86 protein-coding genes and 1 pseudogene (2 of these 87 cut by a window edge) are annotated in these 115,343 nt (G+C 48.2%); 46 read left to right on the top strand and 41 right to left on the bottom strand.

Annotated elements, in window-relative coordinates:
- The 3 genes and pseudogenes from IX91_RS24095 to IX91_RS27045 form a co-directional block, all read right to left on the bottom strand.
- Nucleotides 1–136, bottom strand: partial view of an MFS transporter gene (locus IX91_RS24095; protein WP_004749118.1) — the beginning only. It extends 1,202 nt beyond the left edge of the window; 136 of the gene's 1,338 nt are visible here — the first part of the coding sequence; the start codon lies at nucleotides 134–136; its stop codon lies beyond the left edge, outside the window.
- A gap of 59 nt (nucleotides 137–195) precedes the next feature.
- Nucleotides 196–690: a RidA family protein gene (locus IX91_RS24090; RefSeq protein WP_004747962.1), complete on the bottom strand. Its 495-nt coding sequence runs from the start codon at nucleotides 688–690 to the stop codon at nucleotides 196–198.
- 576 nt (nucleotides 691–1,266) lie between these two features.
- Nucleotides 1,267–1,371, bottom strand: a pseudogene (locus tag IX91_RS27045) (IS5/IS1182 family transposase); the annotation flags it as partial.
- A gap of 528 nt (nucleotides 1,372–1,899) precedes the next feature.
- Here IX91_RS27045 and IX91_RS24080 point away from each other — a divergent pair.
- The 17 genes from IX91_RS24080 to IX91_RS24000 all read left to right on the top strand — a co-directional run bounded on the left by IX91_RS24080 (nucleotide 1,900) and on the right by IX91_RS24000 (nucleotide 29,289).
- Nucleotides 1,900–2,346: a VOC family protein gene (locus IX91_RS24080; RefSeq protein WP_004743503.1), complete on the top strand. Its 447-nt coding sequence runs from the start codon at nucleotides 1,900–1,902 to the stop codon at nucleotides 2,344–2,346.
- Nucleotides 2,347–2,348: 2 nt separating this feature from the next.
- Nucleotides 2,349–3,830: an aldehyde dehydrogenase family protein gene (locus IX91_RS24075; RefSeq protein ID WP_004743502.1), complete on the top strand. Its 1,482-nt coding sequence runs from the start codon at nucleotides 2,349–2,351 to the stop codon at nucleotides 3,828–3,830.
- A gap of 46 nt (nucleotides 3,831–3,876) precedes the next feature.
- Nucleotides 3,877–5,529: an acetolactate synthase large subunit gene (locus IX91_RS24070; protein WP_004743500.1), complete on the top strand. Its 1,653-nt coding sequence runs from the start codon at nucleotides 3,877–3,879 to the stop codon at nucleotides 5,527–5,529.
- Between the two features lie 101 nt (nucleotides 5,530–5,630).
- Nucleotides 5,631–6,560, top strand: a complete 930-nt coding sequence (locus IX91_RS24065) for a glycine betaine ABC transporter substrate-binding protein (protein ID WP_004743498.1) — start codon at nucleotides 5,631–5,633, stop codon at nucleotides 6,558–6,560.
- Nucleotides 6,561–6,824: 264 nt separating this feature from the next.
- Nucleotides 6,825–7,316: an RDD family protein gene (locus tag IX91_RS24060; protein WP_004743496.1), complete on the top strand. Its 492-nt coding sequence runs from the start codon at nucleotides 6,825–6,827 to the stop codon at nucleotides 7,314–7,316.
- A 301-nt stretch (nucleotides 7,317–7,617) separates the two neighbouring features.
- Nucleotides 7,618–13,365: a DUF4011 domain-containing anti-phage protein Hhe gene (gene hhe / locus IX91_RS24055; protein ID WP_004749119.1), complete on the top strand. Its 5,748-nt coding sequence runs from the start codon at nucleotides 7,618–7,620 to the stop codon at nucleotides 13,363–13,365.
- Nucleotides 13,366–13,538: 173 nt separating this feature from the next.
- The gene (locus IX91_RS24050; RefSeq protein WP_004743329.1) at nucleotides 13,539–14,132 is read left to right on the top strand and encodes a hypothetical protein; all 594 of its coding nucleotides are present in this window, start codon (nucleotides 13,539–13,541) and stop codon (nucleotides 14,130–14,132) included.
- Nucleotides 14,133–14,301: 169 nt separating this feature from the next.
- Nucleotides 14,302–14,922: an SLATT domain-containing protein gene (locus IX91_RS24045; RefSeq protein ID WP_004743328.1), complete on the top strand. Its 621-nt coding sequence runs from the start codon at nucleotides 14,302–14,304 to the stop codon at nucleotides 14,920–14,922.
- 504 nt (nucleotides 14,923–15,426) lie between these two features.
- Nucleotides 15,427–17,187, top strand: a complete 1,761-nt coding sequence (locus IX91_RS24040) for a KAP family P-loop NTPase fold protein (RefSeq protein ID WP_004749120.1) — start codon at nucleotides 15,427–15,429, stop codon at nucleotides 17,185–17,187.
- A 3-nt stretch (nucleotides 17,188–17,190) separates the two neighbouring features.
- The gene (locus IX91_RS24035) at nucleotides 17,191–18,057 is read left to right on the top strand and encodes a hypothetical protein (RefSeq protein ID WP_004743856.1); all 867 of its coding nucleotides are present in this window, start codon (nucleotides 17,191–17,193) and stop codon (nucleotides 18,055–18,057) included.
- Complete coding sequence (gene qatC / locus IX91_RS24030; RefSeq protein ID WP_004743855.1) at nucleotides 18,057–19,391, top strand: Qat anti-phage system QueC-like protein QatC; 1,335 nt, start codon at nucleotides 18,057–18,059, stop codon at nucleotides 19,389–19,391. The genes IX91_RS24035 and qatC overlap by 1 nt, the downstream gene beginning before the upstream one ends.
- The gene (qatD, locus tag IX91_RS24025; protein ID WP_038197292.1) at nucleotides 19,388–20,113 is read left to right on the top strand and encodes a Qat anti-phage system TatD family nuclease QatD; all 726 of its coding nucleotides are present in this window, start codon (nucleotides 19,388–19,390) and stop codon (nucleotides 20,111–20,113) included. Before qatC ends, qatD begins: the two co-directional genes overlap by 4 nt.
- 284 nt (nucleotides 20,114–20,397) lie before the next feature.
- Complete coding sequence (locus IX91_RS24020; protein WP_004747549.1) at nucleotides 20,398–24,264, top strand: reverse transcriptase domain-containing protein; 3,867 nt, start codon at nucleotides 20,398–20,400, stop codon at nucleotides 24,262–24,264.
- On the top strand, nucleotides 24,261–24,767 hold the full coding sequence (locus IX91_RS24015; protein ID WP_004747548.1) for a hypothetical protein: 507 nt from the start codon (nucleotides 24,261–24,263) through the stop codon (nucleotides 24,765–24,767). The genes IX91_RS24020 and IX91_RS24015 overlap by 4 nt, the downstream gene beginning before the upstream one ends.
- 289 nt (nucleotides 24,768–25,056) lie before the next feature.
- Complete coding sequence (locus IX91_RS24010; RefSeq protein WP_004747546.1) at nucleotides 25,057–25,776, top strand: SIMPL domain-containing protein; 720 nt, start codon at nucleotides 25,057–25,059, stop codon at nucleotides 25,774–25,776.
- A gap of 601 nt (nucleotides 25,777–26,377) precedes the next feature.
- Nucleotides 26,378–28,375, top strand: a complete 1,998-nt coding sequence (locus IX91_RS24005) for a hypothetical protein (RefSeq protein ID WP_004747544.1) — start codon at nucleotides 26,378–26,380, stop codon at nucleotides 28,373–28,375.
- Between the two features lie 47 nt (nucleotides 28,376–28,422).
- Complete coding sequence (locus tag IX91_RS24000) at nucleotides 28,423–29,289, top strand: hypothetical protein (protein WP_004747543.1); 867 nt, start codon at nucleotides 28,423–28,425, stop codon at nucleotides 29,287–29,289.
- Nucleotides 29,290–29,381: 92 nt separating this feature from the next.
- Here IX91_RS24000 and IX91_RS23995 read toward each other — a convergent pair whose 3' ends face one another.
- Nucleotides 29,382–29,714: a YnfA family protein gene (locus IX91_RS23995; RefSeq protein ID WP_004747542.1), complete on the bottom strand. Its 333-nt coding sequence runs from the start codon at nucleotides 29,712–29,714 to the stop codon at nucleotides 29,382–29,384.
- Between the two features lie 192 nt (nucleotides 29,715–29,906).
- Between IX91_RS23995 and IX91_RS26460 the strand changes: the two genes are divergently transcribed.
- Complete coding sequence (locus IX91_RS26460) at nucleotides 29,907–30,080, top strand: DUF6435 family protein (RefSeq protein WP_004747540.1); 174 nt, start codon at nucleotides 29,907–29,909, stop codon at nucleotides 30,078–30,080.
- Between the two features lie 39 nt (nucleotides 30,081–30,119).
- On the opposite strand, the gene IX91_RS23990 is transcribed toward IX91_RS26460, so the two are convergent.
- From IX91_RS23990 to IX91_RS23965, 6 genes are all read right to left on the bottom strand, one after another.
- Nucleotides 30,120–30,335, bottom strand: a complete 216-nt coding sequence (locus IX91_RS23990; protein WP_004747539.1) for a TIGR02450 family Trp-rich protein — start codon at nucleotides 30,333–30,335, stop codon at nucleotides 30,120–30,122.
- A 106-nt stretch (nucleotides 30,336–30,441) separates the two neighbouring features.
- Nucleotides 30,442–30,903: a MaoC family dehydratase gene (locus IX91_RS23985; protein WP_004747538.1), complete on the bottom strand. Its 462-nt coding sequence runs from the start codon at nucleotides 30,901–30,903 to the stop codon at nucleotides 30,442–30,444.
- Between the two features lie 121 nt (nucleotides 30,904–31,024).
- The gene (locus tag IX91_RS23980; protein WP_004747536.1) at nucleotides 31,025–31,735 is read right to left on the bottom strand and encodes an HAD family hydrolase; all 711 of its coding nucleotides are present in this window, start codon (nucleotides 31,733–31,735) and stop codon (nucleotides 31,025–31,027) included.
- Between the two features lie 99 nt (nucleotides 31,736–31,834).
- Nucleotides 31,835–32,392 (bottom strand): nucleotidyltransferase domain-containing protein, encoded by a 558-nt coding sequence (locus IX91_RS23975; RefSeq protein ID WP_004749124.1) that lies wholly within the window; start codon nucleotides 32,390–32,392, stop codon nucleotides 31,835–31,837.
- A gap of 174 nt (nucleotides 32,393–32,566) precedes the next feature.
- A complete protein-coding gene (locus IX91_RS23970; RefSeq protein ID WP_004747533.1) occupies nucleotides 32,567–33,103 on the bottom strand; it encodes a GNAT family N-acetyltransferase in 537 nt (178 codons plus the stop codon).
- A gap of 44 nt (nucleotides 33,104–33,147) precedes the next feature.
- Entirely contained in the window at nucleotides 33,148–33,618 is a 471-nt protein-coding gene (locus tag IX91_RS23965) for a cold shock domain-containing protein (RefSeq protein WP_004747532.1), read from the bottom strand.
- Between the two features lie 512 nt (nucleotides 33,619–34,130).
- Between IX91_RS23965 and IX91_RS23960 the strand changes: the two genes are divergently transcribed.
- The 6 genes from IX91_RS23960 (at nucleotide 34,131) to IX91_RS23930 (ending at nucleotide 38,351) form a co-directional block, all read left to right on the top strand.
- Nucleotides 34,131–34,427, top strand: a complete 297-nt coding sequence (locus IX91_RS23960) for a hypothetical protein (RefSeq protein WP_004747530.1) — start codon at nucleotides 34,131–34,133, stop codon at nucleotides 34,425–34,427.
- A gap of 415 nt (nucleotides 34,428–34,842) precedes the next feature.
- The gene (locus IX91_RS26000) at nucleotides 34,843–35,622 is read left to right on the top strand and encodes a substrate-binding periplasmic protein (protein WP_004747528.1); all 780 of its coding nucleotides are present in this window, start codon (nucleotides 34,843–34,845) and stop codon (nucleotides 35,620–35,622) included.
- 666 nt (nucleotides 35,623–36,288) lie between these two features.
- Entirely contained in the window at nucleotides 36,289–36,726 is a 438-nt protein-coding gene (locus IX91_RS23945; protein ID WP_004747526.1) for a phage regulatory CII family protein, read from the top strand.
- Between the two features lie 197 nt (nucleotides 36,727–36,923).
- The gene (gene radC, locus IX91_RS23940; RefSeq protein WP_004747525.1) at nucleotides 36,924–37,412 is read left to right on the top strand and encodes a RadC family protein; all 489 of its coding nucleotides are present in this window, start codon (nucleotides 36,924–36,926) and stop codon (nucleotides 37,410–37,412) included.
- Nucleotides 37,413–37,511: 99 nt separating this feature from the next.
- Nucleotides 37,512–38,057 carry a hypothetical protein gene (locus IX91_RS23935; protein WP_004747522.1) on the top strand — a complete coding sequence of 182 codons (546 nt, stop codon included), beginning with the start codon at nucleotides 37,512–37,514 and terminating at the stop codon, nucleotides 38,055–38,057.
- Nucleotides 38,058–38,087: 30 nt separating this feature from the next.
- Nucleotides 38,088–38,351: a hypothetical protein gene (locus IX91_RS23930; protein ID WP_004747521.1), complete on the top strand. Its 264-nt coding sequence runs from the start codon at nucleotides 38,088–38,090 to the stop codon at nucleotides 38,349–38,351.
- 24 nt (nucleotides 38,352–38,375) lie between these two features.
- Here IX91_RS23930 and IX91_RS23925 read toward each other — a convergent pair whose 3' ends face one another.
- The 6 genes from IX91_RS23925 to IX91_RS23900 form a co-directional block, all read right to left on the bottom strand.
- Complete coding sequence (locus IX91_RS23925; protein WP_004747519.1) at nucleotides 38,376–39,371, bottom strand: GlxA family transcriptional regulator; 996 nt, start codon at nucleotides 39,369–39,371, stop codon at nucleotides 38,376–38,378.
- Nucleotides 39,372–39,686: 315 nt separating this feature from the next.
- Entirely contained in the window at nucleotides 39,687–41,816 is a 2,130-nt protein-coding gene (locus IX91_RS23920) for a peptidase domain-containing ABC transporter (protein WP_004747517.1), read from the bottom strand.
- 9 nt (nucleotides 41,817–41,825) lie between these two features.
- Nucleotides 41,826–43,079, bottom strand: coding sequence for an HlyD family secretion protein (locus IX91_RS23915; RefSeq protein WP_004747515.1), 1,254 nt, complete (start codon nucleotides 43,077–43,079; stop codon nucleotides 41,826–41,828).
- Nucleotides 43,076–44,455 carry a hypothetical protein gene (locus tag IX91_RS23910; RefSeq protein WP_004749125.1) on the bottom strand — a complete coding sequence of 460 codons (1,380 nt, stop codon included), beginning with the start codon at nucleotides 44,453–44,455 and terminating at the stop codon, nucleotides 43,076–43,078. The genes IX91_RS23915 and IX91_RS23910 overlap by 4 nt, the downstream gene beginning before the upstream one ends.
- Before the next feature lie 57 nt (nucleotides 44,456–44,512).
- Complete coding sequence (locus tag IX91_RS23905) at nucleotides 44,513–44,719, bottom strand: hypothetical protein (protein ID WP_004747512.1); 207 nt, start codon at nucleotides 44,717–44,719, stop codon at nucleotides 44,513–44,515.
- A gap of 317 nt (nucleotides 44,720–45,036) precedes the next feature.
- On the bottom strand, nucleotides 45,037–45,237 hold the full coding sequence (locus tag IX91_RS23900) for a hypothetical protein (protein WP_004747511.1): 201 nt from the start codon (nucleotides 45,235–45,237) through the stop codon (nucleotides 45,037–45,039).
- A gap of 554 nt (nucleotides 45,238–45,791) precedes the next feature.
- On the opposite strand from IX91_RS23900, the gene IX91_RS23895 reads away from it, so the two are divergent.
- From IX91_RS23895 to IX91_RS23870, 6 genes are all read left to right on the top strand, one after another.
- Nucleotides 45,792–46,511 carry a TetR/AcrR family transcriptional regulator gene (locus tag IX91_RS23895; protein ID WP_004747509.1) on the top strand — a complete coding sequence of 240 codons (720 nt, stop codon included), beginning with the start codon at nucleotides 45,792–45,794 and terminating at the stop codon, nucleotides 46,509–46,511.
- A gap of 184 nt (nucleotides 46,512–46,695) precedes the next feature.
- The gene (locus IX91_RS23890) at nucleotides 46,696–47,508 is read left to right on the top strand and encodes a winged helix-turn-helix domain-containing protein (RefSeq protein ID WP_004747507.1); all 813 of its coding nucleotides are present in this window, start codon (nucleotides 46,696–46,698) and stop codon (nucleotides 47,506–47,508) included.
- Complete coding sequence (locus tag IX91_RS23885) at nucleotides 47,492–47,977, top strand: hypothetical protein (protein WP_004747505.1); 486 nt, start codon at nucleotides 47,492–47,494, stop codon at nucleotides 47,975–47,977. The genes IX91_RS23890 and IX91_RS23885 overlap by 17 nt, the downstream gene beginning before the upstream one ends.
- Before the next feature lie 185 nt (nucleotides 47,978–48,162).
- On the top strand, nucleotides 48,163–48,960 hold the full coding sequence (locus IX91_RS23880; protein WP_004747503.1) for a winged helix-turn-helix domain-containing protein: 798 nt from the start codon (nucleotides 48,163–48,165) through the stop codon (nucleotides 48,958–48,960).
- A 132-nt stretch (nucleotides 48,961–49,092) separates the two neighbouring features.
- Nucleotides 49,093–50,175, top strand: a complete 1,083-nt coding sequence (locus IX91_RS23875; RefSeq protein ID WP_038197297.1) for an L-dopachrome tautomerase-related protein — start codon at nucleotides 49,093–49,095, stop codon at nucleotides 50,173–50,175.
- A gap of 76 nt (nucleotides 50,176–50,251) precedes the next feature.
- Nucleotides 50,252–51,034, top strand: a complete 783-nt coding sequence (locus IX91_RS23870) for a glycine betaine ABC transporter substrate-binding protein (RefSeq protein WP_004743187.1) — start codon at nucleotides 50,252–50,254, stop codon at nucleotides 51,032–51,034.
- A gap of 19 nt (nucleotides 51,035–51,053) precedes the next feature.
- Here the strand turns inward: IX91_RS23870 and IX91_RS23865 are convergent, their stop codons facing one another.
- The 7 genes from IX91_RS23865 to IX91_RS23835 form a co-directional block, all read right to left on the bottom strand.
- Nucleotides 51,054–51,977, bottom strand: coding sequence for a LysR family transcriptional regulator (locus IX91_RS23865; RefSeq protein WP_038197303.1), 924 nt, complete (start codon nucleotides 51,975–51,977; stop codon nucleotides 51,054–51,056).
- Between the two features lie 4 nt (nucleotides 51,978–51,981).
- Nucleotides 51,982–52,458 (bottom strand): PaaI family thioesterase, encoded by a 477-nt coding sequence (locus tag IX91_RS25995; protein WP_004743185.1) that lies wholly within the window; start codon nucleotides 52,456–52,458, stop codon nucleotides 51,982–51,984.
- Between the two features lie 218 nt (nucleotides 52,459–52,676).
- Complete coding sequence (locus tag IX91_RS23855; RefSeq protein ID WP_004743184.1) at nucleotides 52,677–53,078, bottom strand: ribosomal maturation YjgA family protein; 402 nt, start codon at nucleotides 53,076–53,078, stop codon at nucleotides 52,677–52,679.
- Nucleotides 53,065–54,402: a cell envelope integrity protein CreD gene (gene creD / locus IX91_RS23850; protein ID WP_004743183.1), complete on the bottom strand. Its 1,338-nt coding sequence runs from the start codon at nucleotides 54,400–54,402 to the stop codon at nucleotides 53,065–53,067. The genes IX91_RS23855 and creD overlap by 14 nt, the downstream gene beginning before the upstream one ends.
- 74 nt (nucleotides 54,403–54,476) lie before the next feature.
- Nucleotides 54,477–55,919, bottom strand: a complete 1,443-nt coding sequence (gene creC / locus IX91_RS23845; protein WP_004743182.1) for a two-component system sensor histidine kinase CreC — start codon at nucleotides 55,917–55,919, stop codon at nucleotides 54,477–54,479.
- Nucleotides 55,919–56,611, bottom strand: a complete 693-nt coding sequence (locus IX91_RS23840; protein WP_004743181.1) for a response regulator — start codon at nucleotides 56,609–56,611, stop codon at nucleotides 55,919–55,921. The genes creC and IX91_RS23840 overlap by 1 nt, the downstream gene beginning before the upstream one ends.
- 241 nt (nucleotides 56,612–56,852) lie before the next feature.
- Nucleotides 56,853–62,903: a TcdA/TcdB pore-forming domain-containing protein gene (locus tag IX91_RS23835; RefSeq protein ID WP_004749935.1), complete on the bottom strand. Its 6,051-nt coding sequence runs from the start codon at nucleotides 62,901–62,903 to the stop codon at nucleotides 56,853–56,855.
- A 944-nt stretch (nucleotides 62,904–63,847) separates the two neighbouring features.
- Here IX91_RS23835 and IX91_RS23830 point away from each other — a divergent pair.
- Complete coding sequence (locus tag IX91_RS23830; protein WP_004744150.1) at nucleotides 63,848–65,407, top strand: exonuclease/endonuclease/phosphatase family protein; 1,560 nt, start codon at nucleotides 63,848–63,850, stop codon at nucleotides 65,405–65,407.
- Nucleotides 65,408–65,437: 30 nt separating this feature from the next.
- Here IX91_RS23830 and IX91_RS26455 read toward each other — a convergent pair whose 3' ends face one another.
- Nucleotides 65,438–65,659 (bottom strand): hypothetical protein, encoded by a 222-nt coding sequence (locus tag IX91_RS26455; protein ID WP_138922198.1) that lies wholly within the window; start codon nucleotides 65,657–65,659, stop codon nucleotides 65,438–65,440.
- A gap of 512 nt (nucleotides 65,660–66,171) precedes the next feature.
- On the opposite strand from IX91_RS26455, the gene IX91_RS23820 reads away from it, so the two are divergent.
- The 6 genes from IX91_RS23820 to IX91_RS23795 all read left to right on the top strand — a co-directional run bounded on the left by IX91_RS23820 (nucleotide 66,172) and on the right by IX91_RS23795 (nucleotide 74,818).
- Complete coding sequence (locus IX91_RS23820) at nucleotides 66,172–67,092, top strand: alpha/beta fold hydrolase (RefSeq protein ID WP_004744152.1); 921 nt, start codon at nucleotides 66,172–66,174, stop codon at nucleotides 67,090–67,092.
- Nucleotides 67,093–67,224: 132 nt separating this feature from the next.
- Nucleotides 67,225–67,593, top strand: a complete 369-nt coding sequence (locus IX91_RS23815) for a hypothetical protein (protein WP_004744153.1) — start codon at nucleotides 67,225–67,227, stop codon at nucleotides 67,591–67,593.
- A 349-nt stretch (nucleotides 67,594–67,942) separates the two neighbouring features.
- On the top strand, nucleotides 67,943–69,481 hold the full coding sequence (locus IX91_RS23810; protein WP_004744154.1) for a hypothetical protein: 1,539 nt from the start codon (nucleotides 67,943–67,945) through the stop codon (nucleotides 69,479–69,481).
- Between the two features lie 204 nt (nucleotides 69,482–69,685).
- A complete protein-coding gene (locus IX91_RS23805; RefSeq protein WP_004744155.1) occupies nucleotides 69,686–71,314 on the top strand; it encodes an ABC transporter transmembrane domain-containing protein in 1,629 nt (542 codons plus the stop codon).
- A complete protein-coding gene (locus IX91_RS23800; RefSeq protein WP_004744156.1) occupies nucleotides 71,311–73,512 on the top strand; it encodes a peptidase domain-containing ABC transporter in 2,202 nt (733 codons plus the stop codon). Before IX91_RS23805 ends, IX91_RS23800 begins: the two co-directional genes overlap by 4 nt.
- On the top strand, nucleotides 73,505–74,818 hold the full coding sequence (locus IX91_RS23795) for an HlyD family type I secretion periplasmic adaptor subunit (RefSeq protein WP_004744157.1): 1,314 nt from the start codon (nucleotides 73,505–73,507) through the stop codon (nucleotides 74,816–74,818). The genes IX91_RS23800 and IX91_RS23795 overlap by 8 nt, the downstream gene beginning before the upstream one ends.
- Nucleotides 74,819–74,913: 95 nt before the next feature.
- Here IX91_RS23795 and IX91_RS23790 read toward each other — a convergent pair whose 3' ends face one another.
- On the bottom strand, nucleotides 74,914–87,414 hold the full coding sequence (locus IX91_RS23790; RefSeq protein WP_004744158.1) for a VCBS domain-containing protein: 12,501 nt from the start codon (nucleotides 87,412–87,414) through the stop codon (nucleotides 74,914–74,916).
- 431 nt (nucleotides 87,415–87,845) lie between these two features.
- Between IX91_RS23790 and IX91_RS23785 the strand changes: the two genes are divergently transcribed.
- From IX91_RS23785 to IX91_RS23775, 3 genes are all read left to right on the top strand, one after another.
- A complete protein-coding gene (locus IX91_RS23785; protein ID WP_004744159.1) occupies nucleotides 87,846–89,732 on the top strand; it encodes a methyl-accepting chemotaxis protein in 1,887 nt (628 codons plus the stop codon).
- A 680-nt stretch (nucleotides 89,733–90,412) separates the two neighbouring features.
- On the top strand, nucleotides 90,413–90,688 hold the full coding sequence (locus tag IX91_RS23780; RefSeq protein ID WP_004744160.1) for a helix-turn-helix domain-containing protein: 276 nt from the start codon (nucleotides 90,413–90,415) through the stop codon (nucleotides 90,686–90,688).
- The gene (locus IX91_RS23775) at nucleotides 90,681–91,916 is read left to right on the top strand and encodes a type II toxin-antitoxin system HipA family toxin (protein WP_004744161.1); all 1,236 of its coding nucleotides are present in this window, start codon (nucleotides 90,681–90,683) and stop codon (nucleotides 91,914–91,916) included. The genes IX91_RS23780 and IX91_RS23775 overlap by 8 nt, the downstream gene beginning before the upstream one ends.
- Nucleotides 91,917–92,225: 309 nt before the next feature.
- Here IX91_RS23775 and IX91_RS23770 read toward each other — a convergent pair whose 3' ends face one another.
- The gene (locus IX91_RS23770; RefSeq protein WP_004744162.1) at nucleotides 92,226–92,561 is read right to left on the bottom strand and encodes an NAD(P)H-binding protein; all 336 of its coding nucleotides are present in this window, start codon (nucleotides 92,559–92,561) and stop codon (nucleotides 92,226–92,228) included.
- A 978-nt stretch (nucleotides 92,562–93,539) separates the two neighbouring features.
- Nucleotides 93,540–94,037, bottom strand: a complete 498-nt coding sequence (locus tag IX91_RS23760; RefSeq protein WP_004744164.1) for a GlcG/HbpS family heme-binding protein — start codon at nucleotides 94,035–94,037, stop codon at nucleotides 93,540–93,542.
- Between the two features lie 167 nt (nucleotides 94,038–94,204).
- Here IX91_RS23760 and IX91_RS23755 point away from each other — a divergent pair, with 167 nt between their 5' ends.
- Together IX91_RS23755 and IX91_RS23750 are read left to right on the top strand one after the other, a co-directional pair.
- A complete protein-coding gene (locus tag IX91_RS23755; protein ID WP_004744165.1) occupies nucleotides 94,205–94,879 on the top strand; it encodes a response regulator in 675 nt (224 codons plus the stop codon).
- Nucleotides 94,863–96,254 carry a sensor histidine kinase gene (locus IX91_RS23750; protein WP_004744166.1) on the top strand — a complete coding sequence of 464 codons (1,392 nt, stop codon included), beginning with the start codon at nucleotides 94,863–94,865 and terminating at the stop codon, nucleotides 96,252–96,254. The genes IX91_RS23755 and IX91_RS23750 overlap by 17 nt, the downstream gene beginning before the upstream one ends.
- Nucleotides 96,255–96,288: 34 nt before the next feature.
- Here the strand turns inward: IX91_RS23750 and IX91_RS23745 are convergent, their stop codons facing one another.
- From IX91_RS23745 to IX91_RS23735, 3 genes are all read right to left on the bottom strand, one after another.
- On the bottom strand, nucleotides 96,289–97,695 hold the full coding sequence (locus tag IX91_RS23745; protein WP_004744167.1) for a HipA domain-containing protein: 1,407 nt from the start codon (nucleotides 97,693–97,695) through the stop codon (nucleotides 96,289–96,291).
- Nucleotides 97,688–98,023 (bottom strand): helix-turn-helix domain-containing protein, encoded by a 336-nt coding sequence (locus tag IX91_RS23740; protein ID WP_004744168.1) that lies wholly within the window; start codon nucleotides 98,021–98,023, stop codon nucleotides 97,688–97,690. The genes IX91_RS23745 and IX91_RS23740 overlap by 8 nt, the downstream gene beginning before the upstream one ends.
- Before the next feature lie 718 nt (nucleotides 98,024–98,741).
- Nucleotides 98,742–101,570: a M16 family metallopeptidase gene (locus tag IX91_RS23735; protein ID WP_004744169.1), complete on the bottom strand. Its 2,829-nt coding sequence runs from the start codon at nucleotides 101,568–101,570 to the stop codon at nucleotides 98,742–98,744.
- Between the two features lie 390 nt (nucleotides 101,571–101,960).
- On the opposite strand from IX91_RS23735, the gene pnuC reads away from it, so the two are divergent.
- From pnuC to IX91_RS23720, 3 genes are all read left to right on the top strand, one after another.
- A complete protein-coding gene (gene pnuC / locus IX91_RS23730) occupies nucleotides 101,961–102,695 on the top strand; it encodes a nicotinamide riboside transporter PnuC (protein ID WP_004744170.1) in 735 nt (244 codons plus the stop codon).
- An 8-nt stretch (nucleotides 102,696–102,703) separates the two neighbouring features.
- Nucleotides 102,704–103,432 carry a nucleoside phosphorylase gene (locus IX91_RS23725; protein WP_004744171.1) on the top strand — a complete coding sequence of 243 codons (729 nt, stop codon included), beginning with the start codon at nucleotides 102,704–102,706 and terminating at the stop codon, nucleotides 103,430–103,432.
- Between the two features lie 115 nt (nucleotides 103,433–103,547).
- Entirely contained in the window at nucleotides 103,548–104,228 is a 681-nt protein-coding gene (locus IX91_RS23720) for a Crp/Fnr family transcriptional regulator (RefSeq protein WP_004744172.1), read from the top strand.
- A 147-nt stretch (nucleotides 104,229–104,375) separates the two neighbouring features.
- On the opposite strand, the gene IX91_RS23715 is transcribed toward IX91_RS23720, so the two are convergent.
- The 11 genes from IX91_RS23715 to traA form a co-directional block, all read right to left on the bottom strand.
- Nucleotides 104,376–105,110, bottom strand: coding sequence for a hypothetical protein (locus tag IX91_RS23715; protein ID WP_004744173.1), 735 nt, complete (start codon nucleotides 105,108–105,110; stop codon nucleotides 104,376–104,378).
- Nucleotides 105,107–105,781: a type-F conjugative transfer system pilin assembly protein TrbC gene (trbC, locus tag IX91_RS23710; RefSeq protein ID WP_004744174.1), complete on the bottom strand. Its 675-nt coding sequence runs from the start codon at nucleotides 105,779–105,781 to the stop codon at nucleotides 105,107–105,109. The genes IX91_RS23715 and trbC overlap by 4 nt, the downstream gene beginning before the upstream one ends.
- Nucleotides 105,782–105,899: 118 nt before the next feature.
- The gene (traU, locus tag IX91_RS23705) at nucleotides 105,900–106,895 is read right to left on the bottom strand and encodes a conjugal transfer pilus assembly protein TraU (protein ID WP_004744175.1); all 996 of its coding nucleotides are present in this window, start codon (nucleotides 106,893–106,895) and stop codon (nucleotides 105,900–105,902) included.
- Nucleotides 106,896–106,904: 9 nt separating this feature from the next.
- Nucleotides 106,905–107,546: a type-F conjugative transfer system protein TraW gene (gene traW / locus IX91_RS23700; protein ID WP_174329850.1), complete on the bottom strand. Its 642-nt coding sequence runs from the start codon at nucleotides 107,544–107,546 to the stop codon at nucleotides 106,905–106,907.
- Between the two features lie 37 nt (nucleotides 107,547–107,583).
- Nucleotides 107,584–110,136, bottom strand: coding sequence for a type IV secretion system protein TraC (traC, locus tag IX91_RS23695; RefSeq protein WP_004744177.1), 2,553 nt, complete (start codon nucleotides 110,134–110,136; stop codon nucleotides 107,584–107,586).
- Nucleotides 110,137–110,139: 3 nt separating this feature from the next.
- Nucleotides 110,140–110,577, bottom strand: coding sequence for a type IV conjugative transfer system lipoprotein TraV (gene traV, locus IX91_RS23690; protein ID WP_408068360.1), 438 nt, complete (start codon nucleotides 110,575–110,577; stop codon nucleotides 110,140–110,142).
- Between the two features lie 109 nt (nucleotides 110,578–110,686).
- Nucleotides 110,687–112,201 (bottom strand): TrbI/VirB10 family protein, encoded by a 1,515-nt coding sequence (locus tag IX91_RS23685; RefSeq protein WP_004744179.1) that lies wholly within the window; start codon nucleotides 112,199–112,201, stop codon nucleotides 110,687–110,689.
- Nucleotides 112,191–112,928: a type-F conjugative transfer system secretin TraK gene (gene traK, locus IX91_RS23680; RefSeq protein WP_004744180.1), complete on the bottom strand. Its 738-nt coding sequence runs from the start codon at nucleotides 112,926–112,928 to the stop codon at nucleotides 112,191–112,193. Before traK ends, IX91_RS23685 begins: the two co-directional genes overlap by 11 nt.
- The gene (traE, locus tag IX91_RS23675) at nucleotides 112,925–113,491 is read right to left on the bottom strand and encodes a type IV conjugative transfer system protein TraE (RefSeq protein WP_004744181.1); all 567 of its coding nucleotides are present in this window, start codon (nucleotides 113,489–113,491) and stop codon (nucleotides 112,925–112,927) included. The genes traK and traE overlap by 4 nt, the downstream gene beginning before the upstream one ends.
- Nucleotides 113,492–113,501: 10 nt before the next feature.
- On the bottom strand, nucleotides 113,502–113,804 hold the full coding sequence (gene traL / locus IX91_RS23670) for a type IV conjugative transfer system protein TraL (protein WP_004744182.1): 303 nt from the start codon (nucleotides 113,802–113,804) through the stop codon (nucleotides 113,502–113,504).
- Nucleotides 113,805–114,086, bottom strand: coding sequence for a type IV conjugative transfer system pilin TraA (gene traA, locus IX91_RS23665; RefSeq protein ID WP_004744183.1), 282 nt, complete (start codon nucleotides 114,084–114,086; stop codon nucleotides 113,805–113,807).
- 1,015 nt (nucleotides 114,087–115,101) lie between these two features.
- Between traA and IX91_RS23660 the strand changes: the two genes are divergently transcribed.
- Nucleotides 115,102–115,343 carry the start of a S41 family peptidase gene (locus IX91_RS23660; RefSeq protein WP_004744184.1) on the top strand. Its footprint extends 2,974 nt past the window's final position, so 242 of the gene's 3,216 nt are visible here — the first part of the coding sequence; it begins with the start codon at nucleotides 115,102–115,104; the stop codon falls past the right edge of the window.

Raw genomic sequence — 115,343 nt, 5'->3', positions numbered from 1 at the left:
GAAAGAGCGCTTGAACGTCCCCAGCAATAGCACCACGCAAGCCAAAACTGAGCCCCGATGTAAAGATCGCCAAAACACTAATCAAAAATAATCTTAATTTTTTTTCAGTTAAATTTTCAGATTTTGACATTGTCATTTTTTGCTCCATGTAAATGAACCATTATTTTTCATGATCCCAAGGTTAGTATTCGTTTCTTATTCTTGGACTTCCGCATAAATATAAATCAAAGAAGCGCAATCTAGTGGCATAGCTGAGTTACTATTAATCATTCTAGAATGGCGTCCACGCTCTCCAAAAATGGAATTAATTAGATCCGAAGCGCCATCTAATACTTTAGGCTGCTCCGTCCAGCGTGAGGTGGGGTTAACATTTAAAACACCTACCACTCTTATGATTTTTTTAACTCGATTTAAGTCACCAAGGTGTTTTTTCAATTGCGCCACTGCATTCAATGCAGATAATCGACATGCTTGATAGCCTTCTTCGTCGGTAAGCTCTCCACCTTTGCCTAATTGACCTTCATATTTCAACTCGCCATCAACCCACGGAAGTTGACCGGATGTCATCACGATATTGCCAGTTTGTACTATAGGTTCGTAATTGGACACCGCGTTTGGTGCTGCAGGTAGCTCGATACCTAGCATCAATAACTGTGCTTCCGGATTTGTTTTAACAGAATTAAGTGACATGAGTTACTCCTTTTTATCATTTGATAAACAATTCAATAACAGAGTAGTCGTGATGATTAATAAGTCAATAGGTTTTCATCTTGAAAATCGCAATTTGCAAACTTAACGACGTAAAAACGATCATCAAGACTTTGTTTTCGCTTTCATTGTCCAAGCTCGTTAGCCAGTACTCTGTGCAAATTTAATGTGAGGTGAACCGAAAGATGACAAATGAACAGTTGAACGATGATTGTAGGTTGTGTCGAAAGGGGGGCGCTTGACTTCTTTACCCCAAAAAACTGCTGAGCACATTATCGGCGACGCAATTTGTTGGTATGAAGTTCTGCCAACACGGTCGGTGAATAAAATAATGTCCAACAGGTTAACGAGGAACGTTCAAGCGAATCGAAGTGCTTAAAGTGATCGATTTCAATATTTTTTTGATGATAGGCACGGAAAAGTGACAGGCAAATACATCAATGCCCTGTATGGAAATTCGATGAATGAGCCAGGAAGAGTGGTGTGCCCGACCATCATAAAGGCTTGTTTACCTAAGGATCCATAAATGCACTCAGATCCTGTTGCGTAATTGGGTCCGAAAACCAAACTGACTGACAGTGAGCGCTTGTGATAACCGTACTGCTTTTTCCATTCCTTGTTGGAGCCACAGGGTTTCTGACAACCTAACGCCAAGTCAATAGGGGGGGCATTCTCCCAAAGCAGACTTTCTATTGAAGGGATTAGAGGAACTGCTGCATAACCCATATTGTATCTTGACAATCCCTTGCGTCTTCCTAGACAGATCGATGATTCATCGCCGTGTTTGCGTATGTCAGTGAGGCGAACGTCTGCATCAGTAACCTTTGATAAAGTCAATTCAGCGGCAGTAATTTCATGAGTGCTCGTTCCACAGCAATATGCAGTTAACACTACACGTTGCGTTTGTATTGCTTATCTTGTTTCCAGTGTTTTGTTTTGCAACGTGGTTTCGACATCAGGCTACAGGCTGGAATGAATGTCGTCGATCAGATCGCAAGCTTACTGTTAGTTCCTTCGATTTACGCGCCTAAAGCCTACTCGCTGATAAACAATTTGACATTATTTATCATTTGATAAAAAACTTGATATTGTTTATCAAATGATAAACAATGGTTGTGATTAAAAAATAAACAATGGCTTTGGATCGTGACTTACCAATAAAAATCACCTAGCAGACTATAGGGAAAAATTATGATTGTACGAGGATTTGAACACTTCACCATTCGAACTAACAAGCTGGAAGAGACCAGAGACTTTTATATAAATCTGTTAGGCCTCAGGGTTGGCACTAGGCCAGACTTCAAATTTGATGGATATTGGCTTTACCTAAACAATGACCCGATCTTTCACTTAGTTGAAGCAGCAATGAATGAAAATGATCCGGTTGCAGAGTATTTAGGCATGAAAGACGCTGATAAAGAAGGATCAGGAAGAATTGATCATCTCGCATTTCGGATAGAGGGTTATGCATCACTCTTAGAAAACATAAAGACATTTGATTGGAATTATTTCGAACGTACTGTTCCTAATATATTTGAGCACCAAGTTTTTATCACAGATCCGAATAAGATAACGATTGAACTTATCTTTCACGATACTGAGTTTAAAGAATGGCAAAAGTCTAATGGAGAGGTCTAATTATGAATTATGTCAAGACCTCATTTATTGCTAATAGCCCATCAAATAATGAAAAATGCATTCACATAGTAAAAAACCCTTATTCTGGTGAAGCGATTGGGTCTGTAGAGTTAAGCGATCAAAATGATATTTCTCTGGCTTTTGATAATGCACGTGATGTATTCAAGAATCGAAAGCGTTGGTTAAGCCGAGATCAACGCCTAGCCGTGTTAAACAATCTTGTTAATCTGATGAAGAATGACATCGATAAGTTAGTACATATAGCTGCGTCTGAAGGCGGCAAGCCAATAATTGATACGAAAACGGAAGTAAAACGAGCAATCAGAGGCGTAGAACTTTGCGTTAGGTATTTAAGTCAAAATAATACTGAGCCAGTCCATCTACATAGTGATGATACTGAAAGCCATATACGGACTTCATATTCGCTGAAAGAACCCATCGGCATCGTAGTGGCAGTAAGCGCTTTTAATCACCCTCTAAACTTGATTGTTCATCAAGTGATTCCGGCAATAGTGTGCGGCAACCCTATACTGATAAAACCAGCCGCTGACACACCATTATCATGTTTTAATCTAGTTAAATTAATCTATAAATCCGGATTACCGATTGAGTGGTGCCAAGTCTTGATGACTGGTTCACATGCACTAACACAAAGCCTCATTACTAATGAACACGTGAATTTGTTGACTTTTGTTGGCAGTGCAAAAATTGGCTGGATGCTCCGAAGTAAGTTATCACCCGGGACGCGCTGCCTCCTTGAGCATGGCGGAGTTGCCCCTGTGATTGTCGAGGAAACCGCTGATCTGGTTGAAACGGTTGCATCGATAGTGAAAGGCGGCTTCTATCATGCTGGGCAAGTTTGCGTTTCAGTACAGAGAGTCTTCTTGCCAGACACAAGGTTAAAAGAATTCTCCGATGAACTCGTTAGACAGACCCAATTATTAGTTACGGGTGATCAGCTTAGCGAAAAAACAGATGTAGGTCCTCTTATTCGTGGTTCTGAAATAAGTCGTATCGAGTCATGGATTCATGAGGCAATAGAAGAAGGAGCAACATTACTTTGTGGTGGTGAAAGGATAAACGACTCATGTTTGCTTCCCACTCTACTCCTTAATCCAAGTAAAAGCTCAAAAGTGACACAACAAGAAATATTCGGACCTGTGATCGCACTTTATTCATACTCAAACATTGGTGATGCAATAGAGCAAGCTAATCACTCTCAATTTTCGTTTCAATCTGCTGTATTCAGTAAAGATATCGACAAATCAAATTATATCGCTAGAGAACTAAATTCGTCAGCTGTGATGATTAATGACCATTCTGCATTTCGTGATGATGATATGCCTTTCTCTGGCCTAAACCAATCAGGGTTAGGGGTTGGAGGGATACGTAATACTATAAATGAAATGCAGACCAATAAAATGATCGTTCAAAGGATTAAGGGTAATAAGGACATGGAAAAACAACTAAAAATCAATAATTGAATTAGACAAGTTGACTATCACTTACAAGTTAAGGAGAACTAGGTTTATGATGAAAGCATCAGATCTACTTGTGAAATGTTTAGAAAATGAAGGTATTGAATATATCTTCGGTGTTCCAGGGGAAGAAAATGCTGACTTTATGATGAGCTTAGAAAAGTCAGATAAAATAAAATTCATATTAACTCGACACGAGCAAGGCGCTGCTTTTATGGCCGAAGTATATGGAAGGCTGAAAGGCACGCCAGCAGTTTGTCTTGGGACTCTAGGTCCAGGTGCTACTAACCTCATCACTGGGGTTGCCGATGCAAATATGGATCGCTCGCCTATGATTGTATTAACCGGACAAGGAAGTACTCATCGACTTCATAAAGAATCGCACCAAATTATGGATGTGATAAAAATGTTCGAACCAGTTACTAAATGGGCAACTAGCATTGTTAATGCAGATACAATTCCTGAAATAGTTAGAAAATCGGTTCGTATTGCTCGTAGCGAAAAGCCAGGGGCTGTACTAATTGAACTTCCCGAAGACATCGCTAAATGTAAAACAACATCCGTTCCTATGAGTACACGTAGGTTTCGTCGTTCAATTCCCGCGGAACACATCATTGACGATGCAGTGATGCGTATAAAAAAAGCCAAATTCCCAGTTATTATTGCAGGTAATGGCTGCGTTCGTAAACGTACTACAGAGCCATTTAGATCCTTAGTTAAAAATACCGGTATTGGTGTACTCAACACTTTCATGGCAAAAGGCGTATTAATACCAGATCAACCAGAATCACTATATACAATAGGATTAGGAGTAACCGATATCGGCTCCTGCGCTATTGAATCATCTGATTTGGTTATTTGTATTGGTATAGATATGGTCGAATATCAACCTAGTCTATGGAATTCTAAAGGTAATAAAGAGATTATTCATATTGATTTTATCCCAGCAGAAATTGATCAGCATTACCACCCGCAAATAGAACTAATTGGGGATTTAGCAGATACATTAACCCTACTAGATGAAAAAATTAGACGCAGCGATGTGTATTTTGAGCCGGAAAAGCGAGATGTTATAAGAGAAGCGATTAAAAAAGAACTGAATGAACATAACAATGCAGTTGATATTGGTGTAATTAAACCTCAAAAAGTACTGCATGAGGTTCAAAAAATATTTGGAAAAAATGGCTTAGTACTTTCAGATGTTGGTGCACACAAGATGTGGGTTGCGAGACATTATCATTGCGAAATCCCAAATGGCTGTCTAATTCCAAATGGTTTTTGTTCAATGGGATTTGCTTTACCAGGTGCCATAGCTGCAAGTATTGTTGAACCTCAACGCAATATCCTTGCCATCGTGGGTGATGGAGGTTTCCTTATGAATGTGCAAGAGATGGAAACCGCTAGCCGTTTAAATAGTAATATCACCATTATGGTTTGGGAAGATCGCGAATACGGACTGATTGCTTGGAAACAATGGGCTGAGCATGGAAGACATACTGACCTGTCATTTAATAACCCCGATTGGAAGAAATTGGCTGAGGCATTTAGTTGGCATTATCAATTTGTTGATGAAAGCGCGAAGTTAGCGGGAGCCTTAGAAAAATCGAATAAATATGATGGACCTAGCCTAATCGTTATACCTATTGACTATCGAGAGAATAAGCTGTTAACGAAACGTCTTGGCGAAATAACATGTAATATTTAACCAAAATTAATTGTTAAACAAAAATTTCAGAGTTATTTACTTTTGATAGTGAACGTCAGTTTACTATTTAGGGTGCTTATTAACTAATAGTGAGGAATATTATGAACAATCAAAAAACACGTAGAGAAATCTTAAAGTATATGGCGGCCACTGCAATAACTAGCGCCTCAATATCTAAAGCTCAATCCAATGATAAAATTAACCCAATAAAACAAGGCAGCCCAATTGTAAAACTGGGGGTGACTAATTTAAGTTTCCATCGAGTAACCGGTGCCGTTGTCGCACATGTCATGAATCTATTGGGCAAACAAGTAGTGAGATCTTATGACTTACATGAAGAAAACTTTAATCGTCTAAAGAATGGATATGTCGACTTTGTAAGCTCTGCTTGGTTACCCCATAGTCATGGTATTTATAAATCAAGCGTCGAAGAAAACATTGCCACTCTTGAGTTAGGTTTACACTACGAGCCTTATGCCTTCTGGGGAGTGCCTGATTATGTTCCAATTAACGAGTTAGAAAGTATAGAAGACCTAACAAAGCCACAAGTCATTGCTAAAATGCGACCCATTATTCAAGGGATTGGAGAAGGTGCCGGTATTACACGATTTTCTAAAAATATCATGAAAGAGTACAATCTGACGCCTCATGGATATGAGTTTAAAACTGGTACGCAAGCAGATTGCATTTCAGCATTTGAAGACGCTGTTTCAGTGAAAGACTGGGTGATAGTCCCTTTATGGCATCCACAGTTCTTACATCATCAATATAGAATCCGAGAATTAAAAGATCCCAAAAAACTACTCGGTGGTAAGGATCGAGCAGTACTACTAGCAAGAAAAGATAGTCTTTACCTTCATTTTTCAACACAGGAGATATCCGTCTTAGATAATATTCATCTCACAAACGATATTATTTCCGAAATAGACTATAGCGTTAATCGACTTAATTTGACAGAAGATGAAGCAGCAAAAAAATGGTTGCAAGAAAATACGGAATACTTATCTAAGTGGTTAGAGCCTTTAGGGTGATTGAAGCTAATGTGTTTATTTACCCATCTTTTCTAATGCTCAAGGATGGGTAATTTAAATAGCATGATAACAATGCCCATAAAATAATAACTTAACTGTTCTTCATACACTTTAGTCAATCCCTACTTTGGTTTATTTAATCATGATCAGCGCGCCACGATTCTGTCCTGATTGGCGTGGGGCCGTGACTGAAACCCCGCTTGTGTGTAAAATTGCAATCAGTATCATATTCTGGCGATCGGACTTATCAAATAGGCAAAGGACATGGATGAACAATCGACATTAAAGGTGGGTGACCGCTATCAGTATGCGGGGTTTTGGCCTCGTGTGGGTGCCGCCGTGATTGATACGGTCATCCTTTGTATGCTGACGTACCCGATACTCGTCGCTGTATACGGTTGGGCGTATTTTGACAGTGACGCCGTGATCCAAGGCGGCACGGACTTCGTGCTGAGTTGGCTGTTCCCACTCATCGCAGTGCTGAGTTTCTGGGTGTATCGTCAAGCGACACCTGGGAAAATGGCCATTCGTGCCAAAATCGTGGATGCCAACACCGGTGACAAGCCGTCGTTGCGGCAGTACCTCATTCGATACCTGGGCTATATTGTTGCGACGCTCCCTTTGGGCCTTGGTATTCTCTGGGTGGCCTGGGATAAACGCAAACAAGGTTGGCACGACAAACTGGCCAATACGGTGGTGATTGGCGACAAAGAGCGCACCGCCGAGGTGGCGTTTTCTTCCAACTCAGACACCTGATTGCTTACGCTGAGTGGCGAGCGCCGCGTCTCTCATCGCTGCGTTGCCGACTCACTCTGACGGGGAGGCAGAACCTTCCCGCTGCGTGGTAACAACGCCACTTACCCCATTGGGATCATGAAATCGACAGCAGAGCGAGCGCTGTTGGACACCCTCGTTTTATTTTATTGACGTGTTACACACGGCAATTAAAGCATTGGAACTAACCCCGTTGCTTTGCTGAAGGACGCTCAGGCGTACACGGGCCATAGATACACTAAGTAGTACAGAATATTTTGCTATTCTGTTTAGGTTATTTATCATGTCGAATACACTCAAAACGTTACTCATCGATGCGTTGGAAGCCCTCGTTGAATTGCATCATGATGATCCGATCATGCTGGCGCAAATTGACGCAGAACTTGCCGGGCGCAGCTCACGCCAGCGAAACAGCGCGCTGAGAGCCCGCATTCAAGCGCTGATTTCATCCCGTACCGTCACCGAACCCCAAGCGCCAACGCCCTTGATAACGCCCACTTCAATGCCTTGCCAGCGCGCCTATCGTGACGCCCCGATCGCCTATCCTGAGCACTTTATGGGATCGGCGTTTGAAACGATGCGTCAGAAACTGTTAGACATCTCGGGTAGCCGCTCGCGCTTGCTCAACTTAGACCAAACAAGTCGCGCGTTTGTCCGCGTGGTCGACGAGCTGCCGGACGAACTGGCCAAACGGCTGTTATCGGAACAATCGATGCAACTGACGCCCGTGCCCGAGCCCACCTTAGATGAATTGATCGCCCATGGCTATGTGCAATGGGATGACGCGCAAGGCAAGTATCTGCAAAACAAAAAGCCGCCCGAGGCGAAAGAGTGGGCGGGCTTGCTCGGGATCGACCACCAGTACACCTTGCCAATGCCTGACGCGCGGGCGCAAGACGGCAGACACAGCGACGGTTACCTGCAGTCGCTGCTGTTTGAAGCGCCATTGCATCGCGCCGTGAAAAAATTGGCGAGCGAGGCCAAAACGGCGATCGAAGAAACCGGCAACAACATCTTGTTTCTGTGTCTGGGGTTTTTGGAATGGGTGGATCAGGCAGACAGCAGCAAAGCGCGATTGGCCCCTTTGTATATGCTGCCGGTCAGTATTGAAAAAGACTACCGCAAAGGGGTGGTGACCTATCACATCCAATACAACGGCGAAGACATCATTCAGAACCTGATCTTACGTGAAAAATTGCTGCAAGAGTTCGGTCTGACGCTGCCAGATCTGGTGGATCCCGACAATGAAGATCGGTTACTGACACCGGAAGAGTACTTTGAGGCGGTGAGCGCGTTGCTGGCTCGCAAGCACAATGACGTGGTGGTGCGACAGTGGGCGGTGCGCCGTTATGCAACGCTTGCCACCTTAAGTTTGGGCAAGTTATTGATGTATCGCGATCTTGACCCGCGCAACTGGCCTGATGGCGCCGATAACCTGCTGGAGCACGATGTCATTCGCCGCTTCTTTTACGATGGTGAACTCACCGCCAGTGACGGGATGGGAACGCAAGGCAATGGCCGTGATGATAGTTATGTATTGGATGACGTCGCGGATCTTCACGACGATTTCCCGATGATTGAAGACGCCGACAGCTCGCAGATGAGCGTGGTGATTGACGCGTTAAACGGCAAAAATCTTGTGGTCGAAGGCCCGCCAGGCACCGGGAAATCCCAAACCATCACCAATCTGATCGCTGCGGCGCTGTCACAGAAAAAAAGCGTGCTGTTTGTGGCGGAAAAGCAAGCGGCGCTGGAAGTGGTAAAACGTCGTATGGACAAGACCGGGTTGGGGGACTTCTGTCTTGATCTCCATAGCGACAAGGCAAAAAAACGTCTGGTTCTGGATGAGTTCAAACAGCGACTGTCGAATGCACCCCATTTTCACTACTCGCACAGCGAATACGGCCGCGAGGTGGAGCGTTATGAAAGGGCACGCGAGAAGCTGCAGTGTTATGTGCAGTGGATTAACCGCGAGTGGAAACAGACCGGCCTGACGATCCATGAAATCCTCATGGCGGCGACGCGTTACCAAGAAGCGGTCTCGCCCCTCAAGTTCAGTGATGTGGCGCCTGAATCGCTCACTGGAGACCAGTTCTCGGTGGGAGCGCTGGACGACAAGCTTGAGCAGCTCGAGGTGTTTTATGATTACTTAAGCCGCGTCAGTCAACAATTGCCTGACGCCGGCAACTGGGCCTCCCACCCTTGGTTTGGGGTGGAGAACAAAGCCTTGTCCGGTCACGATCCTGATCAAGTCTGTCAAGTGCTGGCGCAGTGGAATGACGCCTTGATGGTCTGGCGCGATCGCTTGGTCGACGTCACTCACCAGCATCACCTGACCATTCAACCTCACCTCTCGCTCACGGAGCTCGATGCGCTGATCACGCATTGGCGCGCTATCCCGCTGCCTCATCGTCACACCGATATCCCCGCGCTGGCCAAGCTGACCGTCAGTACAAGTGATGCGCTGGACGCGTTTGTGGCGCAGCACCAGCAAGCTGCGCAGTGGTATGGGGAGCTCAGCGGCACCTTCACCTCAGGGCTGGTTAACGATTTGGCGCGTATTGATGAGGTGGAGGCGGCGCTGCGCGGCTTAGCGCAGTTAGGCGTGGATACGCAAACCCACTTTGATGATCTTGCGCGGGCATTAACGCAACTGGCAGAGATGATGGAGCGCCTTGGCCACATCGAGACGTCTTATCGCGAGTTGTCACCGCATCTACCAGAGGCTATCCAGCCCTTGCTGGCCACGCATTGGTCCGGGCTGAAAGAGCTGGAAACCTTTCTTTCCCTCGCGGCGTCTTTACCCGCGCAGCACCTTGGTGAGCGAGACGCGCTGTTCGACAACGAAGCCTTGCCCGAGTTTATGCGCAGCTTTGTCGAAGAGCACCACGATTTAGTGACGCAAGGTAACGCATTGGCGCAGACGTTTCTCATCGACGCGTTGCCCTGCGTTGAACTCTTACAGCAATACGCGGCTGAGCTGGCGCAAACCACGTGGTGGTCATGGCTACAGCCTTCATGGCGAGCGACCCAACAAGCGGTGCGCCAGTTTACGCGAGCCGCGACGTTTGAGCCCCATGCCATGGCCACGCAATTGAGCGCGGCGGCGGACTGGTCGGCGAGGCGCACCGGCTTTGCCGAGGATACAAGAAACAATCAACTGCTGAAACAGCATTTTCATGGCCTCGACACCGACGTCGACTTAGTGTCGACCATGGCGCTTTGGTATCAGCGGGTTCGGACTGAGTATGGGATTGGGTTTGGTCAACGCGTGGCCCTCGCGCAAGCTTTGTTCACCTTGCCGGTGGAGGTGTTTCGTGGCTTGCAAAGCTTGTATGATCACGGTTTGGTCATCGAGCTTGAAGCGCTGAGAAAAGCGCGGCAACGACTCGCGTCGGTGCTGACGTCGGTGGAGTGTTTGACGCAGTCTGAGATCGTGTTAGGCGCCGAGCCTTACCCGTTGACTCAGCTACACGAGAGCTTCTCCCACCAACTGGCCTTGTGCCAGCACTACCTGCTGGATGCTGGGTTATCGCAGTCTCAGTTGCGCGCGCAGATCAAGGTGTGTCAGTCGCTGCGTGATTTGCTGGATGACATGCCGGACCATGACGTGTGTGCGCCAATTTTCTCTGAGCCGTTGGACCTTTCGGTTACTAAGACTGGCTCAACGCCGGCGGGGCTCGAGGTGATCACGGACACATTAAGCTACGCCGCAAAAGTCAAACGGGTGTGTGGCCAGGGTCAGATCGCAGCCTTGATCCAACGCCAATCGGATCCCCAATCGATACACGCGCTGCAGGCGTTAGGAGAGACGTTGGCCCAAGAGTGGCGCCAGGTGCTGGACGCGGAAGCGCAATTTATCGCCCTGACGGGCGCGCAGCGCGCCTGTTGGTTGCAACACAGCGGTGACGGTCTCAGCGCAGTGATTGAGCGTAACCAACGCGCGCTCCACAGTGAGCAGTGGCTTGATGGCTGGCTCAAGTACTTGTTTGCCAAGCAGCGCATGGAAACGGGCGGCTATCGCTTGCTCAATCGCTATTTGAGTCAGCAGCCTCATTCAATCACGTTCGCCCAAGACGCGATGAAGTTTGCGACCTATCAGTGCCTCGCGCGGGAAATCTATCAAACTCAGCCGGAGCTGTCGCAAATGTCCGGTCATGAGCAAACGGCCCTTCAGCAGCAGTTTGCCAAATACGATGAGCAGCTTAAAGTGTGGCAACGGCGGCGAGTGGCCGCCCGCGCTGCCGATCGCCCCGTACCTGCAGGCACCCGCGGCGCGAAAGCGAGCAGTTATTCAGAGCAGGCGCTGCTGCAACGTGAGATCGACAAGAAGACCCGACACATCTCGATTCGCAATTTGGTGACGCGCGCGGGTAGGGCGATGCTCGCTCTCAAGCCGTGTTTTATGATGAGTCCAATGGCGGTGGCAAAATACCTTCCGCCAGGTCAACTGGATTTCGATCTGGTGATCATGGATGAGGCGTCTCAAGTGAAGCCGCAAGACGCGTTGAGCTGCTTCGCACGTGGCAAGCAGATTGTGGTGGTGGGTGACTCGAAGCAGTTGCCGCCCACCGCGTTTTTTGAAAAGTCGCTGTCCAATGACGTAAACGCCCACGGGGACGAGTCGGGGGTGATTGATGAAGCGGAGAGTATCCTCGAAGCGGTGAGTGCTTATTTTGATAAACGGCAACTGCGTTGGCACTATCGTTCGCGCCATGGCAGCCTGATCGAATTCTCAAACCACAAGTTCTATCACGGCAATCTGGTGGTGTTTCCTTCGCCTTATGATCAGTGTGAGGACTACGGCATCAAGTTCCACCTGATTGGAGAAGGGCGCTTCATTAACAATGTCAACCAAGGTGAAGCGCACGACGTGGTCGCGGCGATCAAAACGCACCTGATGCAACGTCCTCATGAAAGCTTAGGCATCGTGGCAATGAACTCTAAGCAGCGCGATCTGATTGAAGCCAATCTGGAGTCCGCCATTCATCAAGATCCGAGCTTGCGAGCGGCGTACCTAGCAAACCTGAAGAGCGACGATCCCTTGTTCATTAAAAACCTGGAAAATGTCCAAGGGGATGAGCGAGATGTGATTTTTATTTCTTTTACCTACGGCCCACAAGAAATAGGGGCGACCGACATTCCACAGCGCTTTGGCCCAATCAATGGGGCCAGTGGATGGCGCCGCTTGAACGTGCTATTTACGCGCGCCAAGCAGCGCATTCATGTGTTCAGCTCCATGACGGCCGATCAGATTGTGCTGACGGATTCGAGCAGCCTTGGTGTGCAGTCACTCAAAGGGTACCTTCAGTACGCCCAAACTGGTCAACTGATTGGTCAAGATAGCATCCAGCAAGGCCAACCCGACAGTGATTTTGAATTTGCCGTGATGGACGCATTGGCCCAGCACGGTTTTGAGTGTGTTCCCCAAGTCGGTGTGGCGGGATTTTTTATTGATATTGCGGTGCGCGATCCGGGTATGCCTGGGCGTTATCTGATGGGGATTGAATGTGATGGGGCGACGTATCACAGCAGCCGTTCGACCCGAGACCGAGATCGAGTTCGACAAGGCGTACTTGAGGGGTTGGGGTGGACCATTCGCCGCATCTGGTCAACCGACTGGTTTAAGCATCCTCATGCGGAGCTCAAACCAATCATTGAGGAACTGAAAGCGAAGGCGACAGCGGCTAAGTCTCGAGAAGAGTATGTTGGGGAAATGCCAGAGCCCTGCTTTGCAGAGCAGGCACCTGATGAGAGGTCAGCGCCAGTTGCCGAGACACTGAGAGAGGCGTTGGCACGATACCGAGATCAGGTGATTGCGAGGAAGTATCCGAAGACGGATCCCAACCAACGCTTATTGCGCCCCGATATGATTGAGCACCTAGTGTTGGATCGGCCTATGACACGTGAGGAGTTTTCTCTCGATATCCCAGGGTATTTGAGAGAGCACACCTGCTCTAAAGAGGCGGGGGACTACTTGGACGATGTACTGGAAATTATTGTGGATTACGAAAGCATTGAAGCGTTTTAGTGACCTGTGGTGACTAGGAGAAAACATCAAATTTTTTATGCCAAAAATACAAATTAAAACATGATCTTAGTCTGACTTGCTTGTGTGAGTTAGGTATATCAAAAGGCAGATTGTTTCAGTGTTAAAGAGGAGAATCATTCTGCCTAATAACTGTTATGTTCTCGGAGGGAATAATGGAGAATCAGAAATTAGTTGAGTCAATTAAAGCATTCAAAGAAGCCTATGGAGACTACTTCAAATTGTTTTTGGACACATATCCTTTGTTATTAAAGAATAAAGAAAACTTTGGCTGTAATGAGTTGTTTCTAAAGGCTATTGAGTGTCAGGCATTAGCGTCAACATTTGGAGTGGTGGCAAAAGATAGATTCAACACAATTGGCTTCAATCAGCTAGTTCCTTTTGATAACCCAGTAGATTGGTATAACTGGAAAGAATTCGTAGTTAAAAACGAAATTTCTCATACAATTTATGCTTCATTGGCTATTCGGTTAGATTCAGAAATACAGCGAATGTTGTACTTAGCAGAGAACGATTTATGGAAACATTACGAACTGCTTGATTCTAAGCAATTTCTTGTTTCATATCTCAAATATGATTGCTTTCAGGACAAAAACATTCAAGTGGAAGACTCAGAGAGTCACGATATCTCAGCAGATTCCAGCAACAGTGATGAAGGTAGGGCTTTTGACAACCTAGATAGGATGCAAAAACAAACTTCTATTTGGTCGAATGTTATTAATGTTATTAGTAAAGTGGTTAGTCTCTAATACGAATATAACAAATATTTAAGAGTGAATCCTAACGCATGGAATTTTTATTGTGCGTTGAATTTAGTGATTAAGGTGGTATGCGGCGGCTTCGGTATTGCGCTGCTCACCCGTCAATAGGGCATTAGCTGTCTTCATTTAAAAAATTACGATAATAAAAAGGGAAACTATGAAATCACAAGTTCAAAACTTGTACAGAAGAACGGGCATTACTAAGGAAAGTTGTTTTCACGCTGCACGTAGGCTTGATGCGCACAACTCCTTGTCTTTGTGGTCACTGACTACATTAGCATTTAGCTTGATAGTGATTTCTTTAATTACTCAGTTATACGCAGATAATCATTTCATTATTGAGTACGAGCGTTTCTTGGATTTTGCCATAACAACACTTTCAGTATTTGCTATGGTGATCTCGGTAGTCGTTCAGAAAAGTGACTTCTCGCTTAGATCGGATAATTTTCGTAGGCAAGCGATGGAAATTAACGAGTTGCGTATATCCTTTCGTCACTTAAAAGACAAAGATTGCGCTACTTCGGAAGAAACTGAAGAGCAACAGGCATTGTATGAAACGAATTCTAAACTTTATTCGGGAATTCTTGATAGAAACTTAGTTCACGACCAGATCGACTACTATGTTTCAGCTACAACCGGAATTGAGCATAAGTATCACTTTACTAGGTTAGTAGTGACTCAATACCTTGGTTATCTGTTAATTATTCTATCTTCCATTAGCTTGCTAGCATGGTCATGTTGGAATACCTATCTAAACACGCTACCAGTCAGTTCGTAAGCATTTAAGAGTGATTCTCAACGCTTGGCATTTTCAGTTCAAAGTTAGCTGGTGGAGTCACTCAATACTTAATTGGGCGTTAGCAGTTTTCGTAGTATTTAACATTGGATTTGAAACGAAATTAGATAAAAAGAACGTTTAACTTTGGTCGATCAGTTCTTGATATTGGAAAAACTGTATCCTGAAGAAGCGGATTACTATGCTAAACACGGGACTGATTAGGAGTAGGGTCGCAGATGAACCGGAACTGGATGCAACAATTTGAAGTGATATTAATGTGGTACGCACCAAGAAATTAAGTATTTGAAAACAGGTCATTTCTGCTTGTAGCTTGATTTTCTATTTTGTCCGTAAAAACATACGACAATTTGTAGACATAGTTAAACTAAAGAATCCTTAGAGGCTTTGTGGGTATTGAGGAATATGCTATTAATATCACAATAATTAACTGTATGTTTTTGCTAGATTAGTTCCCTGTTTTTAGAAAAAGAAGGATATGCAATCGTGTGGTCCGATCAAGAATCCAGTATTGATTTTCTTAACTTCAGTGAGTTAGCTGAGTCAATTAGAGATCTAATAGTTGAAGAAGAGCTATTACCTTTGAGCATCGGCGTGTTTGGTGATTGGGGGGCTGGTAAGTCGTCGGTTTTAGAGTTGACAAAAGACCGAATAGAGGCGGAGAACGCTGGTCATATTCAAATCCACTTTGACGCATGGTTGTTTCAAGGATACGACGATGCAAAGGCTTCTTTGCTAGAGACTATTACTAAAGAGTTAGTTCGTGTTGCTGAGAAAAAAGGCAATGCGACTGTTATAGCTAAGGCGAACAGTGTCTATAAAAGAGTTGATAAGATAAGAGCTTTGGGTATAGCAATGGATGTTGGAGCAACTGCATTTGGCATTCCCACAGGAGGCGCTATATCTAAGCTTATTGGCTTTGCAAGAGACGCAACTGATGAAGATGGAATTAATGAAGACAGTGATTTACAAGGCGCTATCGCAGCAGGAAAAAGCTTAGCTAAAGATTCTCAAAATCTACTGAAAGCAGGAGAAAAACTTTCACCACCCGAAGAAATTATGGCCTTTCGAGCCGAATATGCTTCTTTGCTGAAGGAGCTAGAAGCGCCGTTGATTGTATATGTAGATAATTTAGACCGGTGTTCTCCTTTAAATGCAATATCTACACTGGAAGCTATCAGGCTATTTCTGTTTTTGCCTAATACGGCTTTTATTGTGGCGGCTGATGTAGATATGATTCGTACGGCTGTTCAGGAATATCACAAAGGTTCTAGCAAAAGGCATCAGACAGACTACCTGGATAAGTTGATTCAAGTGCCTATCCACGTCCCTAAACCTGGTCAATTAGAAATCAGAGCATATGTATTAATGCTTATGGCTCAAGATTTAAGTTTGGGTGACTCTGTGTTAAATGAGTTGAGAGCTCGGCTAGAAACTGATCTACGAGAAGCCTGGAAAGGTGAGCAGAGAACGGTCGATGAACTTCTTTATGACATAGATTTTGATGATAAAGAAAAGGCTATCCTTGTTTTAAAAATGGCGGAAAAACTGGCTCCTATCTTGGCAACTTCTCCTAATATTAGCGGCAACCCTAGAATTGTTAAGCGTTTGTTGAATCAGATAAAGATGCGAAAAAAAATAGCATCAAGAAGAGGGATGCAACTTGATGAAGCTACGTTAACTAAACTTGTCATTTTTGAGCGTTGTGTAGGCACTAGTGCTGCGAGGCATTTATATAAGCTAATAGAAAAAGAAGATGGAAAACCAGAGGTTCTGCTTAACCTAGAGCAAGGAAACCTTGAGTTTGATTGGCCTGATGAGTGGGTTAATGAGCAGGAGTTCATCCGGGACTGGGCTAACCTTCCCCCTTCATTTTCAGAAAAGAACTTATTACCTGCGGCATACTTAAGTAGAGAAAATATACCACTGGGCCAGATAAATACCGTCATATCTTCGGCGGCACAACATTTGTTGAGTTCTTTACTAAAGCAAAAAAATAGAACAAGTAATGTAAACGCGAGGCTAATAAATGAAACCCCTAAAGAAGAGTATATGGCTGTAATGGAGGGGTTAATTGAAAGGTTGGGGCAAGTTGATGATTACACGCAAAGGCCCATCGGTATCATGGGTGGAATCCTGCTAGCAGACCATGATGAAAAGTGTAAAGGCTTGTTTAAAGAGTTTTTAAGTTCGTTGCCTAAACAACGGTGGATTACATCACTTATAAAAAGTATGGAGAATAAATAAGGTATGGGTACATCAGCATCAAGTTCTGGTCCAAATAATAGCAGTCCACTTATTCCACCGTGGGCCGAAGAAAGTGACCCCTTAGAGTTAATACCCAGTGATGGTGGTGGAGTCCCTGAATCTGAAGAAGGAGGTGATTCTTCAGATGAATCCTTGGAGATTGACAATGGGTCTGTTCAGGATCTTATTCCTGGACCAAAGATTCAAACTTTGCCTGGTAAACGTTTGGCTGGAGCAAGACGAGCATTTGGTGATTATGCTAAATCCGGTGGTGGTTCTAATGATTTAAGGCGGGCGCTGAAGAAGTATTCCACAAGCTCTAAAGGTGGTGGAAGTAGCATGGCTCGTAAGCTAGCGGGTGGTATTACAGCTGGTACAGCATTATTTAGCTTAGTTAGTGGAGATTCAGTAAAAGCTCAAAATAGAACACTGAATCTTTCTGATTTATCGGGTTTATCGATCGACCAAGCAATTGACCGAATTTCGGAACATCTGTGTCCTGATGCTTCTGATTCGGATCAAATCAGAATAGCAATAGACTACGCCTTAACAGAAGCTTTAGAAGACCAAGAAGAGTTTGATGAAGGCATGTTCAATCCTGACTTGGTTGGTGATGTTGTTGCTAACTATTTGACAGATTTAGTTTTTCAAGAAGTCTTAAATGATATGGGGGAAGCTTGGTTGCACGCGGAAACACATTTAAAACAACTTGACATGGAAACTGAACTAAGAGAATTGGTAAAAGTTGTAACTGAAACACAGCTTCATGATATTACAGGCGGAAACTACTCGGTGATGACCAGAGATACAATTACTAAGATCCAAATCGACGTGATCGCTAAAACAATTGAAGAGTGGGAGAGCTACTGATGATGCAATGTTACTTCAACAATAATCCTGAACGCTTACCTAAGCAAGGAGATGAATGCTATCCAGTGCAGATTTATGGAACTCATATGCATTATCCCAATAAGGTGAGTTTGGCATCTAGGAGTCTTATTGACAAGGTTCGTAGCTTAGGGGTTGAGATCGATTCTAAGTCTTTGGACTTAATAACAATTGCAACTGCTGTTACATCCGCAGAAACTTTTGTTTTGAGAAAAGACGCTCCAGATGCCTGGTCTCGGCAACTGGAACTGTTCATACCTGTATATCACAAAGAACTCTGGCAAGGTGTCGCTGAAGAATTGTCCTCAATTTTGGGGTTTCTTACAGGAGACTACTGGCGGTTAAATTTTGAATCAACTCAATTGGAACTTCCTAAGCCCAAGAAAAGTAAAAAGGCTAAAGATAAGGCTAGTTCCCTGATAGGCTTAAACTGCGTTAGCTTGTTCTCTGGTGGACTAGATAGTGCTGTCGGTGCTTTAGACATGATTAATGGTAGTAACATGGATAGACCACTATTGATTAGTCACAGCTATAAAGGTGATGGAAAAAAACAAAGAGCTATTAAGTCATTACTGGAGGGTAAGTACGGAGAGTTTTCGTTCGATATATCTCCTAGAATAATTGAGAGTAGGCGCGGAAAAACGGATGTGTCTATGAGGGGAAGAAGTTTCAATTTCATCGCTTTAGCAGTACTTGGAATCAGCGCACTAAGAGCAGCAAATAATGATGAGTCTATTTCCAGAATAATCATTCCGGAGAATGGTTATATCTCACTCAATCCACCTCTTACAAGAAGACGTATAGGATCTCATAGTACGAGAACAACACATCCATTCTATATATCAAAGCTGGAACATTTGCTGAACAATGTTGGTTTTAAGATTTCTCTTGAAAATCCCTACCAACTGAAAACCAAAGGAGAAATGGTATCTGAATGTGTTGACAAAACAGCGATCAAGAAAGCGGTTGTGCTTAGTGTTTCGTGTAGTAACTGGCATAGAAAACACATCCAGTGTGGAAGATGTGTTCCATGTTTGATTAGAAGAGCGTCTGTATTTAAAGCTGGGTTTGGTAAAGACGCTCCTTATGATGCAGAGAACTTAAATGTAGTAAAGAAATACAAAAATGAGAGAGATGATTTACTTGCAGTATCTATGGCAATTAAAAAACACGATAAAGATGGAGACTTTGAAAAATGGATTCGTCAGAGTGGGCCTTTGCCTCAGGATACACAATTGAGAGAACAGTTGGCTGATGTCGCAAAAAGAGGCTTGATGGAGGTCGCTCAATTCTTAAAGCACGAGAAAATTAAATGATGGATTTACACTGTCACGTTGATCTCTATCCTGATTTTGATGTGGTATTGAAAGATATAGAGAGTAGTGGATTATACGTATTGTCAGTAACTACGGTTCCTTCTGCGTGGCAAGGGACGAGAGAACTAACCAAAAGTTTACCACGAGTAAAAACTGCTTTGGGGTTTCATCCTCAGGTCGCACATCTACGTGAGCATGAGTTAGCTCTGTTTGAAACTTTAGTTCCTGACACCCGTTATATCGGAGAAGTAGGATTAGATGGCTCCAAGGGATTCAAGGAGCATTTCGCAATCCAGCAGAAAGTTTTTACTGAAGTTTTGAAGTTGTGCCAGCGCTTCTCTAACAAAATACTAACGATACATAGTCTGGAGGCTGTTGAAGAAGTGCTCGATTGCTTGGCCATGTATCCAGGCTTTGGAGTGCCGATTTTCCACTGGTTTCTGGGAACAAAAAAGCAGCTAGATACAGTAGTTAACGTAAATGGTTTTTTCTCTGTCGGTCCAGCTATGCTTTCAAGTGCTAGAGGGAAAAGAATCGCAGGATGGATACCTAAAGATAGGTTATTGTTAGAGTCAGATGGGCCGTTTGCCAAGTTGGATTCAAAACCATGTTATCCGTCGGACGTTCAAGTGGTAATCGACTATTTATGTGGACTGTGGGAGGCTGAAGAACATGAGGTTAGGGAACAACTTACGGACAATTTTAAGAGGTTACTGAAATAATACAAATATGTGAATTAGTCTGATTGTAATCTGTCAGTTTCGTTTACTCGATGCGACCACTTCTAACAGGTTGCCCTAAATCAGTTTTGCCTCATTATCACTTAGCGCTGAAACTCATTCGCATTCTGTTCATCTTGGTTTGCCATATCAGAACTAATGTAAGCAAAAAGCTTTCCTTTACGACTAAAACATCATTGATAGCTGGTTTTAATGTTCGTTTACATAATGGAAAAGCGATATGATATGCATCAAGTTCCTATTCAACTGCTAATAATTGTCACTGTATGTTACTCAAGAACAAATACAAAAAACTATTACCAACAAAAGATTTTCTGATTGATGAGGTTGTTCTTCTAAACGCATGGAAAAAATCACATCAGCACATTAGAGGTGTCAATTGGTACGTTGACTACCTTGACTTAGACATGTCTGCTTTGGAGCTCGAAAGTAGAATCAAGGCATTAACTACCGCAATCGATAAGAAAGTTCTGAGACTATCACCACTTCAGCTTATTCCCGCCCCAAAGTCTCATCCATGGACGTTTATACCGCCTTCTGCGGAGAGTCCTGCTAACAATGCTATTAAATGGGAACCTAAAGCGATAACTCCTAAAGTTGAAGGCTTCATATCACCTATACAACCATTGCGTCCTTTAGCTCATGTTTCAATTGATGATCAAACGCTTTTTACTGCTCTTATGATGCTACTTGCTAGCAATGTAGAGACGAAACAAGGTGATCCCTCTACTGTTCTCAAGAAAGTTCACGATAACAAAGTAATCAATTACGGAAACAGACTTCACTGCACATACAGTGATGACCATGAAGCTACATATTCATGGGGTAATAGCAATACTTATAGTAAATACTTCCAAGATTATCAGCAGTTTTTGGCTAGACCAATTTATTTTGGGCGAGAAGCAAATAAAATAAAAACTAATGAAGAACGGATTTATGAAGTTCATTTAGATTTTGCCAAGTTCTATGACTCAATTAATCGAGCTAAACTCTTGGAAAATATATCTGAACTGGTGCAAGAAATGACAGGAGCTAAGCCTGATGACTATGTTCAACACGTTTTAGACCGGTTTTTAGATTGGAAGTGGACGAAAAAATCGAAGCAGCTCTACGCAAGAGTTTGCAGAAACGAAGATATCCCCAAGCTAAGAAATCGTATGGGAATTCCGCAAGGCTTGGTTGCTGGCGGTTTCTTTGCAAATCTATACATGCTTAAATTTGATGAGAAAATATTTAAACTAATAGGTGAGCATTTCTCTAGTGATAATGAGGTGATTCTAGTAGATGCATGCAGATACGTAGATGATCTACGATTAATTGTTAAAGCAAAGAAAAAGCCTGAAAATGAAAAATACTTAGCAAATCTGATCACTGAAGAGTTTAAGACAATTACGGCTAAGTTAGGAATAAACCTAAATCTTCAAGAAACAAAAACAAAAGTTAAAGTCTTTAGTTCGAAAGAAGGTGCCATTTCAGCCAAACTGGCAGATATACAGAGTAAAGTAAGCGGTCCATTACCCCTTCATGAGATCGATGAGCAACTTGGGCATCTAGAAGGGTTAGTCGAACTATCTGACAATTTAGAAATAGATAGCGTTGACCGAGATAATATTAAATTTGATCTTACGGCTGAATTGGCCTTTATCGATAAAACCTTTAATGATGTAAGAAAAGACTCCCTTTTACGTTTTACTGCTAACAAGATTCATACTCTACTCCGTCAAAAACGGAATATGATTGCTCAAGATGTCAACGAGGACGGGCAGCCTATATCAGGTAGTTGGGATTATCTTCAAGAACGAATGGCTCGCAAGTTAGTGCATAGATGGACTAAGGATCCTTCATTAGTTCTGTTGATGAAAAAAGGTTTAGAGCTTTTTCCACATGTGAGCCTGTTACGGCCGATATTGCATAATCTAAATAAACTGCGTGAGTCTGAAAAACCAGAGTTAGTATTATTCGCAGAATACTGTTTAAGTGAAGTACTCCGTCATTCGGCATCTGCCATACACACAAAAGATAGATGGGCGTTTCCCGCTCATTCTGATCCAGAAGCATACTTCGAATACCTAAGTAATTACGCAACTTCTCTATTACCGAATCTAGAAAATGTGCATGATGCGCTCTCTGAACAGGCAATCTTCTTTTGCTTAATTCGTAATGAGTCAGCTCTAGAGGTTACTATAAAGAATAAGCCTTTATTTAACCTAATGACACAGCTACTTAATGGCTTTAGATATATACACACCACTAGTGTGTTAGAGGATGAGTTCGCTACAGCAGTTCTGCTGACAAACCAGATTTCATTAGATAGTTCTAAAGTCCATAAATCTATTGTAAGTGCGCTAGATACTATCCACAAGCTCAATAGACCCAAAGCTGCAACCAAGAGAACTCAAAAGCTAAACAAACATAACCTATTAGGAATATGCGAACGTATCCTACTTGAAGACCCAAAGCTATTTGAGAATCTATATAGTTTTGCCATCAAACAAGATTTAGATTGGCACAAGTCAGTTCGTAATTTAGCAAAATATCTAGGCCTGACCGACTTTGCTAAAGTTGGAGGAAAACTCCCTGATTACAATGGTAGAGATTTATCATTGCTCTCTGTCATTCGAAGAGATGACAACCCATTCAAACAAGAAAATGGGATTTTGAAGCTACTTCAAGCCGTTTTTGAGAATTTGAACAGCCTGAAGTTAGAGCGTCCAATTGATATTGCTAATACGACAATCAATTGTTCAGACTGGGATAACCTGATTAGTTTGGATTCATCCTGTAGCCTATCAATAAATATTAAGCTGTTAGAGCAAGAGGCATTTTTTCATACTTGCCCTGATTGGCTAACAGATGCACATAAGCCGCTGTATATTGTAGGAATGTTTGTAAGAAGTTGTTTGCTTAGTTCGCTAGATTGGAGTCGTAATTTAGTTAGTGAAAACATAAAAAAACGCCCTAGTTACAGGGGGATAAAGTCTAATATGCTCAAGCGTCAGGTTGGGATGATGCATGCTCCAGAAGCATTTGGTGACAGTAAGTCTGCAATGAGTAATTGGCTTTCGTCTCTTTTATTTAAGTTGCTGCAATGGCCTGGTGTAGATAATTCGAGCAATGGTTATGAGTGGCCTTCGACTTGGAACTTGGAGGAATTAGAGCACTGTGTATCTAAGAGGTTAGCTGAGCAGTCAAAAGGTTTTTGTAAGCTGTCTAAGACTCCAACCTATGTTGAAAAAGTTAGCTTGGGCTGGGGCAATAACAAAACAAACCTTAACGTTGCAATGATCCAACCCTTACTTCCTTTAGAACATGATTTCGATGCTGAAGGTTGGTTACTAAATACACCTCATTATCGAGCAAAGCATCGAAGACACTTAGCATCAGTAACTGAATTGCTACTTCATAACATTGCTAGTGTAGACAGTGCAAACGAAAAGCCCACCTTAAAAGGCAAAGTAGACTTAATTGTTTGGCCTGAGTTGGCAGTATCGCCTGATGATTTGGACATTTTAGAAAGGCTCTCTGATAAAACAGGGGCGATTATCTTTGCTGGAATTGGTTTTAGTCATATCCAAAATACTCGTGAACTTAATAATGCCGCTATATGGATTATTCCTAACCAAAAATCCTCTGGTCGAAGATTCATCAAACGATTACAAGGAAAGTGGAATATGACCACAGGAGAAAAGAGTCATATTACTCCTTGGCGACCTTACCAATTAATTGTTGAGTTAATTCATCCTGATTTTAAAGACCAAGAGGGGTTTAAGCTCACAGGATCAATCTGCTATGACGCTACCGACATTAAGCTTAATGCAGACCTCAAAGACAAATCTCACGCTTACATAATCTCGGCAATGAATAAAGATATTGCTACTTTTGATAATATGGTTGATGCCCTTTTTTATCATATGTATCAACACGTGATTCTTGTTAACAGTGGAGAGTTCGGAGGTTCGGTCGCCAAAGCACCTTATAAAGAGAGGTACCATAAGTTAATTACTCATACACATGGCTCCCACCAAGTATCAATATCTACGTTCGAGATGAATATGTTTGATTTCAGAAAATGTGGACATTCTATGAAGTCAAATAAAAAAGTCAAAACTCCACCAGCAGGAAACACTATATGATTTGTTTAGATACCAATGCAGCTCGATTACTTACCTTTGATTTTTGGAACGACAGAGCTGACATTGTTATGATGGTAATCGCAAGTATTGCTCTAGTATTTTCTATCAAACAATTACTTTCTGGTCGCAAAGAGTCTCGTAGAGCTACTGCCTACGCGACTTACCATGAGTACCTGAAATTGTGCTTTGATAATTCAGCTCTGGCTTATGGGAACCAATCTGAAATAATACAAAATGGTCAAACCACTCCTGAATATCCGTGGTTTGTATCTCAAATGCTTTTCGCATTTGAGCAAATATTAGAAACTGATAAGTCTGATGAGCAATGGCAGATTTCGATAAAGTCTCAGTTAGAACGGCATGCTTGGTATCTTAAAAAATCGAAGACAGCTAATCGTTCAGAATGGAACGAAGAGCTGAAGGCCATAATAAAGCAAGTTACTTCTGAAGTTAGCGTACAACCCCAAGAGAAACTCGGAAGTCCTGAAACTACCTCAACTTGATTCAACCAACCAGCCATATTAATTGAATTGATAGATACATGTGGTTCACACTTACTTTTACTAATCCAAACCATTCGATCTAGAGTAAAGTCTTTAGCTCGTTTTTGTCCAAATATGAGTTTAAAAAATAATTGGTAACAACTGAGCGTGTTGTCTTTTGTCTCAGGTCTGCTTTGATGCCGTCTTTTTTATAGCGAGGCAAATTTTAGCCTTTTGTGGCTATTTTATTGACATTAGTTGGCTAAGATAATCAATCTATATGTTTTCTTTGGTGCAGTAAGGAGGGGGAATGGAGCGAGTTTCCAATAAGTCGTCACTGTGGTTAGGGGTATGTCTGATCGTGGGGCTGGGAGTATTAGGGTTCTTCATCCAGCAGACGGCTATAAAGTATAAAGCGTACGAGCGAGTGGTTACTGTAAAAGGTTTGTCAGAGCGTGAGTATCAAGCCGATACCGTGATTTGGCCGATCCAGTTTACGGTGGCGAAAAACGATATGTCAGCGATGTTTGAGGACATCGACCAGCAAACCCAGTTGGTACTGGATTTCCTGAGTGCGAAGGGGTTAGAAGAGTCGAGTGTATCATTGTCGTCGCCTTCGGTGATTGACCGTAAAGCGCAGCAGTATGGCAATGAGCAGGATATTGAATATCGCTATTTAGGCAGCCGTACAATCACGGTCTACAGCCAGAAGGTTGATGTGGTCAGAGCGGCCATCAATGAAATTGGGGAGTTGGGCAAGCAAGGGATATTGCTCAGTCAAGATCCCTATTCAAACCGGGCCAACTACAGTTTCACGCAGTTGAATGACATCAAACCAGATATGATTGAAGAAGCGACCAAAAACGCCCGTGAAGTTGCGGCTAAATTCGCTAAAGATTCTCAGAGCTCACTGGGGAAAATTAAGCGCGCTACACAAGGGCAGTTTTCGATCTATGATCGTGACAGCAATACGCCTTACATTAAGAAGGTTCGTGTGGTCTCTACCGTGCAGTACTACCTCTCGGACTAACGTTTTTCGTTTGAACAGACTTCAAAGCCAGTGTGACAACGCTGGCTTTTTTGATCGGAGTCTCAGCTCGTTTCATCATCGCCACCTAGTACATGCGCCAGGTTTGTGACTTTGGTCGAGCGAATGCGTCTGTCAGGAAGCGAAGATGGCTTATATCTATTGATTGTTGCATCCATAATGGGGCTGGGCATTGGGAGCCAGATCGACTTATCAAAGCCGCCTTTTTGCGATGAGTTCGCTGTATATCGCAGTAAAACGCGAATGTTTTCTCTACGAAAGTGAAGAATAGTGAAATATTAACTTTATCATTAAGGTGTCCATTCTCCATCAAATCCACTGCGATTCCGCACAATGCCCATCCGATTGCCGACATCTCGCGCGTTTCATATTGAGCAATAAATAGTCAATTAGTAGCATCTCGATTGCACAAATAATAACCAAAACTGTGTTCGGGTTTTTAACCCATATTGTTCCTAATAAGTCTAAATAATAATGATTATTGTCAACAAGTTGGTTGGGTTATTAAAGGTGCGCACATCGTTATTCATGCTCTAACAAGGAATAACTACACCTAACATAGAAAGAAGTCTGGAGTGAAATTATGAATGTTTTAAGATCCATGATTTACCTATCGATTGCTGGCTATATGTCGGCCCCGTTTGCGGCGGAGGCAAGCTTCGCGCCTATTGTGGTCGGGGCGCCGTATGAAGATAGCTTAGCCTCACAACCAGGATCCGATTCTGCGCCTAACTCTGGTGCGGTGTACCTCAAATGGAAAACTCTACAAGGGCAACTGGGTACCGCGCTCATTAAAGCGCCTAACGCGGAAAGCTCGGATAAATTTGGTGAAGCCGCCATTCTATCTGGGAACAATCAAGTCTTGCTGGTCGGTGCGCCAGGTGAGTCGGGCTGTGGGGCCAATGTTGGGGCGACCAAACACGCCAACCTCATTGGCACCAACAGCCGAGTTACTTGCTTTTCGTATGGAATGGAGAGTAACGCAGATTCTGGCAATCCATTAGATTCTGTCTCCATTGGCGCGGCCTATGTATTCGAAGGGCAGGGGCAGTTTGCGAGCAACAATCAGTTTGAAACAAGTGCAGGACATAAGTTGCTTGATTTTACTACTTACATCAAAGCGCCTAACCCCAGCCTTTGGGATAACTTTGGTGGGGTGGTCCACATCAGTGGTGATGGCAAGACCATCGCGATTGCCGCGACAGGTGAAGACAATTGCGGCATCGGTGTCGGCGGCACGGGCGTTAATCCAAATCAGCGCCTGGGTGGGCACTCAGTCTGCGGCCAATACGTACACCCAGGTATGGATGACAACAGTGCCCGAGATTCTGGGGCGGTGTATATCTATAAAAAACGCAACAACACTTGGGTGTTGGACGCGTACCTAAAAGCGCCAAACACCGATCCTGGCGATATGTTTGGCTCTGCCTTGGCACTGGACTCGGATGGGGATCAACTGCTAGTAGGGACCCCGGGTGAAGATAACTGCGGTACCGGTGTGGGTGGTCAGGGGGCGAACGCAAATCAACGCCTTGGTTATGGCTCCGTGTGTGGAACAAACCCTAATCCAAGCCTGTGGGATAACTCTGCCAGGGATTCTGGGGCGGTGTACCACTATGCGCGCGAGAATGGTCAATGGGTGCTGAAAGAGTACATTAAAGCCTCAAACACCGACGCGGGAGATTTGTTTGGCAGTGCCCTGTCGTTTGATCATCAAGACAACAAAATCGTGATTGGAGCGCCGGGAGAGTCTGGTTGCTCAGCAGGGATTGATGGGGCGCTACCGAATCCTAATAAGAAGATCAATGGTGAAAGTGTTTGTGGTAACTCGCCGCTTAATAGTAACGTCAAATTGGACAACCGGATTGGCAAGTCAGGCGCGGTTTATGTGTTTGCTTACGATGACAACAATGCCAATTTGAAGGAAGTGGCTTACATCAAAGCGCCAAACCCTGACGCGAACGATCAGTTCGGCGCCAACTTGTTTATCGACAGTGTTGGCGGGCTGATGATTGGGGCTCCTGGTGAAGATAACTGCGGCACGCATGTGGATGGCACAAACAACAAAGCCCCATGCCAAAACCCCGGTTTGACCAACAACCAGGCTCAGGATGCGGGGGCGGCTTACGTCTACAACGACAACAATTACGCCAACACCAAAGTGGCGTACAGCTTCTTTAAATATGTGAAAGCGCCAAGTGTCCATGCCGGCGATGTGTTCGGAACTAACCTAGCGGCAGTAACCGCGTTGGATGCTCAAGATCCAACGATTCAGATGGTCTTTTCTGCGCCGGGTTATGACAAACCGGGGATGACCGACACGGGCAAGGTCTTTGTGTACACCAAAGAATCGGCCAACAAGTTGCGCAAGAGCTTTGGCTTTAATGGCAAGCTACCAAACGTTGAAAACTCAGTGAGTAACTTTGATTATTTTGGCGGCTCAGCGCTTGGAGGCAGTGACACCTCGGTAACCAGTTCGGTCGGCAATCAATGTACGATCGTGACCGATTATCTAACCGGTAATGAAGTCAGCCTGAAAGACTTTATTGACTGTATTGCAGGGTTTGGACCCGGAAATTAAATTCCATTTAAGGATTCTCAAGTAGAGTTGAAGGATGAGTTCACCAGATGAGGACTCATCCTTTTTTAGTTATCAAGGGGGAAGACGTTTCTTTTTCTAGGGCCCGTTGGTCTATCTTTCTCCGATCCCGCGCTCAAGAACGGGTAATCGTTGACACGCTTATTCCTCACCGATATTCTGCTCTCGCACTGGCAAAATCCAGTGTCAGGATTGGAACCCTGTCTCACAACACGTGGCGCATAGACGTCAGCATCACTGCTGCTGTCATGTGCAGCCTTGTCGCACCTGTAAAAACGGATGCCCTGCAAAGGGAAGTTCCGCTTGGTATTACGGTGGGCTGGGCGAGGCAGCTTCGGCTGGCCGTTTCCACGTGTGCGGTAGTTCCAACCTTGTTCAGTTCACCACCCTTTGTTTTGGGGTCTCTGAGTGGTGAAGGGAAACTTCATTTCTTGGAGGTTGCGATGCCGATAAACCCTCAAATCTTACGATCCCTCGATGAGGCGTGCGCCCGCGCGCTGTGTGACCGAACTCAATTACCCCAACAAACCGAACGGATCTCAGGACTGCTCGACCAACTGTGGGAAGATTTGGGCGAAGAGTTTTTCTGGTTAGAGGCGACCTTGTGGAAAGCATTAACGGAGTCGGAAGGCTCGTTTTCGTTGTGTCTACTTAAAGCGCCGCATCGTAACCGCTATCGCCTGTGCCTTGCCCAAGATGTCGACCAGCATATTTACCAGTTGAACCAGCAAAGCGGTGAGCCTGTCGAGCTGGTGGCGGTGATGAACTGGGACACGCTCAATGACGCCAGCATGTCACCACTGATTCTCGATGGGTCACTGGATTCGCGCTGGTTTGCGCTGAGTTCGCGTCAATTACATCACATAATGGATGTCTTCGAGCGTCATCGCGAATGATGCATCTTGTGAGCTCTATTCTCCGCACGCCTTTTTGTGCTGGGGAGGCCGGCGCGCAGGAAAGCCGCTTGCGTACCTCATAGTGTCATCGGTTACGGGGTTCTGGGCGCGAACATGATGATGGCCATACCAAGCATCGCCACAGAGACTCCCACGATATCCCACAGAGTTGGGCGAAGACCGTCCACGAGCCACAACCATAAGATTGCGACAAAGATATACACGCCGCCGTAAGCGGCATAAACTCGACCAGCGGCGGTTGGATGCAAGGATAACAGCCATGCGAAAAGCGCAAGACAGAGCGCTGCGGGCACTAAAAGCCAGGCCGATTTGTCTTCTTTGAGCCAAAGGTAAGGCAAGTAGCAACCCAGGATTTCAGCAACGGCGGTGAGAAAGAAAAGCCCCATTGTTTTCACTTCAAGCACGTTATTTTCCTATAGAGATTATTCGTTGGCGGTACCCATCGTGCCTGAGTCTTTCAGGTTAAGGCAAGTTAAACAGGGTCAGCGGCTCCAACGACCCCTTTCGCGTACGTCGAGTGGGCGTTGTTGTGCTCTGGGTTAATCCTTTTGCGTCCAAACGACGTAACTAGACAGAGCACCCAACGGAGATAAACAATGTTTTCACTATTTAAACGAGACTCGACCAAGAAACTGAAGAAGCAATATGCCGCAAAACTCGAGCAGGCAATGCTCGCGCAAAGAAGAGGGGACATTCGAACCTATTCGCTCTTAACCGCGCAAGCGGAAGAATTAGGCCAGCAAATCGAAGCCCTCCAGAGTCAACGCTGATCGCCTGTGCAAGAAACGTTGAGAAAGGGACAACGTTGCTTACTTCCAGCCATACGCCCACTTATCGGTGTTGTTAAGCTCTTTCCAGTCAATGGAATACTCGCCGTGAGTCATCACCGCTTCCAAGGTGCACGATCTTACGGAGCCATCTTCTGCGTAATCAACATCGGACACTAAGAAGTGTTTCTCACGCTTTTGCGGCTGCAGGGCCGTCCATTTACTGTTGAGTAACTTGGCAGGGTTAATTCGATTCATCATAGGCTCGTCATGTTGTCGCTGTATCCCATGTCTTACGGGGCAGCGCTGCCAAAGTTCAGCGGCGAGCCACTCTTTGTCAGTTAAGACGCGACGAAGGAGAGGGTCATTCAGGCACTATCTGGACGGCGAGCCAAACGGCGACTAACGCGGGCTTCTTTTCCCCTTCGATTTCAACCACCACTTCGCTTTTAAAGGTATAGTGACCGGGGCGCTTTTCGTCGACGGCCAGCAATTTCGCACGCGCGCGAATGCGGCTATTCACGGTGACGGGGTGGATAAAACGCACTTTATCAAACCCATAGTTGATCCCCATGCTTGCCCCTTCCAACTGGTAGCCAAAGCGCTCGGCAAAATGGGGCAGCATGGACAGGGACAGCAAGCCATGGGCAATGGTCGAACCAAACATGGTGTCTTGCGCTTTGATGGGATCCGTATGGATAAACTGATGATCTAAGGTGCAGTCAGCAAATTGGTTAATCTGCGCTTGGCTGACGACAAACCATTCGGTTGGCTCTGTCTCAACACCAATGTAGTGAGCGATGTCATCCTTCGAGATAACGTTCATAGCGTCCTTTTAGCAGTGAATTCGAGGTTAAACAGCCACCGAGTGTATCAGACAAGCCGAGCGCAACTGGAATGACTTCAAAGAGAGGCGCGCTGAGTGAGCACGCCATTTAATCGGCGAGTTAGGCGTATGTTCCAATGAGATCATAGAGCTCGTCAACCGAGCGTGCCGTGTAGTCAGGCTGACACGACCACGATTCCGGCGCCGCGCCACTGTACGCTGCGGCCACAGCAATGACGCGAGCGTTGCCCCCCAGCGCAGCTTGAAGGTTACGAGCAAATTGGACATCAGCCTCATGATCACCGATGTACATCAAGCATTGGCTGGTGCGATGGCCGAACATCGCGTCAAGACATTGAAGGCCACCCAGAGCCTCCGGTTTTTGATGGCCATGAGACACGTCGTCATACCCGACAATGGTCTTGAAAAAAGCCGCTAGCGCATGGTTTTCCAACACACGACGAATGTTGCTCTGTGAATTTTGCGAGCATATGCCGTGAGGCAGGAAGGAGAACTCGGTGACCACGTCTTTGATCCCTTCAAACAACAAGACCTGCGTGGTATTTTTCTCTTGGTGCTCGGCCCACATGCCCCCCGCCAGGCGCATTTCCTGTTGGGTTAATCCATAGTAATCAACGTAAAGCTCTTGCCAGTTTTTTGCGCTGTGGTTGGCGACATGGTAGGCCTCTTCGTCGCGTAAACACTCCGGCAAACCGTCCCCAGTCAAACGGGGAGCAACAATGGATAAAATGGTCTTGGTTATCTCAATATTTTTCGGCACAGAGTTTACCAGTGTCCCATCATAATCCCACAGCACCGCCTCCAATTTCATGATTCCCTCTCCATTCAAACACGAGATCTAAACGTACTATTTATCACAAAATCAATGGGTTGGACAACATTTCCGAGTCGGTTGGGGGCAGGCACACCGTTACCATTGCGCAACCAGCTTCTTTAAATGGTGCTTTGCCAACTCATGATCACCACGACTCATCCATTTGATACAATCAAACAATTCCCACGTTATTCCTTCGTCGCCGTTCGTGTAGGCCGGAAAATCTGCGTGCTTTGGTGCCGGTTCGTCCGTTACCCGTTGCTCGATGAGGCCATTTTTATCAAACAGCACCTTAAATGGCTTAGACAGACTCAAGGGTTCACTCACATCTAAACAGTGAATCTCTGCGCTCGTTAAGTCATTGAAAATGTATTTTTTAAAGTAAGCGTTCTCATTATGGAAGCCCTCGAGCAGGTAGAAGATGTCTTTGTCACGCTCAAACGCGGAGAAGCAGGCCTCGCAAGATTGATGAAAGTTATTCTTGGTAAACACAAGAATATCGGCATCCGAGACTCGGTCACCTTTTCCCGCGGCCAGTGACCCCAACAGGACCGCCGCGACCGCGTCATTTTCAGAATGAAACGCCGAGTACGCGGATTGAACCAAGGCATTTTGAAGCGGAAGATGGGCCAAGTTTAGCTTTTCTGAAATCACAATTTGCTCCGTTTGTTTCGCGTTAGAGCCGCGGAGGGGCGCTTGAATGAGGAACCTGCCTTCTCGCTCAACGTAGCGTCCGCGACCAAGCTGTGAGTAAACCAAAGTCAGGGTGAAGTGGCAATAGCAACGTACTCATTGGCGCTGGCATTGAGAGCGTGGGCCGTTTCGAGGCTAAGGCGCATACCGCGCGAGCCATTCTGACCGCAACACACCGTATTTGACCGAGTCATAGTATTCGCCATTGTAATAGCGGACTTTTCGAAGCCGCGCTTCTTGCTGGAAACCCAGCTTCAGGGCCAATGACATCATTCGAGGGTTCCCCGACCAAGTGGTTAACCCCACCCGTTCGATGAGCTGACTATTGAACAGATACGACACCCACAAGGGAAGCGCTAAGGCCGCAATACCTTGCCCCCAATACGCAGGATCGTAAATGACCACGCCGGCTTCAAGCCAACGCGTTTCTTCGCATTCCCAGTAACAGCTCACCGTGCCGACGGGGAGGTCATCGACGGTGATCAACTGTAAGCTTGCACCAGTTAACAGGCGCTGAAACGTTGTCTTTTCGAACTGCTCCAACGAGGGAGGTGAGTATGAAAAGTACGGACCGTTAAATTGCGTCCATTCGTCATTTGAAATGACCAAAGCGTGGAGACGCTCAAGTTCACTTTCCCTTGCGGGTCTGATAGTGACTGTCTGTTGTGCCACGGTGCTTCCTTCTGTTCATTGCGTCTTATGGGTGGGTACCCCGTTTATTGACCGCACCACTGCTGCTCACAAGGTACGCCATCGCGATCACCATCAATCTTCACGTTGGGGCAATGTGCCAAGTAAAATTTCGCCTCATGACACGATGTCATATGGCTACAGCGCGTTTTCCCCTCACACTCGAAACCGAGTTTGTCATCTTCAGGGGCGCGTTCTGGGGCTTGATAAGTGAGGAAGCTGACTACGCCAAGGGCGATACCGACTAAGACCAGTACCGGTAAGAGAGACAAGGCGAAATTTCCTCTTGCGGGCTCCACGCCAACAAACGAGACAAGATGAGCCCGGGTTTTCCCCTTATTTAACTCAATGCGAAAATCGACTTCATCGCCAATTTGAGGACGCCTGACCCCCGGTTCAAATTCTGAGATATGGACAAAAATATCCCCTTGATATTCGTCCGAATGAATGAAGCCAAACCCGCGATCATCTCTCCACCGGACAATGGTACCTTTCATGGTTAACGTATTCCTCTTGGTGATGAACAGCCTAGCCCTCTGTGAGAGGATTATTGGGCGACCCAACTTTCAGGCTCTGCTATCCGTAAAGTTCGTTTTTCCTTTTCTGAACAACAGTTTAACCAATGTTTTTACTTGGTGAAAGCGTTTGCCACGAAGAGCCGTGCATGACGGCTTGAGTGGCGTAATGACGTCAGGGAATCCTTAGCGAGGCCCAAAGGTGTCATCGCCTTTGACGCTGTGAGTCGGCGAGAAGGGCAGGGATCTCACTGTGGGGCTCCGTCGTCTTTGCGCTTGCCTGTGACCTCTCCCCCCTCAGAGCCTTCAGCACAAGGGTAAAGTGCACGCAGGCGCCCTTGTACTGGCGAACCGTGAGTGGGGCATGGACAGGCCAGCAACGACGACATACCCCCAACACAGGAGAGAGCCCATGAACCATCTACCCCTCACACACACAGTGCATGGCGACGCTGACCACGTTAGGTCGCTGTTCGCTCAGGAGGACAAACGCAATGCCAGCTAACTACTACTCAACCGCCGTCTCTTTCACGCTCGGAGAGGTCGTGATGACCCAAGGGATACAAGCGCTGCTCGACGGACGTCCCGAAGCCCTGCTGAGGCCACTTTTACTACGCCATGAGAGTGGTGATTGGGGAGAGTGCGACATCGAAGACAAGAAAGCCAACGACGTGGCCACTCGTCGAGGTGGGCGGATCGTATCGGTATACCGATTTTCCGGTCAGCGCGTCTGGCTGATCACCGAAGCGGGTCATCAATTAACCACGGTGTTGCTGCCCAGTGAATACTAACTAAGGGGCCTAGGCCCCTTGATTGGAGCGTAGCTTTCAATCGTTGTGTATGCCTTTCTTACCGGTACGCTATCTAATTTGATGAGTACGGCCGTATCTCTTTCACACCACTGGCGTCATCTAGCGCAATTGATTCGCGAGAGGACGAGCCATTCATCATGGCTAATCCTCGATTGCTTGCGGATAATCTATTGTGAATGCGCGTTGATGATGAAGAAAAATGAGAGACTAGATGAGAGATTCAAGTGCATAAAGGTTGATTCTGATCGGGAGAGAAGGCAAATTACTTTAGGTAGATCTATGTGCAGTCTGGTTAGATGAGAACGGAGCCCTTTTTAGCCCGGAGAAAAAGGTGCTCAATCGTTGTATGAATAACCTGACAATATCAAAAATGAATTGAGCCAAGGAGAGATCAATGCGGTACCTAGTTCTCGCTTTACTGTTGCTCCCCATTGTTTCATTTGCCTCCTCAAGCAAGACCATAAAACTCGCTTACTCAGATATCGAATCCTTCCCGTTTCAAATGGGCAATGGGAATGATGTTGCGACGCCTCCAGGCATATCTGTCGAAATCATAGAACAACTCGCCCATATGCTGCAGTTCAACGTTGAATATGTGAGGGTACCAGGGAAACGAGTGCTTCAACATATCAAATCCAATGAAGTGGATGGCGGCTTTATTTTTTCCTACAACCATGAGAGGGCCCAATACGCACACTATCCCATTATCAATGGGCAAGTTGATAGTGCGTTGCGTATCGCCACGCTAGACTATTTTCTCTATAGGCTTAAGATTCAAAAGTTAGAATGGGATGGGGTAAAGCTATACTCTACTGGCCATCAGCCCGTTGGTGTTCATACGGGGTTTTCAATTATAGATACCTTAAAAGAAAATGAAATTAGCACACTTGAAGTGTCAAGCACGCAACACTTGTTTAAAATGTTGAGAAAAAGGCGAGTAATCGCTGTCGCCGTCCAGAGTAACATTGCTGACAGCTATATCGATGAAAATAAGCTAGCCAGTATCGAAAAAGTATACCCGCCCATATTAAGCAAATATTATTACTTGATTTTTAGCCATAGGTTTACTGAAAACAACCCTGAGTTAGTTAGGCAAATATGGAGAACTATCGGTGACATACGCGATCAGGTGACGGTGAATAGTATTAAAAAATACACCGCAAGGCATCACTAGGGGTTGTTCGTTAAAGGGGAATGTCAATCACCGCCAGAAGTGGTCGTGAGGTTACATGCCTAATATAACTTTTCATGTCTAGCCTAAGAGGCATCGCCTACTTCGGAACATACTCTGGCTGAGAAAATGGATTCAGTGACACCGCAAACAATATAAGTACACTTGCCCTGATATCGTCATGTGTCTGGTGTATTGAGAAATAGAATCTTATGCCCCCAAATACCAGACCACTATTCAGAATCCTGATATTGGGTTGTGCCAGTACTCGTTCCCTTCAATTCGGCTTCAAAAAAGGCGTGCTTGTTGAATGTTGTCGTTAACGTCGCCTAAAGTCCGCGATCAGGCATGTATTTATCTGGCGCTCTCGAAAGGATTCGAGCCTGTAACCTCTCCCTTGCTCGTGCGATGCGAATGCGCGCCTTAGCGCTTCCTGGGTCTCGCCATTTTATTATCCATTATTAAATTCAAAGTGAGATCCACGTCAAGGTCAAACGGCGAGTGGTACTATCCGGTTGTTTTCTCGATTGAATTGTTAGCCTGCCGCGTTGGCGCATTGGTTTATCGTATCGTCTTACCCTTGATGGGTCGCGACTGGCCGGAAGGTAGGCTTTTCTGTCTGGTCGCGCTTTGTTAGCGTGAGCACGCACACCCACTAGAGGAGGACTTATGGCAGAACGTCTCAACGTGAGGCAGCGGCAATTTGAACAGGCTTGCCGGCTTTTTTCACGTCAACACAACATGTTCCGTCTGGCGCCAAAACTGGGACTGACTCCGGTGACACTGCGTAATAAGCTCAATCCCGAGCAACCGCATGTGCTCAAGTGCGCCGAACTCGTTGCGCTGACCGAACTCAGTGACGATCCCTTGATTTTAAATAGTGTACTGAACGGGCTCAAGGTCGTGACGACGCCACCGCCGTCTGAAGCGCCGCCACCGACATTAACCTCGCTGATCTTAGCGCATGCCCTCGACACCGGCGAGCTGTCACGTGTTTTGTTGAGCGCCAGCAATGACACGCTTCAACGTGCCCAACGCGATGACATGCTGTACACCGCCCATATGGGGATCCGTCGCTTAGCGGATCTTATTCATCGGCTTCAGTAACCTTCATGTGCCGTTCACGTCATAGGGCAGACAGCCCGACTCTCTGGATCGGTCAGTGAGGCGTCAATGCCTCAGAACCCTTGCCCAAGCGGTCGTCGATCGCAAGGGAGGGCCAAGCCGCTACGCGCCCTTGCGATCGCCCCCCGCTCGGTCTGGCGGGTCGTCAGACGCCCGATAGCCGACCCAGGAGATACGTGATGAACGCGCCACTTGACCAAACGACCCTAACTCCGGTGTTCTCAGCCGAAGAACAACACCTCTTGCAGCAGGCCGCGGCGGTGCTGAAATCCAAGCTGGTGCTCTTTGAGCAACCCGTGATGAATGCGCCGTCCATCGCCCAAGCGTTCTGCCAAACTCAATTGGCCGCGTGCGACGTGGAGATCTTTGGGGCGCTGTTTCTGGACAATCAACATCGGGTGCGCGCCTGTGAAGAATTGTTTCGCGGGACCCTTGATCAAGCCGCGGTTTACCCACGTGAAGTGGTGAAGCGTGCCATCGCCACCAGTGCGGCCGCCGTGATCTTGTTTCATAATCATCCGTCAGGCTGCGCGGAGCCGAGTCAGGCTGACCGCCGGATCACCCGCCGTTTACACGATGCCCTTGCGCTGGTGGATGTTCGGCTACTCGACCACTTTGTGGTTTCATTTGCTGACGTCGTGTCGTTTGCAGAGCGGGGCTGGCTCTGACGGCGCCCTTTGCTAAGGCCACGCCAGTCCGAGGGCGGTTGTAAATCTTCGCAGGACACGCGATAGTAGTGAGCAGAGCCTTGCGTAAGGAGCGCCATTATGAAACCGCTGGTGTATGAAATGGATGCGTGGTCAATGGTGACGCTACCGCAATTGCTAGGGGCGTCACTGAGCCTACAGCCATTGCTGGCCATGACTCAATCGGACGTACCTGTCCTACAGGTGCCTTTTGTGGTCGGCGACGCGGTATTCGAGCTGAGCAATGAGTGGTATACCACCCCGCAAGGTCATGATTTCCATCTGCCAATGCTGCGGCCGATGGAGGGCTCACCGGCATGCTACCGAGCTCAACAGGATGGCGCAGCCTCGCCCCTCGCTGTGATTGAGGCGATCGAGATCCTCCGCCGGCGCAGTCGTGATGCCGAATGGCAGCACGGCGATCAAGGCGGCTGGGCAGCGAGCGACGAAACGCTGATCTACGACTGGGGGCTCAACCTATTGTTCACGGACGGGAGCGCGCTGTCGTTGGTGACCGAGGATGATAGGATAGACGGTGGATGGGTGGTGACACCCGACCGGGTGCGACCGTCTTACCAAGAAGAGATTTGGCTGATTGAGGTCGATGTTCGCGAGCGCATTGCATGACAGACTGGCGACGACAGAGGAGAGGTGACCATGACACACGGCACACCACGTGATTACAGTCAGGCGGTATATCAGGTGTATTTTGAAGTGGGGGAATGGCAAGAGACGGCGTTCAAGGTATTGGCGTCTTTCGTCGGACCGGAGGCCTCGGGATCGATCCAGCGGTTGGAATTTGGCTATGTATTGGCCTTGCCGATCCAAAGCATTCCTGAGGTGGTCAGGCAGCTTTGCCAACATAATATCGCTGTCTACCAAATCGTTCGTGGTGAGCAGATCACCTTGACCGAAGCTTGATCGAGAGGGGCGGGGCCCCCATCCTTAGTGGGCAGGCTCATGTTCACAATAAGATTGCGTCACTTTACGGTATTGAGTGGGCGTCATGTCATAAAACTTCTTAAACAGTAACCGGAAATGATTGATGTTGCTGTAGCCCACTTGACGGCTGATGGTTTCAATGTTCAGCCGGGTGGTACTGAGCTTGTCTCGTGCAGACGAGAGGCGCAGGCGCTGAATATAGTTAACCGGCACGTCGCCGGTTGCCGCTTTGAACCGTCGCGTCATCTGTTTTTCGCTTAAAAAACTCTTGCTTGCGCAGCGTGCCACGGTCAAATTGCCAGGGTGTTCATGATGCATCCAGTCTTGCAGTTCATGGATCAGCGTGTCGTTGTGCTGCCGATATTGGCCAAAACTGGTCAGGCAAATCCGCGCAACATTGGAAATGTCCCCCCCAATGTAGCGCTCACAACGCGCGCGATGCCCACTGCCGAACAATTCATCGATCATCAATAAGGTGGCGTCATAATAATCCCGCACGCTCGACGAGCAGATAAACGGCCCTTCGTGAGTGATTTTTAGGTGAGGCATCAGCTTGACACTGGGGTAGCGTTCCCGAAAGCCCGCCACATGTGCCCAATGGGTGGTGGCACTGCGATGATTGAGTAACCCCAACTCGGCCAGTAAAAACGTCCCCGTGCACAGGGAGACAACAAACTGGCTGCCGACGAGCTGCTGCGTCAACCACGTTTTGAGCTTGTCTGGCAGCAAATACGCCTCGTCACTCGGATCGCCACAGCAACCGAGCAAGAAAATGTCTGTTTTTTCAACTTGCTGCCACGGTGTGGGACAGGCAATTGTCAGTCCAGAGAAGGTGTGTATGTGGGCATCGTAAGGAGAAATATAACGCACATCAGGATCGGGAAGTCCGGCCAATTTGGCGGCAATGATTAACATCTCTACGGGACCGGTGATCGCGGTCGTTGGGACGTTATTGAGTAGTAAGGCAGTGATGCGTAAAGGTTTGCTAGGTTCTACCATCCGTTCGAAATCCCTTGTTGAGCCAGTCATAACATCACTATGCGCTGTAAATAGTTCTGGTCGTTAATCAAAAAAGATGAATTATCAGTCATTCATGACGTGATAGAGTTTTTCGGCGTGTTTTTTAATTGACTGATAAATAAGAGTTAATTATCTTTATGTTGCATTAATAACCAATTGTGTTGATTGAAATAGTGTAATTACTCTATTTTTGTTCTGTGCGATGAGCGGTTTGGCCGTGAGCGTATCGACGCGGAGCTAGAAAATCCACCCATCCACGTCTGGGTGTCTTGGCGCTCGGCCCCATTTTACGCGCTAGGACTGAGCGCTGATCCCGTTGAGCGCGGCAATATCAATCACGCGATCCGCAGAATCAATGGTGCTGGGGCGGTGAGCCACAATCACGCGGGTGATTGCAGCTTGGTCACGGATCATGGTGTTGATGTGTTGCTCCGATTGGGCATCCAAGTGACTGGTCGCTTCATCGAAGATCAGAATGTCTGGTTGTCGATACAGGGCTCTGGCAAGGAGCACGCGTTGTTTTTGTCCACCAGACAAGGTGTTGCCCAGTTCACCCACTAAGGTCTCATACCCCATCGGTAACTGCTCAATGTGCTGGCGAATGTCGGCCATGGCCGCCACGTCGCGTACACGCTGCGCATCAACCTGGAGGTCGAAAAACGAAATGTTTTCTTCTAGTGAGCCAGATAACAAGGTGTCATCTTGCATGACGCTGCCTATCCTCTGGCGATATTCGCTTAGATTCAGCGAACTGAGTGGCGTGCCGTCGATGAGAATTTGACCTTGGGTGGGCGTTAGCATGCCGAGCATCAACTTAATCACGGTGGTTTTGCCACACCCAGAGGCGCCAATCAGGGCGACCGCTTCACCCGCGTGGATCTCAAAGCTGAGATTGTCGATCACGCGAGGCTCATGGTCAGAATACTGATAACTGACCTGCTCAAAACGAATGCTAGGTGACAAGTGTGCCACATCGACGTAAGAACGCTGAGGTTCGGGCTCTTCTCGTTCAGTCAACACCACATCGCCCACGCGCTCTAAGTGTAAACTCAGCATCTTGAGCTGAAACAGAGTATCAATAAAGCCGGAGACTCGGGTGGAGAACTGATCTTTAAACGACAAGGCCGCGATGAGCATCCCTACCGTCAGATCCCCGGTGAGTGCGGCTGCGGTACCGACCCAAACGATCATCAGACCTTCAAGACCAAAAATCAGAGTACTCATCGACTCGAACATAATACCGAGTTTCTGCTGTCGAATGTCGGCATTGCGCTCATCGACCAAAAGATTTTGCCAGCGAACCGCGCGATTGTCAGTGCGGCCAAACAATCGAATGCTCTGGATGCTGCGAACCGTTTCTAGAAAATACGTTTTTTCCTTAGCACTGGATAAAATGAACTCGAGATTGAGTTCGCGAAATCGCGCGAAGAATCCTTGTCGCAGCAGAAAATAGACGCTCATGGCCCCCAAGGCAATGGCGGCAATCTTGGGGTCGTAACCCAATAGCATGGCCAGCGCACCCATCGCCAGCATTCCGTCCAACAACGCTTCGACAACCTGTTTAGTAATGGCACTTTCGATAACGTCCAAAGAATCAAACCGTGACGCGATGTCACCCAGATTACGTTTTTCAAAAAAGGGGATCGGTAAGTGCATCATGTGCTGAAAGACGCGTGCACGCCACTGCAGGTTAAAGCTGGCGCTGACTGCCATGACGGTCCAAGCGCGCAATGCACTGGCCCCCACGCGGATCAGGAGCAGTAAACCAAAGCCTATGATGACCAAAGACAATAAGCTCTGATCTTGGCTGGGGACAACGTGGTCAATCACCACTTGAGGCAGAAAGCTGGCCCCTAAGACACAAATCTCATACACCAGGGCTAACGCAACGATTTTCGCCAGCGAGCCGATCAGACCGTTAGGGCGGCCGAACACATCACGCAAGGTCGGTTGATGGATGTCATGACGCATAGGGGCCATGCTGTCGATTGGGGTCAGCTCTAAGATCACTCCCGTGAAATGCTGTGAAAACGCCGCGCGCGACAGACGACGGCGGCCAATATAGGGATCGTGAATGTAAAAATAATGCCGGCTGACCTTCACTAAGACGACAAAGTGATTGAGATCCCAGTGCAAGATACACGGGTTGGCGACGTTCGCCAAATCGTCCACTTCGACACGCAGCGGACGACCGCTTAGGTCGAGCTTTTTGGCCATGGTCATCAGATCGCTGAGGGTGCTGCCATTGAGCGACACCGACATCTCGCTGCGTAAGCGGGTTAGGTTCAATTTATGCCCCCAGTACTCGGCGATCATACCGACACACGCGAGCCCGCATTCAGCGGCCTCGGATTGATAGAAGAGGGGGATCTTGCGCGAAAAACCGATCTGCAGGCGTTCCGCTAAATCATTCAATACTGTCACTGTATTACCTTACATGTATTCTTGGACTTTTTTGAAAGGATCGAGGAGCCACTGATAGATTTTTCGTCGTTCGACTTCTAGGCTCGCTTCAAGGTTCATTCCGGCACGAAGTGGGGTGTCGACCCCATACACATCCACCGATTGCGAGCGCAGCGTCACTTTGACTAAGTAGACAAACGGTGGCAACGGGGTTTTGGCTTGGGAAGGCGGTTGGTATTTGAGATCGTCCACCGCAACCGTGGTGGATGAGATGGCGTCAATCACCCCCTCGTACTGGCCGAATTTTTGGTAGGGGAACGCTTCATATTGCAAACGGACGGATTGACCCACAGATAAAAATCCCACCGCCCGGCTTGGAACGAACAACACCGCCTGCAAAGCTTGACCCTCGGGAATGATGCTGAGTAACACACTGTTTTGCGACACGGGCCCTTGCGAGACGTTGAGTGCCGAGACGGTGCCGTCAAAAGGCGAGGGGACGACCGTCTCTTTAAGCGCATTGTTGGTGGCTAATTGCTGTTGGACGTCGCCAACACGGCGCTGCAATTGGGCGCGTTCTAAGGTCAATTGGCTACCAAGTTGTTTGATTTCTGCCTGTTTTTGCGTTTTCTGGTAACGAAAGTCGTCCAATTGCAATTGCAATTGCTGCAAATCGGCCTCAATGGCGAGCATGTCACTGCGCCGTTGGCGAAGCTCTATTTTACTGATGGTTTGCTGCTGCTGCTTGGTGACAAAGGACGCCAGTGTCTCCTGAGCCAGTTTGAGCTGTTGTTTCTTGAGCGCGATGACCTGTCGGTGACCTTCGGCATTGACCGCCAATTGACGGATCTCCCGCTCCAACGCTTGTTGCTTTTGGTGGGTTAAGGTCTCGTTGGCCGCAACCTGCTGTTTAACCAGTTCGACATTCTTGTTCATCAATGCCCCCAAGTGCTGGCGTAGGTCGCCATCGGTGGGGTTGGTGGATTCGGTGTTGATGACATACAGCGCTTGTCCGCGCGTGACCCGCTGTCCTTCCTCGACCAGTCGCTGGCTGATGAGACCGGACTCTGGGGCGAACACATCAGCAATGCCCCCTTTTGGTAGTAATAGCCCTTGCACTTTTTCTTTCTGGCTAAATTCTCCCCAAAGAGTGAAAGCAACAACGACGATCCCCACGAGGCTAGTCAGGGCAATCAAGCGCGTAAAAGTGGGTGGCAGCGCGATCAAAATGTCACCGTAGTAGCCGTGCTGGCGCTCGGTCACTTCATTGCGAAATAGGCTCATTGAGGCTCCAAAGCGGGGTGATATTCATGAAAGTAGACCTCGGCGTTACGCCAAAATAACCAACCTTGTGGGCTGATTTCTATCAGTCGGCACAGGGCGTCGGCCTTGGCTTGCACTATGTCCTCTCGGGATAGGTGTCGTGTCGGGATGGGCGTAACCTCCAGAGTGAAGCGTTTTCGTTTGATCAGCCCGGCGATGTACAAATTGGCCGCCGTTTTGTCGGCCAGTAAGGCGCCGGTGTGGGTGATAAACGCGCGCTGATGCCACATCGTACACGCCGTGAATGAGCGTGCCATCTGGAGCCCCGACGCTTCGTCCGAAACAAACAACGGATTGCCATCGGCAAACATAATAATGTGTGCCCCTGCCCGCGCCCGTTTAAGCAGTTTGAAAAACGAGTGCTTACCCGCGGGCGGCAAGATCTCCAAGGTACGTTCATGACCTTGCTCAGCGAATGCTTGGTGACACAGAGTGATCATGGTGTCATCCCAGGGGTTACCGTAGACCACCACATCGCGATCTGAGGGCAGATTTTGCAGCACGCTGTACACTGCGCTAATTGGGTCAAACAGGTGGAGTAACTCAATGATACATTGACCGTCAAACGGCGACAGAGGGGAAGACAGCGGAGCCGAGATCACGCGGTGTGCCCATTCAACCGAGCGAGGACGGCGTAATTTCCGCAATAGATGGGCGGTGTAGCCCATATTGATCGCCAGTTCTGCTAAGTTGGCTCTGGCCAAGTGGCGTGCTTGTTCGTTGGGACACGCAAGCACGCGCTGAATATTGTGTCGCGGAGCGGCCAAAATGTCCGGCTGAACGCAGCAATCCCACCACCGAGTCAGCAGGCGAAGGAGCGCGCGGGTTGGGCGTTTGCCAAACGACGACATCATCAAAGCCAATGGGGTTAACCGCTTGACCAGCGTGCGTTCTTGGGCTTGCTCTCGTTTGAAAACTTGGGCTAATGGTGAGGGGCCTGGGGAGGGCTCGCCCAGCGATAGAACGTAGTTGACGTAACCGGGCTTTTTACACAGATCGAGAAACTCCATGCTGCGATAATGTCGCTCGCCTAAATACGGATCCCACACCAGCAGTCCCTGAAGGGAGACGTCGAGGACGACAACGCAATGGTGCAAGTTCCAGTGGACCAGACAGGGCGGCGACAACAACTCCAGATCCGACTCCTCCTGAACGGCGGTAGCGGAAAAGGGGACACCTTGCTCCGTCAAATACACCGCTAAGCGTTCGTGCAGATACATCGAGGAAAAAGAAGAGAGACGGTCCACATGCGCTTGGGAAAGCGCGAGTCCTAGTTTGGTGAGGCACTGAAACAATGGGTGTGGCGTGTGGGACAAATCGTGAGTGGGTGAGTTCATAACAGTGGTCCAATTCGCAGGAGAAGAAGGCGGAGCTCAATACCCCGCCTGCGCCGATTAGATGCGGCGGCTGTTGCTACAACATACGTTGCCGTTTTTTGGTTTTGGTGATGGACGGGTTAGGCCTTCAACACCCAAACCAGCCGATTCGAGTAGACGAGACAAACCGTCTGCAACCGCACCAGCCCCGTCAATTGCGCCAACCACGCCACCGCCGCTCACTTGCTTTGTTTCTTCTTGAGTTAATAGTTGTGTTTTTTTCATAATCGTATTTCCTTAATTTATTTTTGATTACCAAGTTGAGTTTTAATGGATTGCCAAACTGACTGTTCTATAAAACTCGATTTCAAACTATTCAATTCATTTTTAGAAAACAACGAAATATAGGATGAATGTCCTTTATCTGACGTAAATACAATCCAAATAGTATTGTTGTGGAGGGGTGATGTATTTATTTTCTACTTCTATTAATAGAAAAGTAAATAAAACACTATTAAAAGATATTGATGTCATTAATGTCTTTTGATGAGGGGTCGGGATGGCGAAGAGACAAAAAAACGGAGCGCAAGCTCCGTTTAATACTAGATGCGGCGGCTGTTACTGCAGCAGAGGTTACCGTTTTTAGGCCTTGGAGACGGGCGGGTTAATCCATCAACCCCATGACCAGAGGCATTAATGACACGAAAGAGACCATCGGTTACTTTCGCCGTTCCATTGATCAAGCCGACGCCACCGCCGCTGACGCTTTTCATTTCATGATGAGTTAATTGTTGCTTCTTCATACATTTACCTTTTATTAAAATGACCAGTTGCTCTGGCCATTAAAAAATAATTAACGTCAATCATTGAATCAATGGAAATAATAAAGGATATCCGAAATACCGACAAAGAATGTCGTTTTATTGCCGTTCCATTTTTATATGAACGATATTTATATTAGATAAATAAATACGTTAAATCATTGACTGAAGGAATAGAGAGCGGAACGCGTCCTGATGTGTGTGGGTTTCAGATCGGCACAATGTCTCTTTTCGGGTGTGGATCTGAGCCAAATGGTACTTAACGGCGCCCATTTTTTGTATAACGTAAAGACGACCTGTTGTTGATCAACGATAAAACCGCTTTGAATTCCGTAGATTAGCGGTGGTCAGAAGGGGGGATCAGCACTCTTGGGGGATACCTTGCGTGCATTATTGTTCGGTGTACAATGAAAATGTCCAACTGTCCACCGAGCGGTCGGTTTAGCAAGCGTCATATCGTGCACGACACCGCCACGCTTCGAGAGCCATTAAGGACGCAAACATCGTATGCACAGCAGCACTCTAGGTAACGGGTTATGAAAAGAAAAGCGAACACGCCTTCTTTGTCCAAGGCGCTCATTTTAGACGAGTCGCTACGATTACTGGCAGAGAAGGGGATCCAGGCGTTCAGTATTCGCGACCTTGCTCGACGTTTGGAGACTTATCCCACCGCGATCTATTGGTATTTCCACAACAAAAATGCCTTACTGGGTGAAATTGCCAATAGGGTGATGTCCAATGTCACACCCAGTGATGAGGCATTGACCGGGCAGGGTTGGCTGAACGCGCTGTTTCAGAACTATCGAGAAGCGATTAAGCAACATCCGCATGTCTCGGATCTGATTGGCGCGCGACTCTTGGCAAATGCGCATCAAAACCCCAGCCTGCTGGAAGGGGTCCTTACCGCATTACTTGAAATGAAGTGCCCAGAGCGGCACCTTGTGACTATGTATAACACGACAGTGGCGGCCATGTGTGGTTTCGCGACGATGGAATTTGGGCACCTGCCTCAAGAAGATCTGCAACAATGGCGCGATCAGTTGCAAGCCAAGGCCGATAGGCTCAACGCGGCTGACTATCCGAACCTAACGCGAAGCTTGCCGAAGATGATGAATCGAGCTTTTGTCTTACGTTGGCAAAATGGGCACGAGCAGCCAATGAACGACAGTTTTAACCGCTATGTCGACGTGGTGTTGGCGGGGTTACAGGGACAAATCGCGGCAATGATTGCCGTCACGGAGGAAGCGCAACGTTGATCCCTACGGGGTGGGCAAAGGGCAGGAGGACGTGATCACATCGCTGAAGGAAAGGCCAACCATCGGCGTGTCTCGTGAGTGTGGCCAGCGGCCGCAAGCGATGCCAGCTCAAAGAGAGTAGGAGTGACGACAAACAATCAGTACCCAGAAGAGGTACCACGATGCATTAGGGGAAGTGGGTTGAATGACAAAACATATCAATGGCACGTCGGTGTGGCAGTTTTCGCCACTGGATAAGGATCAACTGATCCATGTGCAAACCAAACAAGTGAAGAAACTTAAGGGCCCGGAATGTCGCGTGCTTGAGGTTTTGCTCGCTCACCAGGGTCAGGTTGTCGCGAAGCACGATCTGCTTACCATGGCTTGGCCTGGACGCGTGGTCTCTGATGCGAGCCTGACTCAAAGTATTGCTCAGTTACGCTTGGCACTGGGCGACAATGGTAAAGATCAAGACGTGATTAAAACCGTGCCTTATCAAGGCTACCTGTTGTTTGATAACCTGATTGAACTTGTAGAATCAGACTCTGAGCGCTCAGAGCTGAGCGCGTCACCAGACTTAGCGTTGGGGCGAGAAGAAGCGCCGCTTGACCCGCCCATTGAGCCTCAAACCCGGTGGATCTCATGGGGTAAAAAAATCGCGGCTGGGCTGCTGCTGGTGATCGCAGCCATCCAAACTGCGGAAGCGGTCCATCGTTACACCTTTGCCTGGGACGTGCAGTTGGATACATGGAAAACGGTCAATCGTGGCAGTACCACTTTTTTCTATCAGGATAGCCACGCTAGTCGCAAGCTCTATCACTATTTGAGTGCCAACAGCGCGATTGCCAACGATCACCAGATCAGTCGTGTGCTCGTGTCGACAGGGGTACGCCACTACTACGTCGCCTGTGTGTACACGGATGCCCATACCGATATGCAAAATGCCAAAAACCTGACCTTCGCGTTAGGTGAGCGGTTCCAATTCATTGGGGGTACGATCGATGATGTCTGCCGATAACGGGCTCAAATTGTCCCTGTTGCTGGCGTTGCTCACCACCCTGGCAAACGTGACTCTGAAAGTTCGCGATCGCCCGGCCTTCATGGATGGAGAGAGCAGTCAGCTGTATTACAGCAACAGTGCCAACTACCGACCTAATGGCGAGGTGTATTACATTGAAGACTTTCATACACTTGATGCTCAGATGTTTTTTCGCAATAAATCCTACACCAGCCGGATGATCGCGGGTGAAGACAAAGCCATTCATTTCAGCTACTTAGCCGAGTTTTACAGTCACAACCTGGTTCAGTTTTCTCAGTTTTCATTGGACAGTGGGCTGCCTGGGGTACAAAAAGTGGTCGATGTCGAAGCCCATGCGTTAGGCCGGCTAACCAGTGAGACTTTGCAGATCATCCATCAACAAGGTCCGGTGCTGTGTTACATGAAGCTATTGGAAGGCAGCGTCAAATGTGTGGTGCGAAGAAAGTAACAATCTGCCTTGTGCCTTCTTCAAATCTCAATTGATAGCCATTCAAATTGGAACGGGTGTTTCCTGGTTGTCACGCGTCGTAACATGACCCTCTGATCGCATGGAGAGCGTGGTAAGGGGGAGGCATTCGACGGCCTCATGCTTTGCCTTCTTCGCGATAAAACTCGTTGAGTAGAGGGCACAATATGAGCACAAGTGGGCAAGGGATATGGGGATTCACGCCTCTCGACAAAGTGCAACTGACGCACGCGCGCACCCAACACACGAAAAAACTTAACGGTCCGGAGTGTCGCTTGCTGACTGTCTTGCTGGCCAATCAGGGAAAGGTGGTGTCCAAGCAAGAACTGATGACCAAAGTGTGGCCCAACCGGGTGGTCTCCGAGGGCAGCTTAACCCAGAGTATCGCCCAATTACGGTTAGCGTTTGGCGACAGCGGTAAGGAACAAAAATACATCAAGACCGTGCCTCAACAGGGGTACCTGCTGTTCGCGAATGTGGTCGAGTTGGTCGAACGTCCTCATGCGTCCACCCCTGTCACGGCCTATCTCGGTGCGGCGAAACCCCACCCCGATGTGGGGCAAAGGGAGACGAAACTGCCTCACCGCTTGGGGGGCGTGAAAGGGCTTCTTGTGATGGTGTTGATGTTGGTGACCGGTATTCAAACGGCCGATGTGGTCCATCGGTACACATTCGCTTGGGGTGTGGCAAAACCAACCTGGCAGCATGCTGACCATCTTGACACCACCTATTTTTACCAAGACGAGCCCGCCAGTCGTCAGCTCTATCACTACTTACGTGATCCAACCACGGGCTTACAGAACGGGCCTATCCACCAGTTACTGATTGCGGCGACGCGCCACCATTATAATGTGTCTTGCGTGTACGGGGACGTAAACCAAGCCAAGAATCTGACCTTTGTACTGGGTGAGCGGTTTGACGTCATTGCGACCCACGTTGGCCGTGCCTGCCGCTCAGCTCGTTGAAGCTGTTATTCAATTAATATTTGAGAAAAATTAAATTATTAGCCTGTTTTTAGTCTCAAACGCCACACGTATGATCGGCAGACATTCACAAGGAGCCCAAACGATGCGTGCGGGCGTACAGAGAGGTTCAAGATGAACAGGCTGAAAACAGGGATTGCCCTAATGGCGGCGATGGGAGTCCATGCGACTCAGGCGAGCGAGTTAGAGGTGGTGGCGGAGTTAAATGGTACACGACCTGGCAACCTGACCGTCACAGAGCAAGGACGCGTCATCATGTCCATGCACCCACTGGAAAACCCAAAATATCGGGTAATGGAATTGCTCGACGACGGCACAACACGCGCCTTTCCGACCGAAGACTGGGCCGATGGCCCTGAGCTTGGCGAAGTCGGCCTGTCGTCAGTCATTGGCATTGACAGCACCAAAGACGGGACGGTTTGGATGTTGGACATGGGCAGTGCCAGCGCGCCTGCTCAGATTGTCGCTTGGGACAGTGTGAATCACGAGCTTGCTCAGCGCATTACGCTCAGTCCTTCCGTGATGGTGGAGAATTCATTCTTCCAGGATTTCGCCCTCGATACCCAACGCAATCGAATGTACATTGCTGACACCACGTTAGGCAACATCGTTGGGGAGGCGGCACCAGCATTTGTGGTGGTGGACCTCAACACGGGTCAGGCGCGGCGTGTGCTTGAATCGCATAAAGCGTTGATGGCACCGCTTCACCAAGTCAGCATTGACGGTTCACCGTTGGCGACCAAGCGCCAAGATGGACAAGCACAACCTGTGTATCTCGGCCTCAACCCCATCACGATCGATGCGAACAATGAGTGGGTCTACTTTGGGACCGTCAACGGCAGTGCGATCTACCGCCTACCTGCTGCCGCCTTGGCAGACCCTAAAGTAGCGCCCGATCAGCTCGCCCAAACCATCGAGTTTTATAGCGAAAAACGACCGAGCGACGGGATGGTCATGGCGGAAAATGGGCGGATTTATGTGGGGGATCTGGAGAAAAATGCCATTGGAGTGGCCGACGAATCTGGCTATCGCTTGCTCGCCCAAGATGATCAGTTGCTCAACTGGGTGGACGGTTTTGCCTTAGGTAAAGGTTATTTGTACCTCACGCAAAATGCGTTGCATCTGCATCCCGTCATGAATGAGGGCGAGGAAGAAGCAAACAAGCCTTATCGCATTGTGCGCCTCAAACTTGAGTGATGTGCATTGTACGTCTTCGCTGTGGCGGTGCGGGCATCGCCACGATCCAAAAGGGTATCTCTAGAGAGGAAAACGAATGCCACAATCAATCACAATGGGAGTCACGGATCTCTCTTTTCACCGAGTTACGGCTTCACTGGTTCGTCATGTGTTGGTCGATATGGGGTTTGAGGTCGATCGCGTGTACGCACCGCATCAGGAAAATTTTGCCCAGTTGGCCTCGGGTGCAATCGACATGTTGAGCTCGGCGTGGCTGCCATCGAGCCATGGCGTGTACAAAAGTCAAGTTGAAGCCACGGTGCCACTACTGGAGCTTGGCCTTCATTATCAACCGTATGCGCTGTGGGGGGTGCCCGATTACGTGCCAGTTGATCAGGTTGCCAGTGTCGAGGATTTGCTGAAGCCGGACGTGCGAGCAAAAATGAGCCGAGATATTCAAGGCATCAATCCAGGCGCAGGGATCACGCGTTTTTCAATCCATATGATGGTGGCGTACGGTCTTGAAGAAGTGGGTTACCGCTTTCATACCGGCAGTGAGGAAGCGTGCTTTGACGCCTTTGAACAGGCGGTAGAACAACAACAATGGGTGGTGGTACCGCTGTGGCAACCTCAATTTTTACACCATAAGTATCGCATCCGTGACTTGGACGATCCCAAAGGGTTGCTGGGCGGTGTGGATCGCGCTGTGCTGCTACTGCGTGACGATCGTCGTGTTCGGTTTACACCAGAGCAATTGGCGCGACTCGATGCGCTTCGTTTCTCGAACACCATTATCGCCGAGCTCGACCACCAGGTTCAACGAGAGGGGCAATGCTTAGATGCCGTGACACGCGCATGGCTGGATACGCACCCATTCTAGCCCGGTCGACTTGGCGCGCTTAGCTCGGGATAAGCTGGCGCGCGGCGAGCGCGGAAAGTAACGCCTGAGTGCGGGTTTTGAGATAATCGCGCAGCAGGCGGACGGTCGGCGTGATGGATTGACGGCTGGGGCACACCAACCACAACTCTGTTGGGGTCGGCGTATAGTCGGGCATCACACTGATCACGCGTTGACTGAGTAAATCGTCTGCCATATCGAGGCATGATTTGATGGCCATACCATACCCCGACACACACCAACGTCGCACCAGATCGCCGTCATTTGAGATCCGATCCCCCTGCAGTTTGGCCTTGATGGTGTGCTCGCCATGGACAAACTGCCACTCCTCTTGGACCACATCGTTGAGCTGATAGCACAAGCCGTTGTGCGCCGCCAACTGGTGAGGGTGTGAAGGGGTGCCATGCGTGTCGAGGTAGGCGGGCGCCGCGCAGAGCAAACGCGGCACATCGCAGATTTTAAAACCGTACAGATGGCTTTCGGTCGGTGAACCGTAGCGCAACGCCATATCGATGGCATCGCGATAGAAATCGATGTTGCTGTCGCTGATATTGCTGCGCAGCGTGAGATTGGGGTGTTGGCCAAGGAACTCATCGAGCCAAGGGGTGACCACGTTTCGACCCAGATCAGAAGACAACGCAATACGCATTTCTCCCCCCAGCTCAGCCAAATCGGCCTGAATATTGAGTCGCGCACTATCGAGTAACTGCAGCGCTTGCTGGCACTGAGGCAGGTAGCGTTCGCCTGCGGGTGACAGGCGCAATTGGCGGGTCGAACGGATAAACAGCTCTAGGCCAAGGTTTTTCTCTACGCGTTTGAGTGCGGCACTCGCGGTCGCGACTTGCATGTCTAGGCTATTGGCGGCGGCGGTGATACTGCGAAGCTCGGCGACTTTCATCACGACAAGCAGATCGTTGAGCAACATAAATTCAATCCATGTTTGATAATGCATTCATTATTATCCTTTTTTTGTTCGTGCCACAAGCGGTCTTACTGTGGTGAGAGGAGGGGAGGGTCATAAATTGGCTACTGGCGGTCGAACACACGGTGTTGCCTTGAGTGATCTGACTGTGTAACCAGTGAACGCTTCGGCGGCTCTTGACCCAACGAGCCTGGATGTCTATCGCTTGTCCCAACTGGATTGGCTGGTGAAAACGGGTCGCTAAATGGACAGTCATGGCATGCACGTGGCGCAGGTAAAGGCAGTGCAACATCGCACTGTCATGCAAGGCACTGATCAGTCCTCCTTGCATAAGACCATCGTAGCCTTCGACCTGATGGTTTGGGATAAGCGTGGCTTGAACGGCGTCATCATTCACGGCGTGAAACTGGATAGGCCGATCAGAAAAAAAAGCCTGATGACAGACTTGGCAACGACGATGGTCGGCTGGACGTAAAGTGTGCATAGTATCCCTCTGGTTAGGTTCCTCATACGCGGGCGCGTGTGCGCCTGCGGCGTTCTTTTAGACAAGGTCACTATAAAAGGGGTAATTGGCATATGCTAAATATTGCGGTGAAAACTAAGGTTTCAACAGTTCGGGGTGGCGCTTAGCCCACGCGGACACCGTTTCAAGAAAGCGGGGCCGGGTGGGCCTGCGTTTTTTGATCTTCTCGGGTCTCATGCCTATCTCGCGTCTTGCTGCCATGCGATCACGCCTCCTATGCTGTACGCCACAAGATCAAGCCAATCGAATGTGGTTCCGATGACCCACGACCAGGCCGATCCCAGATTGAGTAATGTGGCCAACTGATACCACTGCCCCAACTCCACCAGATAAGCGACCGTTACCGCGATCAGGGCAAGTCTCTTAGGGGAGAGCGCCAAGACGGCAGCCAATGTGGTGTGGAGCCAGATCACAACAAGCGCATCGCCAACGGTTGGGCGAATCACCGGATCTCGCAGACCCCATGCAATGAGCCACAAAAGTAACAAGCACGCCAGACTTCTGATGGCGTATTGCGGTGACCAGCGCCAGAGAGGGCGCCAGTCAACCTCCACTGGGGGCGTTGATTTAGCTTCGCTCATGGTCAACGTCCGAGTGAGGGCGGGCAGGGTGACGACGATACCAGTCAATATGACGGGTGAGGATCATGACGAAACTCAAGATGGTAAAGCACAGCAGTGTGCCCATCAGCAGCGCGTAACTTTCCGCTTGCAACAGCCCAAACAGCAGGCCATACAGAAGCAATAACCCCCCAACGAATATCACGCCATGCGCACGGCGCTGCAACACCCCCGTGACATAGATACTCAGTAAGCTTGTGGAGGCTAACGCCGATAGCCCATAGGCCCAGTTAAAGCCAAGGTGCTCACTCATCGAGATGAGCAGCAGATAGAACAACGCAAGTGCGAGGCCGACAAAGCCGTATTGCACCGGATGCACGGGACGAGCTTGAAACAGCTCGAGCAGAAAGAAACTGGCAAAGACTAACGTGATCACCAGTAATGAATAGTTCGTCGCGCGGTGAGATTTGAGGTAGTGGTCGACCGGATCGATCAAGTCGACGCCCATCTGTCGTTGCTCCAGTTCGTAACATTGGTGGTCACCGGTAAGGCAGTTGCGCAGCAATTGAGCCATGTTGGTTGAGAAATTATTGCTCTGCCACTGAGCCTCAAACCCCGACTCTGCCACTTGGGCGGTGACAGGCAGATAATCGCCAATGAAACTGGGATGGGGCCAAGATGAACGCAGCTCGACACGGGATTGGTCACCAATCGGTGCGACCTGAAGTTTCCCCATTCCTTGTAACAGAAACTGGAGGTCGAACGTCAGGGGTTGGTGGGTATCGAGCTGTGCGAGATCCAGAGGCTGATGAAAGCCTTGTGAGATGGCGCTGAGCCCAGTCCCAGGGAAGACCTCTATCGCATGGTTGGCGACACGCATATCGCCCAGCGTCATCAAGCCTCGACTGTCTTCTATACCGACCACTAATCGAATGTCGTTGATATCATGGCCTCGCAACGCGTCAAGCTCCGACAGGTCAAAGTGGCCGGTCAAACGGGTCTGAGCATGATACAGACGCGCACGATAGATACCGCGGTATTTCTCAAAACTGTCGAGCTCAGCGCCGAGATTAAAGGTATCGGGCAATATAACGTGTTGGCGCTCGGTGACGTGCAGAGTCTCATTGTGAAAACGGCTCTCAGTATAAGTGATGTGGATAAAAGGCCCAATAATACGCTGCGGGCCGCTGCTGCTACGGGCGATATCACTGCGCACGGTGTCTTGACGTAGGGTACGCTCGGAAATCAGGCCGCTGACCATCGACAGCGGGATTTGCAGTAGTAGGAACAGCAACAGCACCAATGCGAATTTGAGGCCGAGCGGGTGGTTGAGGATGTGTTTCATCGTGTCTTCTCCTTAGCTGAAGACACCACGTTACCTCAGGGATATGGAGACAGAATGGAGCGAATGTGGAGTTTTTATGGAGTTGGCATTGTGAGGGTGACTTTGACCCCGTGCTCTACATTGCTGATTGTCAGCGTTCCTTGATGGAGCTTCATCACTTGTTCGACAAAATTCAGGCCCAATCCGGTGCTTTTGACCCCATTGCTGCGCGCGAGTGAATAAAAGCGTTCGGTGAGGCGAGGCAGGGCGTAAGCCGGGATAGGTGGGCCACTATTGAAAATAGACAGCGCAAGCTGTCCCGGGCTTCGCTGGGCTTGCCATACAATCTCGCCCTGTGGGGCAACAAAGTCGAGGGCGTTGTCCATCAAGTTAAACAGCGCTTGCTGAAGCAAAAACGGATCACCAAGACAGGTGTCATCGGGTGAGATGAGGCAGTCACAACGAACCGCAAGATGACTTAATCGAGCGTCTGCGGAGGCCGTGACGTTAACCACCATGTCTCGCAAAGCGATTGACTCGACGCTCTCCAACGCGGGTTGCTTTTCAAGGCGAGCCAGCTCCAATAACTTGTCGATGAGGGACTGCATTCGTTCGCTTTCGCGTTCAATGTTGCGGGCAAAGCGGGTGACCCTGTCACCGTCAAGCGGGGTCTGTAAGATCTCACTGGCGCCCTTAATGGCCGACAACGGGCTTTTCAGTTCGTGAGTCAGCGTCTGTACATAGTCTTCAACGTACTGCTTGCCATCGAGTTGATTGCGCATTGTCTCCAAGGCATCACTCAGCGTGCCGTATTCATAAAAGACTCGAAAGGTGGGTTTCGGGACCTTGTCCCCCTGGCCCATTTTGGTCGCGTAGTCTTCAAGTTTATGCAAAGCGCTGTGAATACGCCAAGCGAACAACGCACCTGCGACCAAAACAAGGCCACTCATCCACACTAGCCAAAACCAAACATTGCGCTTGGACAAGTCGATGAAGGGCTGAACCGAACGATTGGACTTAGCCACGGTGACACTGCCAATGATCTGGCCATCTGAATAGATTGGCGCGGCAACGTGCATGACCGTGGAAGAGGGGTCATTGGGATCTTCGATGGTACTGCGTGCGCCATACTGGCCGCGCAAGGTTAGGTAAACGTCGTTCCATTGCGAGTAATCCTGACCAATATCTTGTTGCCACGAGTCAGCGATCACGATGCCATGCTGATCGGTAATGTAGATACGATGATTGATGGCTTTCTTACCAATTTCCCAAATGCGAGCTTGAGGTTCACGTTGACCGTAAGCGCGGAGTAGAGCCGCAAATCGACTTTGTGACAATTGGTGATTGGCGACGTCCTCTTCCGCCAGTACCGCCAACAAGTTGGCCATATCCACCAACGTCTCTTCGGTGGTTTGACGGACGGTGGGTTTGAGTTCTTGGATCACCGTTTGGCTGACGGTGTACGCGGTGATCCCGACCAAAATGAAATAGAGCGCAAACAGTCTCAGCCCTAGCGGGATCCTTGGCCAGCGTCGCATCATTCACTTTGCCCGTTGTAGAAGTAACCAAACCCCCGTTTGGTCACGATCCGCTCTGCCATCGCATACGGTTTGAGTTTGTGACGAATGGCCTTGATATGCGAATCAATGTTGCGCTCATACACCGCGTCCGGAGTCATGTCCGCGGCGACCATCAGTTGCTCGCGACTGAAAACCTGATCTGAGTGGGAGAGGAGTTGACGCAAGATCTTAAATTCAACCGCGGTGAGCCCCAATGGTTGTGCATTCACGCAGTAGTCAAAGTGCTGCGCAACGAGGGCCTGATCCGATGAAGATTGCATTGACTCGGACTGAGGAAAGGCCGTTCGCGCTTTGATTCTGAGCTTGATTCTGGCCAGCATCTCTCGTGGGCTGAAGGGTTTGGTCACGTAGTCGTCAGCCCCGATTTCTAAGCCGACCACGCGATCTATCTCCTCATTGCGCGCGGTTAAGAAAATAATGGGTACCGCAGAAAAGTCTCGGATGGTTTTGCACAGCTCAAATCCGTTGCCATCGGGCAACCCAACGTCTAAGACGAGCAACGCCACAGGGTGTTGACGCAAATACGCCAAACCTTGTTCAGCGGTCGCAAACCACTGAACCGGGTAACCGTCCATTTCTAAGACATGGATTAAGGTGTCTGCAATCGCGGGTTCGTCTTCAATGATGACGACAGTCAATGGGTCACTCAAAGGAGGTCTCTTCGTTTCGGTGAGGAAAGCCCACTATCAGAGGGCACGATGTCACTTATACTACCTTGGGAAATCGGGAACACAAGTGTGACTGAGGGGGGGGGGGGGGTGTCTTGCCAAGGGGGGCCACGAGTGAGCGGCAGGAAAAAGGCGCTCGATGACGAGCGCTCAATTGAGGCAGCGAACCGCAGGGCTGACTGCCTCGTTAAACCCACCAGAATGGTGGCGCGAGATGGCCGCTTTAGTTTAACTGTCCATAAGGGATGATCTCACTCGGTGTGGCTGAAAGGCGGTCCACTTGCGACAGGATTTTATACAAGTATTTCTCACCCAACGACGTACTCAGCTTCATTTTATTGGTCAGAGCAGCCGTATCAACGTGTTGGATCAGAATACTGGTTTGAGAGCCTGGATCGTATAGGGCCAGATCGTCCCCTCGTCGTTGCAACAACAATGCATTGGGGTTCTCTAGGGCTAATTTCAGTGTCTCACCCACTCTGTGGCTTTGAATCAACACTTGCTGGTAGTGAGCAAGGTCGTTCTCGTCCAAGCTATAGTGATAGTCGCGGCTATTGCCACTCCACAACAAAGAGCGCACCCCTTTGAGTCTAGGCAGAGTCTGGATCTTGCTGCCTTCGCTGCCTTGCAAGACTAAATGGGTTCCACCTTCCGTGAGCGCCATCGAGAAGTGCCCTAATGGGGAGTGATCCGTGAGATGTTGCTGATACAGCGTCTGTGCATCGACATCAAACACATAGTCGCCGCCGTCAACACTTTGCCCTAAATAAGTCAGGTTATGCTGGACATCCAGCCCCGGCGCCGTGACGGTACGTCCAGATTCATGCAAATACCAGCTCGGTACTGAGCCCAGAAGACGGACCTGCTTAGGCAATTGATACTCGCTTTCAAGCGCATCAATGGCTTGGTGGCGATATTGGTGGTGAGTTTGCCATTCCATCGTGACCGCTCTGAGTATCGGTTTGTCCATAGGGCCCGCGTTTGCGCTTAACTCGACCACGAGGCCGTCACGGGTGGACAGTTGCAGAGATTGCCCCTGCCAAGCCGCGTGGGTCAATTCCCCCGCCAGCGTCGCAAATTGCTCCGCGTCAGCCACTTCACCTTGTAACACGAGCTTGTCGTCCAGTATGAGATCATCGTTTACGACGGCCTGACGATACAGGCTGGCATCGTCGTGATTGTACAACCAAGCCCATTGTTGATCTGCCGTTAGCCCCAGAAAATTCAAGTGCTGACCATTGAGGTTGCTGCCCGCTCTGATCAACGTCGCGGACTGATTGTCGTACCACAGGTTCACCGTCTCGCCTTGGCTATCTGTCATACCGAGCAGCACCAGTTGGGCAAGTTTCGCAGCGGCTTTTTCACTTAAGGCCTTCAATTGTGGCAGGACCTGTTGATGGTGGCTCTGTAGCCAATGCGACGTCACACCAGCCAGTCTTGGCGTTTGGTCTGCTAGCCATAAGGTTTGATCGTTGGCGATGGCAAAGAGTTGATGTTGGTTATCTAAGACGTTACGTAAACCGCCACTGAATTCCGGTAAGGACACCGAGCGAGCCTGGGAACGGTTACTTGCTTGGTAATACAAACGCTGTTGGCTGTGGGAATAGAAGAAGTAGTGTTGATCGGTTTCCCCCTTGTTTTGCACCAAAGCAAGGATCAGATCGTCAGGCTGAGTGTTGAGATTGGCGTGGATCACGCCTAGGTCGCCCCTCTGCTCTGCGAGGACCCAGTACCTGTGTTTCTGCCCTTGTTTATTCGCTGACACGGAAATAACGTCGCTTAGGCTTGCCTCTATCCATCGATCTGCTCTCAGGTCAATTTCCCCCTCGACACCGGCTTGGAATGACTGGAAGAAATAGTTCGTCGTGGCTCGATTCGGCGCCGTGTCGGCCATGAGGTTATCTAACAACTGAAGGTCGCCGTTCACATCGACCAACTTCATGCTGTTTTCGTCCAGTACATAGGTCCATTTAGCCGGATGACCAGCGTTGGTTTGCTGCTCGATTGACCAGTAGAGGCGCTGATTTTCTTGCCACACCCGGCTGGCCGCTTTGCCATGAGCGTAGTCCCAACCGAAGGCGCGATACTGAGCCACAATGCGCGACTCGGCGATGTTCACTAGCCACACTTGGTTGTCTTTGTTAAACCACGCAAGATCCCCCGTCTGAGCCACGAGCTTGGCATCGCTTAGGAAGTCACTGTGAGCGGGCGATGGGGTATAAATAAACCGCTGCTGATCAACTTGATAGTAGGCCAGGCCAACAGAGTGGTCCTGATCTTGAGGCACAAAGTTTTCAACAGCCACAAATGCGCTGTCGAGGTGGTGCTTGGCCACTTCAGACTGGATATGCTGGTGTAATTGTTCAGCATTCTGCCAAGAAGAGGCATCTTCCGACGTGATTTGGTAGCGGCTGTTTTCTGGGTCAACAACGAGCACTTCGTTGTGTTTGTTGATCACCGCAATGCTCCCCCAGGACAATCCGGGTAGGTTGACTCTGACGCCGCCGATATTGAGGTGATCACGGGTGACTTCAAGGTGATCGGATGACAACTGGCGTGCATCAAGGATCCAGCGCGTACTTCGGTCTCTACGAGACGTCACTTGCAAAGAAAGGCTGGCCCCCGATTGCAGACTGATATGGTATTCCCCCCCTTTGCCGTTAAAGGCATAGTGCAATTTACCACTCAGCTCTTTGCCCAATTTACGCATCAGAATTTGGCGATTTTGCGCATCCAGATTCACGTTGATATTGGTGTGGACATATTCTTGTGTGATCTTACGTATCGTGTATTCCGAAGGAAAAATGTAAAAGTCATAATCGAATCGACGATCCTCTTCGAGACGACGAATCACACTAAAACCGGAATCATGACGTGTGGTGGACCCGGGTAAGATCTGATATTGATAGCTAATGTACGACTTTGGTGTGGCAGGCAAAATCAAAGCCCTATCACTGGCGTTAATGTTTGTCGTCTCGTTATAGCCAATGCCGGCTCTAACATTGATCGCTTGGGATTTGTCTCTGATCATCCTAGGGAAATCACCGGCCCAGAAAAAGTAGTTAATCGCCCCCGATCCCGTGCTGCCATGATGGGTACGGTAGATGTATTGACTATCAAAATGCACTTGACCCGTTTGAAGGTCTATTTGGTTGATCACTGCCCCATCTTTGGGCTCAAGCGCGTGGTAACGGCTGCCATCATCGAGAGTTTTATCCACCAGCGCATACCCCCCGCTGTGATACGCGGAGTCGACCGCGGCGAAGTAACGACCGACGGCTTTGGCATCCTCTGCGACTTCACCAAACGCCTGTGCCAGAGCGGTAAAACCAACCGCGAGTCCACCCAGGATCACGCCTGCGCCACCCAGTACAGCACTGGCGGTGCCCGCCCCCGCAAGGCCTGCCCCGATGCCCGCTGAGGTGGTCACAAAAGACGCTGAGTCAAAGGCCAGCTGAGTACCAAATACCGCTTTTTGTACCTCATTTTGTGCATGCGCCAACTCATAGGAGTCCAACACCACGGAAGCAAAGCCTAGTCCAAGACCGATCCCTTCGTTTGCAACGTGCCCCACTGCAGACAACGTCGAGCTTGTCACGCTTTGCCCTTCCTGTAGAGCGGCACGATACAAACCGACAATCTTACTGGCGTCCATCACGGTGCCGTGCGCGATTTGAGCTAAGTTAATGTAGGTGTGGACCTGCAACGCGGTGTTTAATCCTTGGGGCAGGGGGTCACCCGCTGCGGCCGTGCGGCTGTGGTTATTAAACCAAGAAAGAATCGCCTGGACCGCAAACGCGGCATTCAAGCCGTCTACATGCTCGACATCCGTAATGCTCGCATGACGAGTGAGCTCTCCGTGGCTAAAGTTGTAGCTCTTTTTCAATCGACCCAATGCATCTTCGTAATAATGTTTGAATTTCCAAATTCTTTCGTCTGACGTTAACACGCTGATTTCACGATTGTCTTCGCGATGTATTAACGGAATCCGATACTGACCGCTGGGTGTCTTTTCGATGTTCTCAAACACGGGTACCCAAGCGTGATCTAAGCGATGACGGCGGTATACGTCTTGCGCGGCCGCAAAGAAGTCCTGAGCCAAATTGGCGCCTTGTAAGACACTCAGTGCGGATTTGAGTTGCAAATCCGTGGATAGGCTGTCGCTGGCTTGCGCCAAACGAGCGGCATGGTCCGCCGTTGCCAGGTTGGCGACTCGGTCACTTGGGCTCGCCAGATCTTGGACGCTCAGTCCGGTGCTTAAACGTACTTCGGCCATTTTGGCTGTGTCCAGTGACCGCATGTCGAAGGTTGGCTGGCTGGCATTGCCATAGGCATCATAAAAACGCGCAAATTTGTTTTTGATCAGGTGTTCTTTTAAAGAGGCTTGTAAGGCTTTGGAGCTGTCAAATCGGAATACCGCAAAGTTGGGATCGTAGAAGAAGTAACGGCTCTTGCCCTCGAATTGTCTTTTCCCCACTAACATGCTGTGCGCGCGAGTATTCATCAGCATGAATTTGCTGCTGCCATTGGTCAGGGACTCCTTTTCCAAGTTTGAGACAATCCCCTTGATGCTCAGGCGCCCGGCGTCTGTCTCCGCAAGCCCCGCGTCTGTATTGGAGTGCAATTGGCCGACAGTGGTATACACATTGGTCGCGATTTGGGAGTCTGGGTGGGCAGCGGCATCGAACAATACAGAGGCAAACTGGTTCGCACCAGGCTCCCCTTTTTGTGCGATCGCGGTGGCCATCACACGGGAGAGTGGCAAACAGCGTCCCGGCCGACCGAGCAAAACAAAGTCTTGTGGCACAAGCTGGGTTACAAACGCGCCTTGAGCGGTCATGTAGCGACTGACTTCGGCACTTTTGTCCAATGCGAAACGCATGGTTTCCTGTTGGAACTGCTGCTTGATATGCGCCACCAATGCGCCTTTTTGCTTAAAGGTTAACTGGTGACTGTCATCAAACATCAGTCGAATCATATCGAGGGCTTTCATGCCCTGATGATAGCCTGGCACTTCAATATCTTGGCTGTTCGATTTACCGAACAGGTAATCGTCCCCTCGTTGCCCTTTTAGGCTTTCTAGGGCTTGCTTTTGCGTATTATATTGATCCACCAAACGTTGATTCGGACTGGCCTTGAGATGGGCATCGATCGCAATCACGGACGAGACGCCTTCACGGTCTTTTTTCTCTAACCATAGCCATAAACGATCCATGTCTATGCTTTTATCAATGCCATCGAGATAGCTCTGTTGATAAAACGCTTTGGTCGCATTAATGGCATCGATTTGGGCTTGTAGATGTTGCTTTCGTTCACCGGTCGCTTTTCTTAGCTTGGCGAACAGTACGGACTTACGCTCAAGCAAAGGGGCAAGCTCTTCATCGGTTTTTTGTTTCAGCGCATTTCTGAGATCTTGCCATTGGGCTAAGGCCGGGTTTTCATCGACCTTTAAGGAACTGCCGGTTTGGTAATCCTGATCTTGAGGTAAGGGTTCAACAGACAGTCCTAAGGCCTTTGCGTCTGTAAGTAAACGTCCCTGAGCCAGGGTTCTTTCCTGACGAAAAGCCTCCACTCTGGCTTGGTCATCGATGGCGTTAGGGCGCTGAATCCACACGTCTCCTGTCGCACCTTTACGCTTGACCCAGGTGGTCAGCAAGGGATTGTCAGGGTGGGGTATTTGCTCTTGGCGTTGGAGCATCAATTGCCATTGGCCGTCTTTGAATATCATGTAGGCACCGGCAACTTCATCAGATACGCCTTGTCCTTGATAGTCGGCGTAGTCAACGGCCATGACCACATTGTCATACAAAACGGAGCTGCCGACCCGACCATCATGGAAGACGCGATAATGGGTGTCGTTAAGATCCGTGACAATCACAGAACAGCCGGTCAGCGAACCGGTCAGCAACAACGTGCCTTCAGCGACGTGTTTAGGGACATCGACATAAGCAGGGATAGGGTTCGTTCGGCCATTAAAACCGAGGAAGTACGCTGACGTTGTATCCGCAGCAGGGGCATCCGCATACCGAAGTTTGAATCCTTGTGGGGCGGTTTCTAGCCGGACTTGCCCTTGGGTCGGTAGGCCGCCATTTTTGATTAACTCAATCACATCCACGGTGTACTGGTTTAAAAATTCGCGTGGTGAATAAGTGAGTTGGGCGATCGCCTCTGCCGTGCTGAGGGTCACAACCGGGGCGGGTGAGGCATGCGCCACGCTTAGGGCTTCTCCACCCATAAGCGATGAAACGAGGACGGCAATCAACTGTTTTTTCATTGTTTTCCTTTAGCGTATCCGTTTGACTATTACAGACTCATTCTCGACATTAAAACCTAGCCAACTCATGATGAAGCACGGGTGATAATTTCAAAGAATGTTCATGTGACAATAAATATCAATAGATTTGTTGTTAGTGAGAGACTTGAATGTATATCAAGTGTCATGGTGAAATTGATAAAATTAAATATAATTAGATTATTTATAATAAGAAATTAATACCTGCCTTACTGTGTTGTTGAATATAAAATAGTGAGCTTATAACCAAGAGGGTATAAATTGTTACAATCGTGTTTGGTCTGGGTTTTTTGTTTTAATAATAATGAAACATACCTGCGTGGCATTGTTAAATTAATTCTAAAAGATATTTAATGTAGAACAGATCTCATAAAAAAAAGCCCATGTCCTTAATGACCAATAATTAAGTCCTTAATACCAGTCTTGGTGGGTTTTTGGACGAGTTTTAAAGGGAGAGTGAGCGATCTTTCAGAGAGATCCCTGATTCTGTTCGCAGGATGGATCATGACATAGGGCACGGCGGTTTCCGTTGGTCGAATATTTTATTGCTATCAAAGGAAGGGGGTTGAATTATATGACTCTCGATGTTTGTTGGGTTTTGGGTCATGTGTGCGGGGTGTTTAGGACGGCGTTAATATTCGTTTGACCCCACTTTAAATCACGAGAGATTGGCGTACATATGATTGTGTAGATTTCTTTATTATTATTTGTACTTTTCTTTATTTATGTTGTTGATAAACTGCACAATGATAATTTATTGATCTGTGATCTTGTGACTAAATTCAGTGGAAATACACATTTTCTGAGTTCAATAATATATCAATAATGGTAATTTTTAGTATGGTGAATACTCGTGTCATTAATTTTACATAGGCATGTAATTAATGCGTTGTACTGTTTTTTATATCTTAACCGAGGGGGAAACAATGCAATTAACCAGAACGATTTTAAACGGGATTGTCCTGTTGTGGCTGATGGTGACGGCCATGCCGTCGATGGCCGCGGGCAGTGACTGTCCGGATTACCTCAGCGAAGACTGGGAAGACAAACCTTTTTGTGTGTGGTTGAAAAACGACACGCAACAGACCATTAAGTTGTTGAGTTGGAAACCGTATGCCAATAGCGCCGATATCAATGATGATTACTGGCTCAGTCATGATTGGGCACAGGGCGTACTCACGCTTAAACCCGGCGAGTTGAAGATCGTTGCGGGCATTGATGATGATGGATGGGGGGTCTTCAATTACGATACCGTAAAATTTCGTGGTGAGATAGACATTGACGGGGCGCGGCAGTATGGCGTTTATATCAGCGCCGACATCCGAGCAGGGGTCGTCAATGATTTTGAATACGGTGTGTCAGCGCCCAGCCCTTGGGTCGATGGTCACGATACGGCAACCCTTTATTTTAATGGCACGCCCTATGTCATGGGGGTGGACGACGAATACGATGCCTCGCGATCCAAATGGGACGCGATGTTCTCGGTTCTCGATGCCTCGTCTGGGCCGGGTGGACTCCGTTTGGCCGACCACCGCGAGGATCCCAAAAAGATTAATCTTATGACCTGGAACACCTTTCTGCTGATTGGTCCTGGCATCGCTGGTAAGCAAGATTACTGTCAGCGAGCACAAGCCATCAGTGATAACAAGGCCCGTCTGTTTCAAAATGTCGATGTGGTGGTGCTGTCGGAGTTGGCGTCTCAGGCGAGTTGTACCCCTGATGCAGAACAGCTAGCCGTGGAAGAATTCTTATGTTGTGGTCCGGACAAACCTTTTCGAGACCGGACCCACTTGTTGAATGGAACGCCGTTGGTCGACGGTCCGCTTGGGTTGTCGGAAACCGGCGGCGTGATTGTGATGAGTCGTTACCCAAACAGCTTGTCGGTTGGCACCAAGCGAGAGGCGCGCAAGTCGGACCCTATTGAACGATATCCTGCGAGCGATGAAGTGCATTATGAGTTTGGTGCCGATGCCGGAGAGTGTGATGCCAGTGAATGCACCATGGATAAGGGCTACCTGAAAGTGAAGTTTACCAAAAGGGTTGGGGATCAGCAGCAGGACTACTACATCATCGGCAGCCACACTCAGTCTGCGCCTGGTCAAGCCAACGAGAATGCGCGCCATCAGCAGTTTCAAGCAATGCGCCGCATGGCGGATTCACTCCCATCGGATGCACCGATCCTGTTTGCTGGGGATTTTAATATCGAAAGCCACGAGATCAGCCGTACGGCGGCGACGCTGAATGCAGATTTTGGCTTCACGACGTTTTTAAGTGCGCTTCGGTACAGTGCCGATGGCCACAGCAATTATTATGTGTTTGATGAAGAGGGACGTTCAGTCCAGAAGCAGTATGATTTTATCGTACCGTTTAAAGGGGCGTTAAACCCGGTCTCTCAGCTCTCCTGGGTCGTGCCGATGACCTCAACGGGGTCTCGTGTGGATCTGTCGGATCACCACGCCGTTGTCTCGGAGTTGACCTATGAGTAAGAGGCGCCTCCTTTGGTCAGGCCAATCTGATTAACCGCGAAGAGGGGTGAGATGTTCCCTAAACGGGTCATCGCGTCGTTGGGTCGGTGCGAATGGGAGGGGATGGCAAGCGATGGTCTCATCGTGAGATGCGCGCTCAGTTCCGCTTGTCAGTACGCCTTTCCAGCTTGCGGTGGACCAAGCATTCGTTAGGTTGTCCACCCATTGCAGTCCCGCCAAACATCGCTCATGGTCGGTGTGTGTTGGCTCCATCAAGACATGCCATATCAAGACGTGATGGAGCAGGTCCATGACGGTTCGCGCCGCCTGACCGAATTTCAGCCATCGCTGCAGCGCTTGTAACGTCACTGGGCGCGGCTGGCATCGCGTGAGCTTTGTCGCTTGAACGTGCGCACTCTTTAAGTGGATCGGCAGCGCACACGTCGATGCCGAACCAAGGTTGCTCGAGAGTAGAGGCGTGGCGTGAAGTGACTTGGTCACCAAGCTAGCGAGCAGGACCAATCCGATCATGGCCGATTTCATAAGGGATCCTTTTTTGGGCCGCAGTATGCAGGCTGAGTCATCATAGACTTTTTATTGACTAAATTGTTAGTAGGTGTGTGGGAGATATTTACTGGGCTTTTAGGACATTTTTACCCGGCAAAGAGTGCTCAGGTTTGTTGACTCGGCACAGCTGGGGTAGGCTAGGCCTTTGCATTGCGTGCTTGTGGTCAGAAGAGACAGGGTTAGGGCAGTGCGCCCCTGACAGTAAACAGAGGATATCCATGCGTAAGACCATAAAAATCATCATGCTGATCGCGTTGCTTATCTTGTCACCTGTGATCGTCCTATTGGTTCAAGGTATGGCGAACGGGCCGATGTCTGAGGCCGAATTTGAAACGAGATTGCCAGTCATCGTCAACGGCTTACAAGCTCAAGTGGAGGGGGATGGTGACGACACGTTGGTCTTTATCCATGGCTATCCTGACAGCTTAGAAATGTGGGACAAACAAGTGGCGTTTTTTAAACGTGATCACACGGTTGCCCGGATCACTTTGCCTGGCTTTGAGCTTCAGGACCCGGGGGCAAGACCCCAGTATACTCTGGTCCAAATGCGTCGGATTATCGATGCCTATATTGAGAGCCTCAATAAAGATAAGGTGACGGTGATCGCGCACGACTGGGGGGCGGTGTACGCGTCCCAATACCTTGCGTCTAACCACCTTGTTGACCGACTGGTCTTGTTGGACGTCGGAAGTTTTGGCAACGAAGCCTATCCAGAGATCAATATGAAGTATACCGCAGCTTTGGCGTTGGCTTGGCTTCTGCCCGAACCTCTCGGTGAGAAGCTGGTAGCTTACACCGCCAATGAGATTTTAGGTTTGGCTAATGTTGATCCGAATAAACCTTCAGCAGATTTTCGCTTTGATGCTCGTATGACTTACCCTTATTGGCAGTTATGGCGTTCGATTTTACTCAATACGAAGCCCGAGCCGGTGTCCGTCGATGACTATGCGACCGCGTTTTTGTTCCTCTATGGCCAAGACAAACAGGTCTGGTTTCACTCTCAATCCTGGATAAATGAGGTGACCGAGAAGCAAAAAGGTGAGGCCGAAGCGATGCCTGGTGGGCACTGGTTTATGTTATCTTCTCCGGAATTAGTCAACCAATCACTCTCGATGTGGCTGGCACGCCACCCACGTTGACCGTTGAACCCATCTCAGCGTGTATGTGCGTAGGATCGTCGACAAACCGGCCTACGGAAAGGAGGCGTTATCAATTTAAGTTATGAACAGTGGGATGCGATCGCCGATGCGTATGTCCCCCTTCTGGGTGTGTTGACCTTAGCTTGGGTCTTCACACAAGCGGTCTGTGGGCGGCTCAAAGCCGCGCAGTGGGATGCGGTCAGCACGTTACTGGGCGTTGGGTATATTTACGCTCTGATGTTTGCTGATAAGTACACCGGGGCCTATGCCGCTGTCAGTCTGGATTACAGTACGCATACGGCTTTGGCTTTGGTGTTTGTGACGACACTCGTATTGAGTCATGACTGGGTCAAGAGAGGGATCCTGCTTTCTCTGTTGATGTATGGAGGACTGATGCTATATCAGGGCTACCATTCGTGGCTGGATATTGCGCTGACAACCCTGATGACACTGCCCGTCTTACTGCGCTTGAAGGCGTGGTCGCAGGGTCGAGCAGACTAAACAGCACAACCCCAGTTGCGTGACGATTCGGTCGAAGCGCGATCAGCGATGGGGATTGATCGTACGCCTCGGTTCGTTGCCAATGAACACCTCTCTGTATAGACGTGTTATGCAACGCTTGGGCAGTACGCGTTCGCTTTCGTGAGGTAAGTTGTACTCAGGGTGCAGTAGGCTGGGGAAGGCCCCAAAAGGGTTGGGTGTCCATCAGGCGTCATCGATCCGCAGACCGCTGGAGAGCCGCATGCATAGTCAGGTTTCCCCTTTGTGTTTTTTAAGAGACCTAGATTCAGATTAGGGAGTGAATGGTTCCTCCATTCGCTGAGATGATTATTTCGGTTAAGGTAAATTGATGATAAACGGAATATGGACGAGCGGTACGTTTAAGGCGAATTCGAGATCAAAATCCATTTTTGGTCGTCGCAAAGGGTTGTTAACAGAGATTGATAAGTTACTCGAAAAAGCGCATGTCAGTAGTGACGATGAAGCCTTGTTGCCCCATCTCTATGCCATCGACAAAGCTTGCCAAGCCTGGCTCGATGCGCATCCTTTGACGGCATCAAAGCCAGAAAAAGGCAAAAAGCTGTCAGCGCGCCGTCAAGGCATTGAGGCATTGCGTGAGCAAATCAGCAAAAAAAGGGCTGAGCTGTACAAAATCCCCCAGTCTGCGCTGAATCAAAGGAAAGCCATCACCGACTTGTATGAAAGCAGTACCACGCAACTGAACGTTGCCCCTGGTGGTCAAGATCCCCGAACACTGAAAGCGAGGGCTGCTTTTCATCAAGAGATGCTCGATAAGACCATCGAACAAGCCATTAAGTTAGGCCACGATAAAAATGCTTTCAATACTGAACAGTTAGGCTTTTTAAGCGCTAAGTCGTGCTTGAAGGTAGACAGTGTGTTGGATCCGAGCAAAAAGAAAGCCTGCTATATTGAAGCCATCCGGATCTTAACGGCGATGTTAGGCAAAAATAGTGAACTGGCAAAACGGTTCGAATCGACCGGGATCGAAGTCGTCGTGGTACCCGCGGATAGGCCGATGACCGACTTACCCGAATTTGCTTCCCTCAAAGGGGTTGGAATTGCCCAGCAAAGCAGCAGTGTGAGCCGAGGCTGGGATTCGACACGAGGGGTTGGGGGACTGCAGATCGGCGCGAAGATGTATGTCGCGATCACCGAAGAAAACCTACTGGGTACCGATGTGGATGCAAAACTAAAAACCATCGGCGGTGGGTGTTACGCGAGCCAATATTCAACGAGTTCGCATGAGTTTGCGCACAGTCTTCACTTGAGTGATGCGACTTCGTTGGCTCAAAAACAAGCGATCACGCGTAGCTTTAACAATAAGAAGAAAGTCCGAATCGATTCGGCGAATACCCGTATTTTCATCGATGATCCCCTGTTTGTGCCCGCGCAGCACACGTTGGATGCCTTATTTAGCCAAGAATGGGTTGATGGCCCAAGAAGAAACCTCACCCGCTTACCTACCCCCAAACAATACTGGGTGTGGGTAACCAAGCATCACGCGTACGCGACAAACCCCGATGGGAGTCATCTGATGTACACCAGCCACTATGAACTTCAGGATTGCTACGCGGCGTTTGATGAAAAGGAGTACTTTGCTCAGTGCACCAATGCTTATTTAGGGGCGAATAGCGGGAGCGATCCTTACACGCAAAGGCCTCGCAATAATGGTGAAGCGTGGATAAGAAAACACGAAGAGCCAGAAATGGTCAAGTTGCTCGATGAACTGTATTCATCCGGTACGACGACGGCCTTCAGTCATTCCCATCTTGAAGGCACCAACCGCGATGATGGGGTCGATGTGACGACTATTTCTGATTACATTAAAGCCCACGTGGCCAAGGCGAAAACCAATCCAACTGTGTAATGGTGGTTGAGAGCCAGGAGGCGGTTTGGCGCCCTGTGTAGAGTCTTCCAAGCCATGATGGTCACAGAGCGCGATACGATGGTAAGGTGGAATGAGTAATTGAATCTCAATATAGTCTTAAAATTAAATTAAATCAGCCTCTTACCTTGCATAACCTTATAGTGTGTACCAATCTTATTGCATAAGCATCGATAAGGATGGTGTATGCTCTCAAGTTCTATGAAAAACACAGGGGCAGTAGGGAAAGTCCTACTGCCTTCTTTGCTCGTCAATCTTCTTTCTCTTGCCGTGCCATTAACGGTTTTACAGATTTACGATCGGATTTTACCGAATCAAAGTTACGGTACTGCCACACTGCTGTTAGCGGGGGCGACGGTGGCGGTTGCCATGGAAGCGTTCATCCGATTTGCTCGTACATGGATTTTGTCAGCCGCGGCCAGCAATACCGAGAACGTGACTTATCAAACCTTGGTGGAAAGGGTGACTTCCGCGTCATCAAGTCACCTTCGTGATCTCGGTATCGGGGGAGTGGAAGAAGGGTTGGGTGCCGTCTCTAAAGTCAAAGACTGGTATTCTGGTGGGGTCATCGCCGGCTTTATCGATTTGCCGTTTGCAATGATCTTTCTGGGGTTGGTGGCCTACATTGGCGGTGAACTCGTGGTGATACCGCTGACGGTTTGGTTGATGACACTCGCTATTGTGTGGCTTTCTTCTCTCCGTGTTAAAAGCTTAAGTGAAAAAGCTGCGCAAGATGAGCAGGAGCGAAAAGCCTTCCTGATCCTAATGAGCCAAACTCTACAGGGGATCAAACGTCAGGCTGTTGAGTCTCGAATTTTTAATCAGTTTAAGTCCTTAAACAACGTCCGCTCTTTATCTAAGGCAAAAGAAGAACAACAAAATGCCTTTATTCAAGAATGTCTCCAGCTCGCGGCCTTGGCGACGTCGGTTTTACTCGTGATCACTGGCAGCCTGTGGGTGCTGGATGGTCAGCTCACCACGGGTGGACTGGCGGCATGTTCGATTTTATCAGGCAGAGCGGTGGCGCCTTTGAGCGCTTTGATTGGGATCCGAATCAAGCTTAATTCAATACACAGTGCGAATCAGGCAATAGAAAAGTTGAGTGACTTAACGGTTTCCCACCAAGTGTCCCCCGCAGTGACCGAACCTGATCTGCAGGTTGATTTTGACGTGCTCGAAATTCAACACGCGACCATTGAGCGATATGGTGAACTCGCCCTGGTGGATGTGAGGCTGAAAAAAGGGGAATTGGTCTTGTTAGACTGTGAAGATCGCCACACTAACAGTCATGTATTGTCGTCGATAGCGGGTGTGGATGAACTGAAGGCCGGTGAGTGCTTGGTTAATGGCAACGAAGTGTCACTCGCCACAGTGGCCAACATGATCGCTTACTGTGGTGTTAAAGGACAATTGGTGTCGGGGACGATTCTCGACAACTTGTGTGGTTTTGATCCCAGCAAAACCCAACGCGCTAATGACTACGCTCGTCGCCTAGGGTTAAGCAAAGAAATTACGCGTTTACCCGATGGATTGGAAACACACGTTGGTCAGACGAGTGCTGCTTTGTTGAGTATGGGCAATGTGAAAATGCTCAATATTGCCGCTCAATTCGCCAGTGACAAGCCGGTTGTTCTGTTAGACAGGCCGGACGCTTCGCTTGATCTCAACGCTTTAAGTCATCTGGTTGAAGTGCTGGGGGATGAGATGTTGGCGGGACGCGCGATACTGATGGTGAGCGCTCATTCTCGGCTTCGTGAATTGGCCAGCCGAACCATTGCCGTGCAAACGGAACGCAATCAGGGGGCTGTCGCATGAATCGTTTAAAAAGTCATCAATCGCTTGACTCGCAAGATCGCCAAGAGGCAATGAATGCGCTCGAAGCCGAAAGCCTCTCTGTGTTGAAGCAACTGGAAGTGAACGCGAACATCCAGTTGTTTGCGCATCAATGGATCGATGAAAATGGCGTCGAGTCCATCGACGATATGTTCGCCCTGTTCGATAGGCTTGCATTGCCGTATCGTTTAGTGGCTGACTTAGATGCGGTAGGTGACCCTAAACTGGTGATACTGGTTCTTGGGGAGCAGACGTTGGTTTCTGGTCATGTACATGCCAAGCAGTTTATCGCTTATGACACCAAAGAAGAGATAACCGATACGCCTCAATTTTGTATTGTCATCGATGGCCCACCCTTGGAGAAAGCGTCTCCCGATTGGGTCGGCGAAAGGTTACATGCGTTTCGCCCAATCATCCCTAAGTTACTGTTAGTCAGTCTTATCACCAACTTGTTTGCTCTCGCAGTGCCATTCATCACGATGTCGATCTATGACCATGTCATTGGTGGCGATGCAGGGCACGAACTACAAGGTATTGCCATTGGGGCGGCCTTATTGTTTGTGATGATGGGTTGGCTCAGAACACTGCGCAGCCGAGTGTTTGCTTCGGTGTCGAATCGTGTCAGTCGTGAGATCGCGCAATCTCTCGTTCAGCGCCTGCTTAGAAGCAGCTATGCGCAAAACCAGCAAACCGCGTCGTCAAGTCAACAAAATCAAGTCATGTTGTCTGAACGTATTTCTGGGGTGCTATCTGGGCCATTAGGAAATGCGCTGTTTGATTTACCGTTCGTTGTGATCTTTGTTGTTGCTATAGGCGTGCTGGGCGGTTGGCTAGTACTGGTGCCTATCGTGGCTTTGAGCCTTTACTACGTGTTAGCAAAACGTTCGATACGCTCGAGCAGCAAGCGCTCAATGCAATCGACGGTGGCGGGCACCAATCGTCAAAATATGACCAATGAGTTGTCATCCAAGCTGGCTTTTATTCGTAGCGCTGGGTTTTCAGCACATTGGATCCAACGCTTCAACAAGGCCAGTCTTCTCGCCTCTACCGTGGCGTTTCATCAATCGGTTGTTCAGAGTCGCTATACCTCGATGTACTATTTTATTAGTGTGGGCTCAACACTCGCGGTGATGGGGCTTGGGATCGGGCTGATATTTGAAAACGTCATGACCCCGGGGGGGTTGATTGCTTCCATGATGTTGATATCGAAAGTGACCGGACCCGCTCAGATCTTGGCGAACAGTGCAATGCGCTTTAATAGCTTCAATCAGTCTAAATTGCAGGTCAATCGCATTCTGTCTCAACCGTCTGAGCGAGAATTCAGCTACCAACATCATCCATTGCCTGCGCTCGCCCCGAGCTTGCAGTTAGAGCAAGTGACACTGCGGTATCCCAAGCAAAGTCGCCCGGCGTTAAATGGGGTCAGTCTTGACATCGAAGCCGGTGAAATTGTGGCCATCACGGGTCCCTCTGGGAGTGGTAAATCCACCTTGATCGAAGTGTTGTCAGGTTTGCAACCGATTCAAAATGGCATGGTTGAGCTGGAAGGCGTTAACCTCGCCCAATACGACCCACAGCTCTATCGTCACTGGTGCTTTATCCGCGCAGCGTACCCTGATTTGCTCACGCTGAGTATTCGAGAGTGGTTAACCGATGGGCATCAAGTCGAAGAACAGAAAATGATTGCTGCCATTGAAATGGTGGGTGGGGAGCGCTGGCTCGAGACCTTACCAGATGGGCTGGATACGTCGATCAGTCGTATTCAACCGGACAGCCTTTTTGACTTGCTGTCAGGCACTGTCGCGCAGATCCTGATTGACGCGAAAGCGTTGGTCTATGACTACCCAATGTTCCTCATGGATAACCCAGTGCCCGATGCTCATCCCAATGCCAAACGGATATTTAGTGAGTTCGTGCAATCGAAAAAAGGAAACGCCACCGTGATCTTCACTTCCCACGATCCTGAGCTCATTAAGCTGGCCGATAAGGTCGTGGTTTTGAATGAAGGGAGTGTCGTTTATGCCGGTCCACTAGACACACAGCCGCCTGTCGACCCTAAAGAGCGTCACGAACCGCCACTGGCTCAAGAGAAAAGGCCGTCAACACAAGAACCGTCAGTTCAACCGCATGCCGCCCAGCAGGCCCAACCCCCGTCAAAGCAAGGAGTCGCGAATGGCTAAACACCCTATCGATACAGGCGAGCGCTACGGTGAGCTTGTTGAATCACAAAATACGGCCCGTACATTGGCGCTGGCGACGTGGTCGGTGGCTTTGTGTGTGGTGGCTTTTGCCACTTGGTCTGTGCTCACTCAAGTGGACGAAATTGCTAAAGCAAAGGGCGCCGTGATCCCTGAAGGCGAAAAACAAGTCTTACAAAGTGCCATTGGAGGCAAGTTAAAGCAAATTCTCGTTAAAGAAGGTCAATTGGTCGAGAAAGGTCAACCGCTGGTTGAGTTTGACGCGACTTTTCAGCGTACCGCGCTAGAAGAATTGAAATCTCAACAAGTGACGCTGCTCGCTAGCATCGAGCGTATGAATGCGTTACTTGATGACCGAGAACCGAATTTTGGGGAGTTTGAGGTCGATTATCCCCAGATCGTGAGCCAGCAAAAGGCGCAGCTAAGTGCCCAGAAAGGGCTGTACTTTCAAAAACGCATCGTGCTTGAAAAGGACAGCGAGCAGCTCGCTGAGCAGCTTCGCAGCGTCGATAAGTCTTTGCCTAGCTATGAGAAAGAGCTGAATGCCACTAAGCAAGAATTGACTATCCTAGAGAAAGGCTATAAAGCAGGCAACATCTCACGTTTACGTGTGCTTGAAATGCGCCAAAAGCTGGCCAGTATTGAACAGAAAATAGAAGAAGCCCGTGGCAAGAAATCGGTTCTCATTAAGCAAGCAGACAGCAATGAGCAAAAAATAGAGCAACTGCTTGCTGAAGCCAAAGCGACAGTGAGCGATGACCGTTCTAAAGCGGTTTCTGACTTATCCGCGCTCAACGCAAGAGTGCGTTCAAGCCAAGCGAAATTGACCAACACGACGTTAGTCTCTCCCTTACAAGGCTTGGTGCAAAGTCTGCCGAGCACCCAAAATGGGGGCGTGATCCAGCCGGGTGGGACCGTGGTTGAGATTGTCCCTGTCGGCGGTAAAGCGGATTTTAAAGCGCGACTTTCGCCGAGAGACATTGGTTTTGTGAATGTGGGACAGCCAACTCGAATCAAGATTGACGCGTTTGATTACAGTCGCTTCGGGGCCTTGAAAGGGGAAGTAGAAAGTATTTCACCGACCACAAGTCAAAGTGAACGAGGCGAGATCTACTATGAAGTGGTCGTGTCAGTAGAAACGCCATACTTTAGGAATAATCCGGAGAGCTTCTCTATCTTGCCTGGTATGACGGGCGAGGTCGACATCACAACGGGCGAAAAGTCGGTGTTTCAATACCTATGGAAACCGATCTATACCAATATCAGCGTCGCGTTTGGTGAAAGGTAACTCAAAGAATGACAGACGTTGCTTTGTTCAAATGAGTACGGGTATCAAGCGCTAGAAAGGGAGCACATTGCGTGCTCCCTTTTTTCTATCAATGGCTAGTTATTTGAGTCGAGATCTGGCAATCCGTCTATGTCGTTGTGGAGGTGTTTATCGTCATGCGCCTGCTGTTGAACGTGGTGAGTATGCGCATCCGACATATCGATATCCGTTTCTTCGATACTCGTTACTGAGTTAACGGTATCATCGACGTGTGCCAGCACAATGTCGAGGTCAGCTGGAGCCTGTTGATTGGAATCCGTGTTGGTATGGGCAGGCGTAATGCCCAGTGCGTCTAGGTAGGCAGCAGCACCGGTAGGATGCTCACCGCCCACTGGTGTATGAGCATCTAAAGAGACGTCCTTACCTAACGAGTCGTCTAATGTGACCGTCAAATCTTGTACGTTGCCCAACGGTGAGAAATCTGGCTCATCGTGCAGCACAGGCGGCGGTGGTGGTGGTGGCGGGTTGACATGGCTCTGAATATGCCCCTGCAAATCCTCTGTTGTTACGGCAGTGACACCTGTTACTGAGTTATGGGTTGTTACCTCTGTTTCGAAATAGTGATGCCCGCTGCTGATGGGGTGTGCGGATATGACAACCAAATGCCCATTAGCTGGCACAGTGTAACTACCATCCCCATTAACGTTGATGTTATGCCCATTGCTTTTCAGGGTTAGCCCTTGTTGTAGGTGGGTGAGTCGAATACTTGAAACCGATTCATCACTGGAAGACAAATGGGCTTGGATATTTACGGGCACTTCATAGTGATCGTGGGTGGCGAGAGGGAAGTTCGGTGGCAAGTGACCTTTCAGTACTGTACCATCTCCAAGAATGATGTTTTCGATATCTTCCAATTCCATCTCTTCATGTCCATCACTTATCTTCTCTCCATGATCATGTAAGCGTGGCGCGTTGTTGCGGGTGTAGGCACCTAAAATGAGGGTGTCGCTGCCATGCCCCCCCTCGATTTCTTTGTCTGTCAGTCTTCCACCGATATAAAGAATATCATTACCGCCTTCCAGCTCCGCCTCTTCGTTGAGTCGACCTTGGACGATGATGATATCGCTATGTCCATGACCCTTTATTTCATGATGACCGCTAGCCATAGTTGCATGTTGTCCAATAGAGTGCGCATAAGCTTGTACGGTGCTTGCGGTAATACCAGCCGTCACATGGTGAGCATTTCTGGTATCGACAGTGACACTAATGGTTGGTGGTGTATAAGGCACAGGGTCAGTATGACCATTTATCGTCATGGTGATTTGTTGGCTTGTCTGCCCACCATGACCATCATCAACCAGCAAGGTGAAGGTGTCTTGAAGTGTCTCTCCATCATTAAGAGCATCGACTTTCGGGTTGCTATTGTTGAGGTGATAGGTCCAAGTGTTGGTGTGGGGATCCAATTGAACCTGGCCAAATTGAGCATTATGGCTTGGGTCTACAGTCACACTAACAGCATCACCATCAACGTCATTGATATCAAGCTGTCCGCTAGCGTTCGGGTTAGTGTTTTCACTTACTGAGTGGCTACTACCTGGGGAATGCTCTGATACTGTGGGAGCATCGTTAGTGCCGGTAATTGTGATAGTAATATCGTGAGTTGTACCATCTTTGGCTTGTACAGTGATCGTCTCGGTTTCAGTTTGTCCTTGTTTTAACTGCTGAACAAGCGCGTGGTGGTTGTAGAGATTGTAAGTCCAGTGCCCATTGCTGTCGATGTGGGCATGACCGTATCCTTTACTTCCCACAATCCCAGCTCCGCCGGTGACTTCAATAAACCCTTGAGTGCCATCAGGATCGGTCACATTTAATGTGCCTGTGATTTGGGTATGCGTATCTTCTAGAGCTTGACCAGTGGAATCACCGGTAAATGTGGCAGGATCATTTACAGGGGCGACATTAATGAATATGGAGCCTTCTTTTGAGTCTACATGCCCATCGTTGGCGGTAAACTGAACGGCTCCTAATCCATTTAGACCTGCGCTAGAGTAGTTTGGTGTTGGAGTGAAGACCAATGAAGAAATGTCCGCAGCGGGAATGTCATCGCCAACACTCACGCTGTGCCCATGTAAACTCAGGGTTCCGTGTGCCACATTAGTGATGGTGATATGACTCATTGCATCACCATCGACATCGTCGTATTTGAAATCGGCTTTAGTGAAGCGCAAAGGCGTATCTTCGGGAGAGCTCTTGAAGTTGGAACCCACTGTTGGATCGTCATTCACTGCATTGACGTTTAGAATCATTGTCGCGCTTGCGGAATCTTGGTGGCCGTCATTTGCTGTAAATTCAATATTGGCGTAGTTCATGCCACTCTGATCGTGAACCGGCGTGAAAGTAAGATGTCCAGCGTCCAAATCTGCTTTCGATATTTGCTGATTAGTGGTCACCACTGCGCCATTCAACATTAATAGGCCATGAGCGGGTAACTGGGTGATAGTGATATGAACTAAAGCATCCTGGTCTGCGTCACTGTAGCCAAATTCTGCGGTAGTAAAGGTATGAACCTGATCCTCATCACTGCTTATGGATTGAGGAATCACAGTAGGGGCATGTTGCGCTGGTGGTGTCACGTCAATAGTGAGTCGGTTTTGAGCAGAGTCGCCTCTAGGGTTGCCGCCATCATCTCCAACACGGTAGACCATGCTTGGTACCGTCCCTGTAAACCCTGCCTCTGGTGTAAAGGTATAGTGACCATTTGCTTCAATGGCCAATGTCCCAATACCCACCATCGTGTGTGGATGCCCAGGCGTTACCGTTACATAGCCTGAAACAGGGTCTTTGACTTGGATATCTTGCAACACTAAGTGTGCATTGGAGTCGGTGTCTGTCGCTGCTCCACTCGCGCCTTCATGAGTGCCGATACCAGATAAGAGATTGCCTTCAATTGGGCCACTATGTTGGACGCCTGAATCGCTCAGGCTATGTAATACAGGTTTATCGGTCGTACCGTTAATCGTCACTGTAATAGAGTGTTTGGTGCCATCCTTAGAGGTTACTTCAACGCTGTCTGTGAGTGTCTGACCGTTATCGAGATCTTGGACCTGTTGATTGTCATTGTCTGCAACATAAGCCCATGTGCCATGGCTTGAAACAGTAAAATGTCCATAGCTTCCATTATGATTTAGATATTGTTGACCATTGAGGTCCAATGCCGCTTCCCCTTGACCATCGACATCAGATACAACTAGGTGGCCAGTACATTCAAGGGCATTTGTTATAGGTGATGCTCCTGTAACATGCACATTGTGGTGAAGGCTTGTGTCTTCAGTAATACTACCTGCATCACCTGTAAATGTAGCGGCGTCATTCACTGCATTGACGTTCAATGTCATTGTCGCACTTGCTGAATCTTGTTGGCCATCATTGGCAGTAAACGTAAAGTGCGCATAGTTGGCACCGTTTTCGTTGTGGATTGGAGTGAAGGTCAAATGACCGGCGTCTAAGTCAGCTTTACTGATTTGCTGGTTGGTGGTTACCGCTTTGCCATTGAGAAGCAATAAACCATTTGCAGGCAATTGGCCAACGGTGATGAAGTGAAGGGCATCGCCATCTTGATCGGTATAGCCAAATTCGGCGGTAGAAAAAGTATGAGTTGTATCCTCATCCGTTGAAACGGAATGGGCAGTGACGACGGGAGCATGGTTATCGTCGGTGCCTTGGATGGATATCGCAAGATGCGCTGTCGCTTGGTTGCCATGGTTGTCGCGCGCAGTGTAGGCGATACTATCGACGAGAGGTGATGAGGTAGAATCGAGCTGCTGAATTACGCTCAGTTGGTTGTTTAAGGTGTAAGTGTAACGACCGTCTGAACTTAAATGGAATGTCCCGTAAGTACCCTGAATGTCACCTGTTGTGGTAACAGTAGTCGCATCAGCATCGTTGCTTAGTAGGTTGCCTGAGACTGGTGTCGTTGAGTCTTCAACGGCTGTGTTGCTATCATCGCTAACGCTAGCGGCTGTGTCTAATACATAATTCGAACTTGCTGATGATTGAGCAGTGACGGTATTGCCTGCAGCATCTGTGCCTGCGACTCGAATTGTTAAATGACCATCCGGTAACGAAGATAAGTCTATGCCAACAAACTCTTGATATTGATGGTCAGGGTGACTAACACTTGTCCCCGTCCCTTGTCTCTGCACCGTTTTCAGGTCGACAAGCAGAGGCGCGCCACCGCCGTCACTGGTAATTTCGAGAAGCGTGACTTCTGAATCCTTAGGTAAGTACACTTGCACCATCATGCCCTGACCATGTTGGTCTACCTGAGCGGAATTGACACGTATGTCGGTTTGAGTGTCTAAGGTGTAGGTGAGCGATGTAGAAGGAGATACGTTACCCGCCACATCAGTCTGTCTCACTTGAACGTTATTAACACCCTCATTTGGAGTGAACTGAGTACGCCAATGCACACCATTGTCGGTGGAGTATTCTACTGTTGCGCCTTGCTCGATGCCGCCAATGCTCAGATCTCCAACGTTAGTCATATTATCTGAAGAGGAACGCCCTGAATCTGAGGTAAGGGAAACGCTTGGTGCTGTGGCGGTATTATCTAGAGTGAAGGTTAACGAACTGCTCGCGGATACATTTCCTGCAACGTCGGTTTGTCTCACGCTAACCGTATTTGAGCCTTGTTGCGGGGTGAAACTCGATGTCCATGTGTGTCCGTTGTCGGTCGAGTATTCAACGGTTGCGCCTGTCTCTTGTCCAGTGATAGTCAATGAACCATCGCTAGTAATCAAATCAGATAAATTGTTTCCTGTATCGTGGGTTAATGAGACTTGTAGCGGCGCGATTGCAGTATCAACATGCAATGAAAGAATGGAAGATGTTGCTGGTAAAACTGAAGAAGGCGCTAAGGCTTTGGCAGAAAGATTATGATCGCCATTCGATAAGCTGCTCACCGCCACACTATATTGTCCCGAGCCATCAGACATCGCATGCCCAATAGGTGTAGAGGCATCATAGATGGTGACTTGTGAGTAAGGAATATCCGTGTGCCCGGTGATTGTTGGAGTACTGTCTTTCGTGAGGTTATCGGTATCGGAAGTACCAGTATCACTAGACGCCGCTAAGTCGACGGTGACTGCATTATTTGGCGGAGTGTTTGTCCCTGCTGGTAAACTTGGTTGCGTGGTCGTTACCAGTGGGTTGGAAGGCACAGAGGTGGAAATCGTCGGTGATTGCCCTGGCACAACTGAAACATGACCGTTGGCATCAAAGGTGATGAACTTTGACGACTCACCACCGTGATTGTCAGCCACTTTGACTTCAAACACATCGGTGCCGTGATATGTGTGTGTCGCCGCGTTGTAACTCATCCCAGCAACCGAACCGTTGGCTATATACACATACGCGCCTGAATCTGGGTCGACCGATAGCGAACCGAATTGACCTGTTGAATTGACGACAGAGAAGGTATGAGTGTCGTTCGCGTCAACATCAGTTTCGGTCAGCGTGCCCGTTGTTGGAGTGGTTTGGGCTACCGATAAAACGGGGTCATCATTGGTGCCATTAATAGTGAGAGTAATCACATGTGGCGTACCATCTTTAGATTGGATAGTGACGGTATCCGTGAGCGTTTCACCTGCGCCTAAATTTTGAACTTCAGATTTACGATTATCGATGTAATAGTGCCATCTTCCTTGTTGATCGATTTCTAACTCACCACCAAGTGCGGATCGGTAAGATGCCCAGTTAGGGTGTGAGGGAGCGCTGATCAGCGTGTGGTAATCAAAGCCTGATTCTCCCGCATCTGGGTCGATGGCCGTAAGGTGTCCCTGAGCTTCTAATTTATTAGAGTAGTTGCCTTGTACTGAAGGGTGGACATTTCTATCTTCGGTGACGCTACCTGTGTCTACACCTGATATGGTTGCAGCATCTCCAACTGCGTCGATATGTAATGTGTTAGTTGCTTCTGCAGAGCTAGCATGTCCGTCATTAACCGTGAATCTAAATTGAACATCACCATTAAAGTCAGTGGCTGGGACAAACTGGAGTTTGGCGATATCGGCAGTCGCGATACTTTGACCAGCAGTGATATCGTTTCCATCGAGTACAAACTTACCTTGAGTCGCTGGCGGCAGGTCAGTGATCGCGATTGAGTGCAGCGTATCGCCAGTGTCGACATCAGTGAAACCGAATTGACTCGCCTGCATTTGATAGTGTGTATCTTCCGTGCCATGGGCAAGAGTGGTTGCGGATACGGTTGGTATATCGTTGGTTCCTACGATCTTAATATCAATAACATGATAATCACCGCCAACAGTATGTACGTTGTATTGGACATGCTCCTCTTGCCCAGCAGCTAATTGCTGAATTTGGCTGTTGTTAACGGTATAGGTCCAGGAGCCATCTTTGGAAATGTGAAGACCACCGTGCACGCCACTGTTAAATGGGTCATGGCGTTTGCCCACATCCGTTGAGAATGCTGATTGGTCATGGTCAGGATCGAGGGCACTCAGTTTACCAGATATGATCTCGACAGGCGTTGAAGAGCGATCTTCATACACATCAGGGTTTGAGGTAACGGATATCGTTGCCTTGTCATTACTCCCTTGAACGAGCACTTCAATATGTTTGGTTGCGGTTGAGCCGTCAGTCGATATCGCTGTGATATCAAAGCCTTCTGCCTTGGTCTCACCTTGTTGTAGCGCATTGGCCTTTGAGTGGTCTAGGTCATAATGCCATTGCCCATTGCTATCCACATGAAACGTACCGTAAGCGCCAACAGAGTTACCTGTGGTAAAGGTGACGGAATCTTTACCGTCGGAATCGTGTGCGAGTAAGGTGCCTGAAATAGAGGTAACCTTGTCCTCAACAGCCGTTCCTAATGCGGCGGTTAAAGCGTCAGGCGTATCAATAATCACATGATCATCAGTGCCTAAGATTTTGGCTGTCAGCGGGATTCGTGTGCCATCTGCGGTGATCAAAGTGATCGTATCAGTCAGAGAATCGCCATGACTCAGTGATTGAACTTCAACGTGACTATTATCCGCACTGTAGCTCCATTTGTCGTGGCCATCGGTTGAATGAGTGAAGTTGAAGGTCCCGTGGACGCCTGCAAGATTCATCGCGAAGTTTGCTGGTACCGTATGCTTAACGCCATTGACCTCTATTTGAGTAACTTTTGCTTCCGATGGCGAGTCAATATCCTGAATATCGAGGTTTTTCCAACCTGACCATAACTCATTGGCGCTTGTCCCCGATTTTAGATGCTCTTCAGTGACAAAGTTGGAGGCGAGTGTCGGTTGCAGTGTGGCAGCATCATTGCTCGGTAACAGCGTGGTAGACGCGCCAGTGTGAGTAACGCCACCATGAGCATCTTTGACGTCATAAGTGAAATGCACTTTACCGTTGAAATTATGGTCTGGAGTGAAGGTAAATGTACCATCTTTGTTGTCGACGAGAGTGCCGTGATCCGCATGCAGATTTGCGATAGAGAGGTGCCCGGCATCGTTAGTATCCACATCGACAGTATTTGCAAGCAACTCAGTTGTGGTGATGGTTTGTGCGAGATCTTCTTTTCCGCTGTTGAGCTGAACTTCTGAAGAGCAGTACGGGCGGTCATTGTCGCCATGAATGGTGATATGAATGTCGTGAGTGGTACCATCAGCCGATTTGACGGTGACGGTATCCGTTATTGACTCACCTTGACCGAGATGATCAATTTTTCTACCCGTTGCATCTTGACCTATGGAAGCGTAGTAGCTCCAATCTCCGTTACTCTGGAGAATCACATGTCCGTGTGTACCTTGGTAAGTGCCCGTTTGAGCATGGTTTTCACCAGAGTCTGGATCAACGATGTTCAAGTGGCCATCAGTGTGGATTTCATCATTCCACAGTTTCCCGATGTTTCCGCGCGTATGGTCAGGTGAACGATCATCAACACTGCCAACGGACACACTGCCGTCTGGTGCAGTATAGCCATGTCCTTCATGAACATCTCCAGTGTCGCGGCCAGTGATCAGAGCAGCATCACTTACGGCGGACAAATCCATTGAGGCACTTTGTGGTGCAGACGCTCCATGTTCATCCTGCACTTGGTAACTAAACTGAACTAGCCCGTTGTAGTCCTTGTCAGGTGTAAAACGAAAAGTGCCATCATGGTTGTCAGTAATTTGGCCGTGATCGGCAGACAAATTATGTATACTCAGATGTGCACCATGATCCACATCACTCGCATGAGCCAGCAGGTCGGAAACCTGCAAGATCATGGTCGTATCTTCGTTTCCCGCAGCCAATGTGACGGTCGATGATACTGTCGGAGCATCATTAGTACCCGTGACGGTAATGGTAATGTGGTGAGGTGTGCCATCAGCAGAGTAGACCTCGTAGATAACATCTTTGGTTTCACCTTGCTTTAGGGCTTGTACCGCAGGGTTACCATTTGCCAAAACGTAATCCCAGTTGCCATATCGGCTTATGTGCATGTCCCCCTGGAAGGGGTCACTGATCGCTCTTTCATGCCCAAATGCACTCGTCGCGCGAAAGTGATCTTCACCAGCATCTGGATCGGATATAGAAAGGCTTCCGGTCACTTGAATATGATGCATCGAATCGGGGGAAACGTGCCTATCTTCCGTAATTGAACCAGAATCAGTTCCGGAGATTGTTGCTGCGTCACCCACGGGCGCCAAGTGCATAGTTGCTCCCGTATGCGTCACACCCGAATGAGCGTCTTTCACATCGTAGGTGAAGTGTACTTTTCCGTTGTAGTCTCTATCTGGGGTGAAAGTATAAGTTCCGTCTTTGTTGTCCAGAATAGAACCATGATTTGCGTAGAGGTTAGCCACATTTAATTGACCGATATCGTTGTGATCAACATCGATACTGTTAGCGAGTAGCTCTGCCTGAGTGATGATCTGTGGCAGGTCTTCTTTGCCAGAGTTTAGTTGTACTTCGCCAGAAACATAAGGCGCATCGTTGTCACCGTGAATGGTGATTATTATGTCGTGACTGGTGCCATCTTTGGTTTGAATGGTAATGGTGTCAGTCAGCGTTTCCCCCGCGCCTAACTTGTCTATGGTTGTTCCCACGGTGGTGCTCGCTCCCTGTCTTAGCCAGTCAGTCTGACCTGCGGCAACTTTATAGTCCCAGTGACCGTCCTCGCGAAGTAACAGGTGTCCATACTGACCATGATAAGAGTAAAGTCCGCCCTTAGTATCAAATCCTGCTTCACCAGAATCAGGGTCGATAATGGATAACTGACCGCTTGTCATAAGTCCATCATGACTGATTTTAGACATACCAGGTTGCGCATAGTCAGGTGACATATCCTGACCAGCTTGGTTTTCGTGCACGCTGCCCGTATCGACACCTGATACCTTGGCGGCGTCATTGGTGCCAGTGACGACAATCTCTAGATTTTGTGTCGAGGTTGCACCATGTTCATCCGTAACGGTGACAGGAATGGTTAGAGTATGAGACTTACCTTGAGGAAGGTGGTTATAGCTTGCATTCGATGGATTGAAACTGTAACTACCATCCACATTAAAAGTCAGTCCATCAACGGGGTTAGCTATGGAATACGTGAGTGTTGCGCCTGTATCAATATCGTGGCCAACCATTTGTCCATTTAGCACGCTTCCACCTTCAGTCACTGAGTGCGACTGTGCATTGATCGTTGGGGCATCGTTGGTACCATGAACCGTGAGCTCTATCGTATGCGTTGTGCCATCTGCTGAGCGTATAACGGCTGAATCGTGTTTCACTTCCCCTTGCGCTAAGTTTTGTATATTGCGGTTGTCGAGCGTATAGGTATAGTGACCGTCGCGCATGAGCAGTATGTGTCCACCCAGTTTGGTGTCGTAGCCAATACCTTGATAGGTTTGCGGACCAATATTTGGATCAAACTGAGCTTCTCCCGCATCAGGGTCTTGGATGTTTAATTTGCCGTCGTAATGCAATTGGTAGTGGGTATCTATATAGCCTCGATCTTCAGTTACTCCCCGTAAGCCTGCATTGATTTGTGCGTCGGTAATAATCGCGTTATCTGGAGCGGCAGTAAGATCGAACTTAGCTTGAGTACTGACGCTACCACCGTGGCCGTCAACTACATCATAGGTGAGTCGAATTTCGCCATTGAAATCTTTGTCTGGCGTGAAGGTATAAGTGCCGTCTTTGTTGTCAGTCAGGCTGCCGTGTGTGGCTTGCAGATTCGTCACATGCAATACATCGCTACTATCCACATCGCTAGCATGTGTCAGTAAGTCAGAAGCCTTGATGGTTACAGGTTGGTCCTCTTTTCCCGCAGGGAGCTGAGTCCACGCACTGACGATTGGTTTGTCATTGCTACCTTGCACATCGATAACCACTTTATGAGGGACTGTCGCTCCAGCTGAATCGGTAGCGGTGATCCAGAATGATTCAGACTGATGTTCACCAGCCGCGAGCTTATCCGCGGTACCGCCGGTCGAATTGTCTAGCTGATAGTGCCAATGTCCATTCTGATCAATCGACAGCGTTCCCAAGTGGCCTTGCGGTTGATTGATTGCCCACGTAATGGTGTCGGATTTATCTAAATCAGTTGCGGTTAAACTCCCAGTCGCATCAGGAGTTCCTGCCGTATTCAAGCCCTGTTCGATGACGGCACCACTAGAGGTTCCGGACACAATAGGACGGTCATTGGTACCGTTAATGGTGATTGTGATTTGATGCGGCGTACCATCTGCCGAATGAATGGTAATCGTATCAGTAGCCGTCGAGCCTTTACCCAAGGCTTGCACGGTTGGGTTCGTGTTATCCAGATGGTAAGTCCATTGACCTGAGTCGGTCATATGAAGCGTGCCGAGGGAACCGGCAACATCGGCATTGGAAAAATGTGCTTCACCAGTATCGACGTCAGTAATCGTCAATGTGCCGGATGTTTGCAGTTGAGATTCTTCCGTTACTGCGCCGGAGCTCGTGCCACCAATTACGGCTTTGTCATTGGTACCGTTAATGGTGACGGTAATGTGATACGGCGTACCATCTGCCGAATGAATGGTAATCGTATCGGTGGCAGTCGCGCCTTTGCCTAAGGCTTGCACTTTTGAATTGGTGTTATCTAGATCGTAGCTCCAAGCCCCACTATCTTTGAGGTGGAGCGTACCTAAAGCACCAGCAACATCGGTATTGGAGAAGTGCGCTTCACCAGTATCAACGTCAGCAATCGTCAATGTGCCGGTTGTTTTCTGTTGAGTTTCTTCCGTTACTGCGCCTGAGCTAGTACCCCCAATCACGGCTTTGTCGTTTGTGCCGTTTATGGAAATCGTCACTTGATGCGATGTGCCATCCGCCGAATGAACGGTAATCGTATCAGTAGCCGTCGAGCCTTTACCTAAGGCTTGCACGGTTGGGTTCGTATTATCTAGAACGTAAGTCCATGCCCCGTCTTTGGTGATGGTTAATGTGCCCAGATGGCCCTTAACTTGAGAAGCTTGAAAATGGTCTTCTCCAAGGTCTGGGTCTGTTACCGCAAGCTGGCCTTGTACTTGTGTTGTTAGATCTTCTATGACCGAGCCTACGTCTACTCCGGTAATGACCGCATTGTCATCGTTGCCACCGATCGTCATATCGATTGTTTGCGGTGTGCCGTCTTTAGTGTAAATCGTGAAACTTTCATGCAGTGAAGTGGCCCCGGTTAACGCTTGAACATTCGAAAGAGAATTATTAACTTGATATTGCCAGTGACCGTCAGCATCAATGGTTAACACCCCATAGTTCCCGGGGATGACATCAGGCTTCACTGAACTCTCGCCTTGATCTGGGTCTATGACATCAATTTTGCCATTTGCGTGCAACAAACCTTGTGAATCAATGTTGTGATCTTCGGTGACGACGCCGGTTAAGTCTCCGGAAATACTTGGCGTGTCTTGCTGACCTGTAACCGGTATTTGAACAATGATGCTCGAGCCGTTGGATAGATGTAACACAAAATGATCAGTCCCTTGTTGGTGCTGATTCAACAGAATGTATTGAGGCGATTTGGGGTTTAATACAAATGTGTATTGTCCATTTACATCGACATGCAGTTCTCCGTATGTCCCCTTTATTATTTCTGGAATAAAGGTAACCGGCGAAGTTGGCTTAGCGGGCGTGTTTGAATGAGTTGGCTGACCGTTACTTCCCGCTGAAATGGTTGGTATAGAGACCGAAGGAATATAGTGAACTTGTGGATGAGAAAGCGTCGATAAGTGATGGGAAGGGACTAAATGAGTGCTTGTCTCATGGAGAGCCTGATTTACATCTGAATGAGCGCTTGCGTGGTTTTCATTTGTTGGATTACTTTGATGAGCCGCCTCTAAAGAGGCGGTCTTTGCATGGTGATCAACGATGTTTTTGTTTGTGATACTGCTTGTCGTTGCTAGTTCTTTTTCATCGCTAAGATTGTCTGAACCCTCAGAAGCGTCTACGTGCTTAGCCAGTGATGGCAAGATCATCATCAGAGATTGAAAAAGGGGAATGTTAACCTTGAGATGCGAATGCAGTCTGAGTTTCTTTTGTTTTCTCTCATCACTTTGCTTGTTCTTTATTTGTGTATTTTTATTATTGATTTTGACGTTATTTTTGTTAGCCATCTTTTCATCCGTGAATCTTGGTTGCACTTTCTTAAGTAAAATACACAGATAGGGGTTTCGCTAGCTAATTGAATAATTTTTAAAGAAAAAATTTGAGAACGAGAAGGAGATACCGCTGCGTGTATCAGAGCATATAACTGGATGAAAATGGTTAACCATATGAGTGATCATGCGCAGACTTAGTCAACGCCTCGTATCGATAAAATTGTCATGGAGGTAGAGTGAAGGCCATTGGTGGTTTTTACGATAGCACAACATATATATTCTATGAATTGGACTGCATTTAGTGACGTCGTGGTGAATATTTGAGTTCTGCAACTTTGAATCACTAGACTTCGATTATTATTTAACTCACGATGAGAAATTGTATCTGCGCCACTTTATCGTTTGCTCCATTTAGAACTGAACACGACACAATAATAAGGTTTTCAATGTTTAAGAAACTATCACTTAAAAACAAACTCGCGATCTCAGCGAGTGCGGCCATTATCATCGGGGGATTATTGGTCGAAGCGCTTTCATTTAACGCTTCCCTAAGTCGTATGGATGCAGAGGTTGAACAGCGCCTTGAGAGTACAACAGCCTCTTACAATCAATACGTAACGGACTGGTTACTATCAAAAGAGCGAGCCTTGACTTCACTGTCTCAAAATGTCGATAAGGCCGCCATTGTTACGCATCTCCAACAAGTCCGTCACTCGGCGGCGTTCGACAATGTATTCTTAGCCTACCCAGATGGCAGTCAAGACAATGCGAATGGCGTTGTGCTCCCGCCGGGGAATGATGATCCGCGTCAGTGGGGCTGGTACATCAATGCTGTCGCAGACCCTAGCAAAGTCTTTATGGATAACCCAACCGTGGCCGCCGCGACTGGCGCCAACGTGGTCTCACTGGGCAAGGCGCTCACGCTACATGGTCAACAAGTGGTACTGGGGGCGGATGTTGAGATCACTGATATTCTAAACAGCATGGACAAAGTGATCCTTCCGGGTGACGGTTACATGTTCATTGCCAATGAGAAAGGTAATATCTTTACTCATAAGGATACTAAGCTTCTCAACCAATCCGTTAGTCAGCTAGGTTTGGATTTTAACACGATTCAAAACGCTGCACGTAGTGGTCACGATGAGTCGATTTTAATCGGTGGAGAAGAGTATGTTCTGTATGCTCAGCAAATTGATGGGACAGCACTCACAACAGTGACCATTATCAACTATGGTTCCTTGGTCGCGCCTTTGTTTGATGCGGTATGGGGGCAAGTGTTAGCAACCGCTATTGTTGTTGTGGTGTGTACTCTTCTGTTCAACCTATTGTGTAGCATCCTATTTAGACCGTTAAACAACGTGTCTCAAGCATTAGAACAGATAGCCAATGGTAGTGGTGACCTGACTCAGCGTATTGAAGTGGAAAGTGGTGACGAGGTAGGTCACTTGGCGCACAATTTCAATATCTTTGTGGGCAGCCTGCAACAATTGATCGGTCATATTCGTGAGCAAGCGCACCTCATCAATGAACAGTCCGACAACAACACGCAGCGTTCGAACAGCGCGGTGTCAGAGATCCATCAACAACAGCAAGAGATCACGATGGTCGCAACCGCGGTGACGGAGTTAGCAAGTGCTACGCGAGAAATCGCCTCTCACGCAGAGCAAACTGCCCACGCAGCTCAGGGGTCAACGGTGAGCACGAACGATGGACAGTCTTTAGTTCAACATACTAAGGGATCCATTAACAACCTAGCCACTGAGCTTTCAGAAGCGAGCTCCGTTATTAGCGAGTTGGATCGCCACGCGCAAGAGATTTCAACGGTCCTCTCAACCATTCAAGGCATTGCAGAGCAAACGAACCTGCTGGCTCTCAACGCGGCCATTGAAGCTGCACGTGCGGGTGAGCAAGGCCGCGGTTTTGCCGTGGTGGCGGATGAAGTTCGCGTCCTATCACAGCGCACTCATGCCTCTACCGAGGAGATCAAGGCAACGATTGATACGCTCCAACAAACCACAACGCGCGCGGTGAGCTTAATGGATAGCAGTTCTAATTTGGCCACCACGTCGGTCTCAGATGCTGACCAAGCAACGAAGGCGTTGGGCGAAATTCATGAAGCGGTTTCGTTGATCAGTGATATGGCAACGCAAATTGCGACAGCAGCTGAAGAGCAGACACACGTCACTGGTGAGATCACGCAAAACATTGTCTCTATCAAAGATGTCGCTGATGAGCTTGTTATTAATACCCAAGACAGCTCTCAAGAATCAATCAAGCTGAAACGGCAAGCACAAGAACTGACTGACAAGGTGGCAACGTTCAAACTGTCGTAAAGAAGGTCAGCATTCACAAACGGCGAGGCACGAAGCCTCGCCGTTTTTTTTGGAGAAATATTGTCCCGATGGCTAGAGTCAGCCAGAAATCGCGCACCTACTTCGAATTTGGGGTTGATAGTTAAAGCGTTTTGGCAATCGTTGTGAACAACTAATCGCTACGAATGCGTGTGCCAGTTCTGCGCCAGCTCGTTGATTGACCAAAATGTCAAGCAAGGTATGCCCTGGTGAAACAACGAGCAGATGCATGAAGCCCGAGTAACATGAGCTCGGTAGGGCGCCTCGATAATCGGCAGGAATTTGCAACAGCTCTGCTCTATGTCGCAGTCGGTGACTGATTCACACTCTTGTTTGCCCCTTGAACTGCGCCACACCGACGGATGACCAACCTGACGTCTCCCAATCATCTTGTCTGTGGTTGGTTATTGATTGCTTCTTGTGCAGGGAACGCCCATATCTGAAGAACGTCAGTTTTATTTTCTGCTACTATGATAACAAACCTGGCTCTATTTCTCATATATTTGTTACTATAGTATCAATATTAGCCTGACGCAGCGACGATTCTTGTAAAGGTGTCAATGAAGAAACCATTGGTCGTCTCTTTAAATTGCCATAATAATAGCAATTAATCCGTTTTTTGTGATAAAATTAACACTATAGTAGCAATTTAAGAGGCGTGTATGTTATCTCTTTATACCGCTTATGATGTGCAGATGGAACTCAAAGAGTTTATCAAGTCTGCTCGGAAAAAAGATAAACTCAGTGTTCAGAAAATGGCTGACCTCTCTGGCGTGCCTTACGCGACGATCAGAAAGTTTGAGTCAACTGGCAACATCTCATTGCGCCAGTTCCTCATGCTGTATGAGACTGTCGGTGACTTGAAAAAAGTGAAAGAACTGACAAAGTCGTCTAAGCCGGAATTTAAATCAATTGAGGATGTACTTCGTCATGCTTAAGGCAGCCCTAACCGTAAAACGAACGCTTAGCACAGGTGAGAAGGTACTCGTCGGCAAGCTTGTTGAAAACAGTAAGCAAAGCTTCTTTCAATTTGATGAGGCGTATTTAAGCGGGCACTCCACCTCTCTGGCTCCGTTTAACTTAAAGCCAGATACAAGCCTGCAAGTTGCACCAAAAGAGCCGCATTACGGCATTCATGGGGTGTTTGGAGACAGTCTCCCTGATGGTTGGGGCCTTTATCTTATGGATCGTGTATTTAGACAGAACGGTCATAACCCAAAGGAAGTGACAGCCCTAGAGCGTTTGGCTTACCTCGGTGACAGATGCATGGGGGCGTTGAGCTATGAGCCTGAATTGGACTTATTGGATGAGTCCAAGGAGTCGATTGATATCATTACCCTTGGCCGAGCCGCAATTGAAGAATTTGAAGGCACAGAGTCTGCTTTGCTTGAGCATTTGATGAATACGGGTGGGTCGGGCGGCGCGAGACCCAAAATGAACGTCACGCGTCTATCGAATGGGCAATATTCAACATTGGATGACGCACTGGGAACAAAGCTTATCGTAAAGCTGACATCTGAAAAATTTGACTTGAAGCACTCTGAATCACTCGTCGAATATTGCTACATGCAGATGGCCCGCAATGTCGGCATAGAGGTTCCTGACTTCCATTTAATCGATGCGGGTCATGGACGGTTTTGGCTAGAGCAGGAGCGATTTGATTGCACAGAGCAGGGGGGGCGAATCCATATGATTTCTGCGTGTGGGTTGTTAGATGCGCCGTTTCGAGAGCCTTCTTTGGACTATGTGGATTTAGTTAAAGCTACGCGCATCATGTGCAGCATCACAGAGTCTCAGAAGCTCATTAAGCGCTGTATGTTTAATTACCTAACGGTTAACCAAGATGATCACAGTAAGAACTTCAGTTTTCTGGCCAGTGACGCCGATAATTGGACGCTATCGCCGTTCTACGACATCGTTTACAGCCCCAACCCTTACAAAGAGCATATGACGGCATTTGGCGGTAATGGCCGGACGCCAAAGAGCGCAATGGACCAGCTAGCCGCTCAGTCGGGGTTGTCTTCAAAGAAAGCGATCATGGTGATGGCAGAGGAAATATTTGAAACAACACGCTCGTTTAGTCATGAGGCCAAACACCTAGGCTTGTCACCTAATCTAATCAAGGAGATTGATAAGGGTATGGTCGAAAAATTTAAGGCTCTGTAAGTATTGGATGAATCCAATTCGCCATGACTTTGTCGGCGATTTGAGGTTTACAGTAGCTGAGGTTATCCGAATTGCCTCTACAACATGACGTTTGTGCTCCTTCGCGTGTCAACGTAATTACTCGGTGTTACATCTTGTCACTGAGCTTGCCATACTTTTTTATATCCCAAATAAAATACCACCGTTTCAGAGGTGGCATTTTGGGGCTTTCAGGAAGAAGCGTGCGTTGTGATTTTAAGACCATCATTTGGCCTATGCAATATGTATGGTACTGCGAATAGACACGCTGAAAGGACTATCTTGCCTGATCTATTTATTAGAGATACCGACTACGTTATGAACATGAACAGATTGCTTTGCTTCAGATAAGAGAAAATTAGCCAATGCTGCTCGGGATATCGCTCCTCCTCCCTCAGGTAATGAACATTCTGCTTGTCGGTAATCTATCGAGGCTTTGTCATTTAGAAAACCCACTCGTGCAATGGTCCATTCAAGGCCAGAAGATCGGATCGTCTCTTCCATAAGGTTTGCATTCCGAACATTATGCCTAGCAACAAAGCGCAAGATTCGATCAAGCCATTTGTTTGTGGGAAAAAGCAACGCAGTAGAAGTTACTAAAAGTCGATTCACTCCGCAGTCCTGCATAGCGTCTACTATAGCTTTAGCAGACTCAGAGTCTGAAATTGGCCTAACCAAATTTATCCGATTGAGTTGATAACTTTGCGTTCCCGTTATTAGGCGACATCTTGCAACTTAGTTTCCCTACATGTGGAGTAACTTATTGATTCTCAGTTGAGAAAATATGAAAAAGGCAGCAACATTGAAGGATGAAAGACGACAATTTGTCGTCTAATCAGCGTTCGCTGATGAGAGTAATATGTTAGTTCGTAATTTGAAAGTCGATGATTTTGAAGACTTCGTTGGTAAAATGAGCGCGTCAGTTTTTCACACCACTACTCTAGAGAATTATAAATCTATACTGTCTTCTGGTGGGTTGCTCGCCAATTTAGATGGCTCACAAAGTTCGGTGTTTGGAAATTCAAACGGTTTCTTTCGTTTACGATCTTGCGTGTCGTTTTTCTAAATCGCCACGATGGTATTGCATCAGGGGAGCAGTTGGCATTTCAGACAGAGCATGAACGAGCTTCTGACTAATGGTCTAAATAATTTGATAAGCAGCAAGATGCGCCTGCCGGACCGACATCGCATAGAAAAAGTAGCGTGCACAGACTGCGATGGTCATAAGGGCTAAGTTGAAATACAGACTTAGGGTTCTCTGGTCATTGCGCAATGCGACGTATAAGCTAATCCAAGCGGTGAGTTCTGCGAACACGCACAGCACTAATACTGGTATAAGTGATGTGCTTTTCTTCCGTTTTAAATAATGAAATGAGTACTTGAGTGACGCTCATCTTGTCCGTTAGATGCATAGATGACTTATTAATGGGAGGCATTCTCATTTAAGCATTATGTTAACAATAGCAATATCGGGAAATAAAAAGCGAATATCGGGAAACGTTTTGCGGTGGTGGCACTAGAAATTGAGCAGGGGAATAGAGCGAATCTGACATTAAGAACGAACACTCCACCAGTGGCGATGAAGTGCTCGAATACAACCAGAGATTACAGAAGTTTTTTCAACGCCGCGTCCGCACAAGCCACATCCAGATGACCACCTGGTGCGCCCCCAACGCCCACGGCTCCAATCATCGCTTTGTTTAACTCCACAGGTACACCGCCAGCCAGGAACAGTAGGTTTTCATTCATATACTGCAAAGGCTGTAGGATTGGTTTCTCAGCGATTGTCTTCATTAAGTTGCCTGATGGTTGCTTCATACTGGTCACGGTAAATGCTTTCTTACGTGAGCTGTCTAGAGTATGGATACCCGCGCCATCAGCACGTAACTGAGCTACAACGTTACCCGATAGATCAACGACAGTTGCAGACACTTTGTAGCCCTCTGCGCTGCATTGATTGACAGCCTCTTGTGCCAACTTAAAAGCAAACTGAGACGAAATTTGTGTCACTGAAACGGTCTTGTTATCCGCAGCTGAAGTGTTGAACGATAACGCTGCGAAACCTAGCGTTGCGGCGATTGATGCGATTTTGATTGTTTTCATGTTTTACTCCGTTAAGACATCATGTAGTTGATGGAGACCATCTTAACGAATGCTCAATTACACAAGGCTTTCCCAAACATTACAAAGCTGTAATGTTGGTTATATTCAGGCAAGGATGTTGATAGAGTATATTTCGAGCGCAGTACAAATAGAGCGATGGACAATAGATGAAACTACTTTTGATCGAAGATGATATGCATATCGCTAAGTTTTTGGTGAATGGATTCCAGCAAGAAGCGATGACTGTCACGCATGCAACCAATGGTATCGATGGGCTGCATGAGGCACAAACAGCAGACTTCGATGTGGTCATTCTTGATATCATGCTGCCGCTCAAGGATGGATTTGAAGTATTGACCGAACTCAGAGGACAAGGCCATACCGTGCCCGTTATCATTCTGAGCGCCAAACACTCCGTTGAAGAGCGAGTGAAAGGGTTGCAATCGGGGGCCGACGACTATCTGGTTAAGCCCTTTGCCTTTCCTGAGCTCCTCGCACGTTGTCATACCTTGACTCGTCGTGGTAAACCAGCAGCAACACAATTATTAGCGCTCAGCTACGGCCCTTTAACTCTCGACCTACTCAAGCACACTTTAGAGCGGGATGGGCAGTCGATTGCTATTAATCAACGTGAGTTCATGCTGATGAAACTTCTGCTTGAGAACAAAGAAACTGTCATATCCAAAACCGCCATACTCGAGCATGTTTGGGGTCATCAGTTTGATCCTCAAACCAACGTCGTTGATGTTCTGGTATGCCGACTAAGAAGTAAGGTAGACAAGGGCTTTGCGAGCCCGCTTATCCACACGTTAAGAGGAGTGGGTTATGTCCTCAAGTCATAATGTCAAGCAAGCGTTAAACAGAGCGCAAACCAAGCTCTTGATGCGTTTCATGGCGATACTGTTGCTCTGCTTTATGGTGGTTGAAATCGCCGTCAGCGCGCTGTTCTTTTTCGATTTGTATCGGGTTGAAAAAAAGCTTCTTAATTCAATGGCGACGGAATATCAGAGAATTTTAACCTACGATTCGGCGCAGCGTTTACACCATGTACTCGAAGCGAACCCCCAACGTTTACTCAGTAACAATATTGCTGCCTACATGGTTAAAAATACTGAGCTGGAAAGCCTTGAATTTGTCGCTGGCCAAACAGGCATTTCAACAGAACGGCCGTTTTCTCACTATGTGATGGATGATAAGTTTTGGATAGAGGCGTTTTTTGTCAACCCTTATATGACGCGCCAAATATCCGGTGAGGATCACTCATTCTGGCTCGTGTTAGATAACCAGTCTCGCTACTTTATCGCGATTAACCAATCCGCTATTACCTTTGCAGCACTGATTGTCCTGATTATTGTGACGACGCTATTCACACGTAAAGTCATTGTTGACGCAATGTCTCCCTTGGTGACGCTTGGTTCAATGTTAGACAAACTGAAGCACGGCAGTTTGGACATCCCAGAGCTTGCCGAAAAGTCTCCGCAAGGCTTGGATGTGATCAATACGAGCGTCCACAACACTGTCGCCAGGCTGCAGCACGTTACGACAACGTTAAACACGACTGTTGATGCTATTGCTCATGATGTTCGCACACCGTTGTCACGTATCACACTCGCTGCCCAATCGGCATTAATGAACGATGATGACCCACAAGCAATGAGTGATGCGCTTTCTGACTGCGCCGAACACGCTATGCTCGCAAGCAATATGCTGACCACACTGATGAAGCTCAACGATGAAATCCTTGGCAAGCAGTTGCCCAATTATGCCCCTACCAATCTGTCAGAAGTGATTCATAATGTCGTGAGCTGGTATGAAGATGTCGCCGAAGAAAAAGAGATTGCGCTAGAGGCGATAGTGAGTGATGAGCTCAACATAGTGTCAGATCCAGATAAACTTATCCAAGTGCTGGTCAACTTAGTCGACAATGCCATTAAGTACACCAATCCAAAAGGCAAGGTCACCATCCAAGCAGAGCAAAGTCTGAATGGGGAAGCGGTGATCCAAGTGACCGATACGGGGATCGGTATCGAGCCCAAATATCATGATCTGGTGTTTGAGCGTTTGTATCGAGTTGACAGCAGCCGCAGCAACATTAGTGGCTATGGACTTGGCCTTTCGTTCGCCGCAGCTATCGTCGATAACCTCGGAGGAGCGATTCGTTTAAAATCAGAGCTTGGTGTCGGCTCAACCTTTATCATTACGCTCAGATCTCACTAGCTATCTAGATTTATGGTCGCCCCTGCATTTGCCATTAAAGAAGTTCGCTCATTTCTGGCACCTTGTCGGCTTGCGCGAGCAAGTCTTCACATTGTGTTTGGATGAGTGAGACACACAGTTCGATGTGTTCACGCTCTCCATCATCGATTCCTTGAGCTTGGGTAAGTCGAACCGTTTCCTCCAGAGCATGGTTTATGGCGCCAACGGTTTCGACCATGATGGAAGCCATTTTGGTGCCTGAATAGCCGAGCAGAGCACCGAACTCAGCAAAATCATAGCTGGTGATAGGGCATTGGAAGTGACCTTTCGGCGGATGTTGAAAGTCTTCGCTTTGCCAATCGCCAATCGACATTGCAAGATATTGAGGGATACTGGCGGCACGCCCCTCATGAGTCGACAGTTTACCGCTTCGTGAGTTGCGTTTTGCGCCCTCTTGAGCAATAGCTTCTATGTTGACGAGATCATAAAAAGGGGCCAGTTCAAGGCCTTTAGGGAGCACGAAAAAGCTAATATTTTTACCATGAGCATCGTAGTTTAGAGTGGCTAGATTAAAGAGCATCCATTGGGTAAGCTTTAGGTTAGTGATGACCGTGTCTATGGTCTTGACGTTGAGTAGGCGTGGAAAAGAAACGCCGTCACGCATATACACGCCATCGCCTTCATCCCCATTCTGACGCTCGTATTTGTACCCTGGAGGTAAGTCAGTCGCCTGACAGCCATCAATCACATGTTTTCGTTGAACGACATTACGCGCGTCGATATAGGCACGATCGAACCGCTCGATGATCAGTGTTCTAGTCTTCCCAATGCGAGTTAACTCAACATTAGCGACATCCAAGCCTGCGAGCTTGGCCAATGTCATACAAAAGAACTCATTCACAGCAATACACGGTGCTTTACCGCTTTCAAACTTCAGAATGTGGTTCGAACTCAATTTGCCTTCACCAAATCCCCATTCGTCACCGCGCTTAAGTAAGTTTAACTTGTTTTGAACTCCAGCAACCGAAAGGCGCACCTTACCGTCCCAATACACTAGTGGCGCTAGATTTCGCTCGAGACGTTCTATTAGTTCATCATCAGGTACCGATCTAAAACTGGTTTCCTGAGGTTCTGAGCCTGGAACTCGAAAAGATAATGCGCCTGATGTTTCCGCACCAAGCTTACGGATCAGACCGAACGTATTGCTTTTGGAGATCGTCGTGTTTTGTATCATCTCCTCAAAGGCTTCTCCTTCAGGAAGGAGATTTCTGAGATAGTTCTCGATACTGCGCGGTGAAGCCTGATCATCGAAAGGGATATGTGGCGAAATCGGGAAACCAGTGTGTTTCCATTCCTCTTCATAGATGAAGGAGAACTCTGCTTCGGTTCCGACAGGAAGGATCAAACGGCCAATTTTGGTATTCGTACCGATAAACACGTCTAGTCGTTGTAACTTACTCATACCAACCATCCTCATTGCTGCTCATGCTGTGTTCATCTTGGGAGGGGATTTGGCTATGTGGACGAACAAACAGGTTTAAGTCGATAAGGCGTAGCGATAGGCCTAAGATATCCATGAGGATAAGTACATTGGCAAAGGTGACACTGGTATCGCCTTTTTCTACCTTCATCACTGTTCGACGAGATAGATTGGCTTTTGCAGCGAGATCGTCAATACGCCAGCCTCTATCGGTGCGCTTTGAACGAATGGCGCTCCCGAGCGTTTCCATGCTGAATTCGGTATTCAAATCAGGCATAGGTTGCGCTTTTACCATCTTACCTTTTTTCATAAGTGCCTTTTAATGTACTTTTATCACGGTTAGGTTGGTCTTTAAATATAAGTTCACTATAACTCACTTTTATGGTGGCGGTACAAGAAATTATCTATAAGTGTAATTTAAGTTACTTATGCTTAGTTTGCTCGTTGCCATTGGCGTTGTTCAGCCAATGAGCTTGAAGAGCAACGACGCCATATATGACAAGGCGTTACCCTCTGACAGGCATGCCTAGCTAATCATAACTTAAAACTGCTCCTTTCTTTGTTTCAACTGATTCGACTCGTTAATCCAAAGCGCTATATGACTTATTTGTTCTTATCTCACAGCATGACCAAGCTTGTATATTCACGACAGAGGCATCGTGAGAGTAAAAGTGAGTTCAAAAATATACCAATCATATGAAATGAAAAAGCCCCTAGACGCGTCTAAAGGCTTGCATGTGGCGGTGAGCAGCCACTATGAATTTAGGTTTAGTGAGTTGCTTTAGGATAAGCACTATTGCAATGGGCGGGATATCAGCATAAGAAAACGGGTAGGACACATTGGATCACCTGTGCTTTTAAACATGCATGCGTCAGAACAGAAAACAACAAAGGCCTGAATAGTCGGGCCTTTGTTGTCGTCATTGAAGCTCATCCTTGAGCAGTTAACTCAATATACAAAAGTAACACTCATCAAATTGGATTAAACGCACCCCAACAGCGTTGCTTTTGCCCAGCCAGAGCTTGTTTTACTGGTCAATATATTTTTCTGGAAGCACTCTTACTTGAAGTACATTGTCGACATCAATGAGCTTAGCTGCTGCCAAAATATCTTCTTTTGTTGCTGCAGCTAATTCTTGCACAGTGATCCCATCGGCTTCAATTATATCCGGGTAAGTTTGCGCTGTTGAAGTTAAGTCGAACCAATAACTATTGCTTTCTACCTGCTGATCTACAGCGTCCAAAATTGGCGTTGCTGCTCGCTTAAGTTCATCGTCCGTGATCAGCTCACTTTGCAACGACTTCAGCACATTCTTATAAGCTAAAAAAACCTTATCAACTTGAGCGATGGTCGTATTGCTATTGATTGTTAGATAACCGAAGTTTTTAAAATTGTAAGATTGCGTGCGCCCAGACCAAGGACTATACGCGGCACCGATAGCCTCTCTGATTTCTCTTGTTACGCGTTGCTGAATGACGTTCTCCAACAACAAAAAGTGTAAGCTTTGTTTCGTATTACGCGCATCAGGCAGATCCCAGTAGCTACTCGCAAGTGCTGTTGTTTTTTCACCTTTGTGATACCAAGTAACATCTTCCTTTTTAATTGCTGGAAACTCTACCTGATAACGCTCTATCGTTGCGTTTGCCTTAATATCTAATGCACCAAAAGTTTGGGCCACGTAGTCAATCGCCTCTTGAGGAGAAATATCACCAACAATACCGATCTCTACTGGGCCATTCGAAATGGCATTATCCATTATCGGTTTCAAGTCAGACATAGAGAATGCATCTAGCTCTTTCATGGAAGGTTCGACCCATCGCAAGTCACCACCATGCAGTTTGGACCTAATATTAACAGCCTGAACTTCTTCTGGGCTTTCCTGGTAGGTTTCTAAGTAATTACTTAACATTTGTAGCGTGAAAGACTTGCCTTGTTCACGGTAGCCACCGTCAATCATTAAGGCGGCAAATACCCTAAGTTGATTAAGCGCATCTTCATTTTTCACTGCCTGTTTCAAAACAAATGCGTTAGTCTCTACCGTGGATTCAAGGCCCATGGTCGTGCCTGCAAATATGCGCTTCAACTCATTAATATCATGAGCTTTAAGCCCACCAGTAGACATGCCGACGTTGTACAAATTAATCAGAGCAGATTGCTCTTGAGTTAATGCCATCAGCCCTTTACCAACACGGGCCGAGATGTATACAACGCTCTTCTCAAAATCGGTCTGTTTAATATTCAACATGACACCATTATCAAAACGATAGCGAAGAATATGTCCGTATTTGGACGTACCAATTAGCTGAGCTTTGCCTGGCTTACCAAAGTTCTGGTAAGCAAATTCAGTGGCAGCCTTCTCCACATAGGGCGTTACCTTAGTTTGTTGGCTTTCCGCATATGTTTCAAGCAATGTCTTCTCAAGGCCTGGGGCATTGCTACGCTCGGTTAAATAGAGACGAGGTGGTTGAGATGCCCACCTTTTCCGAAAGGCCTCATTGATTGATTTAACGGTCAATTGGTCTCGTAGTTCATAGAATATGGATAGGTCGGTTTGTGGTGATGCGATAACGTAACCACTATCAACGGCATTCATGACTCTGTTAGCAAGAGTGTCACTGGACGAATCCCCAGCCGTTTCAACACTAAGCTGTAGTTCATTTTCTAACGCTGTAAGCTGCTTCTTTATCTCATCTTCGGTAAAACCGAACTCAACCGCTTGACGTAATTTTTGCTCTAGTGTTGAGAGGCCAAATTCCCAATCTCTATCCGCTGTTGTCACCCCGATTTGACTTACACGAACAGATTCTAAGCTTATCTCCGATGACATACTCGGTGACAGAATTCGACCGCCACTTTCGTACGCTAATGTGTCAATACGATTAATCAAAGCCCTAGTGCTCAGTAAGTGAGTCCAGTACTCTAGATTGAGTGCCTTACTGTTGGCTTCAGGTGACTCCTTCTCGAGAAAGTTAAATTCTATTCGCGTCTCTACATTTGGATCTGTAAACACTTTCGCTTCAACTTTACTCGGCAACACGACGTTAAACTCTGGGTCAACAGCGGGCTGAAACTCTTTATTACGCCAGTCAGAAAAGAAATGTTTAACGCGTTCAAGCATAACGTCATGACTCACATCGCCAGCCAAAACCAGAGTGGTATTCCTTGGCGCGTAATAAGTTTGATAAAAACTTCTTAGGTCCTTTTGGGTGACTTGATCCATCCCTTTGATTGTCCCAAGGCCAATTTTATTGGGTAGATTGGCTCCTGCATAAATATAATCTGAAGAGTCAAGGAAACGGTCCAGCCCTACCGACTGACGCTCACGAACTTCAGACTTAATGACCTTACGCTCCCTATCTATTGCGCCTTGATCCAACGTTAACTCAGAAGCCGTCTCTCGTAATAAAAATAATGCCGTATTAATGCTTTCAATATCTGCCTTAGGTAAATCGAGTCGGTAATTAGTGTTGGTCATACTTGTGGTGGCATTAGTGTCTGCCCCAAAAGCTAAACCGTGCCTTTCAAGCATTGAAATCATTTCGCCTTCTGGAACATGAGTTGAGCCATTAAATGCCATATGCTCTAAAAAGTGTGCAAGTCCTGGCTCTTTACCTTTCTCTTGAAATGAGCCTGCGTCCACAAACATACGAATCGATAGCCCCTGTTTGGGCGTGCTGTTTTCAACGGTGATAACGCGCAACCCGTTATCAAGCAGAACCGTTTGATAACGAGAATCTAGAGCGATATCGGTTTGGGTAAACCAAAGTGCTGATTCATTAGGCGCTGAGATTGTCGTAAAAGGAAGACACGACAGAGAGAGTAAGACAAGAGTTTGCTTAAATTTTTGGTTCCACATAGGTTACTGCACTGGGTCTAAATGATGATTGAGATCAATCCTATAGGCAGCGTAAATGCCTGTCGAGAAATTAGTAACCTCACAAAATTAGATTTTACATTAGTAATATAAGCATTACGTCGATGAGTGCGCGTAGTAAACACGTGCCCTTATTTAGTGCAATCACTGACACAGAAGTGTCCAAAATTCTGTTGTGCTTTAAGCCCGGCCACTCATACTTCAATGTGACGGTGTAAACCCATATGCATTTCAGCGTTTTAATCGTTTGCTTCGGGTAGTTATTGTTCTGATTTATGATCGTGCACAATTGAAGGGGGACAAATGTCCTCCTGTTTGTTTTATTAGGCGCAATAGGATAGAAGCAACGAAAAAACAATAAAGGGCCTTTTGATGGACTTATTCACTCTACTTGATATCAATAACACGCTCGTCGAGATCCCAATTGGGGGGGGCTACGCCATGAGCTGGATTGAAGCCTTCGGTACTGTGTTTGGTTTGCTGTGTATATGGTTTGCAAGCCAAGAGAAAACGATCAACTACCTGTTTGGACTACTGAATGTAACCTTGTTTGCGGTAATATTTTTCCAAATTCAGTTATACGGACTATTGCTTCTTCAACTGTTTTTCTTTTGTGCCAACCTTTACGGTTGGTATGCGTGGACACGCCCTAACGAGCAAGGTGAAACCTTGGCAGTCCGTTGGTTGAGCCGAAATAAGTTAGTGGCAACTGCGGCGGCTTGTGCGATTTCAATTGCACTGTTAACACTGTACATCGACCCATTTTTCTTTGCGTTAGCCAATATTGCCGTTGATGGACTCAATGTATTCGGGGCGGGTCTCGCAGAACCCGTCCTCGAACCTGATGCATTTCCATTCTGGGACGCGACAATGACAGTGCTGTCCGTGGTTGCTCAAATACTGATGACACGTAAGTATGTTGAAAACTGGATACTGTGGATTGTGATCAACATTATCAGTGTGGGTATCTATGCGACTCAGGGCGTTTATGCCATGTCCGTTCAATACGCTATCTTGATGTTTATTGCCGCAAACGGCACCCGTGAGTGGGCTCGCACTGCGAAACGAAATAGCGCTACCCCCTTGACTCACGCGACGGCTTCTTAGGAGTTAAGATGGTAAAGCAACCTCATATTGGCGTAGATGAAACGCAAATTGCGCCTCTGGTTATTGTTTGTGGCGAGCCTGATAGAGCCAATCGCATTGCGCGTTTGCTCACTGATGCTGAGCTCGTCTCCGACAATCGAGAGTATCGCGTCTTCACGGGGACGTATAAAGATCGAGCGGTTTCCGTCTGTAGTACAGGCATCGGTGCTCCCTCAATGATCATTGCGATCGAAGAGCTAAAGCTTTGTGGGGTAACTCATATTGTAAGAGTTGGCTCTGCAGGTGCGATGCAAACGCACATTGGGCTTGGTGAATTGATTGTCGCGGAAGCGGCGGTTCGAGATGAGGGCGGATCTGCCGCTTACGTGAAACCGTCGTTTCCAGCTTACGCTAGTTTCTCTCTGCTTAAAGAGCTCGAACAATTCTTACAGCAGCATCCCATTCCATATCATATGGGCGCCGTGCGTTCTCACGATAGTTTCTATACTGATGATGAGCAGGCGATTTGTCGATACTGGAATAGCAAAGGCATATTGGGAGCAGACATGGAGACATCTGCGCTGTTTACAGTCGGACGCTTAAGAGGGCTTCACGTTGCGTCTATCCTCAATAATGTTGTCTTGTACGAACAAGATGTAAAAGAGGGGGTTGGGCAATATGTTGATGAGGCGGACGTCATGATGAGCGGCGAACGACTTGCCTCATTCGCTGCGTTAGAAGCCTTAATGACTCAATAACAGCGAGAATCACCTTGTTAAAAAGCGATGGAAGACCATCGCTTTTTTATTGAGCTCAATCCGCTACAATCGTGAGTAACTTCGACAGCAGGCCAAGCATTCAGAGACCGTCACTATGAAAATCGCCCCGTACCCAAGCGGACGTTTTAAGGACTATCTAAGACAAAAGCGTTCCGAGTTTAAAGATCTCATCTATCAACACCAAGTCAGCTCTCGGTATTTTGATATCAATGATGAGATCCTGAAGCAAGGGGAGCAACTGCAGCACCTCTATGTGGTCCCCGCAGGGCGAGTGTCAATGAGTATTTCGGCGGCGAATGGGCGACGCTTTCAGTTGGGGGAAGTGCGTTGTGACTATCATATTTTTGGAGAGATGGAGTTTTTCACCCAAACCGCTTGTCAATGGAACGTGGTGGCGGATGAACATATGCAGGTTGATGTCATTTGCATTCAAAACCTTGCCGAGGCGTTGCATAAGAAACCAGAGATGATGTTCTTTTTTGCGTCCGCTTTGGCCGAAGATTACCAAGATTCTATGGGCATTTATACCCACCGCCTTTTACACTCGATTACCTACAATATTGCGTACGACTTGTTGGTGCAAAGTCAAACCAACACCGGGTTAGGGGGGTTCGATAAAGTGAATCAAGAAGCAGAACGTTTTGGTACATCGAGCCGAGTGTATCGAAGAGCGGTCAATGATCTACTCGACAAAGGTTTTATCCAAAAAGGGCCTAGAGGGTTGGAGGTGACCGATCTGCGAGCCCTTCAAGCGTTTATTGACGCATATGATTGATAGCAATCAGAGGTGTCCTGTTTGAAGTACCTGAACGTTGGCAACGGACGTTATGCCTCGCCACATTTCCCTTCAATGACAGCCTTTAAGTCAAATCAGTGAGCCAGCGAGATCATACCTCTGGCCAATGAAACTGGATATCAAAGGTCATTGGCCAGAGGCCACGCTGGAGCACGGCGTGCTTCTGGTCGTGCGTAATCGGCCTTTGAAAAATGGGGCTCGAACCATGTTTCCGTTCCACAGTCCATAGTTCCTCGTGGCTGATTGACATTGATGAGAAACGATCCAACGGTCGCGCGAACTATACCGACACTCATTGCGATAACGCAGGCAGCGGTGCCCCGTTAATTGGCCTGCGTCGCATTGGTAGCTTGGGGCGATGATCTCCGGTGTGAAACGAGGGGTTTTATAACAAGGGACCGGGGTATGAGTTGGGGCGTGACATGTTTTTTCGACGTCGTCAAACAAACACTGTGTATCGCGCTCGCAATTGACGTACTTATTGGATTGTCCATGGCTGATCTCAAACGCGTTTTCTTGACCAAGGAGTGCATAACGCAGGCTCTCATCATGCCTAAAATCGGGACGTTTCTTGTTGGTGTTCTTACGGATACCTTGAGCGAGGTCACTGGCCGCAAAGGCTTGGGCTGCCTTTGTTTCCATATTGCCATCATTGAGCGATGTTTCGTCGGGATTGATCACTTTGGCGCGGCAGTTCGCGTCTTGACAGTAGTCGTTCACATCGAGTGGGATTTGGTTTGGTTCTAGCATGTTTTTGGCAGTTTGCTTTGCCCAGTTGGCCGACTCATTGAAGGGCTGCTTTTGGTTGGCCATCACATTCACTGTCAGAAGGACGAAGGCCAGAATGAGTACCTTGTTCATTGTTCTAACCTTGTCAAGAGCTCCCTCGCGTTTTCTCCGGTGTCTCCTTGCGTGAGCACCTCGAGGGCTTGATAGAGTGAGAGATTCCCGTAGACAATGTCGTAGTCTTTGGGCTTGCAGGCTTGCTTGGGGAAACAGCGGCCCGCTTTGACAGAAACGAAAGCCGGAACACGTTCGACATTGAACCGCCGAAACCATTCGGGACTTATCGAAAAGCCCGCTTGGATGGGGTTCTTACGGTGGATGCCTATCAGTTGGCTGATCCGCGCTGTGGTGGCCGGAAATCCTTTCGGCAGAACACCACGGATCACCATCGGGACGCCCGTTCGTTCACTTTGCTTGAGCAATTGTTTCAGAGAAGGGCTTGGCATCGTGAGGGAGACAAACACCATCACGCCTTTTGGCGCACGGTCGGGATTTTGGGTCGGCGGCGGAGTGTTGAGCAGTTTGGTTAAGGCGTTGGGTTTCGCCAGAGATTGAATGTGTCGGCCCAACTCTGTCGCCGCCTGCTGATGTTGTCTGGCCTTATCCCACACCTTACCCCCATTTAGCGCAGGAGGGGAGGGCATCATGGCAGGCTCGCGCGCCGCCAAAACGTTCAATTCTTCTGTATAAGCCTGGCTCTGGGCACTGAACCAGACTGCCAATAAAGGCAAGATGAGCGTTTTCATGAGTGTTCTCCGATTGATTCACACCTTGACACTGGCCATGCTCAGGTTGACCAGATCGGTTGTCTGAGGCGGCGAAGACGTTGATTGGCGAAAGGGGAGCGCTTGTCGGTCTTTAGGGTTATAAAAATACGCAGTTTCGCTTTCGCCATTGAGCAAACCCAAAGTTATCCCCTGTCACAGGGTTATCATGGCCCGACTCCCAAAGGGTTGTGGTGGTGGTATAGGGGTGGCACCATCTCGCATCTGGGATCGGTCCGGTCATTTGATAGCGGTATCGAGATTTAGGCAGGATTGGGGTGGGAGATTGGTAGCAGATGGCGCCATCTTCACCGCGTGTTTCCATGATCATGCCCTGTCTATGGAGCTTATAGTTGAGCCGCTCCATGATAAGCGTCCCTGCTTGGATTGGGGTGTCGCGATAGTTGGTTGTTCCCGTTAATGGATAGGCGCTGCCTTGAGCGCCCAGACACCAAAAGAGGGCATCCATCGGTAAGGTGGTATTGGATGCGGTAAGCATGGCCTCTGGCACACACGCGAGCTGAGCAATCAGGTTGCCAAACAACAGCGCTTCGGGGTTGAGGACTAATGAGAGTTCGTCATCACCCCATAGGGGATCAATTTCTGTCATGTAGGCGATATCAAAACTGTCCGTGGTCATACAGGCGGTGGATTGCAACAGTTGCAGCCACCAAATGACGGGATATCTGTACCAATGAGCGTGATAAAATCCACCATCACTGCTGTCACTGTCTCTTGCCGTGACGCGCCCGCCCATTTTCTGTTGGTTCGCGCCACCCAGTTTTATTCCCATATTGACCATGCAGTAAGGAACGCGAGTGACATCGGTGAGGGCATAAGGCTCCCAGTAGCCAATGTTTAATCCGATTTGCATGAATATGGGCGGCGGCTTAGGACAGTAGGAAATAGGGGAGGCTGGGTTATTGGTGTCAGGGTAGTGTGAAGGCACAACGGTTGCCGAACCAATCGTCATAGGAAATAAACAGTTCCAACAGATATCGGTTAAAGGGTTAATGAACCGACTCACACACGCGGCTCCCTTTGTGGTTGCTTGGTTACTGATGAGAAGCAGCGATAGAACGAACCAAGGTTTCATGATGCCTCCTTAGGGCGTAGGTTCTGCATCCTCCTCGCTTAACGAGGACACATCAAATTCATCAATCCGCCAACGGACGCCCTCTTGGTAAGCCAGTGACGGGACGTGTTTGATGTGGAGTTTGTGGGTGATAAAACCGTCTTGCGCGTGATAAATCCGTGCTCCTAACAGTTGCGCGGTTTGCTCAAGATTGCCACCCGTTAGGATGTATTTGATGGGCTTTTTGTGGGTAAACTGCTTGGCAAAGGCTCTTTGCTTTGCATCGCGCGCATCGAGAAACAGCAACACTTTGGATAGCTCAACGTTGGGAAACCCCTCGGCGTGCTTGGTTGGCCAGGTTGCGCTATCAAATGGATTGATGGTTTGCCCTTTACGCGCAATAATTTCGCCTGTTTGTGGATGGAGCACTGGTGCTGGAAAGGTCAGGCTCGGGTTAACGTAGAACGTTTCTGGCGTGGTGGTGGTACTCAATGGCAGAGGCGATGGGTTTTGGACCTTACGTTTCACTCTGGCTTGAAATTCGTTTTGCAGATCCGCCAGTTTGCCTGTGCGTTCGAAGTGTTTCAGTCGTTGTTCAATCCATTGCAACATGTCTATTTCACCGATTGGAAAGGTGGGTCCTATGATCCCAAAGTCTTTCGAGCTGGCCATGGTGGTGGTGCAGATTAAGGCGAGACACAGGGTGTGCCTACAAGGAGGCAAGATGCGATTCGAATTCACGGATTTGCTCTCCATAGAAGTGCATTGAGGTTTGGTTAACGGCGTCGCCGATCGTCATCCCGCTCTGGTATAGTTTTTCACAGTACTCGTATTCATTAGGCTCGGTGGAATACATGGCCCGTTTGACGGGATCCGCGAAAAATCGGTGATATGAGACGTGTCCACCGGCTTTCACCCGCACACTGCTGTACCCTGCGGTGGAGGATTTCTCAAAGCGCTGAATGAGGTCTTTTTCCAATCGCGTGAAGGCATTGGGGTTGTCCATTACGTATTTATTGAATCCTTCGCCTTGACGCAGAATGAAGTGGATATCGGAGTTGTTGTAACACGCTTTAGCTTCCTCATTGGCGAAAAAGTCATCGATACCTTGCGTGACTGTGCAGAAGGAGCCGCCAAACTTACGTGCGGTACGATAACCTTGGTTAATGAATTCTTGCGCTTGTTTGTTGCTGCCAGAGAGTAAGCTCCATGCCTCTTCAATGATGCACATTTTCGGTGTAGAGCGACTGCCAGACAGGTACATTTGCTGATTGATGGTGACAATCAGAGCAAAAATTACACTGCGTAGGACGCTCGGTGAAAAACCGTCAAGCTCTAGGGTCGTAAAGTGGACATTGGGATCGAGCATGGAAGGTTGATTAAACAGCTCGTCATGGATCCCCCCGGTACAATACTGTTCGAGTTGAACGGCGATATCGCGAATACGGATGTCCTCGAGCTCTTGGTATTTTTCCAAAAGCGCTTCTCGGACATCGTCGACGCGTGTTGCTGTTTTGTTGCGTTCCCAGGCCGTGACGATGGCGCTGCCCAAAATGGTTTGCTGATAACTGGTGAGCGGATCATAAGGTGAGGCGATGGTCGTAAACAGCGCCGTGATGTTATGCAGTGCCTCGGCCAGTGGGTTGACTTCTTGGCCATGCTCATCGACAAACGTTTGGCCATCGGCGATCTTACCCAGATGCGTAAACGGGCTCAGGTAGATATTTTGGTGGGTCATGTAGGTTCCGCCCAACATGAGCGTGAGCTTCTTGTAGCTCTCCCCTTTGTCCAAGATCCAAACCTTGCCCATCATGGCGTAGACGCATCTCGCGATTTCTTGAACCAGGAAACTCTTCCCTGCGCCCGATCCCCCCGTCAGCGCGATGTTTTGGTTATCACTGCCACACGTAAACGCATCAAAGAAGGAGATTTGTTGGCGCATGGTCGGCAGTAACATACCGGGCTTTAAACGCTTGAAGTCCAACACCAGGGGGAAAAAGTTCACCAGGTTTGAACTTTTCAACGTTCGCACTCGCCCCGCTTTCTTTGCGTCATTCCAAAACCCATCACTCATCATGAAAGGCAAGACAGAGAGTAGGGATTGCGATTGCAGCATGTTCAGTGTGATGAGGTTGAGTCCCGCGCCCTCAAAGGCGTTTTTGGCGGCTTGGACGTCTTGGCGCTGCCGGGTGTCCTGAGTGAACAGCGTAAGCGTGAATGCCATTGAAGTGACAATAAACTCTTTGCCGTTGAGTCCTGCCTGAATGTCTTTTCGCTCTTTGAGTTCCTCTTTAGCCGTTGGCGCCAATAACACCATTTTTGACTCAACGGTTTTTGTTAGGTCAGTGATTTTGTTGTTATTATCGGCTTCTTGTTTTCCTGTCGGCTCACAACGGAAGTTCAGTGTGAGCATGTGCGGGCACACTATTGTGCGGCTGACATTGCGAATCGAGGCAAAGCATTCGGGGAGTCCGTACAGCCTGAAGTCATGAGGCAGCTTAGACAGCCCCATGCTGACCACTCGGGTCTTTACCTCTTCGCCCTTTGGTGAGGTATGACGAAGGGCCAAATGGTCTCGGCGCATGAGGCACTCGGTATCGGGCGATAAGGCTTGGAGATTGAGCGGGTCGAGTGGGTTGTAGTTGCGGGTTAACGGTCTATCTTGCCCAGGGTCAAAGTTGAGAATGTCACCCACATGCGATAACAACATTTCGGGGTAAACCGTCAAAGTGTCAAACCCGAGTTGAACCAAGGCCGTTTCCACCTCACTTCGCACGTCTCTGAGCGCGTCAGGGTTTTTGCCGGTCGTTGATACGAAGAAATAAGCCTCATAATCGCGTAGGTCGAAGTGGTTGTTCTTCTGATGGTGGAAAAACCCTTGTTTGGCAGCATAACGAGCGTACTGCGCATCCCGCTTGGCCATTTCAGCCAAGATACCGCCACGTTGCGCCAGCACTTTCTCATTAGCATCGATGTAGTGACCGACCCGATTATGGCCAATGAGCTGAAGTTGGTAATCCCACTTTTTTCCTTGGGGGAGGGTCGTCACCAGGTTGTTGAGTGAAATGATCAGTTGGTCATTTGCGCCGCCAAGCACGCTGATTTGCAAACCAAAGCCACGAGAGGTGCGATTGTCGAAGAGGTTTTCTGTGTAGTCGTAGTGGCGGTAGGGTAGCTCTTGATGCAGATGGTTCTGACTCTTTTTTGCATCCTTAAACACAGCGCTGAGGCCTGTCATAGCGTTATTGATAAAGGGGATCATAAGTCAGTCCTTTCTAATGGCCTGAACAGGCTTGTCTATCCACGTGCTTTCATCGACAACAAAATAGATATCGAGCGTGTCGATATAGTGCTCGTGCGTGGAAGTTTTAAAAGGAAAGATGGTAATTTTGTTGACCTTATCCGGCGTTCGTCCTGGTTGGCCGTGGCGCTCACGACGAGGGAGCGTCGCAAACATCAAGGGTGGCGCTTTAGCCCTAGAAGGACGAGAATGAACAATGGCATTGGGGGCGCGATAGACGTCGATATTGTCGCGAATGTCGTTCATGCGCGTGCAGCCTTTCACTCCGCCCACGTTGTTGCAACTAAACTCTTCACCGAGTCCTGCGGCACACCCTGATAACAGGACAATACTCACTAATGTAAGTCCGATTCTAAGCATAATGGTATCCTTAACAATGGATGAGCATGACGCGTTGCTCATATGGTTATCTGAAAAGCGGTTGCTGACCACTTTAGTTCGGCTGAGTGGCCGTTTATGGTTGACGGTCAGTGATCCCTTGTTGACGCCTGCGAGCACAAACTCAGTGGCGCTATTGTTCACGACCAAATTGAGAGACGGGGAGACCTTCTTGAGCGAGTTTTTCAGCCAATGGATTAATCGCTTGTCCTGTTGCCATGGCGGGGAGATGGGGCATGACACTCATCAGTGGATTCTGAGGGAGGGTCATCGCGGCTTGCGCCTCTCTCTCGACGGCCGCTTCGTATTCTTCAGCAAGCAGGGGATCAAGGGGAAAACCTTCAAGAAACACAATGTTTACCACGGCGCCGGGATTGACCTCGACAATAGGATGGTAGATCTCGGCCAATTTGATGTAGTAGTCAGCGAGTTTACTGCCCACACTGGACGTAGCGTTACCCAGTAAGTTGACTAAGGCCTCTTCACTTTCGACGGTTTGAGATGGTCCTAAAGCGGTGGGTGTTGTGGTTTGAGAAAGTGCCGCCCCTGTCTCACCGAGCCCCGTGAGGATCCCTGACACCCCCGCCATTTGAACGATTTTGCCATTCTTTAAAATGGTGGTGCCACGAATGCCGTTGCGACCGAAATTAAAGGCGGTGGCTTTGACGGGAATGTCTAAGATCGCGTCATCAGGTTGAATGCAGCTCATGCGATGAGTTCTTGTAATGCCTCGACTGGCGGATATTTCCCCGTACACCGACCCCGTGATCGTACAGTTGTCTAGCTTCGATTTTTTGCCATTGGGCAGAATGCCTGAATTAATAGTTTGAAAGACAATCGGAGCAGTATCGCCTTGACCCGACACCCCCGCGTTCGCATCCGCGCCACCGGTGACCACGGCGGTGACAAAAGTACCGGTTGGCACATAATTTTCAGTGGTGCGTAGGGAGGTAGTTTCTTCTATCGAGGCTTGCCAGTGAAAAGACTGGGTTTCAAACCCGGTGCTATCGACAGAACGTCGTGGGTTTTCCTGATAGGCAAATTCCCCGTCGTTGGAGGGAGTGTCGGCATAGTACGCAGTGGCCGTGCGGGGAAAACGAGTGGTGTCGTCACCGAAGTCCTCCCCGTTTCCATTCACCCTCGCGGGCCGACTTAAAGGTGATGTGCCATGGTCGAGTTGGGCTGCCAGCTGCTCTTTCAGTTGCTTAACTTGTTGAATTTCTAGCTGCCACTCGCGTTTAAGTGTGTCCATACCGTTTTGATGACGCCTTTCACTTGCTTCTGTAAGGTCATCTAACCCATTGGTTAAGCTCTGATCCAACGTGTCTAACGTGCCTTCAAAGGTCTTAAGCATCTTAGCCATCTCATCAATTTGCATCTGCTGATACGTGAGGGCGCTTTGGTTGTCTTTCGCGGTGAAATCATCGGTCACAACGGCGCCGAAAGCGACGTCCTGTTGAGGCCGCTGTTCATCCGGGTGCGGCGATTGCTCAACATAGGCCCAGAAAGCACTCCCGAGCATCAGCAACACCAACAAGACGGACGCCGTCACGATACGGTTACGTTTCTTGGTGGCTTGATTGATGTTGGCACCTTGTTCGAAATCCCCGTTGGGCTCTAAAAAACGGGCAAAGAACTTATCGAACATCATTGACTCCCCCTCCCGTCACTAAGTAGAGTGTGGTGGACTCCCCCGGTTTGAGGTAAACGTCGTCAAGAGCCGCACTGCGAGCCGAATCGCTATAGAACTGAGCCGTCGTGAGGTTGACGGCGGTGTCACCGTTGTTGGTTACCTGATAAATGATCCCTGAGTAGTCTTTCCCAGAAAAGACCACTTGTGGTGTCAGGGGTAAGGCAGAACGCTTTTCTGGCAACGTATCAGGGTCAACGCGATGCACCGAGAACCCCACCACTGGCGTCTGATATTGCTTCCAATGCATCATTGCCTTGGTGAACTCAACTAACGCGGTCGGGTAATCAAACTTGCGTTCAAAGACGGACGTTTGCTCAAGGTGTGCCCTTGCGTAAGTGAACTGGGTAATAACACCGGGGGTGGCTTTTGGGGTCACGAACAGGGCGAATAGACGCCCTTTCTCTGTGGTCAGTTGCGCGGTAAACGGGGCGGGGATATTGATAGTGAGCTTGATGGAGCCCGTCTTGTCTCTTTGTTCGGCGCTCGACGTGCAGAAGCCGCGCGGGCAGGTAATATCCATAATGCGGTCATCATCTACCCGAAGTCGGTTGACGTCTAGGCTAGACAGCGAAATGGGGATGGTGTCGCCATCATTAAAGGTGTAGTTGAGCATGCTGACGTTCTCTGCGAGCGCAAGGCATGGAGACATCAGTGTGACGAGAAGAAGCATTAGCGTTTTCATTGTTCGGGATCCACACGGTTGATGGAAAGAAGAGAAATTTCGCCTTGCGCATAATCCAGCGACACTTGGTAAACGACGTCTTTTTCTCGCGCGAGTGGACGGCGACCGACGTGCTTTTGGAGCACACCGGTAAACCGTACCTTTAAGTCCTCAACGGCGACTTCGACGTGTTCAATATCGAAGCGACTGGAAATGTGCTCGGACTTTACTTGCTCTGCTTCGCGTAAGAGTCGAGGTTGGATGGACGGCCAGTATTGCTCGCTGACATAATCAAGCAGCACGCCATATTGTCTATGGACGCTAGCGGGCGTAACGTTGAGTTTCTTGTACACCAAAAACTCGCCTATCATCTCTAGGTAGGGGGCATCTACTTGGCCATCCGAGACAGAGAAAGCTTTTGAGATGAGCGGGGGAACAAAGGTTCGGCTTTTACTATTGAAGGCCTTGTGGACGCTCACACCCAGCATAATGTTGGTCACCAGCATGGCTAGGAAACCGGCCAAAAGGAGCGCGTTAAGTAAGCTTTTTGTCTTGAGGCGCTCGTCTGCGATAAAGGAATCCAAAGGGGTCTCCTTAAAATATCCAATAACGCCGCTCAGAAGAGGGCGTTCGAGTGAAGTAAGCTTGGCTCAGTAAACCTTCCGTCCACCAATAAAAAGTAAGGGCGACGATGTGTTCTCCGTAGCCCACTTTGAGAAATCGAATGCCACCGAACCACCCCAGTCCTAGTATGATCCCGAGGATTGAATAGCCTTGCCAAAAACACAGACCGAACACGACGATGGCAGGGATGATTTCATCGCGCGGAAAACCCGCGAGACGTTTTCCCGTATTCATGTGTCTGGGAATGCTGAAAAAGAGGTCAGGATTTTCCATTTAGGCGAGTCCGACCATCGGGGCGCCGACCGACCACAGAATGTTGCCGCCAATAAAGCCCCCCACCGCGGCTAACCAGTTTCGTGTGGTTAGACCGGTTATCGCGCTGACAATAAGGCCTGTGCCTAGCATAGCGGTTTCTACCGTCGAGCCTTTACCCGCGATGTCCTTAATGATTGATTTTCCGGTGGCAAAAAGGTCAGCGGCGAGGACAGGGTAAGTGATCAACATGGCAAAACCAATGAAGAGGACAAACGTGTATCCAATGTGCTGTGAAGTCATGAGTAAACTCCTAATGTAACCAAGGCGTGTGTGCGCACACGCAAGGACGTCAATCTTGCGTTGATAGCGTTGTTAGTGAGAGCGTCAGAAGCGCACCCAATGTGGACAGGAAGGTGTGCGTTGACTAAATCTATCGTACATATGGGGGCCGCCACTGTATTGACTTGTTCGCCGTCGCGTTGGAGGCGAATAGGCGGGGGATTTACCCGTCTAGCCCGCCTCTCTAACCTGTGCACTAAACAAAGTACCCCGGCTGTTTCAGTGGATCCGCGTGACTCGAGAAAAGCTGACCGGCATAAATCGCTCTATCGACTTTCGTTCGTGGTTGGGTGCAGCAGAGATAGCGATGGCATGTAGACGATCGAAAACACCTAACACGGCAGGGGCTTAAACTCGTATTCACCGTTTCGCTTTTGTCTGATGCTTGCCACGTCACAGTCGCCCCCTGCCATTGAGTACATAATTTGGTGCGAGAAGTGCCTTCCTTCGGTGTGTCCAGTGGATTGGTTGGTGCTTTTGACATGCGACCTCCTTATCAACAGAGTTGGTGTCCTACACTTTCATTTGTTCGGACGGTACAAAGCCCCTGCCTCGTTTGCTAAACGTGGGGTGTGATTGATGAATTATTATGGGCATTCATCGAGAACAACTCTGTCGCATACTTCTTGCCTTTCTCAACGCGGGAAGACGAGTGAGTTGTTAGCCATGGCGATGTTGTTAAAGAGCACGAGTGGATTATGGCGTTTGCGCAAAGTTAAGGGCAATGGTCATAGTGCACGCTTGTGCATATTGAAAATCCCTGACGCACTATAACTAAATGTTTTTAGACGTATAGAAAAATACGGAGACACAGAAAAAGAACAGACCATCGCCTCCGCCAATGACTAATCCATCATGAGACTGAGGAATGCATCGGAAACGCCCGTAATGGCTTGCATTAATGTCTCAAAATAGATGCAATCGACGTCAAGATTTTGCTATATCATGATGAAAAAGAACACATTAAGTAAAATCTATGAAATTTTCACATATTGCCCAAGTGGTCCTCGCCTTATTGACGACCAGTCACGCTTCTCTGCTTTTCGCACAAACACCAGAAGGATCATCTTGGTATCGCGATATTGCAATTTCTCCGAACGGTGAGCAAATCGCCTTCACCTTCAATGGGCAAATCTGGCTAGCAAACTCCGAAGGGGGGGATGCGATTCCACTCACGCGTGAAAGCGTTCATAGCTCTAATCCAGTTTGGTCCTCTGA

The sequence above is a fragment of the Vibrio tubiashii ATCC 19109 genome (assembly GCF_000772105.1).
Classification (GTDB): Bacteria; Pseudomonadota; Gammaproteobacteria; order Enterobacterales; family Vibrionaceae; genus Vibrio; species Vibrio tubiashii.
This window is presented reverse-complemented; position numbering and strand designations above follow the sequence as displayed.

Excerpts from the sequence above, each read along its gene's own strand:
- IX91_RS26460 (WP_004747540.1), top strand. The coding sequence starts at position 29,907 with ATGTTTTCACTATTTAAACGAGACTCGACCAAGAAACTGAAGAAGCAA.
- IX91_RS24060 (WP_004743496.1), top strand. The coding sequence starts at position 6,825 with ATGGATGAACAATCGACATTAAAGGTGGGTGACCGCTATCAGTATGCG.
- IX91_RS23855 (WP_004743184.1), bottom strand. The coding sequence starts at position 53,078 with ATGAGCGAAGCTAAATCAACGCCCCCAGTGGAGGTTGACTGGCGCCCT.
- IX91_RS23880 (WP_004747503.1), top strand. The coding sequence starts at position 48,163 with ATGAGCACAAGTGGGCAAGGGATATGGGGATTCACGCCTCTCGACAAA.
- IX91_RS23965 (WP_004747532.1), bottom strand. The coding sequence starts at position 33,618 with ATGAAAGGTACCATTGTCCGGTGGAGAGATGATCGCGGGTTTGGCTTC.
- traA (WP_004744183.1), bottom strand. The coding sequence starts at position 114,086 with ATGACTTCACAGCACATTGGATACACGTTTGTCCTCTTCATTGGTTTT.
- IX91_RS23930 (WP_004747521.1), top strand. The coding sequence starts at position 38,088 with ATGACACACGGCACACCACGTGATTACAGTCAGGCGGTATATCAGGTG.
- IX91_RS23890 (WP_004747507.1), top strand. The coding sequence starts at position 46,696 with ATGACAAAACATATCAATGGCACGTCGGTGTGGCAGTTTTCGCCACTG.
- qatC (WP_004743855.1), top strand. The coding sequence starts at position 18,057 with ATGATGCAATGTTACTTCAACAATAATCCTGAACGCTTACCTAAGCAA.
- IX91_RS23795 (WP_004744157.1), top strand. The coding sequence starts at position 73,505 with ATGGCTAAACACCCTATCGATACAGGCGAGCGCTACGGTGAGCTTGTT.
- IX91_RS23720 (WP_004744172.1), top strand. The coding sequence starts at position 103,548 with ATGAAAATCGCCCCGTACCCAAGCGGACGTTTTAAGGACTATCTAAGA.
- IX91_RS23715 (WP_004744173.1), bottom strand. The coding sequence starts at position 105,110 with ATGAACAAGGTACTCATTCTGGCCTTCGTCCTTCTGACAGTGAATGTG.
- IX91_RS23810 (WP_004744154.1), top strand. The coding sequence starts at position 67,943 with ATGATAAACGGAATATGGACGAGCGGTACGTTTAAGGCGAATTCGAGA.
- trbC (WP_004744174.1), bottom strand. The coding sequence starts at position 105,781 with ATGAAAACGCTCATCTTGCCTTTATTGGCAGTCTGGTTCAGTGCCCAG.
- IX91_RS23775 (WP_004744161.1), top strand. The coding sequence starts at position 90,681 with ATGCTTAAGGCAGCCCTAACCGTAAAACGAACGCTTAGCACAGGTGAG.
- IX91_RS24045 (WP_004743328.1), top strand. The coding sequence starts at position 14,302 with ATGAAATCACAAGTTCAAAACTTGTACAGAAGAACGGGCATTACTAAG.
- IX91_RS23750 (WP_004744166.1), top strand. The coding sequence starts at position 94,863 with ATGTCCTCAAGTCATAATGTCAAGCAAGCGTTAAACAGAGCGCAAACC.
- IX91_RS23735 (WP_004744169.1), bottom strand. The coding sequence starts at position 101,570 with ATGTGGAACCAAAAATTTAAGCAAACTCTTGTCTTACTCTCTCTGTCG.
- IX91_RS23885 (WP_004747505.1), top strand. The coding sequence starts at position 47,492 with ATGATGTCTGCCGATAACGGGCTCAAATTGTCCCTGTTGCTGGCGTTG.
- IX91_RS23830 (WP_004744150.1), top strand. The coding sequence starts at position 63,848 with ATGCAATTAACCAGAACGATTTTAAACGGGATTGTCCTGTTGTGGCTG.
- IX91_RS23805 (WP_004744155.1), top strand. The coding sequence starts at position 69,686 with ATGCTCTCAAGTTCTATGAAAAACACAGGGGCAGTAGGGAAAGTCCTA.
- IX91_RS24065 (WP_004743498.1), top strand. The coding sequence starts at position 5,631 with ATGAACAATCAAAAAACACGTAGAGAAATCTTAAAGTATATGGCGGCC.
- IX91_RS23820 (WP_004744152.1), top strand. The coding sequence starts at position 66,172 with ATGCGTAAGACCATAAAAATCATCATGCTGATCGCGTTGCTTATCTTG.
- IX91_RS26455 (WP_138922198.1), bottom strand. The coding sequence starts at position 65,659 with ATGGAGCCAACACACACCGACCATGAGCGATGTTTGGCGGGACTGCAA.
- IX91_RS23870 (WP_004743187.1), top strand. The coding sequence starts at position 50,252 with ATGCCACAATCAATCACAATGGGAGTCACGGATCTCTCTTTTCACCGA.
- IX91_RS24070 (WP_004743500.1), top strand. The coding sequence starts at position 3,877 with ATGATGAAAGCATCAGATCTACTTGTGAAATGTTTAGAAAATGAAGGT.
- creD (WP_004743183.1), bottom strand. The coding sequence starts at position 54,402 with ATGAAACACATCCTCAACCACCCGCTCGGCCTCAAATTCGCATTGGTG.
- IX91_RS24000 (WP_004747543.1), top strand. The coding sequence starts at position 28,423 with ATGAGGACTCATCCTTTTTTAGTTATCAAGGGGGAAGACGTTTCTTTT.
- hhe (WP_004749119.1), top strand. The coding sequence starts at position 7,618 with ATGTCGAATACACTCAAAACGTTACTCATCGATGCGTTGGAAGCCCTC.
- IX91_RS23785 (WP_004744159.1), top strand. The coding sequence starts at position 87,846 with ATGTTTAAGAAACTATCACTTAAAAACAAACTCGCGATCTCAGCGAGT.
- IX91_RS23910 (WP_004749125.1), bottom strand. The coding sequence starts at position 44,455 with ATGAACTCACCCACTCACGATTTGTCCCACACGCCACACCCATTGTTT.
- pnuC (WP_004744170.1), top strand. The coding sequence starts at position 101,961 with ATGGACTTATTCACTCTACTTGATATCAATAACACGCTCGTCGAGATC.
- IX91_RS23980 (WP_004747536.1), bottom strand. The coding sequence starts at position 31,735 with ATGAAATTGGAGGCGGTGCTGTGGGATTATGATGGGACACTGGTAAAC.
- IX91_RS23925 (WP_004747519.1), bottom strand. The coding sequence starts at position 39,371 with ATGGTAGAACCTAGCAAACCTTTACGCATCACTGCCTTACTACTCAAT.
- IX91_RS24075 (WP_004743502.1), top strand. The coding sequence starts at position 2,349 with ATGAATTATGTCAAGACCTCATTTATTGCTAATAGCCCATCAAATAAT.
- IX91_RS23835 (WP_004749935.1), bottom strand. The coding sequence starts at position 62,903 with ATGAAAAAACAGTTGATTGCCGTCCTCGTTTCATCGCTTATGGGTGGA.
- IX91_RS23790 (WP_004744158.1), bottom strand. The coding sequence starts at position 87,414 with ATGGCTAACAAAAATAACGTCAAAATCAATAATAAAAATACACAAATA.
- IX91_RS24010 (WP_004747546.1), top strand. The coding sequence starts at position 25,057 with ATGGAGCGAGTTTCCAATAAGTCGTCACTGTGGTTAGGGGTATGTCTG.
- IX91_RS23755 (WP_004744165.1), top strand. The coding sequence starts at position 94,205 with ATGAAACTACTTTTGATCGAAGATGATATGCATATCGCTAAGTTTTTG.
- qatD (WP_038197292.1), top strand. The coding sequence starts at position 19,388 with ATGATGGATTTACACTGTCACGTTGATCTCTATCCTGATTTTGATGTG.
- IX91_RS23905 (WP_004747512.1), bottom strand. The coding sequence starts at position 44,719 with ATGAAAAAAACACAACTATTAACTCAAGAAGAAACAAAGCAAGTGAGC.
- IX91_RS23875 (WP_038197297.1), top strand. The coding sequence starts at position 49,093 with ATGAACAGGCTGAAAACAGGGATTGCCCTAATGGCGGCGATGGGAGTC.
- IX91_RS23895 (WP_004747509.1), top strand. The coding sequence starts at position 45,792 with ATGAAAAGAAAAGCGAACACGCCTTCTTTGTCCAAGGCGCTCATTTTA.
- traC (WP_004744177.1), bottom strand. The coding sequence starts at position 110,136 with ATGATCCCCTTTATCAATAACGCTATGACAGGCCTCAGCGCTGTGTTT.
- IX91_RS23725 (WP_004744171.1), top strand. The coding sequence starts at position 102,704 with ATGGTAAAGCAACCTCATATTGGCGTAGATGAAACGCAAATTGCGCCT.
- traW (WP_174329850.1), bottom strand. The coding sequence starts at position 107,546 with ATGGCCAGCTCGAAAGACTTTGGGATCATAGGACCCACCTTTCCAATC.
- radC (WP_004747525.1), top strand. The coding sequence starts at position 36,924 with ATGAACGCGCCACTTGACCAAACGACCCTAACTCCGGTGTTCTCAGCC.
- IX91_RS24080 (WP_004743503.1), top strand. The coding sequence starts at position 1,900 with ATGATTGTACGAGGATTTGAACACTTCACCATTCGAACTAACAAGCTG.
- IX91_RS23780 (WP_004744160.1), top strand. The coding sequence starts at position 90,413 with ATGTTATCTCTTTATACCGCTTATGATGTGCAGATGGAACTCAAAGAG.
- traV (WP_408068360.1), bottom strand. The coding sequence starts at position 110,577 with ATGAGCAACGCGTCATGCTCATCCATTGTTAAGGATACCATTATGCTT.
- IX91_RS26000 (WP_004747528.1), top strand. The coding sequence starts at position 34,843 with ATGCGGTACCTAGTTCTCGCTTTACTGTTGCTCCCCATTGTTTCATTT.
- IX91_RS23685 (WP_004744179.1), bottom strand. The coding sequence starts at position 112,201 with ATGTTCGATAAGTTCTTTGCCCGTTTTTTAGAGCCCAACGGGGATTTC.
- IX91_RS23865 (WP_038197303.1), bottom strand. The coding sequence starts at position 51,977 with ATGTTGCTCAACGATCTGCTTGTCGTGATGAAAGTCGCCGAGCTTCGC.
- traU (WP_004744175.1), bottom strand. The coding sequence starts at position 106,895 with ATGAAACCTTGGTTCGTTCTATCGCTGCTTCTCATCAGTAACCAAGCA.
- IX91_RS25995 (WP_004743185.1), bottom strand. The coding sequence starts at position 52,458 with ATGCACACTTTACGTCCAGCCGACCATCGTCGTTGCCAAGTCTGTCAT.
- IX91_RS24015 (WP_004747548.1), top strand. The coding sequence starts at position 24,261 with ATGATTTGTTTAGATACCAATGCAGCTCGATTACTTACCTTTGATTTT.
- IX91_RS23900 (WP_004747511.1), bottom strand. The coding sequence starts at position 45,237 with ATGAAGAAGCAACAATTAACTCATCATGAAATGAAAAGCGTCAGCGGC.
- IX91_RS23915 (WP_004747515.1), bottom strand. The coding sequence starts at position 43,079 with ATGAGCCTATTTCGCAATGAAGTGACCGAGCGCCAGCACGGCTACTAC.
- IX91_RS24050 (WP_004743329.1), top strand. The coding sequence starts at position 13,539 with ATGGAGAATCAGAAATTAGTTGAGTCAATTAAAGCATTCAAAGAAGCC.
- IX91_RS23740 (WP_004744168.1), bottom strand. The coding sequence starts at position 98,023 with ATGAAAAAAGGTAAGATGGTAAAAGCGCAACCTATGCCTGATTTGAAT.
- IX91_RS24005 (WP_004747544.1), top strand. The coding sequence starts at position 26,378 with ATGAATGTTTTAAGATCCATGATTTACCTATCGATTGCTGGCTATATG.
- IX91_RS23960 (WP_004747530.1), top strand. The coding sequence starts at position 34,131 with ATGCCAGCTAACTACTACTCAACCGCCGTCTCTTTCACGCTCGGAGAG.
- IX91_RS23745 (WP_004744167.1), bottom strand. The coding sequence starts at position 97,695 with ATGAGTAAGTTACAACGACTAGACGTGTTTATCGGTACGAATACCAAA.
- IX91_RS23770 (WP_004744162.1), bottom strand. The coding sequence starts at position 92,561 with ATGCAGGACTGCGGAGTGAATCGACTTTTAGTAACTTCTACTGCGTTG.
- IX91_RS23985 (WP_004747538.1), bottom strand. The coding sequence starts at position 30,903 with ATGAACGTTATCTCGAAGGATGACATCGCTCACTACATTGGTGTTGAG.
- IX91_RS24035 (WP_004743856.1), top strand. The coding sequence starts at position 17,191 with ATGGGTACATCAGCATCAAGTTCTGGTCCAAATAATAGCAGTCCACTT.
- IX91_RS24020 (WP_004747549.1), top strand. The coding sequence starts at position 20,398 with ATGTTACTCAAGAACAAATACAAAAAACTATTACCAACAAAAGATTTT.
- IX91_RS23990 (WP_004747539.1), bottom strand. The coding sequence starts at position 30,335 with ATGAATCGAATTAACCCTGCCAAGTTACTCAACAGTAAATGGACGGCC.
- IX91_RS23945 (WP_004747526.1), top strand. The coding sequence starts at position 36,289 with ATGGCAGAACGTCTCAACGTGAGGCAGCGGCAATTTGAACAGGCTTGC.
- IX91_RS23935 (WP_004747522.1), top strand. The coding sequence starts at position 37,512 with ATGAAACCGCTGGTGTATGAAATGGATGCGTGGTCAATGGTGACGCTA.
- traK (WP_004744180.1), bottom strand. The coding sequence starts at position 112,928 with ATGAAAACGCTAATGCTTCTTCTCGTCACACTGATGTCTCCATGCCTT.
- creC (WP_004743182.1), bottom strand. The coding sequence starts at position 55,919 with ATGCGACGCTGGCCAAGGATCCCGCTAGGGCTGAGACTGTTTGCGCTC.
- IX91_RS23760 (WP_004744164.1), bottom strand. The coding sequence starts at position 94,037 with ATGAAAACAATCAAAATCGCATCAATCGCCGCAACGCTAGGTTTCGCA.
- traL (WP_004744182.1), bottom strand. The coding sequence starts at position 113,804 with ATGGAAAATCCTGACCTCTTTTTCAGCATTCCCAGACACATGAATACG.
- IX91_RS24090 (WP_004747962.1), bottom strand. The coding sequence starts at position 690 with ATGTCACTTAATTCTGTTAAAACAAATCCGGAAGCACAGTTATTGATG.
- IX91_RS23800 (WP_004744156.1), top strand. The coding sequence starts at position 71,311 with ATGAATCGTTTAAAAAGTCATCAATCGCTTGACTCGCAAGATCGCCAA.